The sequence below is a fragment of the Kitasatospora phosalacinea genome, assembly GCF_000716545.1.
In the GTDB taxonomy this organism is placed as follows: Bacteria; Actinomycetota; Actinomycetes; order Streptomycetales; family Streptomycetaceae; genus Kitasatospora; species Kitasatospora phosalacinea.
In genome coordinates this window covers 1-114,358 of sequence record NZ_JNWZ01000003.1, presented here as the reverse complement: position 1 = coordinate 114,358, position 114,358 = coordinate 1, and the positions used below count along the sequence as shown (strand labels likewise).

The window sequence follows — 114,358 nt, the reverse complement described above, 5'->3', positions numbered from 1 at the left end:
TACAGCCTGGACACCGTCGCCGAGGAACTCCTCTACGTCACCGGCCCGCTGCTGGCCGGCCTGCTCGCCACCGTCGCCCGCCCCGCCACCGGAGTGCTGCTCAGCGCGGCCCTCGCCCTCGGTGGAACGCTCGCCCTGGCGGCCGTCGCCGTGCCCGTACCGGCCTCCGAGGCGGCCCCGTCGCCCCGCTCCGGCACCCGCCACCTGCTCGGCCGGGCCCGCCAACCCCTCGCCGCCGCGGCCGGCGCCGGCGCGGGCCTCGCCGCGTTCTCCCTGCTCGCGGTGGTCTTCGCCGGCCGCCACGGCCGCCCCGCGGACGTCGCCTGGGTCGAAGCCGCGCTGGCCGCCGGCAGCGCGACGGGCGGGCTCGCCCTCGGCGCGGTCGACTGGCGCGCCCCCGTCACCACCCGGCTCACCGCCTTGACCGCCGCCCTCGCCACCGCGCTCGCCCTCGCCGCGTTCGCCCCCACCCTCCCGGCCCTCACCGCCGTCGCCGCCCTGGCCGGCCTCGCCGTGGCCCCCACCCTCACCACCGCCTACCTCCTCACCGACGAACTCGCCGCCCCCGCCGAACGCACCCGCGCCGGAGCCTGGGTCAACACCTCCTTCAACGCCGGCAGTTCCACCGCCACCGCCCTCACCGGCACCCTCCTCACCCACCTCCCCCTCTCCACCTGCCTCCTGCTCGCCGCGACCCCGCCCCTCGCCGCACTCGCCCTCCGGCGGAGGAAGCCGTAGCGGGGTGCGCACCCGGGAGCCCGGGCCCCGCCGCTCCCCGGGCCCCTGATGTCGCGCCCTCCCGACACCCGCCCGCCCGCCGATGAGTTCCGGCACCGGACCCCGTCCAACCCGACATGACACGAATCCACGTCAACGGCACCACCCTGGGAACGGAGTCGTTCGGCGACGAGGACGCCCCGCTCGTCCTGCTCGCGGGCGGGCCGACGATGCTCTCCTGGCCGGACGCCCTGTGCGAACGCCTCGCCGCCGGCGGCCGCCGCGCGGTGCGCTACGACCTGCGCGACAGCGGGGAGTCGGCGACCGGTGATCCGGAGGCGCCCGGCTACACGCTGCGCACCCTCGCCGCCGACGCGGCGGCCCTCGCCGGGGCGCTCGGCGGGGGCCCCGCGCACCTCGCCGGGATCGGCGTCGGCGGGATGGTCGCGCAGGTGGCCGCGCTCGACCACCCGGACGCGTTCTCGGCGCTCACCCTGGTCGGCACCCGCCCGGTCGCCCCCGGCCCGGTCGACGCGGACCTGCCCGACCACGACCGGGCGGTGACGGGACGGCTGTTCTCCCGTCCGCTGCCCGACTGGTCCGACCGCGAGGCGGTCGCCGGGTTCGCCGCGGCCGGCGCGGAGGTCCTCGGCGACGACCCGGCCGCCGCCCGGGCCACCGCCGCCCGGATCTGGGACCGCACGCCCGGCACCGCGCCCCCGGTGCAGGCGGCCAACCAGCTCGGCCTGGTGTTCTCCCGGCTCGACTGCGGCCCCCGCTGGCGCGAACGCCTGCCCGGCATCGGCCTCCCCGCCCTGGTCGTCCACGGCCGCCGCGACGGCTTCTTCCCCGTCGGCAACGGCGAGGCGCTCGCCCGCGCGATCCCGGGGGCCCGGCTGCTGGTCCTGGACGCCGCGACGGCGCTGCCCGCGGCGGCGGAGGAGGAGGTCGCGGAGGCGATGCTGAGCCTGCGCCGAGAGCGGCGGGAGCGCTCCGCGACGGCCAGGCCGACGATCCGGGCGGCCCAGGCGCCGGAGGGGTAGACCGCGGGGAGGCCGGTCGGGGTGAGGAGGAGCCGGAGGCGGAAGGTGACGGCGGTGAACAACAGGGCGTAGGAGCGGAGCGGCGGTGGGCGGGGACGCGGCCGTGCCGGGCGTGGTGGAGGCCGAGGGCGGTGGTGGCGAGGGTGGGGACGGCGAGGGGACCGCCGCGCCGCTGCACCTCGCCGAGTCCACCGTGAAGACGCACGTCAAGCGGATCCCCGGCAGGCTCGGCGCGCGACCGCTCGCAGGCGGTGGCCGCCGCGTACCGGCACGGGCTGATGGCGCCGCAGCCCCACCGGCCGACCCGGCCGGGCGCACCGTGACACTCCGCCACTGACGGGGTGTCAGCTCCGCGCGCCGACCCGGTCGTACATTGAGCGGATGATCGTGGAGAACGGGCCGGGGCCCGCGCGGCAGGTGCGCTACGGGCAGGGCCCGTCCGGGCGGCGGCTCGCCGAGCAGGGCCGGTGGGAGGAGCTGCTGGAGCGCTTCCGGCTGGCCAGGGCGCTGGGCGACTCGCTGTCCGGGCCGCTCGGCCACCTGGTCGCGTACGGCGCGCCCGCCGCCCTCGCCGCCCGGCTGTTCGACCCCGGCGGCCCCGGCGGCCCCGGCGCCCCCGCGACCGCCGCCGACCACGACGCCGGGCCGCTGTGGGAGGTCCTGGCCACCCGCCACCCCCGGCCGGTCCTGGACGCCCTGCCGCTGCCGTCCGGGATCCGCCGCCTCGCCGCCCACACCCGCGCCCTGCTCGGCGAGGACCCCGGCGACGACGCCCCCGACGAGGACGGGGTGCCCTACCGGCTGCTGCCCTGGGAGGACGGCGGCTGGGAGCGCGACACCCGGGTCCGCGAGTACCTGCCCTTCGGCGGCGCCCGCCGCGCCCTGCACCTCGCCCCGCCCACCCGCGAGGGCCTCGCCGTCATCGAACTCCCCAACCCGGGAAGCCGGTTGACCGGGCTCCCGGCCACCCGGGCACTCGCCGCGCTCTCCGACTGGACCACCGCCGTGTGCGTCCGCGGCCGCGCCGCCGACGCCGCCGCCCAGCTCGCCGGCGGCCCCGAAGTCACCGGCGGCCACTTGCCGTTCGCCGCCCTCTACCCCGCCCTGGTCCACCTCGCCTCGGCCCGCCCCGACCGCGGCGCGGCCCAGGGACGGCTCGCCGTCTGGCAGTTGCTCGCCGCGATGGACGGCACCCCCGGCCCCCTCCGGACCGTCGCCGAATCCCTGGTCGCCCGCCTGCGCTGCCTCGCCTGGACCGAACCCGCCGACGACCTCCGCCACCTCCACCTCGCCCTGGAGGACCCCGCCACCGGCCTGGCCTGGGCCCTCTCCGGCACCACCCCGGAACCCGCCTGAGAGCCCCCGACGCCTCCCTCCCCGTCTGCCGGAGGCCCCCGTGGAACCGCCGGACCCCCGCCCGCGTGGAGGTGGTTGACCACACGGGCGGAGGCCGGATGGGAACGAAGGCGCTGGACTGGAAGGGCTGGCGGGTGCCGGCGAACGGATGCGCCTGGGTGCCGCTGGCGGTGGCGTTCGGGGTGTGGGCGGCGCTGCGCGGGAGCGGCCTCGCCGACGGGGCCTGGCACTGGTGCCTGACGCAGGACGCCGAGGGGCTGCCCGGCCGGTTCTGGCCGAAGGCGGCGGTGATGGGCGTCTGCGTGGTGACGATGCTGCTGCTCGCCGCCCCGCTGTCCCGGCTGAAGGGCAGCGCCTGGTGGCTGTGGCCGGTGCTGCTGCTGGCCGGGTACGCCCTCGCCGCGCTGTACGCGCACGGCATGGGCGCCCCGGCGGACGTCCCGGCGGGGGTGGAGCCGGACTGCGGCCCGATGCCGCGCTGGCCGTTCGGCCCGTCGTACTTCGAGTGGCTCAGGAACCGGTGACGGGCTGCTCCGCGGCCGGTGCGCCGGCCTGCGCGGGCAGTTCGGCGGTCGCGGCGGTCGCGCTCTCGTCGTAGGGGAGCGCGCCGGACAGGACGGACGCCATCCGGGTGCGGTCGAGTTCGCCGGTCCAGTGCCCGATCAGGACGGTGGCGGCCGCGTTGCCCGCGAAGTTGGTGAGCGCCCGGGCCTCCGACATGAAGCGGTCGATGCCGACGATCAGGCCGACGCCGTCGACGAGGGCGGGCTTGTGCGACTGGAGGCCGCCGGCCAGGGTGGCCAGGCCCGCGCCGGTCACGCCTGCCGCGCCCTTGGAGGCCAGCACCATGAACAGCAGCAGGGAGAGCTGCTCGCCCAGTGACATCGGCTTGTCCATCGCCTCCGAGACGAAGATCGACGCCATGGTGAGGTAGATCGCGGTGCCGTCCAGGTTGAAGCTGTAGCCGGTCGGCACGGTGATGCCGACCACCGGGCGGCTCACCCCGAGGTGCTCCATCTTGGCGATCAGCCGGGGCAGGGCGCTCTCCGAGGAGGAGGTGGAGAGGATCAGCAGGAACTCCCGTCCGAGGTAGCGCAGCAGCGCGAACACGTTCACCCCGGCGGCCAGCCGCAGCAGCAGGCCCAGCACCACGACCACGAACAGCACGCAGGTGGCGTAGAAACCGACCATGATCACGGCGAGGCTCTTCAGCGCCGCCGTGCCGGTCGCCCCGACCACCGCCGCCATCGCGCCGAACGCGCCGACCGGCGCCACCCACATGATCATCGACATCACCTTGAACACCAGCTTCTGCAGGTGCTCCACCCCGCGCAGCACCGGCGCCCCGGCCGGGCCCATCGCCTGCAGGGCGAACCCGACCAGCAGCGCCACCAGCAGGGTCTGCAGCACCTGGCCGGCGGTCAGCGCCGACACCAGGGTGGTCGGGACGACGCCGAGCAGGAACTCGGTGGTCGACTCCGCGCCCGCCGCGGCCTGCGCGTGGCCGGACTTGGCGAGCGCCGCGGTCAGGTGCAGCCCGCTGCCGGGCTCCAGCAGGTTGCCGACCAGCAGGCCGATGCCGAGCGCCACCGTCGAGGTCAGCAGGAAGTAGCCCAGCGCCAGGCCGCCGACCCGGCCGACCTTCGCGGCCCTGGTGACCGAGCCGACGCCCAGCACGATCGTGCAGAAGATCACCGGGGAGATCATCATCTTGATCAGGTTGACGAACCCGGTGCCCACCGGCTTCAGCTCCACCGCGAACCCCGGCGCGGCCAGCCCCACCACCACGCCCGCGACGACCGCGGCGACCACCGCCAGGTACAGGTAGTGGGTGCGGTCGGACCTCCCGGTCCCGGGCTTCCTCGCGCCGGGCGGCGTTCCGTGCTGGGTCGGCTCCATGCTCGCGGCTCCTTCGCCGTAGGCTCGGTGGGGGCTCGGGCCCGAGGGGTGGCGGGCCGCGGCCCGACTATCCGGCCCGGACGCGGCCGGGGCACGCTTGCGTTCATAGCGTTCACGCCGCCGTCCCGGCCCTTCGGCGCACCGGCCCGGGCGTGCACACTGGTCGGCATGCACCCGACCGGCACGCCGCCCCCGCACCGCCGTCGGCGCAGCCTGGCCGGGCGGCTGTTCGCCGTCCAGGTGGTGATCGTCGCCGCCGTGGTCGCGGGCGGCGCCGTCCTGGCCTACCTGTTCACCGCGCACCGCGCCGAGGACGCCGCCCTGCGGCAGGCCACCGCCGTCGCCCTCGCCGTCGCCGACACCCCCACCGTCCGGGAGGCCGCCGTCCGGCCCGACCCCAGCGCCGTCCTGCAGCCGTACGCGGAACGGGTCCGCGCCGACACCGGCGTCGACTTCGTCACCGTGATGGACCCCGACGGCATCCGCTGGACCCACCCCGATCCGGCCCGGATCGGCCTCCCCTTCCTCGGCCACACCGACCGGGCCCGGGCCGGGCAGACCCAGCACGAGACGTACACCGGCACCCTCGGCCCGTCCGTCCGGGTCGTCACCCCCGTCCTCGACGGCGAGCACCGCGTGGTCGCCCTGGTCAGCGCGGGCATCACCGTCGACAACATCACCGCCCGGCTGCGCACCCCGCTGCTCGCCCTCACCGGCGTCGCCGCCGCCGCGCTCGCCCTCGGCGCCGCCGCCAGCTACCTGCTCGCCGCCCGGCTGCGCCGGTACACCCACGGCCTGGACGCCGAACAGCTCGCCCACCTGTACGACTACCACCAGGCGACGCTGCACTCCGTCCGGGAGGGGCTGGTGCTGCTCGACCGCGAGCACCGCGTCCTGCTGTGCAACGACGCCGCCCGCGACCTGCTCCAACTGGCCGAGAACGCCGACGGGTTGACGGTCCGTCAGCTCGACCTGCCGGGATCGCTCACCCGGGCGCTGGAGAGCGAGGAGCCCGTCCGGGACGAGGTGCACCTGACCGCCGAACGCGTGGTGCTGCTCAACACCTCCCCGGTCGGGCCCGGCCTCGGTACCGTGGTCACCCTCCGCGACCACACCGAACTCCAGGGGCTGACGGGCGAGTTGGACAACATCCGCGGCATCGCCGCGGCCCTCGACGCGCAGGCCCACGAAGCCGCCAACCGGCTGCACGCCGTGGTCTCGCTGATCGAACTCGGCCGCCACCGCGAGGCCGTGGAGTTCGCCACCGCCGAACTCGCCCTGGCCCAGCGGCTCACCGACCAGGTCGTCGGCGCCGTCGCCGAACCCGTGCTCGCCGCCCTGCTGCTGGGCAAGGCCGCCCAGGCCGCCGAACGCGGCGTCGACCTCGCCCTCACCGAGGACAGCCGGATCGACGACGGCGTGCTGCCCGACCGCCTCACCCCGCGCGACCTGGTCACCCTGCTCGGCAACCTGCTCGACAACGCCATGGACGCCGCCATCGAGAACGCCGCCCGCGCCGCCCCCGCGGTCGCCGTCACCGCCCGCACCGAGGACGGCCACCTGCTGCTGCGGGTCGCCGACACCGGCCCGGGCGTCGACCCCGCCGCCGCCGGGGACGTCTTCCGGCGCGGCTGGACCACCAAGCAGCACGGCCGCGGCCTCGGCCTCGCCCTGGTCGCCCAGACCGCCCGCCGCAACGGCGGCGACGTCCGGATCGACCGGCAGGACGGCCCCGGCGCCGTGCTCACCGTCCGGCTCCCGCTCCAGCGCACCGAAACGGACACCGCCCCGTGACCGACCGGCCCATCCGCGTCCTGGTCGTCGAGGACGACCCCGTCGCCGCCGACGCCCACGCCCGCTACGTCGCCCGCACCCCCGGCTTCGCCGTCGCCGCCGTCGCGCACTCCCGCGCCGCCGGGCTCCGCGCGCTGGACGCCCACGCCCCGGTCGACCTGATCCTGCTCGACCTGTACCTCCCCGACGGCCACGGCCTGCAACTGTGCGCCGCGCTGCGCGCCGCCGGGCACGGCGCCGACGTCATCGCCGTCACCTCCGCCCGCGACCTCGCCGTGGTCCGGCAGGCGGTCAGCGCGGGCGTCGTCCAGTACCTGCTGAAACCCTTCGGCGCCGCCGCCCTCGGCGACCGCCTGCGTCAGTACGCCCGCTACCGGGCCAACCTCGAGCGCCCCGGCCAGGCGCTCGGCCAGGACGAGGTCGACCGGGCGCTCGCCCTGCTGCGCGGCACCGACCGCAGCAGCCTCCCCAAGGGCCTGGCCGCCGACACCCTCGACACCCTCGCCGCCGCCCTGCGCACCGCCCCCGACGGCCTCTCCGCCGCAGCCGCCGCCGAGGCCACCGGCGTCTCCCGGATCACCGCCCGCCGCTACCTGGAGCACCTGGTCACCACCGGTCGCGCCACCCGCGAACCCCGCTACGGCCAGGTCGGCCGCCCCGAACTGGGCTACCGCTGGCAGGAGGGCTGAGGCCGGTCAGCTCCGCGCGGCCAGGACCAGGTAGCGGGCCGGTTCGTCGGTGTAGGACAGCGGGGTCCAGCCGTTGGCGGCGAGCAGCGGGAAGAGGTGCTCGCGGGCGCGCAGGTCGTCGGGGGTGAGCGGGCGGCCCTTGCGGGCGGCGAGGGCGGCGCGGCCGAGCGGGTGGAAGAGGGCGAGGCGGCCGCCGGGGCGGGTGACCCGGGCGAGTTCGCGCAGGCCCTCGGCCGGGCCGGGCAGGTGGGAGATCAGGCCCGCGCCGAACACCAGGTCGGCGACGGCCTCGGGCAGCGGCAGCCGGGTGCAGTCGGCCTGCACCAGGGCGGCGTCGGCGCGGTGGACGGCGGCCTGCTCCAGCATCTCGGGCGTCAGGTCGACGCCGAGGACGGTGCCGGCCGGGCCGACGGCGGCGCGCAGCAGGGGCAGGGCGCGGCCGGTGCCGCAGCCCGCGTCGATGACGAACTCTCCGGCGGCCAGGCCGGTGTCGGCGATCGCGGCGGCGTAGCGCGGGCTGTCGTCCGGGTACTTGCCGTCCCAGCGGGCGGCGCGTTCGGCGAAGAAGGCGCGGGTCTCGGCCAGTTCGCGGGAGTGGGCTTCGCGGGCGGCGGTGCTGTCCATGGACGGGAGGCTACCCGGGGCGGGCCGTGACCCGTCACGGTTCGGCTCGTTGGAGGGGCGGGGGCGCCCGGCGGGCGCCCGGCGGGCGCCCGGCGGGGGCCGGGCGGGGGAGCGGGCAGGGGAACCGCTCACCCGGACGGGTGATCCGGAGGGCCTGGTGACGGCATTCGCCGGACCTCCGGAGATAAAGTTAGGCTTACCTAACTTCCCAAGGGAGCTCCTGCTGTGACCCTCACCGTCGGCACCTCCGCCGCACCGGCGGGCGACGCGATCCTGCGCCGCCAGCGCATCCGCGAATCGGCCGCCCGCACCTACGCCCGGTCCTTCCCGATCGTCCCGGTGCGCGCGAACGGCATGACCGTGGAGGGCGCCGACGGCCGCCGCTACCTCGACTGCCTCTCCGGCGCCGGCACCCTCGCGCTCGGCCACAACCACCCCGTGGTGCTCGGCGCGATCCGCCGCACCCTGGACAGCGGGGCGCCGCTGCACCTGCTCGACCTCGCCACCGCCGAGAAGGACGACTTCACCACCGCGCTGCTGGAGAGCCTCCCGGAGAAGTTCGCCGCCAGGTCCCGGATCCACTTCTGCGGCCCGGCCGGCACCGACGCCGTCGAAGCCGCCCTCAAGCTGATGCAGACCGCCACCGGCCGGCGCGGCGCCCTCGCCTTCACCGGCGCCTACCACGGCATGACCGCCGGGGCCCTCGCCGTCACCGGCAGCACCGCCGTCAAGGCCCCGCTGCCCAGCGGCGGCGAAGTCACCCGGCTGCCCTACCCGTACGCCTACCGCTGCCCGTTCGGCGTCGGCGGCGAGCGCGGCGCCGAACTCGCCGCCGCCTACACCGAACGCCTCCTCGACGACCCGTCCGGGGGCGTGCTGCCGCCCGCCGCGATGATCCTGGAGGCCGTGCAGGGCGAGGGCGGCGTCGTCCCCGCCCCCGACACCTGGCTGCGCGAGATGCGCCGGATCACCGCCGAACGCGGCGTCCCGCTGATCCTCGACGAGGTGCAGACCGGCGTCGGCCGCACCGGACGGATGTGGGCCGTCGAGCACAGCGGCATCGAACCCGACGCGATGGTGCTCTCCAAGGCCATCGGCGGCAGCCTCCCGCTCGCCGTCGTGGTCTACCGCGACGAGTACGACGGCTGGCAGCCCGGCGCCCACACCGGCACCTTCCGCGGCAACACCCTGGCCATGGCCGCCGGCGCCGCCACCCTCCGGTACGTCGCCGCCAACGGCCTGGTCGCCCGCGCCGAGGTGGTCGGCGCCCGGATCGCGGCCCGCCTCGACGGCGCCCGCGACCGCCTCCCGGTGATCGGCGACGTCCGCGGCCGCGGCCTGATGCTCGGCGTCGAACTCGTCGACCCCGCCGGTGAACCCGACAGCTGCGGCGCCCGCCCGGCCGACCCCCGCCTCGCCGTCCGGGTCCGCGAAGCCTGCCTGGCCCGCGGCCTGATCGTCGAGCTCGGCGGCCGCCACGACGCCGTCCTGCGCCTGCTGCCGCCGCTCACCATCACCGACGAGCAGGCCGAAGCCGTCCTCGAACGGCTCTGCGACGCCATCGAGTCCGCGATGCGGCAGCCGGGCGCCGGCGGGTGACGGCCGCCCGCGCGGCAACGGGAACAGCGACAAGTCGACAACGGGCGAGGGCGGGACGATGGACGGGCGGGGCATGAACGGGACGGGCGGGCTCTCCGGCGGGGTCGCCGGGCCGGAGGCCCTGCGGCCGCTGGTCGCCGAGGTGCTGGCCGGGCTCGCCGCCGGGGCGCGGCGGCGCGGCGGGCCGATCGTCCCCGGCGAGCCGGAAGAGATCGCGGCGGCCGTCCGGGAGGCGCTGGCCGAAGCCCGGGGCCCTTCCGCGCTGGGGCGGTTGGTGGAACTGCTGGCGTACGGCGCGGCCGACCCGGCCGACCCGCGGTGCGCCGCGCACCTGCACTGCCCGCCGCTGGCCGTCGCGGTCGCCGCCGACCTCGCCGTCAGCGCGCTCAACCCCTCCCAGGACTCCTGGGACCAGGCCCCCGCCGCGACCGCCCTGGAGAGCGAACTGCTCGCCGAACTCGCCGGGTCGGTGGGCTTCCGGCCCGACCGGGCGGCCGGCGTGCTGACCACCGGCGGCACCGAGTCCAACCTGATGGGCCTGATGCTGGCCCGCGACCAACGCCTCGGCCCGGACGTCGCGTCGAACGGCGTACCGGCCGGCGCCCGCCCCCGCGTCCTGGCCTCCGAGGCCGCGCACTTCTCCGTCCAGCGCGCTGCCGCCCTGCTCGGCCTCGGCGAACGCGCCGTCCGCACCGTCCCCGTCGACCGCCGACTGCGGATGGACGCGGGCGCGCTGGCCGACGCCTTCGCCGAAGCCGAGCGGGAGGGCGCCACCCCCGTCGCGGTCGTCGCCACCGCCGGCACCACCGACACCGGCGCGATCGACCCGCTGCACGCCGCCGCCGACCTCGCCGCCCGCCACGGCGCCTGGCTGCACGTCGACGCGGCCTACGGCGGCGGCGCCCTGTTCTCGGAACGGCTCGCCCCGCTCCTCGACGGCCTCGACCGCGCCGACTCCGTCTCCCTCGACTGGCACAAGCTCGGCTGGCAGCCCGCCGCCGCCGGCGTCTTCCTGGTCCGCGAAGCCCGCACCTACGCCTCGCTCGCCCGCCGCGCGGCCTACCTCAACCCCGCCGACGACGAAGCGGCCGGCTACCCCAGCCTGCTCGGCCAGTCCCTGCGCACCACCCGCCGCCCCGACGCCTTCAAACTCGCCGTGACCCTGCGGGTGCTGGGCCGCGACGGCCTCGGCGCGCTGGTCGACCGCTGCCACGACAGCGCCCTACGGGCGGCCGAACTCATCCGCGCCACACCCGAGTTGGAGCTCCACTGCGACCCGGTCCTGACCACCGTGGTCTTCCGCTACGCCGTCGCCGACCCGGTCGGCAGCGACCGCGTCAACGCCGGGCTGCGCCGCGAACTGCTGCGCACCGGCCGGGCGGTGGTCGGCCGCACCGAACTCCCCGGCCCCGGCCCGGGCCGGGTCCGCCTCAAGCTCACGCTGCTCAACCCGCACACCACGGAGGCCGAACTGGCGTCCCTGCTGGACGCCGTGGTCGAAGCGGGCCGGCGCGGCTGAACCCGGTCCGGCCGGCTACACGCCTTCGAGCAGGATGTCCCGGAGGGTGTCCCACTGCTCCGGGTCGGCGGCGACCAGCAGGCCGTCGGTGCCGCCCGGCGCCTCGGGGCGGTAGGGGGTGCCGTCGAAGCGGGCGCTGCGGCCGCCGGCCTCGGTGACCAGCAGGGATCCGGGGGCGTGGTCCCAGGGGAGGGTGCGCCAGTAGAGGGCGAAGTCGCGGACGCCGGTGACGACCAGCGGGTACTCGATGCCGGCGGAGCCGCGCCCGGGGTCGAGGGGGCCGAGGGCGAGCGTGTTGGCGAGCAGCCGGTGGCCGACGGGCGGGGCGAAGTAGCGGGTCTTGAGGATGCCGGTCCACTTCTCGGGGGCGGTGGTGACCTTCGGCAGGGTGAGCCGTTCGCCGTCCCGCCAGGCCCCGGCGCCGAGCTCGGCGGTGTACGCGGTGCGGTCGCAGGGCTGCCAGATCCAGGAGGCGACCGTCTCGCCGCGGCGGACCAGGGAGGCCATCACCGCGTACGAGGGCTGTCCGGCGACGAAGTTGCGGGTGCCGTCCACCGGGTCGACCAGCCAGGCGGCGGGCTCCTCGTGCAGGGCGCGGGCGAGCGCGGGGTCGGCGGAGACGGCCTCCTCGCCGACGACGGGGACGGGGAGCAGCTCGCGCAGGCGCCGGGAGATGATCCGCTCGGCCTCCCGGTCGGCGACGGTGACGATCTCGCCGGGGGCCTTCTCCATCACCTCGCCCTCGGCCAACGCCCGGAACCGCGGCTCCACCGCCTCGGCCGAGGCCTCGACCAGGATCTCGGTGACCTTCTCCATCAACACGCCCGTGCTCCCTTCACCGCCTCCCACTCTCCCACGCCGGGACGGTACGGACGGTGCGCAGGTGACGGGTGGGACGACCGCCGGGGCGGCGCGCGGGTCACTCCGCGGTGAGGCCCCCGTACTCGGCGCGCACCCGGCGGTCCATCGCCAGCGCGAACTGGGCGTCGTTGACGGCCCGGGCGAGCGGGCGCACGCGCTGGATCTGCTCGGTGAGCCGGGCCGCCTCGGCGGGCGTGAGGTCCTGGACGCGGGTGAGCGCGCCGAGCAGCCGGTCGCGGATCAGGGCGACGAACAGGTCGGCCATCGCGTCCGCGTGCTCGGCGGCCCGGCGGCTGACGTCCAGCACGGCGGCCAGCGGCACGCCCTCGTCCACCAGGGCGACGGTGGCGTCCATCAGGCGCCGGCTGACGTGGGTGACGCCGTCGGGGCCGACGGTGACGTAGCCCTGGGCGACCGACTCGGCGGTGTTGGCCTCGGTGAGCTGGTCGCCGAACGCGGCGCGCAGCTCGTCCCAGCCGAGGTGGACGGGCGTCTCGTCGGACCAGGGGGCGACCAGCGCGGCCTGCAGCCCGATCAGCTCGGCGACGTCCCGGCCGTCCTCGCCGGCGCCGATCAGTTCGGCGATGCCGCCCAACGCGTGGCCGCGCTCCAGGAGTTCGGCGATCAGGCGCAGCCGGGCCAGGTGCTCCTCTCCGTACCAGGCGATCCGGCCCTCCTTCCGGGGCGGCGGCAGCAGGCGGCGTTCGCGGTAGAAGCGGACGGTGCGCACGCTGACCCCGGCCGCCTCGGCGAGCTCGGCGACCCGGTAGGCGCGGGGGTGCTCGTCTTCCTGCTCGGTCTCCGCCACGTCGGTCAGCATAGGGCTGCGGGGCGGCGCGGAAACAGCCGCGTCCCGCGCTATTCCACTGAGTGTCAACAAGGGCTACTCTGCCAAACGCGCCAGTGATTACTGGCAACGTCCGGCGCCGCTCCCGAGGCGCCGCAGCACCGCCGGCCACCCGCACCCCACCCTCGCCAGGAGGCCCGCCCATGGCACCCCGCACCAAGAAGCCCCCCGCGCCCGGCGCCGACCCCGGAGCCGCCGACCCGCAGCAGGCCGAGGCCGTCCCGCACGTGCGGGTCGCCGTCGTCGGCTCCGGCTTCGGCGGCCTCGGCGCCGGCGTCCGGCTGCGCCGGGCCGGCATCACCGACTTCGTGATCCTGGAGCGCGCGGACTCCGTCGGCGGCACCTGGCGCGACAACTCCTACCCGGGCTGCGCCTGCGACGTGCCCTCGCACCTGTACTCGTTCTCGTTCGCGCCCAACCCCGAGTGGCCCCGGGTGTTCTCCGGCCAGCCCGACATCCGGGCCTACCTGGAGCGCGTCGCCGACACCTTCGGGCTCCGCCCGCACCTGCGCTTCGGCGCCGAGGTCACCGAACTGCGCTGGGAGGAGGAGCACACCCGCTGGCGGGTCTCCTCCAGGGCCGGTACCTGGACCGCCGACGCCGTGGTCTCCGCCGCCGGGCCGCTCGCCGACCCGCAGATCCCCGACCTGCCCGGCCTGGACGCCTTCCCCGGCAAGGTCTTCCACTCCTCCCGCTGGGACCACGACTACGACCTCGCGGGCAAGCGCGTCGCCGTGGTCGGCACCGGCGCCTCCGCCGCCCAGATCATCCCGGCGATCCAACCCGCCGTCGGCGCCCTGACCGTTTTCCAGCGCACCCCCGCCTGGGTCCTGCCGCGCGCCGACCGCGAGGTCAGCGGCGTGGAGAAGTGGCTGCACGCCAAGCTCCCGCCGACCGGGCTGCTGCGCCGCGCCGGGCTGTTCGTGATGCGCGAGCTCCAGGTCGACGCGTTCGTCCGCCGCCCGCAGCTGCTCAAGCTCGTCCAGCAGGTCGCCCTGCGGCACATGCACAGGGCCGTCGCCGACCCGGCGCTGCGCGCCAAGCTCACCCCCGACTACCGGATCGGCTGCAAGCGCATCCTGCTCAGCAACACCTACTACCCGGCGCTGGCCGCGCCCAACACCGAGGTGGTCGCCGGCGGCCTGCGCGAGCTGCGCGGCTCCACCCTGGTCGGCGCGGACGGCAGCGAGCACGAGGTCGACGCGATCGTCTTCGGCACCGGCTTCCACGTCACCGACCTGCCGATCGCCGAACGGGTCTTCGGCATCGGCGGCACCGCGCTCGCCGAGAGCTGGAAGGACGGCATGGAGGCGCTGCGCGGCTCCACCGTGCGCGGCTTCCCCAACCTGTTCTTCCTGATCGGCCCGAACACCGGCCTCGGCAACAACTCGATGATCCTGATGATCGAGTCCCAGCTGAACTACCTGATCGACGCGCTCACCACCCTCGACGCGGTCGGCGCCACCGCCATGCAGCCCACCGAGCGCGCCCAGCGGCGGTGGAACCTGGAACTCCAGCACCGGATGGGCCGCACCGTGTGGACCACCGGCGGCTGCCGCAGCTGGTACCTCGACCAGGACGGCAAGAACACCGTGCTGTGGCCCGCCTCCACCAGCGCCTTCCGCCGCGCCACCCGGCACGTCGACCTCGCCGAGTACGAGCTGGTCAAGCGCACCGCGCCCGAGCAGGCCGCGCCGGTCGACGTGCGGGCGGTGACCGCATGAGCCGCCGCATCCCCGCCGACTGCGTGCTGCCCGACCCGGCCGCCGTGCGCACCGTCCGCTCCGCCGACGGCGCCGAGCTGAACGTCGAGGAGTACGGGCCCGAGGGCGCGCCGCTGGTCGTGCTCGCCCACGGGTGGACGTGCTCCACCGCGTTCTGGGCGCCGGTGATCAACCGGCTGGCCGCCGACTTCCGCGTCGTCGCCTACGACCAGCGCGGCCACGGCCGCAGCCCCGCCCCGGCGGGCCCCGACGGGTACTCCACCGCCAAGCTCGCCGACGACCTCGAAGCGGTGCTCGCCGCCACCGTCCCCGACGGGCGGCGCGCCGTGGTCGCCGGGCACAGCATGGGGGGCATGACCGTCATGGCGGCCGGCGACCGGCCCGGCGTCGCCGCCCGCACCGCCGCCAACCTGCTGGTCAACACCGGCCCCGGCGAGCTGATCGCCGAACTGGCCGTGCTGCCGGCCGCCGTCCGCGCCAAGGGGCTGCGCCGCTTCCTGCACCGGCAGATCCTGCGCTCCCGGCTCCCGCTCGGCCCCGTCACGGCCGTCACCAGGGCCGCCCTCAAGTACGCCACCATGGGCCCCGCCACCCCCGCCGACCGGGTCGAGGCCTGCGCGCAGGTGGTGCACGCCTGCCCGGCGAAGGTCCGCTTCCACTGGGCGACCGTGCTCGACACCCTCGACGTGCACGACGCCCTGGCCAGGGTCGCCGCCCCCACCGCCGTCGTCGCCGGCAGCCACGACCGGCTCACCCCGCCCGTCCACGCCCGCCGGATCGCCGCCGCCCTGGCCGACCCGCGCGGCCTGCTCGAACTGCCCGGCACCGGCCACATGAGCCCGGTCGAGCGCCCCGCCGAGGTCGCCGCCGAGATCCGCCGCCTCGCCGCCCTGGCCACCGCCTCGCCGTCCCTTGAGGAGACCGCATGACACCGCCGCTGTCCTCGCAGGTCGTCGTCGTCACCGGAGCCGCCCGCGGCCTCGGCGCGCTGATGGCCCGCAAGCTCTCCGAACGCGGCGCCAAGGTCGCGCTGGTCGGCCTGGAGCCCGCCGAGCTCAAGGCGGTGGCCGCCCAGTGCGGCGAGCACGCCTCCGCCTGGGAGGCCGACGTCACCGACCTGGACGCGCTCGTCGAGACCGCGAACCGGATCAAGGACCGCTACGGGCGGATCGACGCCGTGGTGGCCAACGCCGGCATCGCGCTCGGCGGGCCGCTCCAGGACAGCGACCACCGGGCCTGGACCCGCGTCATCGAGGTCAACCTGCTCGGCTCCGTCGCCACCGCCCGGGCCTTCCTGCCCGCGCTCGCCGAGAGCCGCGGCTACCTGCTGCAGATCGCCTCGCTCGCCGCGCTCACCCCGGCCCCGCTGATGTCCGCGTACTGCGCCTCCAAGTCGGGCGTCGAGTCCTTCGCCCACGCGCTGCGCGCCGAGGTCGCCCACCAGGGCGTCAAGGTCGGCGTCGGGTACCTGAGCTGGACCGACACCGACATGGTGCGCGGGGCCGACCAGGACGCCGTGCTGCGGCAGATGCGGGCCAAACTGCCCTGGCCGGCCAACAAGACCTATCCGATCGGCCCGGCCGTCGACCGCCTGGTGGCCGGCCTGGCCCGCCGCTCCGCGCACGTCTACGCCCAGGCGTGGCTGCGCGGCATGCAGCCGCTGCGGGGCTTCCTGCCCGGCCTGATCGCCGCCGTCGGCTCCCGCGACGTCGCCCGCCTCGCCCCCGAGCTGAAGGCCACCGCCGCCACCCGCCTCGGCCCGGTCGGCGCGGGCGGGTTGGCCGACCAGCGGGCCAGGGCGGACCGGACGGAGTGACCCGGCGGCCGGACCGGTGGTCCGTCGACGGGTCGGCGGAGCACCGGGCCCCGGCCCGGCCCCGGACGCGCGTCGGGCCCGGCCCCGTGGAGAGGGGCGGGCCCGGGCGTGCGGAGCCGGTGCCGGACCGTCAGTGCCGCGAGGGGCGGCGGGAGCGGGCCGGCGGTGCGACTTCTATGGAGCGGGCGTGGAGCCGAACGGACATCAGTTCTCCTGAAGGGGATGGGCGCCGCGTGGGACGGCGGCGCTGCCCGAAACCGTAGGGTGATCGGACCAACGCCGGTGCGGGGCGCGCCGCCGAGCGGGCCCGCGTCGCCCGAAGGGCCGAGGCGCCCGTGGTCCGGTCGGTCGATGCGCCGCCGCGGTACCGCCCGGTACGGTCGGGCCATGACCACCGCTCTCATCACCGGCGCCACCGCCGGCATCGGCGCCGCCTACGCGAACCGCCTGGCCCGCGACGGCCGCGACCTGGTGCTGGTCGCCCGCGACACCGAACGCCTGGCCGCCGCCGCGGCCGACCTCTCCGCCCGCTACGGCGTCCAGGTCGAGACCCTGGGCGCCGACCTCGCCACCGAGGCCGGCATCGAGGCCGTCGAAGGCCGGCTGCGCGACGGCTCCCGGCCCGTCGACCTGCTGATCAACAACGCCGGCTTCGGCCACCGCGGCACCTACCTGGACGTCCCCGTGCAGGACGAGCTGGACATGCTCAAGGTCCACGTCGAGGCCGTGCTGCGGCTCACCACCGCCGCCGTCCCCGGCATGCGCGACCGCGGCTTCGGCGCGGTCGTCAACGTCGCCTCGGTCGCCGCCTTCCTGCCGCGCGGCACCTACGGCGCGACCAAGTCCTGGGTGGTCAACTTCACCCTCGGCATCGCCCGCGACCTGGCCGGCAGCGGCGTCCGCCTCCAGGCCCTGTGCCCCGGCTTCACCCGCACCGAGTTCCACCAGCGGGCCGGCATGGGCACCTCCTCCATCCCCGCCTGGGGCTGGCTCACCGCCGACCGCGTCGTCGACGACTCCCTGCGCGACCTGGCCCGCAACCGCCCGCTCTGCGTCCCCAGCAAGCGCTACCGGGCCGCCGTCGCCGCCGCGCGGCTCCTGCCGCCGGGCGGTCTCGGCAAGCTCTCCAACACGGCGGGCCGCGACTACCGCAAGCCCTAGGAGGGCGGCGGGGCGGGGCGGAACCGGCCGCGCGGCTCCGCCGCGCCCCGGTTCCGCGCCCGCCGCCGTCTCCGCCCTCCTCGCGCGCACCGGCGGGAATGCCCAGAAGCTTAGGTTTGCTAATGGTGAGCAAGGCTCGTTAAACTCGGGTCCGTCCTCGTGCCCACCGACCCCCGGGAGGTCCCCGTGCAGTTGAACCGGATCGACTGGACCCCGCCCGAGGGCCGCTCCGAGCAGCCCGCCCAGGTGCGGCGGATCCTGCGGCTGTTCCGGCCCTACGCCGGGCGGCTGGGCGTGGTGGGGCTGCTGGTCGCGGCGTCCGCCGTGGTCTCGGTGGTGACGCCGTTCCTGCTGCGCGCGGTGCTGGACACCGCGATACCGCAGGGGCGGACGGGGCTGCTGAGCCTGCTCGCGCTCGGCATGATCGCCGCCGCCGTGGTCACCAGCGTGCTGAACGTCCTGCAGACGCTGATCTCCACCACCGTCGGCCAGCGCGTCATGCACGACCTGCGCACCTCCGTCTACCGGCACCTGCAACGGATGTCGCTGGCGTTCTTCACCCGCACCCGCACCGGCGAGGTGCAGTCCAGGATCGCCAACGACATCGGCGGCATGCAGGCCACCGTCACCGGCACCGCCACCTCCCTGGTGTCCAACCTGACGGCGGTGGTGGCCAGCGTGGTCGCGATGGTCGCGCTCGACTGGCGGCTGACGATCGTCTCGCTGCTGCTGCTCCCGGTGTTCGTCTGGATCAGCCGCCGGGTCGGCCGCGAGCGCAAGAAGATCACCGGCGAGCGGCAGCGCCGGCTCGCCGAACTCTCCTCCGCCGTCCAGGAGTCGCTGTCGGTCAGCGGCATCCTGCTCGGCCGCACCATGGGCCGCTCCGACTCGCTGACCCGCGAGTTCGCCGAGCGCTCCGACGACCTGGCCGCCCTGGAGGTGCGCTCCAGCATGGCCGGGCGGTGGCGGATGTCCACCATCGGGATCGTGATGGCCGCCATGCCCGCGCTGATCTACTGGGCGGCCGGCCTGGCCTCCGCCGCCGGGGCGCCGATCGTCTCGCTGGGCACCCTGGTCGCGTTCGTCTCGCTCCAGCAGGGCCTGTTCCGCCCCACCGTCAGCCTGCTGTCCACCGGCGTGGAGGTGCAGACCTCGCTCGCCCTGTTCCAGCGCATCTTCGAGTACCTCGACCTGCCGGTGGAGATCGACGAACCCGAGCACCCCGTCCACCTGGAGGAGATCCGCGGCGACGTCCGCTTCGAGGGCGTCGAGTTCCACTACCGCCCCGACCAGGACCGCCCCACGCTCTCCGGCATCGACCTGGCCGTCCCGGCCGGCGGCTCGCTCGCCGTGGTCGGCGAGACCGGCTCCGGCAAGTCCACCCTCTCCTACCTGGTGCCGCGCCTGTACGACGCCACCGGCGGCCGGGTCCTGATCGACGGGGTGGACGTGCGCGAACTGTCCTTCGGGACGCTGGCCCGCGCCGTCGGCGTGGTCTCCCAGGAGACCTACCTGTTCCACGCCTCGGTCGCCGACAACCTGCGCTTCGCCAAGCCCGACGCCACCGGCGCCGAACTCGTCGAAGCCGCGAGGGCCGCCCGGATCCACGACATGATCGCGGCCCTCCCCGACGGCTACGACACCATGGTCGGCGAGCGCGGCTACCGCTTCTCCGGCGGCGAGAAGCAGCGCCTGGCCATCGCCCGCACCGTGCTGCGCAACCCGCCGGTCCTGATCCTGGACGAGGCCACCAGCGCGCTCGACAACCGCACCGAGCACGCCGTCCAGCAGGCCCTGGACACCCTCGCCGCCGGCCGCACCACCATCACCATCGCGCACCGGCTCTCCACCGTCCGCGACGCCGACCAGATCGCCGTCCTCGACCGCGGCGAGATCGCCGAACTCGGCACCCACGACGAACTGCTCGCCCGCGGCGGCCGCTACGCCGCGCTGCTGGGCCGCGAGGCGCTCCCGGTGCCGGCCGCCTGACCGGGGCGGGCTCACCCCCACGGCCGGAGCTTCTCCGGGTTGCGCACCGCCCAGACGTGGGTGATCCGGCCCCCGGCGGTGCGGAACGCGAGCACCCCGGCCACCGCCCCGTCCACCAGCGCCACCAGCCCGTCCTGCCCGTTGACCGGGCACTCCAGCAGCTCGACCCCGGGCTGCGCGTCCGCGAACGCGGCCACCGCCAGCGCGATCCGCTCACCGCCCGACAGCGGCTCCAGCACGGCCGGAGCCAGCCCGCCGCCGTCGGCCACCACCGTCGCGTCCGGATCCAGCAGCCCCACCAGCGACCTGACGTCCTTCGCCTCCCACGCCCGCTTGAACTCCCGCACCAGCGCGGCCCGCTCACCCGCCGGCGCGGCCGGCGGCCGGGCGTCGCGCACCCGGCGGCGCCCCGAGGCCGCCAACTGGCGGCAGGCCGCCGCCGAACGGCCCACCACCGCCGCCACCTCGGGGAACGGGTACCGGAACACGTCGTGCAGCACGAAGGCGACCCGCTCCGCCGGGGTCATCGACTCCAGCACCACCAGGAACGCCATGTGCACCGACTCGTCCAGGGTGATCCGGTCCGCCGGGTCCCCGGCCGGGTCCGACCCGTACGGCCCGCCCGGCACCGGCTCCGGCAGCCACGCCCCCACGTACCGCTCCCGCCGCACCCGGGCCGAACCCAGCAGGTCCAGGCAGATCCGCCCGGCGACCGTGGTCAGCCACCCGCCCGGCGCGGCCACCTCCGCCCGCCGCCGCTCCGGCAGCGCGTACCAGCGGGCGTACGTCTCCTGCACCACGTCCTCGGCGTCGGCCAGCGAGCCGAGCAGCCGGTACGCCAGGTTGGTCAACCGCCGCCGCTCGGCCGCCACCACGCGCAGCGCCTCGTCCCGCCGCCGTTCCACGGTCTCTCCCACGTGCCCTCCTCCGTCGCTCCCGTCCCCCCTATGACCGGACAGCGCCCCGGAACGTGACATCCGGCCCCCGCCTCACACTCCGCGCGGCCGTTTCGTCGTACCGGGAGAAGGACACCGACGGACGGAGAGAGAGCGATGAACGACTTCCGAGCGGTCGCGGACCGGGTGGAGATCCAGGCCCTGCAGGCCGAGTTCACCGACGCGGCGATGATGCGCGACCGCGCGCGGCTCGCCGCGCTGTTCACCCCCGACGGGGTGCTGCGGATGCCCGACGTCCCGGTCGAGCTGACCGGCCCCGAGCAGATCCGGGTAGGCGGCGAGAAGCTCCAGGAGCAGTGGGAGTTCTTCGTGCAGAACACCCACCCCGGCACCGTCCGGATCGACGGCGACACCGCCACCGGCCGGGCCCACGTGCACGAGGTGGTCCGGCTGCGCGACGACCGCCAGGGCATCAACTACGCCATCTACCACGACCGCTACCGGCGTACCCCGGACGGCTGGCGGTTCACCGAACGGGTCTACGAGATCCGCTACCTGGACACCAGCCCGCTCGCCGGCTCCGCCCCCGGCACCACCCGCCCCTCCCACACCGCCCCCGCCACCGAGGACCGGCTCCAGCGGGCCGCCGCCGCCCTGGCCGGGCACGGCTTCGGCGTCGAGATCCTGGACGACGCGAAGGCCGCCCGGGCCCGGGTCGGGGAGCTCCTCCCGCCCGGCGCGAGCGTGCTCACCACCGCCAGCGAGACGCTCCGGCTCTCCGGCATCGAGGAGGACGTCAACGGCCGCCCGGGCGCGGTGAAACCCCGGCTGCTCGCCCTGGACCGGGAGCGCGAGGCCGGCGAACTGCGCCGCCTGCTCGCCACCCCCGACACCGTCCTGGGCAGCGTCACCGCCCTGGTGGAGACCGGCACCCTGGTGATCGCCTCCGGCACCGGCAGCCAACTGCCCGCCCACGGCGGCGGCGCGGGCCACGCGATCTGGGTGGTCGGCGCGCAGAAGCTCGTCCCCGACCTGCCCGCCGCCCTGCGCCGCGTCCACGAGCACGCCCTCCCCCTGGAGAGCGCCCGCACCGAGGCCGCCTACGGCCAGCCCAGCGCCGTCAACCAACTCCTGGTGCTGCACGCCCCGCCCCGCTTCACCCGCGGCACCGTCCTGCTGCTGCGCGAGGCCGTCGGCTACTGAGGACGGCACCGGCCCCGGGCGCGCGCCGTGCGCCCGGGGCCGGGAGTGGGGACGGCGTCAGCCGCGGAAGCCGGCCGAGCGCTCCGGGGAGGCCTCGGCCAGGGCCTTGGTGACGGCCTCGACGCCGGCGCGCAGGCCGTAGACGGGGGTGTCGGGCTGCTGGCGCCAGGAGTCGTCGATGCCGCCCGCGTCGACCGTGTCGAAGCCGAGGGCGTCGATCAGCTCGCGCACCACCTGCTTGGCGGCCGGGTCGTCGCCCGCCACCGGGAGGGCGATCCGCTCCGGGTCGCCGGCCGGGCGCGGGGCGTCCAGGATGTCCTGGGCGTAGGTGCCGTTGAACGCCTTGACCACGGGGTGGCCGAGCTGCCGCTCGACCCAGCGGCTCTCGGTCAGCCCCTCGTCCTCGATGGCGGCGATCCGGCCGTCCCGCTGCTGCGGGTAGTAGTTGTTGGTGTCGAGCAGGACGAAGCCCTCGGCGGCGCCCTCCAGCAGGTCCTTCGGGAGGTCGGGCAGGTTCTTCAGCGGGATGGTCACCACGACCAGCTCCGCGCCGTTCGCCGCCTCGGAGGCCGCCACGGGTGTCGCGCCGGTCTCGGCGGCCAGCTCGGCCAGCGTCTCGGGGCCGCGCGAGTTGGCCACCGAGACCTGGTGGCCGAGCGCGGTGAGGCGGCGGGTCAGGTTGCCGCCGATGTTGCCCGCGCCGATGATGCCGATCTTCATGGAACGCACTCCGTTCGGTCCGTTTCGCGGGCGCCGGGAGGACGCGCCCACGAGGATGCCGAACAGGCGGGGCCGCGCGGTTGTTCCCGCGCGGCCCGGACGGGTGACGGACCGGCTGACGCGGCGTCAGGCGGGCGTCGGACGGGCGTCAGGCGGCCTTGGGGGACTCGTTGTACTGCTCGGCGAGCTCCTGGCCGGAGAGCGCCTGGATGGCGGCCATCACCTCGTCGGTGACCTGGCGGCGGGCCTTGGCCGAGCGGGCCTGCCCGTGCAGGTCGTCGAAGCGCAGCGGCTCGCCGAACTTCACGCTGATCTTCCGCAGCCGGGGGATCCGCTTGCCGACCGGCAGGATGTGCTGCGGCCCCTCCAGGGCGACCGGCACCACCGGGACGCCGGCGGTCAGCGCCAGCCAGGCCACGCCGGTCTTGCCGCGGTACAGGCGGCCGTCCAGCGAGCGGGTGCCCTCGGGGTAGATGCCGAACGCCCGGCCGGAGTTCAGGATCTCCAGGCCCTCGTCCAGCGAGGCGGTGGCGGCCCGGACGCTGCCGCGCTCCACCGGGACGGCGTTGATCACGTGGGTGAAGAAGAACCGGGAGACCGCGCCCTTGAAGCCGGTGCCGGTGAAGTACTCGGCCTTGGCCAGGAAGAACACCTGGCGCGGTGCCGCCAGCGGGATCACCACGCTGTCGACGAACGACAGGTGGTTGCTCGCCAGGATCACCCCGCCCTTGCGCGGCACGTTCTCCAGGCCCTCGATCGTCGGCCGGTACAGGGCCTTCGCGAGCGGCTTGAGCACGAGCTTGGTGACGAGGTCGATCACGGTGTGGCCCTCCCTGGCCGAAAAACGGTTCCGACCGGGGGACGTCCCCGGCCGGGGTCTCGCCGCGGGGGCGAGGCGCGCGGCTCGGACTGGGCCGGACCACTGGGCAACGGACCGCAGACTACGACATGCACCCCGCCGTGCGCCCGCACCCGCCGCCATCGCGCGCTGCGATCCTGGTCACGCCCGGATGCCGGACGGACCGGCGTTCGAAGGGTGAGACGGCAGGTCAGGCGCGGACCGGGAAGATCCGGCTGACCACCCGTTCGGCGGCCCGGCCGTCGTCCCACGGGCAGAACCGCTCCCGGAAGCGCCGTCTGGCCTCCGGCTCCGGGTCGCCCGCGAGCAGCGCCCCGGCGAGCGCCTCCTGGTCGGTGGTGACCGCGCCGGGCGGTTCCTCCATCAGGTCGAAGTAGACGCCGCGGACCTCCTGGTACTCCTCCCAGTCGGGGGCGTACACGGCGATCGGGCGGTCCAGCACCGCGTAGTCGAACATCATCGACGAGTAGTCGGTGACCAGGGTGTCCGCGGCCAGGTAGAGGTCCTCGACCGAGGGGTGGTCGGAGACGTCCAGCAGGGTCGCCGAGCCCGGGGCGGCGGTCAGGTCGCCCGCGCCGCCGTCGTGGAAGTAGTGGGTGCGCACCAGCACCGTCCAGCCGGGGCCCAGCCGCTCGGCCAGCGCGGGCAGGTCCAGCAGCGGCAGGTAGCCGCCGCGCGACTCGCGGTGGGTCGGCGCGTACAGCACGGTGCGCTGCCCGTCGGCGATGCCCAGCGCCCGGCGGGCGTCCACGCACTGCTCGGGGGTGGCCAGCACCAGGCGGTCGTTGCGCGGGTAGCCGGTGTCCAGGATCTGGTAGGTGCCGGGGAAGGCCCGGGCGAAGTGCTTGCTGGTGTGCGGGTTGGGCGAGACCAGGTAGTCCCAGCGCCCGACCACCTCGCGCAGCCGCTCGAAGTCCATCCCGTCCGCGGCCAGCGGCCGGTCCACCAGGTCCATGCCCATCGCCTTCAGCGGCGTGCCGTGCTGGGTCTGCACGTGCACGGTGCCGGTGCGCTTGGTCATGGTGTGCGGGAAGTTGACGTTGTTGACGAAGTACTTGGCGGTGGCCATCACCTTCAGGTACGCGGGCGTGTTGACGATCACGTACGGCACCCCGGCGGGCAGCGTGGCGGCCCGTTCGGCGTTCTCCACCACCCACACCCCGCGCACCTGCGGGGCCAGCTCCCTGGCCTTGGCGTAGATCGCCGCCGGGTTGCAGGCGTACCCGCGGTGCCAGTACGCCGCGTACACCGCCAGGTTCTGGTCGATCGGCAGCCGCTTGAAGGCGTTGTACGCGGTGAACCTGGCCCCGCTGCGGACGACCTTCTTCACGCCGGGCGCCACCGCCCTGGTGCCGCGCTTCACCGCGCCGGGCAGCCGGCCGCCGCGGCGCAGCTCGGCGTAGGCGCGCCGGGAGCCGCGGGCGGCCAGCCGGTACTGGACGCCGCGCACGCCGGCGGGGTACTGGTAGCCGGCCGGGCGGTGCTTGGCGAAGTGGCCGGTGATCCGGGCGAAGAACTCGGGGCGCAGCTCGACCGGGACCAGCCCGGGGGTGTCGTAGACGGTGAGCGCCTGCTTGACGGTGCGGTCGAAGACCAGGGTGCGCAGGGCGTCCGCGCGCTCGTTCCGGTCCAGGAAGGCGAAGATCGCGTCGTACTGGGCGAAGGCGTCGGCGTGCTTGGCGGAGGCGGTGGCGGTGATCGCGCCGGGGCGGCCGCGCCGGTAGTTGTAGCAGGGCCGGTCGAGGTAGAGCAGCCGGTCGGCGGCCAGCAGCAGCGGGTAGGTGACCGAGATGTCCTCGTAGTGGCCGCGGCCGAAGTGGACGTCCAGGCCGAGCAGGTACGCGCGGCGCATCACCTTGTTCCACACCGCGAGCACCGCGTTGAACAGCGCCGGGTGCTCGGCGGCGGTGCAGCCGGAGACCAGCGGCGAGCCGGCCAGCACCTTGCGCCACGGGTTCGGCTCCCGGCCGCCGTCGGGGTAGACGTGGGTGAAGTCGGTGAGCAGCACGTCGGCCGGCACCTCGCGGGCGGTCTCGGCGCGCAGCTCGGCCAGGACGGCGTCGATGCTGCCCTCGGGCAGCCAGTCGTCGCTGTCGACGAACCAGACGTAGGTGCCGGTGGCCTCCGCCAGGCCGGCCGTGCGGGCGCCGCCCAGCCCTTGGTTCTCGGCCAGGTGCAGCACCCGCATCCGGGGGTCGCCGGCGGCGTGCGCGTCGAGCAGGGCGCCGCAGTTGTCGGGGGAGCGGTCATCCACCGCGATCAGCTCGACCTCGCCGGGGGCCGCGCCCTCCGCCCGGAGCGAGTCCAGGCACTGCGGCAGGAAGCGCTCCACGCCGTGAACGGGCAGGACGATGCTGAGCAGGGGTGGCACGTGCGTTCACTCCGCGAAGGGATGGAGGTGGCTGCCGGCGGTCGCCCGGTACGCACACTCTACCGAGCGGGCCTGGACGGTCCCTGGGAGCGGGCCGGAGGAAGGCCGGAGGAAGGGCCGGGGGAGGCCGGAGGGAGGGGACCGCCGGGCCGCGGCACCCCGGGCGCAGGTGGTCGGGGTGACCGGGGTGTCGCGGACGGCGGAAACGCGACCGCCGGTGCCGCGCCGTACCAGCGGCGGCACCGGCAGCCCGGTTGGCGGTCCGACCGACCCTCAACGATCGACCGCCGGTCCGTCCACCACGTCGGAGTCTGGCCGCCGCAGCGTCGAGACGGCCGGACAGTGACTCACTGTGGTGTCGGAAGCATAACGGGATGGTCGGACGATCCGTTCATACTCGAAATCATCCGACCGGGGAGGGGTGGGTCTTCCCCGGCCATCCCGTGTCGATACAGATATTGCTTGGAGGTTTCGGCCGCGTCAATCCCTCGTATGTGTTCAATTTCTGAACTCAAGGTGTCATCTCCGCGCGGGCGGGCGTCCGTGCGCCCGGCGCACCCGCCGTCGGCGGCGCGCTCCGGCAACGCCCCGGACCGCCGCAGAGCCCAACACCCGGGTCGTGCTTGGATGGTGCACCACCAACCGATGCGCAGTCGTGACCGAGACCACCGAGTCCTGGTGCGGCGTCAGTTCCGTTCGCGCGATACGGTGGCAGAACACCAGGACGGTTGCGTGAAGGCCGTCATAGCCGGATAGTCTTCGCCTCACGGCCCTGGCGCCTCGTAGGGGTGGGAAACAAGATGGAACAGATGCAAGTGCGACCGCGGCCCCGGGTGCCCGCGATCCAGTGCGGTGTCGGCACGACCGGCCGCCGGATCGACCGACACCTGGCCGTCCTCGGCGCGCCGGCGCTGCCGGTGGTGGACACGGCGGAGGCCCTCGGCCTGATAAGGGAGCTGACCCCGCGCGGGCCCGGCGCCCCCGCACCGGCCGCCTCCCCGCGCCGCAGCGCCCGGGTCTCCCTGATGGCGCCGTTGCGCCGCCTGAAGCGGAGCCTGTTCGGCAGCCGGGGCTGACCCGGGGCGGGTGATCCCGCCCGGGCGGTCCGCCGCCCGCTGCCGTGACCCGACGGACGGGGAGTCCGTCGGGCTTTCGGCGTCTCCGCGTGCACCCCCCGGGGGAGGGCCGCGCACCGCCCCGCCGGTCCCGGCACGGGGTGGCGGCCCGCTGGCGCGCCCTGGCGGTCGGGTGGCGTTCGGCCGCCGCCCCTACGAGGCGCGCCGCAAGATCGGCCAGGATGGCTCCATGTCCGACACCTTCCACACCCAGACGATCGACATCGCCACCGGCCGCGACGAGGTCGCCCTCGACGTCACCGACCGCTGCCACGCCTTCCTGAGGGAAGTCGCCGGCGGCCGTGACGGACTGCTCAACGTCTTCGTCCCGCACGCCACCGCGGGCATCGCCGTGATCGAGACCGGCGCCGGCAGTGACGACGACCTGCTCGCCACCCTGCGCGAGCTGCTGCCCGCCGACGACCGCTGGCACCACCGCCACGGCAGCCCCGGCCACGGCCGCGACCACGTCCTGCCCGGCCTGGTCGCCCCGCACGCCACCCTGCCGGTGATCGGCGGCCGGCTCGCCCTGGGCACCTGGCAGTCCGTCGTCCTGATCGACACCAACGGCGACAACCCGCAGCGCAAGCTCCGCCTCTCCTTCCTCGGCTGACGGCCCGTCCGCAGGTCACGGCGGTGCGGTGGGCGCCGCTGGGCCGGGCGGACGCGGCCCGTGCCGTGCCGGCGCGCGCCCCCGACGGGCCCCTGGCCCGCCGCCCCGCAACCCGGAGGCCACCCCCGTCCGGTACTTCCCCTCGACTTCGCGCCGCTGGTCACCGCCGCGCCGAACTCCCGGGACGCCCGCCCCGGGCCCCGATCGGCGTCTTCGCCCCGCTGGTCGGCCGGACCGGCAGCCGGGGCGCCCCGCTCTCCGGCCGGGCCCGCCTGCCGTCGGCAGGCCGGCCGCGTCGAACGCGGCCGAGCCTGGACGAGCCCCGGGGCGAAGACGCCGATCGTGGTGGACGCCGAACGGACCGTCCACGCCGAGCACTTGCTGCGCCGGTGCCGGTGCCGGTGCCGCCCGTCGGATAGCCGCCGTCCGGCCCGGCGTACCCTGTCCGGTATGGGAGAGCAGCAGCCGTCCGAGACCGAGAACCGGACCTGGCCCGTCACCGACCAGGTCTGCGAGGTGTCCGCCGACCCCGAGCAGTCGCTGCGCGGGCTGCGGCCCGGCGGGACGGGGGAGCGGGCCGCGTGCGTGCTGTGCGGCGAGGAGACCGAGTACCCGGCGGACGCGCCCGGCAGCCCGCTGTGCCCCGTCTGCACCTGGCAGCAGGCCCAGCGGGCCGCCTGCTCCGGCTGACCGGGGTGCCCGCCCCCGCCGCGCCGCCCGGTCCGGCCGTCCACGGGCGCCTGGAGCGGCCGCACGCCACCCTCGCCTACAGCACCGCCGGCGGCTCCGGCCCGCTCGCCGTGCACGCCCACGGGGCGCTCTCCAGCCGGGCGCACGAACGGCGGGCCGGGCTGTTCGACTGGGCGGCCCTCACCGCGACGCACCGGCTGGCCCGGTACGACGCGCGCGGGCACGGTGAGTCGACCGGCCGGCCCGACCCCGCCGACTACCGCTACCCCGCCCTCGCCGCCGACCTGCTCGCGCTCTGCGACCACCTCTCGCCCGACGCGCCCGTCACCGCGCTCGGCGCGTCCATGGGCGCCGCCACCGTGCTGTGGGCCGCGCTGGAGCGCCCCGAACGCTTCGACCGCCTGGTGCTGGCCGTGCCCGCCGTCGCCTGGGCGGCCCGGGAGCCCCGCCGCAGCGGGCTGCGGGCCGCCGCGACGCTGGTCGAACGGCGCGGCCGGGCCGCGCTGGACGCCGCCGCCCGGCTGTCCGGGCCGCCCGCCGTCCTCGCCGAAGTCCCGCAGTACACCACCGAGTTCGACCTCCCCGAAGCGCTCCTCCCGGCCGCACTGCGGGCCGCCGCCGACTCCGACCTGCCCGCCCCCGGGACGCTGCGCGACCTCCCGCACCCCGTCCTCCTGCTCGCCTGGGACACCGACCCCCTGCACCCCCTCGCCACCTCCCGCACCCTGGCCGCCCACCTCCCGAACGCCCGCCTGCACGTCTCGCACACCCTCGCCGAGGTGCGGAACTGGGACGGCCTGGCGGCGGCCTTCCTGGCCGGATGAACACGGCCCGGCGGCCCGGCCGGGAGGGCGGAGCAGATCGTTCGGGCGGGCTACTGGATGCGCAGGTGCCGGTCGCCGAAATCCGCGACCAAGTGGAGTCGGCCGCCGAGTGCTTCGACGTACTCGCGGAGCGTGCCGAGGGAGGTGCCCTCCAGGTCGCCGCGCTCCAGCCGGGACACGTTGGGCTGGGTGATACCGATCAGCTCCGCCACCTCGGTCTGGGTCAGGTCCTGCTCCCGGCGGATCTCGGCCAGGCGGTAGGCGCGCACTTCGGCGTCCAGCCTGGCGCGGTGCGCCGTCACCCGGTCCTCGTCGGTGACGACCTCGGCCCGGACTTCCTTCCAGGATCTGGCCATGGCTACTCGCCCTCCTTGAGCGCGTCGAGATGCCGGTCGAACCGGGCATCCGCGATCGGGATGTTCACGTCGTCCACCGGTTCCACTGCCCGGACTCGTCGCCTGCCACCAGCAGGACGGCGAGCTTGTCGATGGCGGCGGCGGCCTGGTCCGCGACCTCTGGTTCGTCCGCACTCGGCCTGACGAACCAGGCATCTACCGCTTCGTGCAGTGGTACTTCCCATGTCACGGCAGGATTATGCGTGGCAAGTTATATGCGCTGCAAGTTATTCCCGCAGGTAGGGGTGGGTGTGTCGGTCAGGCGTCCTCGCGGGTGGTGTGGTGGACGGTGGAGCCGGTGCGGTGCTTGCGGACCAGGAGTTGGGCGGGGATGCGGGTGCGCAGGTCGGGGACGTGGCTGACGATGCCGACGGCGCGGTCGCGTTCGCGGAGGGAGTCGAGGACGTCCATGACCTCTTCGAGGGCGTTCTCGTCGAGGGTCCCGAAGCCCTCGTCGATGAAGAGGGTGTCCAGGGGCATGCCGCCGGCCTCGTCGGTGACCACGTCGGCGAGGCCGAGGGCGAGGGCGAGGGAGGCGAAGAAGGACTCGCCGCCGGAGAGGGTGGCGGTGTCGCGTTCGCGGCCGGTCCAGGCGTCGACGACGTGCAGGGACAGGCCGGAGCGCTTGGTGCCGGAGACCAGGCCGTCGCTGTGGACCAGGGTGTAGCGGCCGCCGGACATCTTCAGCAGGCGGCGGGTGGCGGCGGCGGCGACCTGCTCCAGGCGGGCGGCCAGCACGTAGGACTCCAGGCGCATCCGCAGCGCGTTCTCGGCGGGGGCCCCGGCCAGCAGGGCGGCCAGCCGGCTGATCCGGGCGTGGGCGTCCAGGACGGGGGCGAGCTCGGCGGCCAGCGCGGCCAGGTCGCGGCCGATCCGGGACAGGTCGGCGACCCGGCGGCGGGCGGTGTGGTCGGCGGTGTGCGCCGCGGCGAGGAGCTCGTCGGCCCGGGCCGCCTCGGCCCGGGCGGATTCGGCCTCGGCGGGCGGGAGTTCGGCGGCGGCCCGCAGCGCGGGGTCGGCGAGCTGGGCGGCGGCCAGGTCGAGGTCGGCGTCGAGCTGTTTGAACTTCCGCCGCAGCGCGTCCAGTTCGTACGGGGGCAGGGCGGCCGCGTCGAGTGCCGCCAGGTCGGCGAAGCCCGCGTCGCGGGCGGCGCGGCGCAGTGCCTCGGCGCTCTCGTCGCGGTGGGCGCGGGCGGCGGCGGTGGCCCGGGTGGCGTCCAGGACGGCGGTGGTGGCGGCGGCCAGCGCGGTGACGGCGGCGGTGCGGGCGGCGACGGACGGGGCGTCGCCCCGGGCGGCGTCGATCCGCTGCTTCAGGTCGGTGAGTTCGGCGTCCAGGGCGGCCAGTTGGCCGGTGGTCAGGGAGATCTGGTGGTTGGCCTGGTGGAGCTGCTCGCGCTGGTCGGCGCCGTCGCGCTCCAGCTGTTCGAGCTGCTGGCCGAGCGGCAGCCAGCGTTCCGCCGCGCGCAGGGTCTCCTTCTGCCTGAGCGCCGACTCGCGGATCGCGGCGTCGAGTTCGCCGAGCGTGCGGCCGCCGGCGGCGGCCTCGGCCGCGGCGGCCGATGCCGTGACGGTGCTCAAGTGGTCCGTGGCGGTGGCGAGTTCGGCCTCGGCGGCGTGCTGGGCGGCGCGGGCGCGGCGCTCGTCCTCGGCGGTGACCTGGTCGGCGGAGGGTTCGGCGGGGGCCGGGTGCTCGGGCGAGCCGCAGACCCGGCAGGGGGTGCCGGGGGTCAGGGCGGCGGCCAACTCGGCTGCCATGCCGGCGAGTCGGCGCTCCTGGAGGTCCAGGGTGCGCTGCCGGGCGTCCTGCGCGGCGTCGGTGCGCGAGCGGACGGCGTCCCGGGCGGCGGCGAGGTCGTCCAGCAGCCGCAGGTGCCGGTCGGCGGACTGCCGCTGCTCCAGCAACTCCTGGTGCTTTGCGGCCAGTTGCTCCAGTTCGGTGCGGGCCTCGCGGGCCGCCTCGCGTTCCTGCCGGAGGCGTTCGCGGCGGTCCTCGAAGTCCTCCAGCCAGCTGCGGGAGTCGGCCGCGAGGTCGTCCGCGCCGTCCCGTCTGCGGGCCAGTTCGGCGCGGTCGGCGAGCAGCGCGCGGTAGCGGGCCTCGTCCGCTCCGGCGGCCTCCAGCCGGCCCGTCTCGGCGCGCAGCACCCCTTCGGCGGACCGCAGTTCGTCGATGCCGTCGAGCGGCCCGGCCCAGCCGGCGGCGGCCGCCCGGGCGGCCAGCTCGGCGCGGCGGGCGCCCTCCTCGGCGGTGGCGGCGGCCAGCGCGGCCAGTGCGGCGCGGTGCGGGGCGCGCAGCGGGGCCGGGCCCTCGGCGGCCAGCGCGGCGTCCAGCCGGGCCCGTTCCGGGGCCGAGCGGGCGGCCTGGTCGGTGAGCCGCAGCCGCTCCTGCTGGGCCAGCCGGTGGCGCGACTGCCGCTCGGCCAGGGCGCGGTGCCGCTCCAGGCGCTCGCGGGCGGCGGCCCGGCCGGCCTCGGCGGCGGCCAGCCGCAGCGCGGCGGCGTCGGCCCGCTCGGCGGCTTCGGCGCGCAGCAGCGCCGCCCAGCCCAGCACCTCGGCGATCGGGGCGTCCTCGCCGGGGCGGTGGGCGGCGGCGCCCGCCGCGAGCGGCCCGGCGGCCTCCTCGGCGCGGGCGGTCAGGGCGTGCACCCGCTGCCGGCCGCCCTGCACCTCGCGCTCGTGGCGCAGCCGCAACTCGGCCGTCCAGCGTTCCAGTTGCTCGAAGCGGCCGGTGTCGAAGAGCCGGCCGAGCAGTTCGGCGCGCTGCTTGGAGTCGGCCCGCAGGAAGCGCGCGAAGTCGCCCTGCGGGAGCAGTACCACCTGGCAGAACTGGTCGCGGCTCATGCCCAGCAGCCGGGTCAGCTCCTCGCCGGCCTCCTGGTGCGAGCGGCTGACCGCCACCCAGCCGGGCTCGCCCTCCCCGGCGTCGGCGGCCCACTCGCGCAGCAGGGTCTGCGCCTTCTCCGGGGTCAGGCCGGTGCCGCGCTTCTTCGGCCGCCACTGCTCGGGGCTGCGGGTGATCTCCAGGCGCCGCCCGCCGAGGGTGACCTCCAGCACCACCTCGGTGCGCACGCCCGGTTCGGCGTGGTCGCTGCGCACCCCGTTGCTCTTGCGGGTGCCCGGCAGTTCGCCGTACAGCGCGTAGCAGACCGCGTCCAGCACGCTGCTCTTGCCCGCGCCGGTCGCCCCGCGCAGCAGGAACAGGCCGGCGGCGGAGAGCCGGTCGAAGTCGATCCGCTCGGTGCCCGCGAACGGCCCGAAGGCGGTGAGGGCGAGCCGGTGCAGCCTCATCGGACGTGCTCCAGGAGGAAGTCGGGCTCCGGGGCGGAGCGGGGGAGGCGGCGGGGCGTCACCGGGCGTTCTCCTCGGCCCGGCCGGCCGCCGTGCGGCGCACCGACTCCAGGCCCTCCAGCAGCCAGGCCTGCTCGGCCCCGTCCAGTTCGCGGCCGGGGCGGACGTGGGCGACGAAGCCCTCCACCACCTCCCGGTCGGTGCGCCCGCGCACCCGCTGGGCGTAGGAGGCGCCGTCGGCCCGCTCGCCGCCCTCCGGTTCGAACAGCAGTTGCAGGGTGTGCGGGAAGCGCTCCCGCAGCCGCTCCATCGCGTCGGCCGGGCGGACCGGGTCGGTCAGCGTGGCCTGCACCCAGCGGTCGACGGCGTACTCGTGCTCCGCGGCGGCCAGCAGGTCGTCCAGCCGGCCCCTGAGCCGCGCCAGCCGGCGCGGCACCGGGCAGTGCACCCGGCGCGCCTCGACGGCGCCCGCCGCGTCCAGGTCGACCAGCCACATCGACTTCTCGTGCTTCGCCTCGGAGAAGGAGTACGCCAGCGGGGAGCCGGAGTAGCGCAGGTGCGGGGCGAGCGTCTGGCAGCCGTGCAGGTGGCCGAGCGCCGCGTAGTGCACGCCGTCGAACACCGAGGCGGGCACCGACTGCACGCCGCCGACCGCGATGTCCCGCTCGCTGTCGCTGGCCGTGCCGCCGGTGACGAAGGCGTGCGCCAGCACCACCGCTCGGGTGCCCGCGGGGCGGGTGGCCAGGTCGGCGCGGACGCCGTCCATCGCCGCGGCCAGCACCTGCTCGTGGCCGCCCTTCTCCAGGCCGAGCCGCTCGCGGACCAGGGCCGGCTCCAGGTAGGGCAGCCCGTACACGGCGACCGGGCCGTGCGCGTCGGACAGCAGCACGGGCTCGGCCAGCGCGCCGGGGTCGGTGCGCAGGTGGATGCCGGCCCGGTCGATCAGCCGGGCGGCGGTGCCCAGGCGGCGGGCCGAGTCGTGGTTGCCGGAGATGAACACGGCGGGCACGCCCAGTTCGGCCAGCCGCCACAGCGCCTCGTCGAACAGCGCCACCGCCTCCAGACCGGGCAGCGCCCGGTCGTAGACGTCCCCCGCGACCAGCACCGCGTCGACCCGCTCGGCGGTGACCGTCTCCACCAGGTGGTCGAGGAAGGCCCGCTGGGCGCCGTGCAGGTTCTCCCGGTGGAAGGACCGGCCCAGGTGCCAGTCCGAGGTGTGCAGCAGCCTCACTCCGCCACTCCCCGCCGCATCCCGCGCCGCCCCTCGTCGATCCGGTGTTCCGGTACGAGTATCACAGGTGCCGGACACCGCTCCGGGCCGGTCCCTTAGCAGACCCGGTGACCCGGGTGGCGGTCGGGGCTGTTCATCGGTCGGGTGTTCGGGGAAGATCATCAGATGGTGCGGCGGCGACCGGGAGAGCGGAGGGAGCGGGATGGGCATCGAGTACAGCCCGGAGATCTCCGAACTGCTCGGACGGGTGCGCCGCCGCCCCAACGCGGGCTGGCCGTGGCGGCCGGGGGAGCAGGTGCCGGCCGGGCTGACGGTCAAGCAGTCCTGGGGGTGGCTGTTCGCACCGGACGGGCGGGTGCTGACGCTGGTGAACCCGCGTGACGGCGTGGTCAGCCTGCCGGGCGGCTCGCTGGAGCCGGAGGACGCGGGCGACCCGGGGCGGGCGCTGGCCCGGGAGGCCGCCGAGGAGGCGCAGGCGCTGATCGAGGGCCCGGTCTACCTCGGGTACCTGTACGACCGGGTCGGCTCGGCCAACGGCGGGCACGAGTGCGCCCGGGTGCGGATGGCCGCGGCGCTGCGCGGGGTGGGCCCGTCGGTGCCGGACCCGGCCTCGGGGCGGCACTACCGGCGGCTGCTGCTGGCGCCCGGCCTGGCGGTCGAACTGCTCGGCTGGGGGGCGCCGGGGCTGCGGCAGGCCCGGGCGGCGGTGGCGGCGGCCGCGCGGTGGGGCGTGCCGCCGCGCGCGGACGAGACGATCGAGGAACTGCCGCCCGCGGGCTGCCGGTTCCGCTGAGCCGGGCGGAACGGACCCGCCGGGCGGAACGGACCCGCCGGACGCCGCCCGAGGCCCGGGCCGGTCACCCGCCGTCATTCCCGCAGCCCAGGTCAGGCGTACGTCTGCGCGCGTAGCGGGGATTGGGGCCCCGTTCGCTGAGTGTTCGTCAACTTCTTTGGCATGACCGCTTCCCCGCGGGGCTACCGACTGGTATCCAATGTGTGGCCTGCGTCACTCTTGGAGGATCCAGATGTCCCGCTTCCGTGCCGTACCCGTCGCGCTCATCGCGGCGGCCCTGTCCCTGACCACCGTCGCCGCCGCCACCCAGGCGAGCGCCGCCGGCGTCAACTACGCCGCGCTCGGCGACTCCTACTCGGCCGGCGTCGGCTCCGGCAGCTACACCAGCGAGAGCGGCAGTTGCAGCCGCAGCACCAAGGCGTACCCGTACCTGTGGAAGACCGCGCACGCGCCCACCTCGTTCTCCTTCGCGGCCTGTTCGGGCGCGAAGACCGACGACGTGATCGCCAACCAGCTGGGCGTGCTGAACAGCTCGACCACGCTGGTGTCCCTCACCATCGGCGGCAACGACGCGGGCTTCGCCTCGACCATGCAGACCTGCGTGCTCGACAGCGAGAGCGCCTGCCTGAGCGCGGTGAGCGCGGCCAAGAGCTACGCCACCAACACCCTGCCGGGCAAGCTCGCCAACCTGTACGGGCAGATCAAGGCGAAGGCGCCCAACGCGAACGTGGTGGTGCTGGGCTACCCGCACCTCTACCAGGTGCCCGGCTCCTGCATCTTCGGCATCTCCGACACCAAGCGGACCGCGATCAACGGCGCGGCGGACACCCTGGACACGGTGATCGCCAAGCAGGTGGCCGCCGCCGGGTTCACCTTCAAGGACGTCCGGTCGGCCTTCGCCGGGCACGAGATCTGCGGCTCCTCCACCCAGTGGCTGAACAGCACCACGCTGCCGATCAGCGACAGCTACCACCCCAACGCCAACGGCCAGTCCGGCGGCTACCTGCCGCTGTTCAGCGCGGCCGCCTGAGGCACCGCGGACAGTGGCGTGACGTCCCCGGGGGACGGATGACCGGTGGCCGGGCTCCTCGCGGGAGCCCGGCCACCGGCGTTCCCCCGCCCGGGGGTCAGCGCAGGTGGTCGCCGAGCGCCGCGGGCTTCAGACCGGCCTGCGCGGCCGCGTCCAGGGCGCGCTGCAGGTCGCTCACCAGGGTGTCGGTGAAGTGCAGGATGATGACGTCGCCGGAGCGCAGCGGGCCGGGGTGGGAGATGTCCGAGGCGCCCCAGCCGAAGTCGGCGGAGGCGGTGACCAGGTACTTCATGCCGCAGTTCGCGGCGGCCTGCCGGAGGTCGGCGTTCACCGCGAAGTACGGGGGCCGCAGCAGCGTCGGGACGGTGCCGTAGCGGGCGGTGACGGCGTCCCGGGCGTCGCAGACCTCGGCCTGCTGCTCGGCGGGCGACAGCGTGGTCAGGTCCCGGTGCGAGACGCCGTGGTCCTCGATCGTCGAACCGGGCACGGCGGTGGCCCGGGCGAAGTAGTCGGGTTCGAAGCCCTCCGGCATCGGCAGCGGGAACGCGGTGACCGGGACCTTCCGGTCGGCGATCAGCCGCACGGCCGCCGGGTCGCGGGTCCAGCCGTCGTCGATGGTGACGAAGACGACCCCGTCCTCGGTCGGCGCGCTCTGGACCAGCGGCGCGGGCGCCGGGCTGTCGCCGGTGACCGACACGTCGTCCACCGAGACCGGGCCCTGCCCGTACCAGCCGTGCGCGTACAGCCGCACCGAGGCGGTGGCCGCGCCGGTGGTGAAGGTGGTGCTCAGCCGCTGCCAGCCGTCGCCGGTGGACGCCGTCCAGGCCGGGGGGACGTCGTGGCCGGTGCCGCTCGCGCCCAGGAAGGCGTACGAGCCGTGCACCCAGGCGCTGTAGGTGTAGGTGGTGTTCGGGCGCACCGCGAGGGTCTGCTCGCACCGGCCGGTGGAGTCGTCCGAGGCGGGGGTGATCGCCAGGGCCGATCCGCCGGTGCGGGCGGCGGCGGTGACCGCGCCCTCGCCGGCTGCGCAGTGCCAGCCGGGGATCGAACCCCAGTCGGCCAGCGGCAGGGTGGGGATCTCGAAGCCCGGGTTGGTGGCCAGGTTCGGGGCGGGGGCCGGTGCGTCCGCGCGTGCGGTCGGCGCGGTGGCGAGGGAGGCCAGCGCGGCGGTGGCGGCGAGGGCCGCGAGACGGCGGCGGGCGGAACCGATCACGGGTCAACTCCATGGTGGGGGACGGGCGGAGGAGTGACTCCCGGAGGGGCGGGGGTCGGGTGGGGGCCCTGCCGCACCAGGCCGGTGCACACAATGGACTGGACCAATCACGGTGGTCAAGCGGAATCGCCCGACCGGCGGCCGAGATCGGTCAACCGGCGTAGAGCTCCTCGATGTCCTCCGCGTAGCGCTCCGCCACCGCCGCCCGCCGGATCTTCAGCGAGGGCGTCAGCAGCCCGTCCTCCAGCGAGAACTCGCGCGGCAGCAGCCGGAACGCCCGGATCGACTCCGCCCGCGACACCGAGGTGTTCGCCGCCCCCACCGCCCGCTGCACCTCCCGGTGCAGCTCCGGATCGGTCAGCGCCTCCCACACGTCCAGCCGCTCCCGCCCGCGGGCCCGCAGCCAGTGCGCCAGCGCCGCCCGGTCCAGCGTGATCAGCGCCGCCAGGTAAGGCCGGTTGTCGCCCACCACCAGGCACTGGGCGACCAGCGGGTGCGCCCGCACCCGCTCCTCCAGCACCGCGGGTGCCAGGTTCTTGCCGCTGGAGGTCACGATCACCTCCTTCTTGCGGCCGGTCAGCGTCAGGTAGCCGTCCGCGTCCAGCTCGCCCAGGTCCCCGGTGGCCAGCCAGCCCCGGCACAGCGCCTCGTCCGAGCAGCGCGGGTGGTTCAGGTAGCCGGAGAACACCCCGGGCCCCTTCACCCACACCTCGCCGTCCTCCGCGATCGCCACCGTCGACCCCGGCACCGGACGGCCCACCGTGCCGAACTTCGGCCGCCGCGGCGGGTTCGCGGTCACCGCCGCCGCCGACTCGGTCAGCCCGTAGCCCTCGTACACCGGCAGGCCCGCGCCGGCGAAGAACAGCCCGAGCTCCCGCCCCAGCATCGAGCCGCCCGACACCACCGCCCGCACCCGGCCGCCCAGCACCGCCCGCACCCGCTGGTACACCATCCGCTCGTACGCGGCGTGCCGCAGCCGCAGCGCCGGCGACGGGCCGGGGCCCTTGCGGTGCGCCCGGCGCTCCCACGCCGCCGCCCACTCCACCGCCACCCGCTCCGCCTGCACGAACAGCTCCAGCCGTCCCGCCGCCTCCGCCGCCTCCCGGGCCCGGCGGTGGATCCGCTCGAAGACGTACGGCACCGCGTGCAGGAAGGTCGGTTCGAACGCGGCCAGGGCCGGCAGCAGGCTGTCCGGCGACACCTTCGGGTGGTGGCCGATCCGGATCCCGCCGCGCACCGCCGCGACCTGGGTGACCCGCCCGTACACGTGCGCCAGCGGCAGGAACAGCAGCGTCGCCGGCTGCCCGCCGCCGGTGTCGGCGAACACCTCCGCCCAGCCCGCCAGCATCGCGTCCGCCACCGAGGCGAAGTTGCCGTGCGTCAGCAGGCAGCCCTTCGGCCGGCCCGTGGTGCCCGAGGTGTAGATGACGCTCGCCAGCGAGTCCGGCGTCACCCCCAGCCGCTGCCGGTGCACCAGCGCGTCCGGCACGCCCGCGCCGTCCGCCGCCAACTGCGCCACGCAGCCCCGGTCCAGCTGCCAGATGCCGGTCAGCTTCGGCAGCGCGTCGCACACCGCGCCCACCGTCATCGCCTGGTCCTCGTCCTCCACCACGCAGGCCACCGCCGAGGTCTCCGCCAGGATCCAGCGCACCTGGTCCTGCGAGGCCGTCGGGTAGACCGGCACCGGGATCGCGCCGATCGACCAGAGCGCGTAGTCGAACAGCGTCCACTCCCAGCGGGTCGTCGACATCACCCCGACCCGGTCGCCGTAGCGCACCCCCCGGGTCAGCAGGCCCTTGGCCAGGGCCAGCACCTCGTCGCGGAACTGAACCGCCGTCACCGGCACCCAGTCGCCGTCCACCGCCCGGGACAGCTGCACCAGCCGCGGCTCCCGCTCCGCCCGGTCGAACACCGAGTCGGCCAGCCCGCCGGCCGGCGCGCCACCCAGCGCGGGGCTGCTGAACTCTCGCACGGTACCCCCGATCCCGCCGCCCCCGTCCCCGGCACGCGCGTTCCGGGCGGCACCGGCGAAGCTACCCGATCGGCGCGGCGCTGCCCAGAGTCACCGGCCGACGACGCCCCGCACCGGAGGCGGGTCCGCAGGTCGGGGCCATGACACGACCCGGCCGGGAAATTAAAGGACGATCCGGACAACAGCCGATCACGATGCACTTTCACCCTACGAACGGGTGGTCAGGAAGTAGTAGGCTCGCGGCTCTCGCATCCCACCCGTACCCACCCCTGCCCACGCGCACCCACCCGCGCCCGCCCACCCGCGTCCCGGGCCCCCTCAGCCCGAGGACCACTAAGGACCCGTATGCGCCTGCGCCGCAGCTCGATCCGCGCGAGGATCGTCGCACTGCTCCTGGTGCCCATCGCGGCGCTCAGCGGCCTGTGGGTGTACGCCACGCTCGTCACCACCGGCGACGTGTGGGAGCAGCTCGACCTCGGCTCCACCTACGCCGCCTTCGGCGACCCCGCCGACCAGTACGCCTACGACCTCCAGCAGGAACGCACCGCCGCCGTCCTGCGGCTGGCCGACCCGACCGACGCCGACTACGCCGCCGCCTACGCCAAGGCCCGCACCACCACCGACCGCGACCTGGAGCTGCTGCGCTACCAGGGCGGCAGCCACGACGCCGGCAAGCTCGACGCCGACCAGCGCGCCCGCTACCAGGACCTGCTGTCCGTCGCCGACCAACTCGGCGCCATCCGCAGCCAGATCGCCCAGCAGCGGCAGAGCTGGGACGGCGCCCTCAAGGACTACAGCGACCTGATCACCCCGGTGTTCGCGTTCCGCTCCTCCTTCATCGCCGAGCAGTCCGGCTCGCTGCCCCGGCAGGGCACCATCCTGGTCGAGCTCTCCCGGGCCGGCGAGTACCTCTCCCAGGAGACCGCCGCGATGCGCGCCCTGCGCGCCGGCAGCGAGGCCGGCGCCAAGGACCCCCGCAAGCAGCAGGTCGCGCTGGACGCCATGAACGCGCAGCAGGCCCTGTTCCGGATCTACATCGCCGAACTCGGCAACGAGGACCGCCAGGCCTACAACGCGCTGCGCATGGGCCAGGAGTGGAGCTGGCTCACCGCCGCCGAGAACGGCTTCGACAAGGCCGCCGACCGGGCCCTGGAAGTGCGCGGCGGCCCCGTCGACTCCTGGGGCGAGACCGCCGACAAGGTCCTCGCCGACATCGACACCCTCAACTCCCGACTGGCCGACGACCTCGGCGAGCAGGCCCGCGACAACGCGATCAGCGCGCTGGTCCGCGGCGGCGTGGCCGGCCTGATCGGCCTCGCCGCGGTCGTCCTGTCCATCGTCATCTCCTACCGCACCGGCCGCCGCCTGGTGCGCGAACTCGTCGGCCTGCGCAACGCCGCCGCCGACCTGTCCGCCACCCGGCTGCCCTCGGTGATGCTCCGGCTGCGCCGCGGCGACGCCGTCGACGTGGTCGCCGAAGTGCCCCAACTCGAGTTCGGCGCGGGCGAGATCGGCCAGGTCGGCCGGGCCTTCAACGAAGTCCAGCGGGTCGCCGTCGAAGCCGCCGTCGAACAGGCCGAACTGCGCCGCGGCGTCTCCGCCGTCTTCGTCAACCTGGCCCGCCGCTCCCAGGTGCTGCTGCACCGCCAGCTCACCCTGCTCGACACCATGGAGCGCCGCACCGAGGATCCGCGCGAGCTGGAGGACCTGTTCCGGCTCGACCACCTCACCACCCGCATGCGCCGCCACGCCGAGGGCCTGATCATCCTCTCCGGCGGCTCGCCCGGCCGCGCCTGGCGCAAGCCGGTCCGGATGGTCGACGTGGTGCGCGCCGCCGTCGGCGAGGTCGAGGACTACGCCAGGGTGCAGGTCCGCCCCTTCCCCGGCACCGGCCTGCTCGGCTCCGCCGTCGCCGACGTCACCCACCTGATCGCCGAACTCGTCGAGAACGCCACCGTGTTCTCCCCGCCGCAGACCCAGGTCACCGTCCAGGGCGAGGTGGTCGCGCACGGCTTCTGCCTGGAGATCGACGACCGCGGCCTCGGCCTGAGCGAGCACCACCTGGAGGAGATCAACCAACGCCTCGCCGTGGAGCAGGAGTTCGACCTCGCCGACACCGACCGGCTCGGCCTGTTCGTGGTCTCCCGGCTCGCCCGCCGGCACGGCATCCGGGTGCACCTGCGGCCCAGCCCGTACGGCGGCACCACCGCGGTCGTGCTGGTCCCGCGGGAACTGCTCGCCGAGACGGTCGAGACCGCGCCTGACGGGCCCCGCCAGGGCGGCGAGGACACCGGCAGCCACCGCCGCCCGCCCGCGCCCGCCGGGACGGCCGCCGGGACGGCCGCCGGGCAGGCTACGGCCGCCGTCCAGGCCCTGCCGATCCGCGGCCAGGGCGGCCCGGGCGGCCGGGGCGTCCAGAGCCTCCCGGCCGGGCAGGGCAAGGGCGCCCACGCCGCGCCGGCCGCGCTCGGCGGGCCCCGCCCGTCCGCGGCCGACCCGTCCGTGACGCCCGGCGGGCTGCCGCGCCGTCGCCCCACCGTCCAGCAGGCCGCCGAGGCCGGGGGCACCGGACGCCACCGCCGCCCCGAGGACGCTCCTCCGGCCGTGCCCGTGCCGGCCGCCGGGTCCTCCGCCGGTGCCGGTGCCGGTGCCGGTGCCGCCGAGGGCGCCGCCGGGCCCGCGCTCACCCCGGTGGCCGGCGGGCTGCTGCCCAAGCGGGTCCGGCAGGCCAGCCTGGCGCCCCAACTGCGGCCCGGCGCCGAGCCCGAGCCGGTCGAGCCGGCCCGCGAGCGCGACCCCGAGGAGGCCCGCTCCGCGTTCGCCTCCTTCCAGCGCGGCTTCGCCCGCGGCCGCGGCGACCGGCTGCAGCCCGCCTCGCTCACCGTGGTGCGCTCCGAACCGGAGCCGCCCGGTGCCGGAGGGGCCCCCGAACGGCCCGCGCCCGGGCGCGCGTCCGCGCCCGGGCAGCCGCCCAGACTGCGGGTCGCGCTGCCCTCCGCGCCGGTGCCGCACGCGCTGCCCCCCGCCCGTTCCGTCCCGTCGGCGCACCAGCCGCCGACCGCACCGCCCGCACCAGCAGAAGGAACCGAATCATGACCGCAACAACACCGCCGTCCGGGGACCTCGACTGGCTCCTCAACGACCTGGTCGGCCGGGTGGCGACCCTTCGGCATGCGGTGATCCTGTCCAGCGACGGCCTGGCCACCGGCGTCTCCAGCGGCCTCGGCCGCGAGGACGCCGAGCACCTCGCCGCGGTCGCCGCGGGCTTCCACAGCCTCGCCAAGGGCGCCGGACGGCACTTCCAGGTCGGTGGCGTCCGCCAGACCATGGTCGAACTGGACGAGGCGTTCCTGTTCATCACCGCGGCCGGCGACGGCAGCTGCCTGGCCGTGCTCAGCGACGCCGAGTCCGACGTGGGCCAAATAGCCTACGAGATGGCACTGTTGGTCAAGCGCGTCGGCGAGCACCTGGCCGCCGAACCGAGGACCGATACCACCCTGCCCGGGAGATGACCGATTCGATGAGCGAGCCCGATCCGACCGAGCCGACCGAGGCCCACGCCCCGGCCGACCTCAGCGGCGCGACCGCGGACGAGGGGTCGGCCGGCGAGGCGCCGGTCGACCTGTTCGCGCCCCGCACCCCGGTGGACGACCGCTGGTTCGACGACGAGGCCGGACCGGTGGTCCGGCTGTTCTCGATGACCAGAGGACGCGCCCGCCCGGTCGACGACGGCCTGTTCGACCTGATCTCCCTGGTCACCGCCGCGGGGCCGGCGTTCGCCGGCCCCGGCGGAGCCCGCCCCGACCTCGCGCTCGACCCGGAGCACCACGCCATCCTCGAACTCTGCCGCGACGAGCCGCTCAGCGTCGCCGAGTTGGGGTCCTACACCGACCTGCCGGTGAGCGTGGTCCGGGTCCTGCTCGGCGACCTCCACGACGCCGAGCTGATCAGCGTCACCCGACCCGTCCAGCTCGCCCACCAACCGGACGAGCGCCTGCTGCGAGACGTGATCAATGGCCTCCGTGCACTCTGACCCTCCGTCAACCACCGCCGCCCGCAAGGCCCCCTGGGGAGCCAGCGCGGTCAAGATCCTGATCGCCGGCGGCTTCGGCGCCGGCAAGACCACCCTGGTCGGCGCGGTCAGCGAGATCCGCCCGCTGCGCACCGAGGAGTCGCTCAGCGAGATCGGCCGCCCGGTCGACGACACCGCCGGGGTGGAGGCCAAGCGCACCACCACCGTCGCCATGGACTTCGGCCGGATCGACCTCAAACCCGGCCTCGCGCTGTACCTGTTCGGCACCCCCGGGCAGGACAGGTTCTGGTTCGTCTGGGACGAGCTCGCCCGCGGTACCCTCGGCGCGGTCGTCCTGGCCGACACCCGGCGCCTCGCCGACTCCTTCCCCTCGGTCGACTACTTCGAGCAGCGCGGCATCCCGTTCGTCGTCGCGGTCAACTGCTTCGAGGGCACCGAGGTGTACGCCCCCGACGACGTGCGCGCCGCGCTCGACCTGCCGGAGGGGGTGCCGGTGCTGCTGTGCGACGCCCGGCGGCGCGAGGACGGCAAGGAGCTGCTCATCCGGCTGGTCGAGCACGCGGCGGTCCGGGCCGGCATCCGGCTCTGACTCCGGCGCGGTTCCGGCGTGCGGTTCCGGCGTGCGGCGTCGGCGCCGGTGCGGACCCATGTAGTTCTGCCACCGACACTTCTGACGTTCATGCAGGTCGGGGCGGTGGCGTCCGGATGGTGGACGTTTTCCGTCTCGCCCTGCGGATGTGACCCTCCGGTGGGTTGCCTTCCGGGCACCGGGCGTGGAAGTCTCGTAGTCGTGCCCGCCGCCGACCGGCCGCAGGGCCCGACACACTCCGGGGGAGGAGCCGCGCCATGACCGCATCGGTCCGCATCGCCGCCCTTCCCCTCCTCACCGTCCGTCGGTACATCGACCACGGCCGGATCTACAGCGCCTGCTGTCGCTGACGCACCGCCACCTCACCCCCTTCTGCCGGGGGGTGGCGGTTCCGCGCGTCCCCGTCGACCCTCGCCGCGCTCCGGAGAGCAGCCGTGCACACCCGCACCCTCCTCGAACCCTTCTGGCCCTCGCGCCGGAACCACCACTTCGACCAGACCTGTCGGCGCGCGACCAGCGCCTCCCGGCCCGCGAACTGACCACCAGTCAACTCCCGTGCGCCGGAAGCGCAGACGACGACCACCCACCGACCGTCACGCGCGAAAGAGCCCTCACATGTCGTACGCCGCCACCGCCACCGCGACCCCGCACCTGCGCGCGGTCCGCTCCCTCCCCGGCCTCGCCCCCGCCCCCGCGGCCCCCGCCGAGCACCGGCGGATCGCCGCCCAGCCCCGGCCGATCGCCGCGACCGTCGCCCCCGCGCCCGCCCCCGAGAGCCTGCTGGCCGGCCTCCAGGACGGCGCGGCCGTGGTCGCCGCCCTCCCGCAGTCCGTCCTCCCGCAGGGGCTGCTGGCGCAGCTCGGCGCGACCAACTCCCCGCTGGTGGGATACCTGGTCCTGGTGCCCGCGGAGACGACGACCACCCCCGCCGCCGTCGAGGCCCCGGCCACCGTCCGGCCGTTCACCCGACCCGCCGACAGCGGCATCTCCGTCGACCTCGACCGCCGCAACGCCTACGTCGACGGCTCGCTGCTCGACCTCACCTACCTCGAGTTCGAACTCCTCGCCCACCTCACCGAGCACCCGCACCGCGTCCACACCCGCGACCAGCTGGTCCACACCGTCTGGGGCTACGGCCACGTCGGCGACGGCCGCACCGTGGACGTCCACGTCGCCCGCCTGCGCCGCAAGCTCGGCGCGGCCTACCGCGACACCATCGTCACCGTCCGCCGGGTCGGCTACAAGTACGCGCCGGTGGCGTGACGCCACGGGCGCGGGGAACCGCGCGCAGCGGCGGATGAACACCGGCGAGGTCGCGGCGAGGGCAGTGGGTCGAAGCCCCGTCGCGACCTCGCCGTGCGCGCGCGGCCGTTCGCGCGGTTCCCCGCGCCCCGGCCGGTGCGCCGCGCTGCTCGCTGGTGCTCTGACCGCGCGCGTTCGCCGGGCTGCTCGATTGCGCGGCGAGGACGGACCTGCCGCCCGGTCGAGTTCGGCGTCCCGTTCCGGATCGGTGGGCCCCTTCCAGCGCACCAAGACCCGGCCGGGCAGCCCAGAACGGGGGCCGGTCCAGGAGGAGGGCTCAGGGGGCGGACGGCTCGATCTGCCCCGCGAAGACGATGACCTGGTCGATGAGGTTCCGCCGCAGATGGACGACGTCCGTTCCCGACAGGCGGGGGCCTCCATCCGGCGTCGTGAAGTTCCACTGGTACCGGGCCCACTCGTCCGGCATGTCCACCGCCGAACAGCGCACCATCGTGCCGTTCCCCGCGGGGTGGCGCCGGATGTCCAGCACGAACCGCTCGACCGCGTCGATCCCCTCGGTGCGGCCCAACGGTCCCCAGAGGACCACGTCCGAGGTCAGGGCCTGGGAGAGCAGCGCAGTCACATCGCTGTCGTCCGAGGCGTTGAACGCCGAGATGAACGTGTCGATCGCGGACTGCGCGGTCTCTTCCTGCATGCACCATTCATACCAGTTGCCTCGCGAACCGCGCTCGTCCCGTGAAGCCGCCTCCCGACCGTGGTGAACCATCCCGGTCACGGCACTAGCGCTGGTCCGGGGGCAGCAGCAGGACGGTGAGGGCCGCCGCGCAGGCGCGGGCGTGGGCGAGGGCGCGCGGCAGCGTCTCGTCGGTGAGGCGGGCGGGGGTGGAGCGGACGGCGAGGGCGAAGCGGGCGGTGGGGGTGCGGTCGAGGACGGGGACGGCGAGGGTGCGGATGCCGGGGGTGGACTCGCCGTCGTTGAGGGCGTAGCCCCGGTCCCGGGTGAGGGCGAGTTCGGCGTCCAGGGCGGCGGGGTCGGTGAGGGTGCGCGGGGTGTAGGCGGCCAGGGGCCCGTCCAGTGGCGGGTCGGTGGGGGAGGGCCAGGCCAGCAGCACCTTGCCGAGGGCGGTGGAGTGCAGCGGGCGGCGCAGGCCCAGGCCGGTGGAGGGCAGGACGGAGCCGCCGACCAGGATGACGGCGTGCGGGCCGGAGCGGATGGCCAGGTCGGCGGTGGCGCCGGTGCGCCCGGCGAGCCGGTCGAGTTCGGGGCCGGCCAGGTGCAGTCCGCGCTGGTGGAAGGTGAGTTGGCCGAGTTCGGCGACGGCCGGTCCGAGTCGGTAGCGGGCGGTGCGCTCGTCCTGGTCGAGGAAGCCGGTGGCGACCAGGGTGCGGGCCAGGCGGTGCGCGGTGGAGACGGACAGGCCCATCCGGCGGGCGAGCTCGGAGGCGCTGAGGTCGGGCCCGTTGTCGTGGAAGCAGTTCAGCAGGCCGAGCGCCCGGTGGACCGCCTGGGCGCCGCTCGGCGGGGCGGGGAGGGTTCCGGGGCCGGGCATCGCACTTCTCCGGTTCGGCTCGTCGGTGGTCGACTCATGGGTGGCCAACTTCCTTGCTGTTTCCAGGATATGGGAGTGATCGCTGCGGCAGTGTGTCGGCAGTGTTGCGGCTGTCCGACCTGCCGTGAACAGGTGATCCCATCATCTGGCAAGGCTTGATTCCGTCCCCGGTCAGATGGAACGCTCAGCTCATCAGCCGGTTCGAGCAGGAGGGAGTCCACCGTGAAGACGCACCGGTGCCACTCCTCCTGTTGTCGCTGACCGCCACGCGAACCCCCTTTCCCCGCGCTGCCCTTGCCACCATGTGGCACGACGCCCGCGCGCCTCCTGCCGATCACCGGAGCCCCGCCATGAGCACGTCCCCCGTCGCGCCCCCGTACCCCGACGCCCTGTGGTTCACCCGCTGCCCCGTGCCGACCGCGACCGGAATCGCCGCCGACCAGGGCTGGCTGGCCGGGGAGTTCGCCGCCGAGGGCATCGCGGTGCGCTCGCTCCAGGACGTCCCGCCGGAGGTCGCCGCCGACCACCACTACACGCACGCGCTGACCGGCCTGTTCCGGGAGGGCGGCAACGTCCCCGCGCTGTGGGCGCGTTCGCGCGGCGAGCGGACCAGGCTGATCGGGCTGACCTGGATCGAGGAGCGCCAGGCGGTGCTCGTCCGGGAGGGCAGCGGCATCGACTCCGCCGAGCAGCTGCGCGGGCTGCGGCTCGCGGTGCCCCGGCATCCGATCGCGATCGACTTCTGGCGGGCGATGGCGCTGGCCGGCCACCACGGCGCCCTGGCCTCCGCCGGACTCGCCCTGGCGGACGTCGAGTTGGTCGACGTCGAGGCCGCGCCCGGCGGCGGCCAGTGGAAGGCCGAGCTGACCGCGCTGGCCGACGGCCGGGTGGACGCCGTGTACGTGAAGGGCGCGCTCGCCGTGGAGGCCGCCCGGCGCCACGGGGCCGTTCCCGCCGTCGAGCTGGACGCACTGCCCGACCGCCGGCACCGGGTCAACAACGGCACCCCGCGCCCGATCACCGTCCACCAGCAACTGCTGGACGAACACCCCGAGTTGGTCGCCCGCTTCCTGGCGGTGCTGCTGCGCGCCGCCGACTGGGCGGCCGAACGGCCCGCGGACGTCGCCCGGATCCTCGGCGCCGAGACCGGCGCCGGACCGGAGGGCGTCGCGGGCGCCTACGCGGCGGGCAGCCACCGCACCCTGCACCCGGACCTGTCCGCCGACCGCCTCGAACTCCTCGCCCGGCAGGAGGAGTTCCTGCACGCCCACGGCTTCCTCGCCGACCGGGTCGACGTCCACGCCTGGGCCGACCCCGCCCCGCTGGCCGCCGCCCGCGCCCTGCTCGCCGCCCGTTCCTGACCCCGCCCGCCCCGTTGGAGAACCGCATGCGCACCCCCGCCCGCCGCCGCACCCTGCTCGCCGCCACCGCCCTGACCGCCGTCGCCGCGCTCGCCCTGACCGCCTGCGGCTCGTCCGCGAAGGACGCCTCGGCCTCCGCCGACGGCAAGGGCGGCGCCGAGGTGGTGCTGAGAGTGCCCGACCCCGGAAACTCCGGCTTCCTCGCCAAGGGCAAGAAGGACGGCTCGCTGGACAAGGCGCTGGCCGCCGTGCACGCCAAGGTGGTGTGGACGGGCAGCGCCGGCCCGTTCGCCCCCGCCGCGCAGGCCCTCAACGCCGACCAGCTGGACGTCGCCCAGGGCTCGATCACCTCGGCCGTCGCCGCGCTCGCCCAGAAGCCCGGCTTCAAACTGTTCGCGCAGACCGAACCGGACGAGGCCGGCGAGGGCATCCTGGTGAAGAACGGCTCCCCGATCAAGGAGATCAAGGACCTGGTCGGCAAGAAGGTCGCCGTCTCGCAGGGCGGCACCTCCGAGTACCTGCTGCTCAAGGCGCTGGAGAAGAACGGCATCCCGGTCGGCCAGGTCGAACGGGTCTACCTGCGGGCCGACCAGACCTCCGGCGTCTTCAACTCCGGCCAGGTCGACGCCTGGGCGACCTGGGGCACCTTCTCGATCCCCGCGATCGCCAACTCGAACGCGCACTTCCTGGCCAACGGCAAGGCCGTAGGCAGCGACAACTACGCGGTGTGGGCGGTGCGTTCGACCTTCGCCGAGAAGCACCCCGAGGTGGTCAAGGCGTTCTACGCCTACCTGCACGAGAACGGCGCCAAGGAGAAGGCCGACCCGGCCGCCTACCTCAACGTGTTCACCGACGCCGGCCCGACCGCCGTCACCCCCGCCGAGAAGGAGATCGCCGTGGACTTCGGCAAGCAGCGCGCCGTCGACTCGCCGATCACCGACGCCGACACCGCCCGGTTCGCCGTGGTCGCCAAGTTCTACGCCGACCAGGGCGTCACCAAGACCCTGGTCGACGTCAAGCCCTACCTGATCGACGTCAACTCCCTTCCCGGGGGCACCCAGTGACCACCGCCACCGAGGCGGCCCGGGCCGCCGGGCTGGTCGCCCCCCGGGCCCGCAGCACCGCCACCCGGCCGCGCGGCCTCTCGCTCGCCCTGCGCACCCTGGGCCCGATCGCCCTGATCGCCGCCTGGCAGATCTCCTCCGCCACCGGCGCACTCACCCCCGACGTGCTCGCCTCGCCCGGTCAAGTCCTGCAAGCCGTCAAGGAGTTGTGGGGCAACGGACAGCTCGCCGACGCGCTGTCCACCTCGCTGACCCGGGCCGGCCTCGGCCTGCTGTTCGGCGCCGGCACCGGGCTGGTGCTCGGCGTGGTCACCGGCTTCTTCCGGCTCGGCGAGGAACTGCTCGACTCCGCGATCCAAGTCCTGCGCACCGTACCGTTCCTGGCGCTGGTGCCGCTGTTCATGGTCTGGTTCGGCATCACCGAGACGGCGAAGATCGCGCTGATCGGCGTCGCCACCTCCTTCCCGATGTACGTGTCCGCCTCCGGCGGCGTCCGCAACACCGACCGCAAGCTCGTCGAGGCGATGCGCAGCTTCGGCCTCTCCCGCTGGGCCGTCGTCCGCGAGGTCGTGCTGCCCGGCGCGCTGCCCGCCCTGCTGTCCGGGCTGCGGCTGTCGATGACGCTCAGCGTGATCGCGCTGATCGCCGCCGAGGAGATCAACTCCACCGAGGGGATCGGCTACCTGATGGCCCAGGCGCAGAACTTCTCCCGCACCGACGTGCTCGCCGTCTGCATCCTGATCTACGGCCTGCTCGGCCTGGCCGCCGACGGCGCGGTGCGCGTCCTGGAGCGCGTCCTGATGCCCTGGCGGCCCGCCGGCGGCAGGGCGGGGGCCGGACGATGAGCAGCACGCCCACGACGAGCACGCCCACGACGAGCACGCCCACGGCGAGCACGCCCACGACGAGCGCCCCCACGACGAGCGCGCCCACGGCGAGCGCCCCCGCCGTCCATCTCCGGGGCCTGCGCCGGGTGTTCGGCACCCGGGCCGTCCTGGACGGCATCGACCTGGACATCGCCCGCGGCGAGTTCCTCGCCCTGCTCGGCGCCTCCGGCACCGGCAAGACCACCCTGCTGCGGATCCTCGGCGCGCTCGACCGCGCCGACCAGGGCACCGTGCTCGTCCCGCCCTCGCGCACCGTGGTCTTCCAGGAGCCCCGGCTGATCCCGTCCAAGCGCGTCCTCGGCAACGTCACCGTCGGCCTGCCGCGCGGCGCGGCCACCCGGGAGACCGGCCGCCGGGCGCTGGCCGAAGTCGGCCTCGCCGACCACGCCGACGCATGGCCCGGCACCCTCTCCGGCGGCGAGGCCCAGCGCGCCGCCCTCGCCCGGGCCCTCGTCCGCGAGCCCGAACTCCTGCTGCTGGACGAGCCGTTCGCCGCCCTGGACGCCCTCACCCGGCTGCGCATGCAGGACCTGGTCGGCGAACTGTGCCGCAAGCACCGGCCCGCCGTCCTGCTGGTCACCCACGACGTGGACGAGGCGATCCGGCTCGCCGACCGGGTGGCCGTGCTGCGCGACGGCGTCCTCGTCCGTGACGAGACCGTCACCGTCGAACGCCCCCGGGAGGCGGCCGACCCGGACTTCGCGGCACTGCGCCGCCGCCTGCTCGCCGACCTCGGCGTGCACCAGGACTCCGCACCACGGCACTCCGCAGCACGGCACTCCGCGCCGCAGCACGCTGCGTCACAGCACGCCAACTGACCGCCCGACCAAGGAAAGAGACCGCCATGACCATCACCGTCGGTGTGCACCGCTCCAACCCGTCCCTCTACCACCTGGCCCGACTCGACTACCTCCAGCAGGAGTTGGCCCCGCTCGGCGAGAGCGCCGAGTTCCACCACTACACCGACGGCACCAAGACCGGCCCCTACCTGGCCGACGGCACCATCGACTTCGGCGGCACCGGATCCACCCCGCCGATCACCGCCCAGGCCGCCGGACACGACATCGTCTACACCGCCGTCTCCGCGCCCCGCCCCGACCACGGCGCGCTGCTGGTCGCCGCCGACGGGCCGGTGCACTCGATCGCCGACCTCAAGGGCGCCACCGTGGTGCTCGGCATCGGCTCCTGGCAGACCCACCTGCTCGCCAAGGCCCTGCACCAGCACGGGCTCTCCTACCGCGACGACATCACCGCCGAGCGCCCGGCCGGCGACGAGGCCGAGCGGCTGCGCGAGGGCCGGATCGCCGGCTGGATCGCCCAGGGCGCCGAGCTCGCCGCCGCCCGCCGCACCGGCCACTTCCGCGAACTGGTCCGCACCGGCGACGTCATCACCGACCGCTCGGTGTTCTTCACCCGCCGCGAACTCGCCGTCCAGCGGCCCGAGGTGGTCGCCGCCATCGTCACCGCCCTGCAGCGCGCCGACCACTGGGCCGCCGCCAACCCCGCCGAGGCCGCCGCCATCGCCGCCGAGGACCAGGGCGGCGAGGCCGCCGACTGGCACACCGCGCTCGCCGCCCTGCCCTGGCGACTGGAGCCCGCCACCGCCGAGTTCGTCGCCGAGCAGCAGGAAGCCGCCGACATCTTCCACCAGGTCGGTTTCATCGACCGCGCCGTCACCGTCGCCGACATCCACCTGCCCGAGCTGGAACGGCCCGTCGCCGACGCCGTCGCCCGCGCCGCGCGGCCCGCCGCCACCCAGAAGGTCTGAGCACCATGGCCACCGAAGTCCTCTGGTACCTGATCCCCCGCGAGGGCCACTACCCGTGGGAGCCCGAAGGCCGCCGCCCGGTCGACCTCGGCTACCTCCAGCACCTCGCCGCCACCGTCGAACGGCTCGGCTACACCGGCGCGCTGCTCGCCACCGACCAGTACGACGTGTGGACGCTCGGCTCCGCCCTGGCCGCCGCCACCGGCCCCGGCTTCCAGCCCCTGCTGGCCGTCCACCCCGGCCTGGTCTCGCCCACCCTGCTGGCCAAGATGGCGCTCTCCTTCGAGCACCTGCACGGCCCCGGCCGGCTCCGCTTCAACGTGGTCAACGGCTCCACCAACCAGCTGCGCGAGTACGGCCTGCACGTCGAGCACGACGACCGCTACCGGCTGTCCGCCGAGTACTGGAGCCTGGTCAAGCGCCTCACCAGCGGCGAAGTCTTCGACCACGAGGGCGAGTTCTACCAGCTGAAGAACGCCGGTGCCTCGCTGCGCGACCTGCCGCCGCTGCGCGAAGGACACATCCCGCTCTGGTTCGGCGGCTCCTCCCCGGCCGGGATCGAGGTCGCCGCCGAACACGTCGACGTCTACCTCACCTGGGGCGAACCCCCGCACCTGCTCAAGGAGAAGCTGGAGCGCGTCCGCGAACGCGCCGCCGCCCACGGCCGCACCCTGCGGCTCGGCCTGCGCCTGCACCTGATCGTCCGCGACACCGAGGAACAGGCCTGGGCCGCCGCCGACCGCCTGCTCGACGTCACCAGCGAGGCCACCTACGCCCGCCAGCTCGGCGGCCGGACCGGCGAGGACGGCATCGGCTGGCAGCGCCAGTTCCGCCAGCACGGCGGCCGCGTCCCGGCCCGGGCCCGCGAGCTGGAGGCCCACCCCAACCTGTGGCCCGGGATGAGCCTGTTCCGCCCCGGCCCCGGCACCGCCGTGGTCGGCTCCACCGAGCAGGTCGTCGAACGGCTGAGGGAATTCCAGGAGTTGGGCGTGGACACCTTCATCCTCTCCGGCAACCCGCTGCTGGAGGAGGCCTACCGGGTCGCCGAGACCGTCCTGCCGAAGCTGCACCCCTGAGCCCGCACGCCCCCCGGACCGGACGGGCGGGTGGCCGGACTCTCCCCGGCCACCCGCCCGTTCACCGCGTCGAACGCTTCCTACCTGCTGATCCGGTCGATCTCCGCCAGCTCCTCGGCGGACAGCGGACCGGCCGCCAGCGCGTCCAGGTTCTGGTCCAGCTGCTTCACGCTCGACGCGCCGATGATCACCGACACCACCCGCTCGTCCCGCAGCACCCAGGACAGCGCCAGCTGCGCCAGGCTCTGCCCGCGACCCTCCGCGACCTTCGCCAGCGCCCGCAGCCGCTCCAGCTTCGCGTCCGTCAGCGCCTCCTCCTTCAGGAAGTGGCCCACCGACATCCGCGAACCCGCCGGCACGTCACCCGACAGGTAGCGGTCGGTCAACAGGCCCTGCGCCAGCGGGGAGTAGGCGATCAGCGCGGTCTGCGTCTCGCCCACCGCGTCCAGCAGCCCCTGCTCCGGCTCCCGGTTCAGGATCGAGTAGCTCGCCTGGTTCAGCAGGCACGGCGTGCCCAGCTCGCGCAGGATCGCCACCGCCTCCCGGTGCTGCTCCGCCGGGTAGTTGGAGATCGCCGCGTACAGCGCACGGCCCGAGCGCACCGCCGTGTCCAGCGCGCCCATGGTCTCCTCCAGCGGGGTGGAAGGATCCCACCGGTGCGAGTAGAAGACGTCGACGTAGTCCAGGCCCATCCGCTCCAGCGACTGGTCCAGGCTGGCCAGCAGGTACTTGCGGCTGCCGCCGTCCCCGTACGGGCCCGGCCACATGTCCCAGCCCGCCTTCGAGGCGATGAACAGCTCGTCCCGGAACGGGCGGAAGTCCTGCGCGAACAGGTAGCCGAAGTTGCGCTCCGCGCTGCCGTACGGCGGGCCGTAGTTGTTCGCCAGGTCGAAGTGCGTCACCCCCCGGTCGAAGGCCCGGCGCAGCACCGCGCGCTGCACCTCCAGCGGCTGGGTGTCACCGAAGTTGTGCCACAGGCCGAGCGAGACGGCGGGCAGCTGCACACCGCTGCGCCCGGCGCGGCGGAAGGTCATCGAGGCGTAGCGGTCGTCCGCGGGGAGGAAGCTCATGACCAGCATCCTGCCAGGTGAGGCCCACGGGCGGGACCAATGGCCCCGCCCGCGGACGCCCGGTCCGGCGTAGCCTGGCGGGGGAGGGGCAGCGTGCGACCGCACGTGACAGCGCGTGACAGCACGAGGAGGACACCGCCGTGGCACTGCCGGACATCACCAGCCGGACGGACCTGGAACAGGCCCTGCGGCTCTTCTACCGCGCCGCCTTCGCCGACCCGCTGATCGGCCCGTACTTCACCGAGATCGCCCGTCTCGACCTGGAGGCCCACCTCCTCAGGATCACCGACTTCTGGGAGAGCGCCCTGCTGCGCACCGCCTCCTACCGGGGCAACGCGCTCGCCCCGCACGCCGCCCTGCACGCCGCCGCCCCGCTCACCGCCGCCCACTTCGGCCGCTGGGTCCAGCTCTGGCGCGCCACCCTCGACGGCCGCCACGCCGGCCCCGTCACCGAACGCGCCAAGGCCCAGTCGCAGCGGATCGCCGTCGCCATGCTGCGCCGCCTCGGCGAGGACGACACCGGCGGCGGCACCGGCGGCTTCGTCCCGCTCAGCGCCGTCCGCCTGGCCTCCGGCAGCGCCACCGTCTGACCACCGGCACGGGAACCGCGCCGGGGCCGGGGGGGGGCAGGCGGGCGAGCCGGACGGGCGCCGCCCGGCAGCAGGCACGGCGGGGGACCGGCCGCGTCGACACGTCGATCGTGCGGACGGCCCGAACGGCGGCGCGCTACGCGTCCAGGTAGTCGTGCCCCGGCGGTGCCGGTACGCACCGCAGCCCGCCGTCGCGCAGCTGCCGCTCCGTCGCGCCGTCCACCTCGTGGCTCACCCGGAACAGGCCGCACACCCGCTCGTCCTCGGCGATCTCCCGCACCAGCGGCGACGGCCGGTCGTCGCCGCACTCCACCCGATCGCGGACCGTCCGACCCGCGCCCGCTTGGAGCCCGCTTGGAACGCAGGTGGGCGGTGGTTGCGCGCGGGCATCGCATAGGCTCGACCCCACGATGGTGCGGATCACTGTGCTCGGGACACTGACGGCGCAAGTGGCGGGGGCCGCCACCCGGTTGGGGGGCCCGCGCCAGCGCGGCGTGCTCGCCCGGCTCCTGGTCGCGCGCGGGGCGGTCGTCCCCGCCGACCGGCTCATCGACGGCCTGTGGGACGGCAGCCCGCCCGCCAAGGCCGCGACCTCCCTCCAGGCGTACGTCTCCAACCTGCGCCGTCTGCTCGAACCCGAACGCGGCCCCCGGCAGGAAGCCCGCCTGCTGGTCAGCGAAGCGGGCGGGTACGCGCTGCGCGGCGTCCGCACCGACGCCCAGGAGTTCGAGGACCTGCTCGGCGGCCCGCACCCGGAGGGCCCGGAGCGGCTGCGGCAGGCGCTCCGGCTGTGGCGGGGACCGGCGTACGGGGAGTTCGCCGACCGGGCCTGGGCCGCCCCCGAGATCGCCCGCCTGGAGGAACTGCGCACCACCGCACGGGAATCCGCCGTCGAAGCCGACCTCGTCGCCGGGCGGGCCCGCGCCGCCGCGCAGGACGCCGCCGGCCTGGTCGAGGACCACCCGCTGCGCGAGGAGGCCTGGCGGCTGCTCGCGCTCGCCCTGTGGCACAGCGGCCGCCAGGCCGACGCGCTCGCCGCCGTCCGCCGCGCCCGGGCCTACTTCGCCACCGAACTCGGGCTCGACCCGGGCCCGCTGCTCACCGCCGTCGAATCCGCGATCCTCCACCAGCGCGCCGAAGTCCTGACCCCCGGCGCCGGGACGGCCGGGCCCGCGTCCCCGGGCCCGGCCCCCGCCCTCGTCCCCGCCCCTGCCCCTGCCCCTTCCCTCACCCCTTCCCCCGTCGCCGCCCCCGCCGTTCGTTCGGGCGCCGGGCGCTCGCCGGTGTTCGTGGGGCGGCAGGGGGAGTTGGCGGCGCTGTCGGGGGCGGCCGAACAGGCGCGGGGCGGGGTCGGGTTCGCGCTGGTGAGCGGGGAGGCGGGTGCCGGGAAGTCGACCCTGTTGGGGCGGCTGCGGGAGCAACTGGCCGGTGCGGGATGGCGGGTGGTGACCGGCCGGTGCCCGGAGAGCGAGGGCGCCCCCGCCGCGTGGGCGTGGACCGAGGTGCTGCGCGACCTCGCCGGGTACGAGCCGTCCACCGCCTCCGACCCGCTGCTCGCCCCGCTGCTCGCCGACCCGGACCCGACGGGCCGCCAGGACGCCCGGTCGGGGCGGTTCCGGCTGCACCGCGCGGTCGTCGCCCACCTGCACGCCGCCGCGCAGGCCCCGCCGCTCGCCGTGCTGCTGGACGACCTGCACGCCGCCGACCAGGAAACCCGGGAGGTGCTGGGCGAGTTGGCCGCCGACCAGGGCGCGCCCGGCACCGGCGGCGGCCTGCTGGTGGTGGCCGCGCTGCGCCCCGGCGAGGGTGAACTCGCCGACGTGCTGGCGAAGTTGGCCCGCCGCTCGCCGGCACGGGTGCCGCTCGGCGGCCTCGCCGAGCCCGACGCCGGACGGCTGATCGAGGCGGTGTGCGCCGCCCCCGTCCGCCCGGAGACCGTCCGGGCGCTGGCCGAACGCACCGGCGGCAACCCGTTCTACCTCGCCGAGAGCGCCCAACTCCTTTCGCTGGGGGACGAGTCCACCGCGCTGCGGCAGGTCCCGCAGGGCGTCCGGGACGTGCTGCGCCGCCGCTTCGAGCGGCTGCCCGCCCCCGCCGTGGACCTGCTGCGGCTGGCCGCCGTCGCGGGCCGGGAGAGCGACGTGGACCTGCTGCTGCGGGCCGGCGAGCAGGACGAGGACACCGCCACCGAGGCCGTCGAGGCGGCCGTCGCGGGCGGCCTGCTGCTCGAACCCCGGCCCGGCACCGTCCGGTTCGCCCACGTGCTGGTCCGCGACACCCTGTACGCCGACCTCGGCGGCCTGCGTCGGGCCCGCCTGCACGGCCGGATCGGACACGCCCTGCGCGACCTGCGCCCCGGTGAACTCACCGCGCTGGCCCACCACTTCACCCAGGCCGCGACCGCCGGCACGGCCGCCCTCGCGGTCGACCACTGCGTGCGCGCCGCCGAGGCCGCCGAACGCCGCTACGCCCACACCAGCGCCGTCAACCTGCTCCGGCAGGCCGTCGACAACCTGGAACGTGCCGCCGAACAGCCCGGCGAGGACCGGCCCGCCCGCCGGATCGACCTGCTCGGCGCCCTGCTACGCGCCCAGGTCCGGGCCGGGCAGGTCACCGCCGCCACCGGGACCAAGGCCCGCGCGCTGCGACTCGCCCGGGAGAGCGGCCGGGAGGAACTCCTGATCGCCGCCTGGACGGCCTGGACCGAACCCACCCCGTGGGTCACCCACCCGTACGGCGCGCTCGACCAGGAGGCCGTCGACGAGCTCACCCGGCTGCTGCGCCGCACCGGCCTGCCGCCCGCCACCCGCTGCCGGCTGCTCGACGCGCTCACCCAGGAACTCGACTGCGCGGGCTCGCCCGAGGGGATCGACGCCGGGCGCGAAGCGGTCGCGATAGCCCGAGCCGAGGGCGACCCGCGGCTGCTCTGCCTCGCGCTCGCCGCCCAGGCCCGGTCCTGCGACCACGAGTTGGCGTCCGACGACCGGGCCGAGCTGGCCGCCGAACTCGCCGTCCTCGCCGCCGAGCACGACCTGCCCGCCTACCGCTGGCACGCCGAGCACCTGGCCGCCACCGCCGCCGCCGCGCGCGCCGACCTGCCCGCGCTGCGCCGCCACATGGCGGCCGGCGAGGAGATCGCCCGCCGCTACGGGCTGGCCGAGTTCGCCGACGTGGTGCTGTTCCAGCGCGGCATGCTGGAGTTCGCCGCCGACCGGGTGGACGAGGCGGTCGCCCTGTACGAGCGGGCCCTGACCGGCCTGCACGAGCGGGGCTCGCTGCACGCGGACGGCCTGGGCGCGCTGATCCGGATCGTGATCGCCCACCGGCAGGGCCGCCTCGCCGAGCTGCTGCCGCTGATCCAGGAGCACCGCGCCCAGTACGGCCCGCTGATCGCCGACGTCACCGCGCTCGCCATGCACGCCGCCGGGCACGACCCGGCGGAGGTCCGGCGGGTCCGCGGCGAGTACCAGGGCGTCCAGGCCGACTACTTCCGCTCGCTGTTCCTGCAACTGCGCGCCGACCTGGTGATCGCCCTGGACGAGCGCGAGGAGGCCGCCCGGCTCCTGGACGAGCTGCGCCCGTTGGCCCACCTGGTGGCCGGTGCGGCGTCCACCTCGATCGCGATCCGCCCGATCGCCCTCACGCTCGGTGAACTCGCCCGCCACCTCGGCCGCACCGCCGAGGCCGCCGCGCACTTCCGGCAGGCCGCCGAGGTCGCCCGCCGCTGGGAGGCCCCCGGCTGGGAGGCCGAGGCCCGCGCCGCGCTGGCCGGCCTCGGCACCGGCCCCGTCGGCGGCCCCGGACCCGGCCCCGGCAGGTGACCACCCGCCGGGGCCGGGGCCGCTACCGTCGGCCCGCGGCCAGGTACGCGGTGTAGGAGATCACCGACGGCACCGGCACGTCGAGCGCACCCGCCCCGCTGGTGAGCTTCGCCTCGTCGCCGTGGATCCGCCCGCCGCCCGGATCCACGACGAAGGCGCACCGGGCGGGCAGCCCGCTGCCGTCCGACTCGGCGGAGAACGCCTCGCCTCCCGTCGTTCCCACCCCGCACCTGTCCGGCACCCCGCGATCCTCGCGGCCCGTCCGGGCGGAGTCCCCCGGCGCGTTCGGCCCGGGGCTTGGAACGGGCCGCCAAGTGGGCTCCAAGAGCCGCCTCCCACACTGGGGTTCGACACCGCATCGACCGCTGTACGGAAGGTTTCTCCCATGTCCACACTCCTCGGCCGACTCGGCGGGGCCGCAGCGGCCCGGCCCTGGCGCACCGTCGCGGCCTGGGTGCTGCTGATCGGCGCCGTCCTCGGCCTGGCGCAGGCGTTCGGCGGCGAGCCGCGCGACAACTACCGGATCCCCGGCACCCCCTCCACCGCGGGCATGGACCTGCTCAACGAGCGCTTCCCCGAGACCTCCGGCACCAGCGCCCGGGTGGTCGTCCACGACCGCGGCGGCGAGGCGCTGCCCGCCGACGCGCTGACCGCGCTGCGCGGGAGCCTGGCACGGGTGCCGCACGCGCTGTCGGTGAGCGAGCCGATACCGTCCCGGGCCGGCGACACCGCGCTGCTGACGGTCGGTTACGACGTCAAGGTCACCGCGTTCAAGGACGCCGAGGGCCTGGACGCGCTGCGCGCCGCCGCCCGGGCCACCACCGACGCCGGGTACCAGGTCGAGTTCGGCGGCGAGCTGCCGGAGCACTTCAGCGCCCCGAGCGGGACGGCCGAGGCGATCGGGATGGGCGCCGCGCTGGTGATCCTGGTGGTCGCGCTCGGCTCGGTCATCGCCGCCGGCCTGCCGCTGCTGGTCGCGCTGGCCGGGCTCGGCGCCGGGACGGGGCTGATCACCCTGCTGTCGGCCGTCACCGACATCAGCGGCATCGCGCCCACCGTGGCGTCCATGGTCGGCCTGGGCGTCGGCATCGACTACGCGCTGCTACTGGTCTCCCGGCACGTGGAGGGGCTGCGCCGGGGCCTGGACCCCCGCTCCGCCGCCGCCGAGGCGAACGCCACCGCCGGCTCCTCGGTGGTGGTCGCCGGTGCGACGGTGCTGGTCTCGCTGCTCGGCCTCAAGCTGGCGGGCCTGTCCACCTACGCCTCGTTCGGCTACGCGACCTTCGCCACCGTCGGCGCCGTGATGCTGGCCGCGCTGACGCTGGTGCCCGCCCTGGCCGCGCTCTCCGGCCCGCGCCTGCTGCGCCGCGCCGAACGCCGGGCCGCCGCCGCCCCCGTCCCGGCGGCCCCCGCCGCCCCGACCCGCACCGAGCGCTGGGCCCGGCTGGTCGGTCGCCGCCCGGTCGCCGCCGCCGTCCTCTCGCTGGCCGTGCTGCTCGCCCTGGCCGCCCCGATGCTCGGCATGCGGACCTGGCCGCAGGACGCCGGCAGCCAGGCGTCCGGCAACACCACCCGCAAGGCGTACGACCTGGTCGCCGAGGCGTACGGCCCCGGTGCGAACGGGCCGCTGCTGCTGGCGGTCGACCTGGAGCAGCTGTCGAAGTCCGAACTGCCGTCTCTGGAGCAGAAGTTGGCGGTCGATCCGGCGGTCGCCGCGGTCCAGCCGGCCCGGGTCAACGCGGCGGGCGACACCGCCGTGATCAGCGTCCAGCCCCGCACCGGCCCGCAGGACGCGGCCACCGTGAAGCTGCTGAAGCGGCTGCGCGCCTCCGAACTCCCGGCCGGGGTGCGGGTCACCGGCGTGGTTGCGGCCTTCTCCGACATCTCCGACCGGCTCTCGCAACGGCTGTGGGTGGTCGTCCCGTTCGTGGTGGTGCTCTCGCTGATCCTGCTGACCGTGCTGTTCCGGGCGCCGGTGATCGCGGTCAAGGCCGCCGCGATGAACCTGCTGTCGGTGGCGGCCGCGTACGGGGTGATGACGGCGGTCTTCCAGCACGACGCGGGCGCGAAGCTGCTCGGCCTGCCGCACGCGGTGCCGGTCTCCAGCTGGGTGCCGATCCTGATGTTCACCGTCCTGTTCGGCCTGTCGATGGACTACGAGGTGTTCCTGCTCTCCCGGGTCCGCGAGGACTGGCTGGCCACCGGCGACGCGCGCGGCAGCGTGGTGCGCGGGCTGTCCTCCACAGGCCGGGTGATCAGCAGCGCCGCGGCGATCATGGTGGCGGTGTTCACCGGCTTCGCGATCGACCCCGACATCACGGTCAAGATGATCGGCGTGGGCATGGCGGTGGCCGTCCTGGTCGACGCCACCGTGGTCCGGATGGTCCTGGTGCCCGCCACCATGACCCTGCTCGGCCGCCACAACTGGTGGCTGCCCGGCTGGCTGGACCGCCTCCTGCCGCGCCTGCGGGTCGAGCACGGCGCCGCCCCCGCCGCCCCCGCCGAGCAGCCGGTCACCGTCTGACCCGCCCGCGCCGCTCCCGCCCCCCGGGCCCCGCCGTGCTTACGGTGGGGCCCATGGGCGTACGGGTGGAGCGGGTGTACGAGGCGCCGGACGGCGGCGTGCGGGTGCTGGTGGACCGGCTGTGGCCGCGCGGGCTGCGCAAGGAGGACGCGCACCTGGACCGCTGGGCCAAGGAGGTGGCGCCGTCCACCGAGCTGCGCCGCTGGTTCCACGGCCCGGAGGGGGAGTACCGGGAGTTCGCCCGGCGCTACCGCGCGGAGCTGGAAGGGCCGGACGCGCGGCGGGAGTTGGACGAGTTGTGCGAGTCGGCCGGAGGCGGGGAGCTGGTGCTGCTGACGGCGGTGCGGGAGCCGGAGCGCAGCCACGCGGAGGTGCTGCTGGAGGTGGTGCGGGAGCGCCTCGGGCAGAGATGATGATCATGGCGGCGTGTTAAATCGGGACATAGAGCGGCAATTCGGATCTAATACGCTCATGAGCCTCCTGCGTGAGAACGCCGTTCTCGCCCTCTTCTTCTGTCTGGGCCTGGGCTACCTGGTCGGAAAACTCCGCGTCGGACCGATCCAACTGGGCGGCATCTGCGGCGTCCTGATCGTGTCGATGCTGGTCGGCGCCCAGAACGTCTCGGTGAACGCCGACGTCAAGAACGTGGCGTTCGCCCTGTTCATCTTCTCGCTCGGCTACATCGCCGGCCCGCAGTTCTTCGCCAACATGAACGCCAAGGGCCTGCGCTTCGGCGTGCTCTCCGTCATGGAGGCGGTCGTCGTCGTCCTGATGGCGCTCGGCATCGCCAAGGCCTTCGACCTGGACGTCGGCACCGCCGCGGGCATCCTGGCCGGCGCCGCCACCGAGTCCGCCGCCGTCGGCACCGCGCAGGACGCGATCGCCAAACTCCCCGGCATCACCGCCGACCAGACCACCCAGCTGCAGGCGCACGTCGCCACCGCCTACTCGGTCTGCTACCTGTTCGGCCTGATCAGCATCGTCCTGCTGACCAGCCAGCTGTTCCCGCTGCTGATGCGGATCAAGCTGCCCGAAGCCTCCCGCCAGGTCTGGGAGAAGATGCGCGGCGGCGCCGGCGAACTGGAGCCCGGCGAAGCCCCCGCGCTGCCCGCCCTGGTCGGCCGCACCTACCTGGTCTCACAGGGCGAGGGCACCAGGATCAGCCGGATCCAGGAGCGCTCCGGCCAACTGGTCACCGTCGAGGCGGTCAGCCGCAGCGGCAAGAAGCTCGGCGTCGACGACGACCCGGTGCTGCGCCGCGGCGACCAGGTGCTGGTGGTCGGCCGGCGCGCCGCCGTGATCGACGCCGGACACGAACTCGGCCCCGAGACCAGCGGCGTCCCCGGCCTGGACAGTCCGCTGGCCGTCCGCCAGGTCGTGGTCACCAACAAGGAGGTCGCCGGACACACCCTCGACTCCGTCCGCGACCGGGACCGCGACGCCACCGGCGGCGTCTTCCTCACCGACATCCAGCGCGTCGACCACCACCTGCCCGCCGTCGGCGAGACCGAGGTGCACCGCGGCGACACCCTCACCGTGGTCGGCGCCCGCTCCCGGGTCGAGCGGTTCGCGAGCAAGGTCGGCGCCACCGTCCGCTCCGACACCGCCGACTACATCTACATCTCGCTCGGCATCTGCCTCGGCGTCCTGCTCGGCAAGGTCAACGTCCACCTCGGCGAGGTCAACCTCACCCTCGGCACCGGCGGCGGCTGCCTGATCTCCGGCCTGGTCTTCGGCTGGGTCCGCTCGCTGCGCCCCACCTTCGGCGCCTACCCGCCGGCCGCCGCGCAGACCACGAAGGACCTCGGCCTGGCCATGTTCATCGCCGTCACCGGCATGGCCGCCGGCCCCGACGCCGGACCGCTGCTCAAGCAGTACCCCGTGCTGCTCCCGGTCTCCGGCATCCTCATGGTCGTCATCCCCGCCTTCCTCGGCCTGTTCATCGGACGCCGCTTCCTCAAGATCGAACCACCGATCCTGGTCGGCGCGATCGCCGGCCAGCAGTGCTCCACCCCCGCGATCACCGCCGTCGGCAACGTCGCCCAGAGCAGCGTCCCGATGCTCGGCTACACCATCACCTACACCATCTCCAACTTCCTGCTCCCGCTCACCGGACCACTGCTGGTCGGCCTGGTCGGACTGGGCGGAGGCTGACCGTCGATGGACTGGATCACCGACCACGTCTTCAAGCCCTACCCCGAACTGCTGATCTTCCTGACCATCGCGATCGGCTTCCTGATCGGCCGGCTGCACTGGAAGGCGATCGGCCTGGGCGCCGTCACCGGCTGCCTGGTCGCCGGGCTGTTCACCGGCTGGCTCACCGACGTCGAGGTCAACGGCACCGTCAAGTCGGTGTTCTTCATCATGTTCCTGTTCGCCCTCGGCTACAAGGTCGGCCCGCAGTTCTTCCGCGGCCTCAAGAGGGACGGCCTGCCGCAGGTCGCGGTCACCCTCGCGGTCTGCCTCAGCGGCCTGGCGATCTGCTGGGGCTTCGCCGAGATGCTCGGCTACGGGCCCGGGCTCGGCGCCGGACTGCTCGGCGGCGCGCTCACCCAGTCCGCCGTCATCGGCGTCGCCCAGGACGCCATCGCCGGACTGCCCGGCCTCAGCCAGGACCAGGTCACCGCCCAGCAGAACCTCGTCCCGATCGGGTACGCCGTCACCTACCCGCTCGGCACCGTCCTGTGCGCGATCCTGCTGGCCAACATCGCCCCCCGCTTCCTGCGCAGCGACCTCGCCGCCGACTCCCGCGAACTCGCCGCCGAACTCGACGCCCCCGCCGACGACCCCGACCTCGCCGAGGGCTACTACGAGGTCGTGCTGCGCGCCTACACCGCCGTCAACGGCCTGGCCGGCTCCACCATCGAGCAGATCGAACAGCGCGAACGGGCCGCCGGGCGCCGGATCTACCTCACCCGCGTCCGCCGCGACGGCAAGATCCTCGACCACGACCAGCAGACCGTCATCGAGCGCGGCGACGTGGTCGCCGTCAGCGCGCTCCGCCACGACCTGGTCGAGTTCGACCCGGTCGCCGCCGTCGGCCCCGAGAGCGACGACGTCGAACTGCTCGGCTACCAGACCGAGCACCTGCACGTCGTCGCCTCCGAGAAGGCCCAGCTCGGCAGGACCATCGCGGAGCTCCGCCGGGAGCCGTTCATGGTCGGGGTGTTCGTCGACGAGGTGTACCGCTCCGGCGCCGAGTTCCCGTACCGGCTCACCACCCGGGTCGAACGCGGCGACACCCTGCTGCTGTCCGGCCCCGAGCGGCTGGTCGGGCCGGCCGCGCGGGCGATCGGCAAACCCGTGCCGACCAGCTTCGCCACCGACATGACCTGGGTGGGCCTCGGCATCTTCCTCGGCGGCTGCATCGGCATCCCCGCGCTCACCCTCGGCGGCGTGCCGATCAGCCTGTCCACCTCCGGCGGCGCGCTGATCATGGGCCTGGTGTTCGGCTGGATCCGCGGCAAGTACCCGACCTTCGGCAACGTGCCGCCCGGCGCCCAGTGGTTCATGGACACCCTCGGCCTGTGCGCGTTCGTCGCCATCGTCGGCATCAACGCCGGACCGAGCTTCACCAGCGGCCTCTCCCAGGCCGGTTGGGGCCTGCTGGTGTGGGGCGCCGTCGCCACCGTCGCCCCGCTGGTCGTCGGCCTGCTGATCGGCCACTTCGTGTTCAGGATGCGCCCGCCGATCCTGATGGGCGTGGTCGCCGGCGCGCAGACCACCACCGCCGCGATCGGGGCCGTCAACGAGGCCTCCCGCAGCCAGATCCCCACCCTCGGCTACACCATCCCGTACGCCGCCGGGAACGTCCTGCTGACCATCTGGGGCGCCGTCATCGTCGCCCTGCTCGGTTGAACCGTCCGCCGTCCCCCGAGGGCCGTCCCTTCCGAAAGAAGCGCACCATGAGCAAGCCGTCGATCAGCCGCGAGGAGATCCAGCGACTCTCCCGGCTCAGCCCGTTCGAGCTCAAGGGCGAGTTCATCAGGCTCGCCGAGGTCTACCAGGCCGACCAGCCCGGGCAGAAGGACAAGACCACCGTCCACATGCTCAACGCCGGCCGCGGCAACCCCAACTGGGTCTGCACCGGCCCCCGCGAAGCCATGCTCGCCCTCGGCCACTTCGCGCTCAGCGAGTCCCGCCGGGTCTGGACCGCCGACAACCTCGGCGGCATGCCCGAGCAGACCGGCATCGCCGCCCGCTACGACCACTTCGCCCGCTCCCACCCCGAACTGCCCGGCATCGAACTGCTCACCGCCTGCACCGGCCTCGCCGTCGACCGCTTCGACCTCGACCGCGACGCCTTCCTGCACGAGCTCGCCGACGCCGCCATCGGCGACAACTACCCCGTCCCCGACCGGATGCTGACCTGCGCCGAACAGATCGTCACCGGCTACCTGCACGACGAACTGATGGACCGCCGGCCGCCCGAGGGCGACCTCGACCTGTTCGCCACCGAAGGCGGCACCGCCGCCATGTGCTACATCTTCGACTCCCTGATGAAGAACGGCATCCTGCACAAGGGCGACAAGATCGCCCTGATGGTGCCGGTCTTCACCCCCTACATCGAGATCCCCGAACTCGACACCTACGAGTTCGACGTCGTCCGGATCCAGGCCTCCTCCTTCGCCGAGGCCGGCGTGCGCGAATGGCGCTACCCCACCGAGGAGGTCGCCAAGCTCGCCGACCCCGCCGTCAAGCTCGTCTGCCTGGTCAACCCCAGCAACCCGCCCTCCCTCGCGCTCTCCCAGCGGGTCACCGACCAGATCAAGTCCATCGTCGCCACCGACAACCCGAACCTGGTCATCGTCACCGACGACGTCTACGGCACCTTCGTCGACCACTTCCGCAGCATCGCCGCCGACCTGCCCCGCAACACCCTGCTCGTCTACTCCTACTCCAAGCACTACGGCTGCACCGGCCACCGCCTCGGCGTCATCGGCCTCCAGCGCGACAACGTCATCGACGACGCCATCGCCGCCCTCCCGCAGGCCGAGCAGGACCGCCTCGCCAAGCGCTACGGCAGCCTCAGCCTCGACCCCGGCAGCATCCGCTTCATCGACCGCCTGGTCGCCGACTCCCGGCAGGTCGCCCTCAACCACACCGCCGGACTCTCCCTCCCGCAGCAGGCCCAGCTCACCCTGTTCTCGCTCTTCGCGCTGCTCCCCGAGGGCAAGGCGTACAAGGCCAAGGTGCAGGCCGTCGTCAAGCAGCGCCTCGACCTGCTGCTCGAAGGCTCCGGGATGAAGATCTCCGAGGACCCGCAGCGGGCCGGCTACTACGTCGAACTCGACCTGCTCGCCGAAGCCGAACGCACCTCGGGGCCCGGCTTCGCCGCCTTCCTGAAGGAGAACTACGAACCCACCGAACCGCTCTTCCGCCTCGCCGAGCAGACCGGCGTCGTCCTCCTCAACGGCGGCGGCTTCGACGGCCCCGAATGGTCGGTCCGGGTCTCCCTCGCCAACCTCGACGACCTCGACTACCTCAAGATCGGCCACCACCTGAAGGCCATCTTCGACGACTACCGCGCCGAGTGGCGGGCCGCCGGGGGCGAGTGACGCCCCGCAGGCCCGGGGCCCCGCCCCCGCCCCGGGGCGCGGCCCCGCTCGGCGCACGCGGAAGACCGGGCGGGGCCGGTCCGGTCTGGCCGGGCGGGGGCGGGCGGCGCATGCTGGAAGGGAGGGGCCGGGGTGAGCCCGATCCGAGGAGTGCACCATGGAGATCAGGGCAGCGAACGGGGTGGTGGCGGGGATCGACGGGTCGGTGCCCGCGGCGGAGGCCGCCGAGTGGGCCGCCCGGGAGGCCGAGTGGCGGGGGACGGGGCTGCACCTGGTGCACGCCGTCAACACCGGCACGGTGACGCTCTCGCCGCGCGCCGGCGCCACCGTCACCGACCTGATCCTGCGCGAGGCCGCCGAACTGCTGGAGGCGGTGCAGGCCACGCTGGAGGCCGCCCACCCGGGGTTGCGGATCACCGGGGACGTGGTGCCGCGCGACGCCGGGGAGGCGGTGCTGACGGCGGCCGAGCACGCCTCGCTCGCCGTGCTCGGGACGCGCGGCCACGGCGGGTTCGCCTCGCTGCTGCTCGGCTCGGTCAGCCTGCGGGTCGCCGCGCACGCCGCCTGCCCGGTGGCGGTGGTCCGCGGCACCGAGCACCCGGACGGGCCGGTGCTGGTCGCCGTCCACGACGAACGCGACGCCGCCGCGCTCCGGTTCGGCTGCGAGACCGCCGCCCGCCGGGGCCTGCCGGTGCGGGCCGTGCACACCTGGTCGCCGGTGGTCGCCGACGTGGGGCGGATGGCGCCGATGGTCGACGAACTGGGCGAGGAGGCCCAGTTGCACGAGCAGCTGCTGCGCCGCACCTGCGACCCGGTGCGCGAGGAGTACCCCGGCGTCGAGGTGGAGAGCCACCAGTCGTCCGGCAGCGCCGCCGCGGCCCTGGTCGAGTCCTCGCGCGAAGCCGCCCTGGTGGTGGTCTCCCGGCACGAGCCGGCGCCGCGCTTCGGCCTGCGGCTGGCGACGCCCGTGCACGCCGTCCTGCACCACGCGCACTGCCCGGTGGCCGTCGTCCCGGTGTGACCGCCGCGGGGTGACCGTCCCGGGGTGACCGCCGCGGGGCCGTCGGCTGCCGGGCGGGCGGGAGCCGGGCGGGGGCGGCCGTCAGGCGGGCGGCCGTCAGGCGGGTGGGAGGAGCGGCCCGGCGAGGCGGCGGAACGCGGCGCCGGCCAGGTCGGCGGCGTCGGCGGGCGGCGCGTCGCCGGCGGCCCAGGTCTCCACGGCCACCCGCATCGCGGTGTTCGCGGCGGCGGTCAGCAGCCGGGCGTCCAGACCCTCGGCGTCCAGCCCGGCGAGCCGGGCCAGGACGGGGTGCAGCGCGGTCTCGGCGTCGTGGTGGACGCGGTGCCAGACGTCGCGCAGCGCCGGGTCGTCCGGCATGGCGCGCAGCAGGCCGCGCGTCCAGGCCAGGGACTCGGCCGGGTGGCCGGGGGCGGGGGCGAGTGCGGCGCGGGCGGAGTCCAGCAGGGCGGTGAGCGGCGGGGTGCCGGGGGAGGTGGCGGCGAGCAGGGCCACCCACCGGCGGGAGCCCTCGGCGAGCAGCGGGGCCACCGCGTCCTCCTTGGTGCGGAAGTAGCGGTAGAAGGTGCGCAGCGAGACGCCGGAGGTGCGGGCGATGTCCTCGGCGGTGGTGGCCTCGGCGCCGTGCTCGGCGAACAGGCGGGCGGCGGCGAGCGCGATCTCCTGCTGGGTGGCGGCCTTGCGGCGCTCGGTGAGGGAGAGCGGCGGGCGGTCGGGCGCGGGCATCTGCGGTTCCCCCGGTGCGTGCGGTCGGTCGGCGGCTCCAGCCTAGCGGGGCGGACGTCACAGGATGCGGATATGGCACAACGTGCCATCCAGGCGTACCGTGCATACATCGGATCGATCCGCCGATCCGCCGCACCACAGGGAGACCCCGCCATGAAGCGTTTCGAAGGCCGCCGCGCCCTGGTCACCGGCGCCGGCTCCGGCATCGGCCGGGCCGCCGTCCACCGGATCCTGGCCGAGGGCGGCACCGTGGTCGCCGCCGACGTCGCCGAGGACGGGCTCGCCGCCACCCACCGGCAGGCCGAGGCCGACGGCACCGCCGACCGGCTGACCACCGTGGTCGTCGACATCTCCGACGAGACGTCCGTCCGGGACGGCGTCGGCGGCGCGATCGCCGGGCTCGGCGGCCTGGACGTGCTGGTCAACGCGGCCGGCATCCTGCGCTCCGCGCACACCGAGCGGACCACCCTGGAGTTCTGGAACCGGATGCTCGCGGTCAACCTGACCGGCACCTTCCTGGTCACCCGCGAGGCGCTGCCCGCGCTGCTCGCCACCGGCCGCGGCGTGGTGGTCAACTTCTCCTCCACCTCCGCCTCCTTCGCCCACCCCTACATGGCCGCGTACGCCGCGACCAAGGGCGGCATCCAGTCCTTCACCCACGCGATCGCCGCCGAGTACGCCAAGCAGGGCCTGCGCGCCGTCAGCGTCGCGCCCGGCTCGATCGCCTCCGGCATGACCGCCGACCCCGGCCTGCCCGAGGACGCCGACACGTCGTGGTTCGTCAAGCTGCGGCCCGCGCTCGGCCAGGGCTTCGCGGGCCCCGAGACGGTGGCCGGCGTGATCGCCATGCTGGCCTCCGACGACGGCGCGTTCGTCACCGGCACCGAGATCCGGATCGACGGCGGCACCCACGCCTGACCCGTGCCCGACGCCCGCCCGGCCCGGACGCAACCACGGGGCCGGGCCCGGGCGTCCCCCCGGCGGCGGGCATACTGCTCGCGGTGCGTCGTGGGCCGTGTGCCCCGCGCCGCACGTTCAGACGTCGGACGTTTCGTCGCGGCCGCCCCGAGCCCGCCTCTCCGGCTCGCGGGCGCGCCGCGCGCCGGAGAGTACGGGGACCACGGGGCATGGGGCTGACCAGCACGACGCTGCTGCTGTTCACGATCGCGGTCGCGGTGGCGGCGCTGGGGGCCACCGTCTGGTGGTGGCCCGCCCTCGCCCGGCGGCACTGGCGGGCGGTGCTGGGACGGATCGGCGCGCTGCTCGGCAGCCAGTTCGCGCTGCTCGCCGTGGTCGCCCTGGTGGCGAACGACTACTTCTCGTTCTACAGCAGTTGGAACGACCTGCTGGGCACCGGACCGGACGCCCCGGTCTCCGTCCGAGCCGCCGCCGCGCCCGTCCCCGGGGCCACCCCGTCCGCGGCCACGTCCGCCGCCCCGAGCAGCGAGCCCGACCCGCCGGACCTCCCCCTGCTGCCCGCCCAGGAGACCGGCGGCGAACCGGTCAACACCGCCGGGCCGCGCGACCCCGGCCGGGTCGGCGAGATCCGCGCCGTGCGGATCCCCGGCGCCCGCACCGGCCTGAGCACCGACGGGTACGTCTACCTGCCGCCGCAGTACTTCCAGCCCGGCAACGAGCAGCGCAGGTTCCCCGCGATCATCGCGATGACCGGCTTCCCCGGCGACGCCAAGGCGCTGATCACCCGCTTCAACTACCCGGGCGTCGCGCTCGACGAGATCCGGGCCGGACGGATGCAGCCCACCGTCCTCGTGCTGATGCGCCCCTCGCCGGCGATGCCCGCCGACCCCGAGTGCGAGGACGTCCCCGACGGCGCGCAGGCCGATACGTACTTCGCCAAGGACGTTCCGCGCGCGATCGGCGCCGCCTACCGGATCGCCACCGGCCCCGGCGCCTGGGGGGTCATGGGCAATTCCACCGGCGGGTACTGCGCCGCGAAGCTCGCCATGCGGCACCCGGAGGTGTTCGCGGGCGGCGTCTCCATCTCCGGCTACCTGAAGGCCGCCGAGGACGTCACCACCGGCGACCTGTTCAAGGGCAGCCGGCAACGCCGCGACCAGGCCGACCTGCTGTGGCGGCTGCGCAACCTGCCGGTGCCCGCCACCGGGGTCATGCTCAGCGGCGCGGAGAAGGGCGACGGCGACTTCCGGGCCGAGGCCGACGCGTTCACCGCTGCCGCGAAGCCGCCGATGGCCGTCGCGGTGGCGTCCGTCCCCGAGGGCGGCCACAACTACACGACCTGGATCAAGCTGCTGCCGGCCGGGTTCCAGTTCCTGTCGCAGCGCCTGAAGGTCTGAGCGGCGGCGGTCGGTGGCGGCGGTCGGCGGCCGGTCCCCGTGCTCCGGTTACCGGGCCGGGGTGAGGGTGCCGGTGTGCAGCTCGCCGACCCGGCCGGTCTCGCCCTCCCACGTCCAGAACACCTTCACCGTCAGGGCGTTGAGGTCCATTACGTGGCTGACGGTGATGCCGCTGCGCTCCGTCCAGGACACGAACCAGACGCCCGGACCGACGGCCGCGACGTGCAGCGGAACGTCCTCGTACTGGCCGGCCGACTCGCCGAGGCCCTCCCAGCGCAGCCGGGTGCCGTCCGCGGAGTAGGAGTTGCGGAAGGAAGCGCCGTTGTCGACCTCGAAGAGGTAGGTTCGGCCGGCGAAGCCCGGCAGGGGGGCGTTCATGGGAGGTCCTCGGTCCTTCGGGCGGTCGGTCCGGCGATCGGCAGCGGCGATCGGGACGGCGGTCGGGCGGACGCGGCCGGGGTGGCCGCACCCGCCCAACCTATCGGACCGGCGCCCGGGCCGGGGCCCGGACCGGGGCGGTCAGCAGCCGAAGTTCACGCGGTAGAACGTGGCGTAGTGATCGGCCGTGTAGTAGTCCTCGTGGTAGACCTTCCCGGTGACGATCCGCCGGGCGCCGCGGGTCGAACTGCCCGGGGTGATCACGGTGTACTCGTGGTAGTAGCCGGACGTCTGCGCGGGCAGGACGCCCTCCCGGTTCTGGAACACCACCCCGTCCTGCGAGTACGGGAACGGCCCGCCCGCGTCGATCAGGCGGATGGTGTCGCGCCCCTGGCTGGGCAGTGCCGAGTAGCAGATGTTCCCGCTGACGGCGGCCTGCGCCCGGCCGGTGGCCGCGACGGTGGGGACGAGGGTCAGCAGGCCGAGGGCGGCGACCGAGACGGCACGGATCTTCAACGCGCGTAGAGTCATTCGCATGGCAGCAGTCTGGCGCCTCGGCGTCCCCGGCGGAACCCATGACGCGAACACTTCACGAATGGGTAACTGCCGGACCACTCCCGGGACTTGTCCCGTACCACCGCCGACGCGGGCGGCCCGGCGCTCCCCGGTGTGACGGAGCGTGGTGTGAGAGTCCTCTCAGCCGGGCCGGGAGCCTTGGAGACAAAGCGACAATCCGCCTAGCCTGCGAGGGCGCCCCGGACCGGGCGCACCCGCCGTCGGAACGCCGAATCCTGCCCGGCCGACGGCGTTCCCACAGCACACCACGGGCGGGAGCGGGGGACCCACGGCAGTGCGCCGTGCCAGGTCACCGCCCCTGCCCGGCGGCGGGGACCCGGGCACGGCTCGGGGTGAAGCCGCGCGCACGCGCGGCCGGGCGTCCGCGGTGACTGCGCGGCGGCCCGAACCCGACAGCTCACCTCGCAGGCGTCGCGGAGGACCCCACCCCATGCGACCCACGCCCCTTGCCCTCGCCACCCCCGCCCGGCTCGGCGTCCTGGCCGGCGCCGCCGCCCTGGTCGGCGTACCGCTCGCCGCCGCACCGGCCGGCGCCGCCGTCCTCACCACCACCGGCACCAGCGTCGTCCAGGACCGGCTCGCCCCGGCCGGGATGACCGCCGGTACCGCGAGCACCGCCTCGCTCACCCTGCACGCCGACCGCTGCTTCACGGCGAAGACCGTCGGCGTCGGCGTCCGCGGCGCGGCCGGGGCGAACCTGGACTTCCCCGGCAGCGCGAGCAACGTCCGGATCTGCCCGGGCGGGACCACCGTCACCACCGGCGCCCGCACGCTCCCCACCGGTAGCTACACCCAGTTCGGGTTCTGGCAGGACACCGCGGGCGGCTGGCACAACCTGCCCTCGCGGACCCTGACCGTCGCACCCGCCGCCACCGCGCCGGCCCCGGCGCCCGCCCCCGCGCCGGTGCCCGTCACCGGCAAGGCGCTGACCTGGTCGGAGGAGTTCTCCGGGCCGATCGCCTGGGGCAGCAAGTGGACCGGTGACCGCAGCAGCGCCTACCGCTACGGCAGCCACAACCCCGACGACAACAAGCTCGACTGGCTGGCCCCGTCCGCCGTCACCGTCTCCGGCGGCGTCGCCACCTTCACCGCCACCCCGTCCGCGCACACCCTGGAGAACGGCAAGCGGGCCTGGGACACCGGGCTGCTCACCACCGAGTACAGCAAGGACGCCTTCCAGGTCCGTACCGGCGACTACATCGAGGCCCGGGTCAAGCTGCCCGCCGGCACCGGGGCCTGGCCCGCGCTGTGGACCTGGAAGGACGGCAACAACGAGATCGACAGCTTCGAGTACCACCCCGACAACCCGAACCTGCTGGAACTCTCCAACCGGATCCGCTCCGGCCTGAAGTACCACACCGACGCCAACGCGATCGCCCCCGACCGCTGGGTCACCATCGGCACGTACTACGGCGCCGACTCGGTCGACTGGTACGTCAACGGCACGAAGGTGTTCTCCGACGGCACGGGCGTCGGCGCCGGCTGGTCGGCCTACCCCATCCTCAACCTGTCGCTCAGCGCCGGGCAGTACCACCCGGCGGCGAGCGGCAGCGCGCCGATCGCGTTCAGCGCCGACTACCTGCGGGTCTACCGGTGACGCGGCGTTGACGTCGCGTCACGCGTGACGGCGCACGTCAGGAGACGGTGAGCGTGAACGGCGTCCGGTCGCTCGCCGGGTCGCGGTCGTCCGCGCTCACCACCCGCACCTGCCCCACGGTCTTCAGGCCGTGGGGCAGGTGCGCGCCCGCCCGCACCGGAACCAGCGCGGTCGCGGAGCGCAGCGGTGGCAGACCGGCGGGGAAGGCGCAGCTGACGGTCCGCCCGGTCGCCGTGCACGAGGACGGGAAGTACGGGCCGGCCGGGGTGAAGCCGGGCGGCAGGTCGACCAGCACCGTGAACGGCGAACCGGCCGTCTCGGGGCCGCCGTTGGCGACGAAGGCGTGCACCGTGGTGGTCCCGCCGGGGGGCGCCGGGTCCGGGTCCAGGCGCACCGCCCGGAGGTCCGAGTCCGACGGCGCCGCGGTCGCGCCCACGGCGCCCAGGGCCAGGGCGGGCACGGCGAGCAGGGAGAAGAGGCGGTGCACGGGACCCTCCTGCGGAGTGTCGACGGGGGTGCGGCCAGCGTAGTGGCGGATGCTTCCGGCCGTGTCGGACCACGCCGTTACAGTGCGCCGCACGGCCCCTCCGCTCCCGCACCCGCCCGCGTCGCCCGCCTCCCCGCCCCCGCTGGTCGACGCCGTCCGCGCGCACCGGGACGCGGCCGACTTCCTGTCCTGGCCCGGCGAACTCGTCCTCGACCACTACGAGCACGGCGAACCCGTCCACCTCGCCTCCGGGGCCCGGCTGGAGGTCTTCGCCGAGGACGGCGCGGGCGGGACGTACTTCTTCATCCCCGAGGGCGGCGAGGAGCGCCCCGTCCTACCTGGAGGAGCACCTGCTGCGGTACGTGGTCGACCAGGTCGACGAGGTTGCGGTGGACCTGCCGCGCCGCGCCGACCCCGACCTGCCGCCGGCCCCGGGGGCGTACTGGACCCGCGTCCTGGAAGGCGTGCACGAGGGGCTGAACGGCTGCTGACCTGCGCGCGGGGGAGGCCGACGGCCCGTCAGAGGACTTCGCCGAGGCGGGCGGCGATGCCCTGCATGAGGGGGACCAGGCCGGCCGCGCCGGACTGGGCTTCGAGGGCCTGGATGCGGGCCTCGGGGCCGGAGACGGAGAGCGCGGTGGGGGTGGGGGCGCCGGGGACGGCGACGGCGATGCAGCGGACGCCGATCTCCTGTTCCTGGTCGTCGACCACGTAGCCCAGGTCGCGGGCGGTGGCGAGCTGGGTGAGCAGCGCGGCGGGCTCGGTGACGGTGTGCGGGGTGTGGGCCTGGAGCGGGCCGGGGCCGAGCAGGGCGCGGGCCTCGTCCTCGGGGAGCTGGGCGAGCAGGGCCTTGCCGACGCCGGTGCAGTGCGGCTGGACGCGGCGGCCGACCTCGGTGAACATCCGCATCGAGCGGCGGGACTGGACCTGCCCGACGTACACCACCTCGCCGCCCTCCAGGACGGCCAGGTTGGCGGTCTCGCCGGTGGCCTCCATCAGTTCGGCGAGGTAGGGGCGGGCCCAGGAGCCGAGCAGGCGGCCGGCGGTCTCGCCGAGGCGGATCAGGCGCGGGCCGAGGGTGTAGCGGCGGGCGGTGTCCTGCCGGACGTAGCCCTGGGGCACCAGGGTGCGCACCAGGCGGTGGATGGTGGGCATCGGCAGGCCGGAGCTGGCGGACAGCTCGCTGAGGGTGGCGATGCCGCCGGAGTCGGCGAGCGCCTCGAGGAGCTGGAAGGCGCGCTCGACGGACTGCACCGAGCCGGTGGTGCGTTCGGTGGAGGTGCTGGCCACGAGCGTTCCCTTCGAGGTCCGGGGAGGAGTAGAGTCCACGCGATCATCAACAAACCGTTGAAATTCTGTATCGCGGAAACTAGTCTCCACTGTACAGAACGGAACAGCCCGAGGAGAGTCCTGCCCATGGCCGCCGCAGATCAGGGTCCGTCCCCCGCCGTCCCCGGTGTCACGGTCGCCGGTCCGCCCGTGCCGCGCTCCGAGGAGGTGCTGACCCCCGGGGCGCTGGAGTTCGTCGCGGGCCTGCACCGCGCCTTCGAGGGCCGCCGCCGCGAACTGCTGGCCGCCCGCCGCGAGCGCCGCGCCGAGATCGCCCGCACCGGGACGCTGGACTTCCTGCCGCACACCGCCGACGTCCGCGCCGGCGACTGGAAGGTCGCCCCCGCGCCGCGCGCCCTCACCGACCGCCGGGTGGAGATCACCGGCCCCACCGACCGCAAGATGGTCATCAACGCGCTCAACTCCGGCGCGAAGGTCTGGCTGGCCGACTTCGAGGACGCCACCGCCCCCACCTGGGAGAACGTCGTCTCCGGGCAGGTCAACCTGATCGACGCCTTCGAGGGCCGGATCGACTTCACCAGCGAGCAGGGCAAGGCGTACGCCCTCAAGCCCGCCGCCGAACTCGCCACCGTCGTGGTCCGCCCGCGCGGCTGGCACCTGGACGAGCGGCACCTCACCGTCGACGGCGCCCCGGTGGCCGGCGCGTTCGTCGACTTCGGCCTGTACTTCTTCCACAACGCCGCCCGGCTGCTCGCCAAGGGCGAGCAGGACCCGAACTCCGGCCCGTACTTCTACCTCCCCAAGACCGAGAGCCACCTGGAGGCCCGGCTCTGGAACGAGGTCTTCACCCACGCCCAGGCCGCCCTCGGCATCCCGCACGGCACCGTCCGGGCCACCGTGCTGATCGAGACCATCACCGCCGCCTTCGAGATGGACGAGATCCTCTACGAACTGCGCGACCACGCCGCCGGGTTGAACGCCGGCCGGTGGGACTACCTGTTCTCGATCGTGAAGAACTTCCGGGACGGCGGCGAGCGCTACGTCCTGCCCGACCGCAACACCGTCACCATGGCCTCCCCGTTCATGGCCGCCTACACCCGCCTGCTCGTGCAGACCTGCCACCGGCGCGGCGCCCACGCCATCGGCGGCATGGCCGCGTTCATCCCCTCCCGCAAGGACCCGGAGGTCAACGCCGCCGCCCTGGTCAAGGTCCGGGCCGACAAGGAGCGGGAGGCCGGCGGCGGCTTCGACGGCTCCTGGGTCGCCCACCCGGACCTGGTGCCCGTCGCCCGCGAGTGCTTCGACGCGGTGCTCGGCGAGCGCCCGCACCAGAAGGACGACCCCGGCTCGCCCGAACAGGTCACCCCCGCCCAGCTCCTCGACGTCGCCGGGGCCGGCGGCAGCTGCACGCGCACCGGGCTGCACAACGCCGTCCAGGTCGGCGTCCGCTACATCGAGGCGTGGCTGCGCGGGCTCGGCGCCGTCGGCATCTTCCACATGATGGAGGACGCCGCCACCGCCGAGATCTCCCGCTCGCAGATCTGGCAGTGGATCCACAACGGCGTGGTGCTCGCCGACACCGGCGAGAAGACCACCGCCGAACTCGTCCGCCGCCTGGTCGCCGAGGAACTCGCCGCGCTGCGAGCGGAGTCGGGCGAGCAGGCGTACGCCGCCGGGCGCTGGACGGAGGCCGCCGCACTGTTCGAGCAGGTCGCCCTCGCCGAGGACTTCCCGGACTTCCTCACCCTCCCGGCGCTCGCCCTGATCGACTGAGCGCCCGCCGCACCGCCCCCGCGTACCCCGCCCCGTACCGCCGGCACCCTCACACCGGTCGCGGTACGGGGCGGCCCGACGAAAGGAGCACCATGGCACGCGTCTTCTTCAACGGCCAGGCGATGACCGGCGGCCCGTTCCACGCCAAGGTCCACGGCCACCTGGTCGGCCCGGCCCGCACCGCCCCCGGCTACCGCTTCTTCTCCATCCGCGACGAGTGCCCCGCCCTGCTCGCCGACCCGAGCGTCGACACCGCCGTCGAGGGCGAACTGTACGACCTCCCGCTGGAACACCTCCGGGACGCCGTCCTGCCCGGCGAACCGCTCGAACTGGAGCTGGGCGTCATCGAGTTGGCCGACGGCGCCCCCTCGCTGTCGATGGTGCTGGCCCGTGGCCAGCTGGAACGCGGCGTCCACCGCGAGATCACCGAACACGGCGGCTGGCGGGCCTACCTGGCGACCCTCGGCCGCGGGGCCTGAACGCCCCGCCGGGGCGGGGGAGTGGTCACGGGGCGCCTCCGGGCGGGAGGAAAAGCAGGTGTGGGGCGGGGTGCGCGCTGGCTAGAGTGATCCTCGTCCAGGTGCGCAGGCAGGGGTTACTTCCTCTGTGAGTGTGTCGCGGGTTCGATCCCCGCCGCCGGCCCCGGCCGGCGTAGCTCAGTCGGTAGAGCAACTTCGTCACCCCCGCCGATCCTCGATCTCCGGACACCCAACTTCACAGACTGCCACCTCCCGGTGCGCAGGCGCCGGTTACTTCCTCCAAAGAAACCACCGGCACCGCTTCAGATCTCGGGAGGCCACCGTGCCGGGGCGTCCGGTGCGCAGGCGGGGGTTACTTCTTGGTGCGGGCATTACCGGGTTCGAGTCCCGGACGGCCGCGCGCGTGCGCGCGGCCGGTGGCCCGGTTCCCTCCGCCGAGATGCGGGCCGCACCGGCCCGCGATCTCGGACGCCCCGGTCCGGCACGCCTCCCCGCAGGACGCAGGAGGACTTTCCGATGGCCCGCTTCAACATCCGCCGCACCGCCGCCCAAGCCGCCACCGGCCCGACCTCGCCCGTGGCCACCACCGGGCGGACCGTCCGCAACCACAACGGCGGAACGGGCCACCTGCGCGACGAGAAGTCCGAACTCTTCCTGCTCGCCGTCGCCAACCTGGTCGGCCAGGACACCTTCTACGAACGCGGCGGCGACCGCGACGACCGCTACACCGCGCTCGTCCGCCACCTCGCCGTCAGCGCCCCCGAGTGGACCCTCGACCTGCTGCGCTGGCTGCGCTACGGCGCCGCGATGCGCACCGCCTCGCTGGTCGGCGCCGCCGAGTTCACCCGCGCCCGGCTCGACGCCGGCCTGCCCGGCCACTCCCGCCAGGTCGTCGACGCGGTGCTGCAGCGCCCCGACGAGCCCGGCGAACTGCTCGCCTACTGGACGTCCCGCTACGGCCGTAACCTGCCCAAGCCGCTCAAGCGCGGCGTCGCCGACGCCGTCGCCCGGCTGTACGACGCGCGCGCCCTGCTCAAGTACGACACCGCGAGCAAGGGCTACCGCTTCGGTGACGTCCTGGAGCTGACCCACCCGGCCCCGCACCGCGACAAGCCCTGGCAGGGCGAGCTGTTCCGCCACGCGCTCGACCGGCGCCACCGCCCGGACGAGGCGCTCCCGCCCGCCGGGAACGCCGTGCTGACCGCGCACCACGAGCTGATGGCGGTGCCCGTCGCCGAGCGCCGCGCCCTGGTCACCGGCCCCGGCGGGGCCGAGCGCCTGGCCGCCGCCGGGATGACCTGGGAGGCGCTGGCCGGCTGGCTCCAGGGGCCGCTGGACGCCGCCGTCTGGGAGGCCGTCATCCCGTCCATGGGCCCGATGGCGCTGGTGCGCAACCTGCGCAACTTCGACCGGGCCGAGGTCCCGGACGAGGTGGCCGCGGCCGTCGCCCGCCGGATCGCCGACCGGGGCGAGGTCAAGCGCTCGCGCCAGTTCCCGTTCCGGTACCTCGCCGCGCACCGCAACGTGCCCTCGCTGCGCTGGGGCCACGCCCTGGAGCAGGCGCTGCGGCACTCGCTGGAGAACGTGCCGGAACTGCCCGGGCGCACCCTCGTCCTGGTCGACCGCTCCGGCTCGATGTTCGACGCGCCGAGCGCGCAGACCCAGCTCAACCGGGCCGACGCCGCGGCCGTCTTCGGCACCGCGCTCGCCCTGCGGTCCGCCGACGCCGACCTGGTCGAATTCGGCACCGGCAGCCGGCCGATCGCCCTCCGGCCCGGCGACTCCCTGCTCAAGGCGGTCGAACGCTTCGGCAACCTCGGCGGCACCGACACCGCCGAGGCCGTCCGAGCCCACTACCGGGGCCACGACCGGGTGGTGGTCGTCACCGACGAGCAGGCGTACGGCGCCTTCGTCCGCGACCCGCTGGAGTCCGTCCCGGCCCACGTCCCCTGCTACACCTGGAACCTGGCCGGCTACCGCCTCGGCCACGCCCCCTCCGGCACCGGCAACCGCCACACCTTCGGCGGCCTGACCGACGCCGCGTTCCGCCTGATCCCCCTGCTGGAGGCCGGGCAGGACGCCACCTGGCCGTGGGAGCGGGACCGGCAGAGCCCGAAGAAGCCCTCCGAGACCCGCCGGCCGTAGCCGACGGGGGTCCGGTGGGGGCCGGGGCGGCAGAGAGGGGTCGGCCCCGGACCCTTCGCCGTGGGTCCGGGGCCGTTGGTCCGGGAGCCCGCCGTCGTCCCTGGCGGCGGGCTCCCGGGGTTCGGGGGGCGGGGTCAGCCGCGGGAGGCGAGGTCGCGGGCGGCGCGGGCGGCGGCGAGGGCGATGCGGTCCTCGTCGGCGGTGGTGAGGCGGCCGTTCTCGACCACCGCGTTGCCGTTGACGAAGAGGGCGGCCAGCGGCGGGAGCGCGCCGAGGACGAGGGCGGCGACCGGGTCGGCGATCGAGGAGTGCAGGACGCCGTCGACCTTCCACAGCGCGAGGTCGGCGAGCTTGCCGGCCTCGATCGAGCCGATCTCGTCCTGGCGGCCGAGGACGCGGGCGCCGCCCATGGTGCCCAGCCGCAGCGCCTGGCGCACCGTCAGGGCGTCGGGGCGGCCGCGCAGGCGGTTGATCAGCAGGGCGTTGCGCAGTTCGGTGCCCAGTTCGCCGGACTCGTTGGAGGCGGTGCCGTCCACGCCGAGGCCGACCGGGACGCCGGCCTTCAGCATCTCGGGGACGCGGGCGATCCCGGCCGCCAGGCGGGCGTTGGAGGACGGGCAGTGCGCGACGCCGGTGCCGGTCTCGGCGAACTTGGCGATGTCGGAGTCGTTCATGTGGACGCAGTGCGCCATCCAGACGTCCTCGCCGAGCCAGCCCGTCGACTCGAAGTAGTCGGTCGGGCCCATCCCGAACAACTGCTTGCAGAACTCCTCCTCCTCGGCGGTCTCCGAACCGTGGGTGTGCAGCCGCACGCCCTTGCGCCGGGCCAACTCGGCCGACTGGCGCATCAGTTCGGTGGAGACCGAGAACGGGGAGCAGGGTGCGATCGCGACGTGCAGCATCGAACCGAACGAGGCGTCGTGCCACTTGTCGACGGCGCTCTCGGACGCGGCGAGGATCTCGTCGGTGTCCTCCACCGCGTGGTCCGGCGGCAGGCCGCCGTCCTTCTTGCCGCGGTCCATCGAGCCGCGCAGCGCGGTGAACCGCATCCCCAGCTCCTGCACGCCGGCCACCGAGGCGCCGAGCACGTCGCCGCCGCCGCGCGGGAAGACGTAGTGGTGGTCGGAGGCGGTGGTGCAGCCCGACTTGAGCAGCGCCGCGGCGGAGCCCTGGGTGGCGGCGTGCGCGAGGTCCTCGTCGATGCGGGCCCAGGTCGGGTAGAGCGCCACCAGCCAGTCGAACAGGATGCTGTCCTGGGCCAGTCCGCGGGTGATCCACTGGTAGAAGTGGTGGTGGGTGTTGACCAGCCCGGGGGTGAGCAGGTGCCCCTCGCCGTTGATCCGTCGCGCCACGCCGTCCAGCCAGGCGGGCGCGGGCCCGTCGCCGACCGACTCGATGGTGTTGCCGAGCAGGACCACGTGGCCGCGGGCGTGCTCGGTGTCGTTGGCGTCGACGGTGGCGATCGCGACGTTCTCGATCACGATCCGCCGGTCGGCGGCTGGGGGCTGGACTGCCATGGGGGTACTCCTTGGAGGGAACGGCCGGCGGAGCCGACGTGGTGGAACAGCAGGTTGAGCAGCACCGCGGCCAGGCAGCCGGCCGAGATGCCGGAGTGCATCAGGGTGCGGACGGCCTCCGGGAACCCGTCGTAGAAGGTCGGTACGGCGATCGGAACGATCCCTACCCCGAGCGAGACCGATACCAGGATGGTGTGCGAGGTGGACTCCATCCCGGCCTCCGCGAGGGTGCGGATGCCGGACGCCGCGACCGTGCCGAACAGCACGATCCCCGCGCCGCCCAGCACCGGCTGCGGCACCAGCGACACCAGCGAGCCGAGCACCGGGAACAGCCCCAGCAGCACCAGGATGCCGCCGCCGGCCGCGACCACGAAGCGGCTGCGCACCTTGGTGAGCGCCACCAGTCCGATGTTCTGGGCGAACGCGCTGCACGCGAAGCCGTTGAACACCGGGCTGACCGCGGTGGCCAGGCCGTCGGCGCGCAGCCCCGCCGCCAGGGTCGGCTCGTCCGCCTCGCGGTCGACGATCCGTCCCAGCGCCAGCATGTCGGCGGTGGACTCGGTCATCGAGACCACCATGACGATGCACATCGACGCGATGGCCGCGGCGTCGAACTGCGGCCCGCCGAAGTGGAACGGCGAGGGCAGGGCGAACACCTTCGCGTCGCCGATGGCCGAGAAGTCGGCCAGTCCGAGCGGGAAGGCCGCCGCGGTGCCGACCGCCAGGCCGATCAGCAGGGACATCTGCTGCCAGAAGCCCCGCAGCAGCCGGTTGCCCAGCACCACCGCGACCAGGGTGAGCGCGGCCAGGCCGACCGCCTTGGTGGAGCCGTACCCGGGTGCGCCCGGCGAGCCGCCGCGCGCCCAGTTGACCGCCACCGGCAGCAGCGACACCCCGATGAGGGTGATCACGGTGCCCTGCACGACCGGCGGGAAGAACCTGACCAGCCGGCAGAAGTACGGTGCCGCGAGGAAGCACAGGACCCCCGCGACGATCACCGCCCCGAAGATCACCGGGAGGGCGTCCTGCGGGCCGTGCTCCTTGGCGATCGCCAGCATCGGGGCGACGCCGGCGAACGAGACGCCGTTGACGAACGGGAGCCTGGCCCCGATCCGCCAGACGCCGAGGGTCTGCAGGAGGGTGGCCAGCCCGGCGGTGAACAGGCTGGCCGATATCAGCAGGGCGAGTTCGCCGGGGGTCAGCCCGACGCCCGCGCCCACGATCAGCGGTGGAGCGACCACGCCGGCGTACATCGCGGCGACGTGCTGGAGCCCGGTGCCGAACAGCTTCGGCGGGGAGAGCACCTCGTCGACCGGGTGGGTGGGGGTGGAACCGTCGTCAGTGCGGGGGGTGGTGCGGAGTGCCATGGAAGAGCCCCTTTGCTGCCCCTGGCTCTCGGCGCGACCCGGGCGCTGGAGAGGGTGTGGATCGACGGAGGGCGGGACGACGGTGCAGGGTCCCTCCGGTCTGCTCTCCAGCTCCCGGGACCGCCGCCGTGAGGGCGGGCGCGGTCTCCGGACGGTGTGGGGGAGTGGAGAACTGCGGTACTGCCAGAGCCGGCCGGCCGGGCGTCAGGAGACCGGGATGACCGGGATGACGCCCTCGCGGTGCACGGTGCCCTCGATCAGGCCGTACATCCGGTCGGCGGCGAAGTAGACCTCGTTGTCGTTCTTCAGTCCGAACGGCTCCAGGTCGACCAGGAAGTGGTGCTTGTTCGGCAGTTCCAGGCGGACCTCGTCCACCTCGGCGCGGTTGTTCAGCACCCGGGTGCCCATCGCGTGCAGGGTCTGCTGCAGCGAGTAGGAGTAGGTCTCGGCGAACGCCTCCAGCAGGTGGCGGCGCACCTGCTGGTACGAGCGGTTCCAGTTCGGCTCCGGCTCGCCGTCGCGGCCGTGGAAGCCGAACGCCCAGCGGGCCGTCACCTGGGTGGCCAGGATGCGGTCGTACGCCTCCTGGAGGGTGGTGTACCTGTCCTTGATGTAGCCCCAGAACTCGGAGTTGGTGGTGTTCATCACCACCAGGTCCTTGAGCCCGGAGACCACCCGGAACCGGTCGCCGTCGTACACCACCTCGGTGGTGCGCACCTCCTGGCCCTTGCGGACGAAGGAGTGGCCGACCTCCTCCGAGCCGATGAACCGGGAGGACGAGTCGGGGGTCCTGATCCGCTCCCAGCCGTACTCCTCGATCCGGATCCGGGCGCTGTGCACCACGCCGCGCTCGGTGTTCTCGACGAAGTGCCGGGCCAGCAGGACTCCGAAGCCCTCGGCGGACTCGATGCCGTGTTCCTTGGCGAAGGCGTACACGGTGTTCTTGGTGGTGTCGGTGGGCAGGCAGTTGGCGTTCGAGCCGGTGAGGTGCACGTCCTCGAACTCGCCGCGCAGCGAGACCGAGACGTTCAGGTCCTTGATCTCGTGGCGGGTGGAATCGCGGTGGACCCGGACGATGCGGTTCTCCGCCTTGCCGTACTGGTTCTGACCGAGCACGTGGGCCATGAGGTGGCTCCTAGGGTTCCTGGCGGCCTACCTAGCTTCCGCGGTAGACCGAGTAGCCGAACGGGTTGAGCAGCAACGGCACGTGGTAGTGGTGCTGCGCGGGCGCGACCGTGAAGACGATCGAGACCTCGGGGAAGAACGGCCGCCCGGCCGACCCCGCGTAGTACGCCGCGGTGTCGAAGAGCAGCCGGACGACCGAGCCCGCCTCCGCGGCCGGCAGGTCCTTGACCCGGCCGTCGGAGTCCGTGGCGGAGGTGCCGAGCACCTTCCAGCCACCCTCGGTGTGCAGTGCCAGCTCGACCGGGACGCCCACGGCCGGGCGGCCGAGGCTGGTGTCGAGCACATGCGTGGAGATGCCGGTCATGGGTGGGGGTACCTCACTGATGGCGGTAAGCGACGGTCCGTCAATTCACTGACGGGCGCCGAGCAGTCGATCGATGCGGATGTCGTTGATCTTCCGCAGCTCGCCCCGGACGACCTCCGCCTCGGCGGCGGCGTCGTTCGGGTACCGCTCGCGCAGCGCGGCGAGCATGCCGGCCGCGGTGCGGCCGGTCGCGCAGATCAGGAACACGTGGCCGAACTTCGCCTCGTAGGCGGCGTTGGCCGCGCGCAACTCGTCCAGCACGGACGGGTCGACGCCCCGGATGCCGGCCTGTTCGCGCTCGGAGACGGCGTCCCCGGGCTTCGGGGTGCCGATCCGGGCGTGACCGGCCATCGCGTCGCGCAGGTCGGCCGCGGAGAGCTCCGCCATCGCCTTCGCGTTGGCGGCGTGCAGCTCCTCGGGCTCGTGCCAGGGGCGGGACGCCGCCACGGCGGCGGCCCAGGCGGGGCTGGAGCAGACCTCCAGCAGGAGTTCCCTCAGCTCGGCCGCGTCAGCGGCGGCCAGGGCGGAGAGGACAGGGGGTGGCTGGGTCACGGGCGGACCTCCTGAGGGTTGGTGCCACCCGCACAAGCTAGATCGGCCGCAACAGGTCGTCAACACTTTGTTGAACTGTTTGTGGTGACAGCACGCGGCGCCGGGTCCGCGACCCGGCGCCGTGTGCGATCCGCCAAGGACGCGACCGGCGGGTCAGGTCTTCTCCTGCCGGTTCAGGTAGTTGTACACCGTGAACCGGCTGACCCCCAGCGCCGACGCGACCGTCTCCACCCCGTGGCGGACGGTGAACGCGCCGCGCTCCTCCAGCAGGGCGACCACCCGCTGCTTCTCCGCGCGGTCCAGCTCGGCCAGCGGCCGGCCGTCGAACTGCCGGACCATCTCGGCCAGCAGCCGGTCCAGCGCGCTGCTCAGGTGCGGCAGGCGCACCGCGACGGCCGGCGCGCCGTCCCACTCCAGCACGACGTCCTCCGCGCGGGCCTCGGTCGGCGCGACCGCGGTCGCGCCGACGGCGGCCAGCAGCGGCTCCAGGGCGGCGGCGAGCGGGTGGTCCAGGGCGTCGCTCACGGCTCATCCCCTCCTTCGGATCCTTCCGGCGCGGTTGCCCGCGGGGCGCCGGGCTCCTCGTCCAGCACGCTGACCTGGACCGAGATCCGGCTCGCCCCCGCCGCCAGGGTCTCCCGCAGCAGGCGGGTGACGGCGGCCAGGGCCGGTTCGGCGTCGCCCTCGGCGCTGGTGCCGAACGGCCCCACCGAGACGGTCAGCCCCGCCTCGTCCACCACGCGGCGCGCGGCCTTGGCGTGCTCGGGGAACCCGTCCAGTTCGAACGGCTCTGTCGTGAACTCCACCATCAATCGCACCCGCTCACCTTATCGACCCGGTCGGCCTGGGGGATCGGACAGTGGGGCCCCGGCGGGCGGCCGGGCGTTCGGCTGCTTCAACAAAATGTTGCGGCGTCCTTGACAGTCCGCGCGGCGGCGGAGAAGCTTCCATCAAGCAGAATCCATCTTCCGTATCGTGGAAGTTGCCCGGCGGAAGCCGCCCGTGAGAGAGCGATCGAGGTGAACGACGTGACCGCTGCCGCCCAGCACCGCTTCACGGTCAACCTGTCCATCCTGTTCGGTGAACTGCCCCTGCTGGAGCGGCCCGCCGCGGCCGCCGCGGCCGGCTTCACCGCCGCCGAACTCTGGTGGCCCTTCGGCGAGGAGCACGCACCCGGGACGGACGGGGTCGAGGCGCTGGCGGGCGCGTTCGAGGCGGCCGGAGTCCGGCTGACCGGTCTCAACTTCCTCGACGACCTGGCCCGCGGCGCCCGCGGCACGCTCTCCGTACCCGCCGAGAGCGAGCGCTTCCGGGAGAACGTCCCGGTCGCCGTCGCCCTCGCCGAACGCCTCGGCACCGGCGCGCTGAACGCCCTCTACGGCAACCGCGTACCCGGGGCGGACCCCGCCGAGCAGGACGCCCTCGCCCTGGAGAACCTCGCCCTGGCCGCCCGCGCCGCGCACTCGATCGGCGCCGTCCTGCTGGTCGAGACCCTCAACTCGGCCGAGTCCCCCGACTACCCGCTGGTCACCGCCGCCGCCGCGGTCGACGTCGTCGACAAGGTCAACGCCGCCACCGGCCTCGGCAACGCCAAGTTCCTCTGCGACCTCTACCACCTCGCCCGCAACGGCGAGGACCCGGCCGCCGTCATCGACGCGTACGCCGACCGGATCGGCCACGTCCAGATCGCCGACACCCCCGGCCGCAACGAGCCCGGCACCGGCGTCCTCGACTTCGAGGCCCTGTTCGCCCGCCTCACCGCCGCCGGCTACCGGGGGCTCGTCGGCCTCGAGTACCGCCCGGCCGGCGGCGTCAGCGCCGAGAGCTTCGACTGGCTGCCGCGCGAGCTGCGCGCCGCGCGCTGAGCCCCCCACCCACCGAGACCCTCACCCCTAAGGACCCGCACGCGATGAGCCGCAAGATCGCCTTCATCGGCCTCGGCATCATGGGCAAGCCCATGGCCGTCAACCTGGTCAAGGCCGGCCACCACGTCACCGGCTACAACCTCACCCGGGAGCCCATCGACGCCCTGGTCGCGGCCGGCGGCCACGGCGCCGGCTCGATCGCCGAGGCCGTCGCCGACGCCGAGGTCGTCATCACCATGGTCCCCGCCGACCCGCAGGTCGAGCAGGTCATTCTCGGCGAGGACGGCGTCCTGGCGCACGCCAAGGCCGGCGCCCTGGTCATCGACATGTCCAGCATCACCCCGCAGACCTCCGTCAAGGTCGATGCCGCCGCGCGGGCCGCCGGCCTCCGCGCCCTGGACGCCCCCGTCTCCGGCGGCGAGGCCGGCGCGGTCGAGGCCGTGCTCTCCATCATGGTCGGCGGCGCCGAGGCCGACTTCGCCGAGGCCGAGCCGCTGTTCGACGCGCTCGGCACCACCGTCGTGCACGTCGGCCCGGCCGGCGCCGGCCAGACCGTCAAGGCCGCCAACCAGCTGATCGTCGCCGTCAACATCCAGGTGCTCGCCGAGGCCGTGGTCTTCCTGGAGAACGCCGGCGTCGACCTCGCCGCCGCCCTCGACGTCCTCGGCGGAGGGCTGGCCGGCTCCACCGTGCTGAACCGCAAGAAGGGCAACATGCTGGCCCGCGAGTTCGCCCCCGGCTTCCGGATCGACCTCCACCACAAGGACATGGGCATCGTCACCGACGCCGCCCGCGCCGTCGGCGCCGCGCTCCCGCTCGGCGCGGTCGCCGCCCAACTGGTCGCCTCCGCCCGCGCCAACGGCGACGGCGCGCTCGACCACTCGGCCCTGCTGCGCGGCGTCGAACGGCTCTCCGGCCGCGAGGTCGAGTAAGGGCCGTGCGTGCGGGGGCCCGGGGAGCGGCGGGCCCGTGGCCGCTGACGGTTCACTACCGTTGCGCGCATCTGCTGCTGGTCCCGTTCGCTCCACGCGGCAGCCCGGACCCGCCGTACCCCGGGCCCCCGAATGCACAAGCTCGTCCCAGGAGAAAGGCCGGTCCCCGTGCGAGGACATGTGGTTGTCGCCCCCGACAAGTTCAAGGGGTCGCTGGAGGGCGCCGAGGTCGCCGCGCGACTCGCGGCCGGGATCCGGCGGGCGGCGCCCGGGGTGGAGGTGCGCGAGCTGCCGGTGGCCGACGGCGGGGAGGGGACGCTGGCGGCGGCGCTCGCGGCGGGCTTCTCCCGGGTGGAGGTGAAGGTCGCGGGGCCGACCGGGCTGCCGGTGGTCGCGGGGCTGGCGGTGAAGGGGGAGACCGCCGTGGTCGAGCTGGCGCAGGCGTCCGGCCTGGCCCGGCTCCCCGGGGGCCGCGCGGCGCCGCTGGCGGCGGGCTCGTACGGGGTGGGCCAGCTGGTCGCGAAGGCGGTCTCGCTGGGGGCGTCCCGGGTGGTGCTGGGCCTGGGGGGCAGTGCCGGCACCGACGGCGGTGCGGGCATGGCGCAGGCGCTGGGCGTCGAGCTGTACGACGCGGACGGCGCGCCGCTGCCGCCCGGCGGGGCCGCGCTGCGCCGGCTGGCCCGGGCCGAGCCGGGGCCGCTCGCGGAGCGGTTGCGCGGGGTGGAGGTGGTCGTGGCGTGCGACGTGGACAACCCGCTGCTGGGCCCGCGCGGCGCGGCCGCCGTGTACGGCCCGCAGAAGGGCGCGGACGCCGCGGACCTGCTGGTGCTGGAGCAGGGCCTGACCCGCTGGGCGGACGTGGTCGCGGAGCTGACGGGCCGTGAGGTCCGGGACGCGGCGGGCGCGGGCGCGGCCGGCGGGGTGGGTTTCGCGGCGCTGGCGCTGCTGGGCGCGACCATGCGGCCGGGCATCGAGCTGCTGCTGGAGCTGCTGGGCTTCGACCGGGCGGTGCGCGGCGCGCGCCTGGTGGTGACCGGAGAGGGCTGCCTGGACGCGCAGACCCTGCACGGCAAGGCCCCGGCGGGGGTGGCCGCGGCGGCGGCCCGGGCCGGGGTGCCGGTGGCGGCGGTGGCCGGGCGGCTGGAGCTGTCCGAGCGGGAGTGGCGGGCGGCGGGCTTCGTCGAGGCGCTGGCGCTGGCCGACCTGGCGGGCGATCCGGCGGAGTCGATGGCCCGGGCGGGCGAGCTGGCCGAGCTGGCGGGGGAGCGGCTGGCGGCCGGACTGCTGCGCTGACGGCCCGTCGCACTCTCGTACGTTCACACATTGACGTTTTGTTGAAGGCGAGCCTAGGCTCCCAGCACTCCTTCGACCCACCCTCGCTCTTCCACGACGCTCGGAGGTTCCCTCATGCCCATCGACGCCGCGGTGATCCGCTCCCGGCGGGTGGTCCTGCCGGACGGCGAACGCCCCGCCGACGTGCTGGTCCGGGCCGGAAAGATCGAGCGGGTCGCCCCGCACGGCACCCTGACCGCCGACGGCCGGCAGCTCACCGACCTCGGCGCCACCGCCCTGCTGCCCGGCCTGGTCGACACCCACGTGCACGTCAACGAGCCCGGCCGCACCGACTGGGAGGGCTTCGCCTCCGCGACGAAGGCCGCCGCGGCCGGCGGCGTCACCACGGTCATCGACATGCCGCTCAACTCGATCCCGCCGACCACCACGGTCGAAGGGCTCGACGCCAAGCGGAAGACCGCCGACGGCCAGGCCTGGGTCGACCTGGGCTTCTGGGGCGGCGCCGTCCCCGGCAACACCGACCAGCTCGAACTCCTGCACCAGGAAGGCGTGTTCGGCTTCAAGTCGTTCCTCGCCCCGTCCGGGGTGGACGAGTTCCCGCACCTGGCCACCCCCACCGACCTGGAGGCCGCGCTCGCCGAACAGGCCCGGATCGGCGCCCTGGCGATCATCCACGCCGAGGACCCGGCCGTGCTCGACGCCGCCCCGCACGTCCCCGGCGCCCGCTACCGCGACTTCCTGGCCTCCCGCCCGGACGGCGCCGAGGCCGCCGCCGTCGCCGCCCTGCTGGCCGCCGCCCGCCGCACCGGCGCCCGGGTGCACGTCCTGCACGTCTCCTCCGCCGCCGTGCTGCCGCTGCTGCGGCAGGCCCGGGCGGACGGCGTCCGGGTCACCGCCGAGACCTGCCCGCACTACCTGACCCTGGCCGCCGAGGACGTCCCCGACGGGGACACCGCCTTCAAGTGCTGCCCGCCGATCCGCGACGAGTCCAACCGCGACCTGCTCTGGCAGGCCCTCGCGGACGGCGAGTTCGCGGCCGTGGTCTCCGACCACTCGCCCTCCACCCCCGACCTCAAACTGCTGCGCCGGCACGGCGGCAGCGGCGACTTCGCCGCCGCCTGGGGCGGCATCGCCTCCCTCCAGCTGGGCCTGCCCGCCGTCTGGACCGAGGCCCGCCGCCGCGGCCACACCCTGGCCGACGTGGTCCGCTGGATGTCCGCCGGACCCGCCGCCCTGGTCGGCCTGACCGGCACCAAGGGCGCCATCGCGCCCGGGTGCGACGCCGACCTGGTGGCCTTCGACCCGGACGGCGAGCTGACCGTCCGCGCCGAACGCCTCCACCACAAGAACCCGGTCACCCCGTACGCGGGCCGCACCCTCACCGGGCTGGTCCACCGCACCTGGCTGCGCGGGCGGCCCGTCGACCCCGACGGCGCCCCGCACGGCCGCCGGCTCGTCCGAGGCTGAACCCCGAAGCCGACACAACGCTGAAAGAAGGAGCACCAGTTGAGTACTGACCTGACCTCGAACGCGCCGTTCACCGAGCTGGTCGACCTGGCCTCCCGGCTGCTGGGCGCGGGCGTGGTCGCCACCAACGAGGACACCTTCGCGGACGCCGAGAACCTGCTGGTCGCCAAGCCCGCCGAGTTCCGCCCGCACACCTTCGGCCACAAGGGCCAGATCATGGACGGCTGGGAGTCCCGGCGCCGCCGCGGCGCCAGCGCCGAGCAGCCGCACCCCGCCGACGACGACCACGACTGGGCGGTCGTCCGGCTCGGCGTCGCGGGCCGCGTCCGCGGCGTGATCGTCGACACCGCGCACTTCACCGGCAACTACCCCGAGACCGCCTCCGTGCAGGCCGCGTCCGTCCCCGGCCACCCCTCGCCCGAGGAACTGGCCGCCGCCGAGTGGACCGACCTCGTGCCGCGCACCGCCCTCAAGGGCGACACCGCGCACCGGTTCCCGGTCGACGACCCCACCCGCTACACCCACGTCCGCCTCAACATCTGGCCGGACGGCGGCGTCGCCCGGCTGCGGGTGCACGGCGAGGTGCTGCCCGACCCGCGCGACCTGGCCGGCCTCACCTTCGACCTGGCCGCCCAGGAGCACGGCGGCGTCGCCGAGGCCGCGTCCGACCGCTACTTCTCCTCCCCGCACAACCTGAACGCTCCCGGCCGCGCCTCCGTCATGGGCGACGGCTGGGAGACCCGGCGTCGGCGCGACAAGGCCAACGACTGGGTGCGAGTGGCCCTGGCCGGGGGCGGCGAGGTGCTGGCGGCGGAGGTGGACACCTCCTGCTTCGTCGCCAACGCCCCCGGCTGGGCCGAACTCGTCGGCACCGACGGCGAGAGCGGGACCGAGACCGTGCTGCTGCCGCGCACCCGCCTGCAGCCCGACACCCGCCACCGCTACCGCCTCCCGGCGGGCACCCCCGTCACCCATGTCCGGATCAACGTCTACCCCGACGGCGGCCTCGCCCGCCTGCGCCTCACCGGCCGCCTCACCCCCGCCGGCCAGGACGCGCTGGCACTGCGCTGGTTCAACGCGATCCCCCTGCCGGAGGCCCGCGAGGCCCTCGCGGCCGCCGGCCTGCCGACCGACCTCGCCGAGGCCCGCCCGCTCACCGACGCGACGGCCATCCGGCCGCTGTACGAAGGCATTTAGGGGCCCGGGGAACGGCGAGGCCCGGGCTGCTGGCGGTGCGCTGCCGTCGCGCGTGTCTGCTTCCGGTTCCGTCACGGACCCGCAGCAGCATGAACCCTCGACGGGCTCCGGCCGTCAGCAGTACGGACTCGCCGTTCCCCGAGCCCCTGGTTTGTTCCCCCTCGATCGCCGAACTAAGGACCACCCATGCCCAGAACCCTCACCACCGAGTCCGGCGCGCCCGTCGCCGACAACCAGAACAGCGCCTCGGCCGGCGAGTACGGCCCGCTGCTGCTCCAGGACCAGCACCTGCTGGAGAAGCTGGCCAGGTTCAACCGGGAGCGGATCCCGGAGCGGGTGGTGCACGCCCGCGGGTCGGGCGCGTACGGGTACTTCGAGGTGACCGACGAGGTCTCGCGGTACACCCGGGCCGCGTTCCTCTCCGAGGTCGGCAAGCGCACCGAGGTGTTCCTGCGCTTCTCCACCGTCGCGGGCGCGCTGGGCTCCACCGACGCGGTGCGCGACCCGCGCGGCTTCGCCGTCAAGTTCTACACCGAGCAGGGCAACTACGACCTGGTCGGCAACAACACCCCGGTGTTCTTCATCAAGGACCCGCTGAAGTTCCCGGACTTCATCCACTCGCAGAAGCGCGACCCGTACACCGGTGTCCAGGAGGCCGACAACGTCTGGGACTTCTGGGCGCACTCGCCGGCCTCCACGCACCAGATCACCTGGCTGTTCGGCGACCGCGGCATCCCCGCCTCGTACCGGCACATGAACGGCTACGGTTCGCACACCTACCAGTGGGTCAACGCCGAGGGCCGGGCGCACTGGGTGAAGTACCACTTCAAGACCAACCAGGGCATCCGCTCGCTGGACGCCGAGCAGGCCGGGCAGACCGCCGGCGGCGACGCCGACAGCCACCAGCGGGACCTGCACCAGGCGATCGAGCGCGGGGTGTTCCCCTCCTGGACGCTGTACGTGCAGCTGATGCCGGTCGAGGACGCCGCGGACTACCGGTTCAACCCGTTCGACGTCACCAAGGTGTGGCCGCACGCCGACCACCCGCTGGTCAAGGTCGGCCGGCTGGTGCTCAACCGCAACCCGGAGAACGTGTTCGCCGAGGTCGAGCAGGCCGCGTTCTCGCCGAACAACTTCGTGCCCGGCATCGGCCCCTCGCCGGACAAGATGCTCCAGGGCCGCCTGTTCGCGTACGCCGACGCCCAGCGCTACCGGCTCGGCGTCAACCACACCCAGTTGCCGGTCAACGCCCCCCGGGCGACCGAGGCCGCCAACCACGGGCAGGACGGCTACGCGGCACTGAACCGGAACGGCCGCGACAAGAACTACGAGCCCAACTCGTACGGCGGCCCGGTCCAGAGCGACGACCCGCTGCACGCCCCGCAGCCGGTCTCCGGCCACACCGGCACCTACGCCTCGCCGGCGCACAGCAAGGACGACGACTTCTTCCAGGCCGGCGAGCTCTACCGGCTGATGACGGACGCCGAGAAGTCCCGCCTGATCGCCAACCTGGCCGGCTCGCTGGCCCAGGTCGGCCGGGACGACGTGGTGGAGAAGAACCTCGCCCACTTCCGCGCCGCCGACCCCGAGTACGGCGCCCGCCTGGCCGCCGAGGTCGCCCGCCGGCGCGAGGCGGCCGAGGACTGACGGGCCGCCGGCCCCCGGTGTCCGGCGGGCGGGGGCGGTGAGCGGCAGGCGCTCGCCGTCCGCCGCCCGGGCGGTCCGTCCGGGCCCCGGGCACCGCCCGGCGGAGGCATATGCGTGTCAAGGGGGCAGTGGTCCGGCGGGACGAATATCCGGTGAGGGGACGGTGCGGAGTCGGTGGCCCGTCTACGCTGGAGGGAAGGCGGGACCGGCGGGAGGGGCCAGGCCATGTCGACGGTGCGCGGGGGACGACAGGACGGTCTGCCGGGGGCGGGCACGGGCGGGCCGTTCGGGGTGCTGCGGCGGGCACTGCGGCTGCTGGAGGCGGTGGACCGCCGGCCGACCGGGGCGACGACGGCCGAACTGGCCCGGCAGCTGACCCTGCCGCAGACCCAGGTGCAGCTGCTCGCCGAGGAGTTGGAGACCGAGGGGTACCTGGTCCGGCTGGACGGCGGCTGGGCCCTCGGCGGCGCCTTCACCCTGCTGGGGACGCAGCACCGGGAACCGATGGTGCGCGCCCGGCTGCACCACCGGCTGGAGGAACTCCGCGACGAGCTGGGCGCGGCCGTGTACTTCAGCCGCTACCACGACGGGGAGCTCTCGGTGGAAGCGGTCTGCGCGGACGAGCACGCCCCGGCCGTGCACGAGTGGGCGGACTTCCGGGCCACCGCGCACGCCTCCGCGATCGGCAAGTGCCTGCTCGCGCAACTCGACCACGACGCCAGGCTCGACCACCTCTCCCGCCACCCGGCCGCCCGGCTGACCGCCCGCACCATCACCGAGACCGACCGGCTGCTGCACCGGCTCGACCGGCAGCCCGCCACCGTCCCCGTGCTCGACCTCCAGGAGTACTCGATGGACACGGTGTGCGCGGCCGTCCCGGTCGTCGCCGGGAGCACCGTCGGCTGCCTGGCCACCTCGCTGCCCGTCGACCAGGCCCACCGGCTGCGCGAGGCCGCCGAACTGCTGGCCGTCCGGGCGGCGCCGCTGATGCTGGCGATGGCGGTCTGAGGAAGGGCCGACCCCCTTGTCGAACGGGCGTTTCGACAGCAGGATGCGCGGAATGAGCCAGCTCCCGAACCGCCCCGTCATCCGCCCCTACCGGCCCGCCGACCGGGCCGCCCTGTTCGACGTCTGCGTGCGCACCGCCGAGAACGGCGGCGACTCCCGGCAGACGTACCCGGACCACGAACTGCTGCCGAACATCTTCGCCGCCCCGTACGCCGAACTGGAGCCCGACCTGGCGTTCGTGCTGGACGACGGCGGGCGCGCGGTCGGCTACGTGCTGGCGACCGCCGACACCCCGGCGTTCGTGCGGCGCTTCCGGGACGAGTGGCTGCCCACCCTCGCCGACCGCTACCCGCCGCTCACCGGCGAACCGGCCACCCCCAGCGAGGTGATGATCCACCTGCTGCACACCCCCGAGCGGATGGTGCTGCCCGAACTCGCCGACTACCCCGCCCACCTGCACATCGACCTGCTGCCCAGCCACCAGCGGGCCGGGTACGGCCGGGAGCTGATGCGCACGCTGCTGGCCGCGCTCGCGGCCAAGGGCGTCCCGCGCGTCCACCTCGGCATGGTCACCGCCAACGCCCCCGCCCGGGCCTTCTACGACCGCCTCGGCTTCCACGTCATCCCCGTCCCCGACCCGGGCCCGCTCACCTACCTGGGCCGCCGCACCACCGACTAGCCCCGGGCGGGGCGGTGGCGGGCCGGGGCGGCGGAGACGTGAAGAGGCCCGCCGCCGGATCGGGGGCGATCCGGCGGCGGGGCCGTCCTGTTCGACGTGTCCCCTCTACCGCCGTGGGTTCCCCCGTGGATTCCCCCCAGGGCGGCTTTGCACGTCGACCGCGAGGAGCCCCGAGCGGCCAGGGCCTCCTGCGCGGTGACCACGTTAGCGAGCGGCCGCCCCCCGGGATTGGCGGTGCGTGCACAGCGGGTTGGCGCTGCGTCTACCCGGCCCCGTGCAGCGCCTGGTGGCGGTGGTCGCGCGGGGAGAGGCCGTAGGCGGCGCGGAAGGCGCGGCTGAAGTCGTCGGGGCGCGGGATGCCGCAGCGGACGGCCACCACGTGGATGGGGGTGCCGCGCAGCGCGGGATCGGCGAGGTCGCGGTGGGCCCGCTCCAGGCGCCGGCGGCGGATCCAGGCGGCGAGCGTCTCGCCGCCGTTCTCCTCGGTGAAGACCCGGTGCAGGTAGCTGAGCGAGAGGTGGTGCGCCTCGGCGATCACCGAGGGCGTCAGCGCGGGGTCGTGCAGGTGGTTCCGGACGAAGGCCCGGACGTTCTCGACCAGGACCCGCCGCCGGGTCTCCGGGGTCAGGGCGTCGGTGGCCTCCACCTCCTCGGCCAGCCAGGTGGACACCAGGTCGACCATGATCGGGCCGAGCCGCTCCGCGGTGGCCCGGTTGAGGGTGCCGGCCTGCCGGTCCAGGTTGTGCAGGAAGTCGGCTATCAGCAGGGAGGTGCCGGACCCGCCCGGGTAGCGGCCGAGGAGCCGGCGCAGCCGGTCCGGCGGCACCGGCAGCAGCGCGGACGGGAAGTCGATGCCGAGCGCGTTGACCCGGGGCCGGCCGGGCCCGTTCTGCCCGGCCCCGAGCGCCCGCAGGTCGTACGGGCGGGAGCTGTCGAGCAGGCTGAACTCCCCGGCCCGGGCGGCGAAGCCGGTCCCGTCGGGCATCTCCAGGCAGAACCCGCCGTCGAGGACCAGGGTGACGTGGAAGACGCCGGGGTCGGAGTCCCGGACGCGGGCGGCGCTGCGCCGGAAGCGGGCGGACGGGAAGGACGAGCCGAGGAAGGTCACCGGGCCGAGCTCCAGCCGGCGCAGGTCGGCCGTGAAGTCGTCGACGTGCGGGGTGCTGGCATCGCAATCCCTGGTCAGCGACAGGAGGTCCCGCCAGGCTTCGAAACGCTGCTCCGAGTCGTTCCGCCGGGTCCGGTCGTCGTGTTCCGTCGTCGCGGTCATGCTCCGTCCACCTTCTCCTTCGCGCCGTACGGCCCCCCGACGGCGCGCCAAGCATTACAGGTGGTCCGGCCGTTCGGCGTGCCGGATCCCGCAGCGTTCCCGGCGTCCTTCCGCCGTCCGGAAAGGGAAAAATGACCCCGCGTCAAAGCCGGTGCGCGCCACGCGGATTGACGGGGCGTCGGCACTCCGCGACCGGACCACCGTTTTACGCATATTGTCGCTTTCGCACCCCGTCGGGGTGCGCGGCCGGTCCCGGGAACGGGCCGGGCCGCGGAACGCGAGTGCGTGGAGCGCCATGGCGAGCACCGGGACACCCCCCGACACCCCCGACCGCCCCGACGGCCCCGACGACCCCGGCGGCGAACGGCCCCGGCCCTCCGACGCGGGCCGGGTCCTGGGCCGCTGGAAGAACTGGCTCACCCCGGTGGTGCTCAGCGCCCTGGTCGCACTGGGCCTGTCCCTGCTCTACATGGGCAACATCCTGACGCCGCAGAAGCACCTCCACCACATGCCGATCGCGCTGGTCGACTCCGACGCCGGACCGCCGCTGCCCGGCCAGTCCCGCCCGCTCGGCGCCGAGGTCGCCGACCGGGTGGTGGCCGGCAGCCCGCCGGGGGAGGTCGACTGGCGGCGGGTCAGCCGCGAGGAGGCCCAGCGCCAGCTGTCCTCCGGCAAGGTCTACGGCGCCCTGGTGGTGCCGGAGGACTTCTCCCGCGCGGTGGCCGCACTGACCACCGCGGAGGCGCCCGCCCGACCGAGGATCCAGGTGCTCACCAACCCCGGCACGGGCAGCCTCGGCTCCGGCATCGCCAGTCAGATCAACCAGACCGCCGCGCACCGGGCCTCCCGGGAGATCGGCCAGCAGTTGTCCGCCGCTGCCACCACGAAGACCGCCGAGGTGTTCCTCGCCGACCCGGTCGAGGTGGCCGTCGAGGTGGGCCACCCGATCGGCGAGCGCACCGGTGCCGGGCTCGGCGCGTTCTACTTCACCCTGCTGCTGCTCCTGGCGGGGTTCATGACCGCGAACATCGTGCACGCCGGACTCGACGTCTCGATGGGCTTCGCGGACGCCGAGATCGGCCCGTTCCACCTGCGCGAACCCACCCTGCGGATCAGCCGCACCCAGGTCCTGCTGGCCAAGATGGGCATGACGGCGGGCGTCTCGCTGGTCTCCGCCAGCCTGGTGATGCTCGCCGCGACCGTGATCCTCGACATGGACGCCCCGCACGCCGGCCAGCTGTGGCTGTACTCCTACTGCGCCGTCACCACCGTCGGCCTCGGCGTGCTGGCGATCATCGCCGCGTTCGGCAACGTCGGGCAACTGGTCGCGATGTTCGTGTTCATCGCCTTCGACCTGCCCGCCTCCGGCGCGACCGTCCCGCTGAGCGCCTCGCCGGGCTTCTACCGCTTCCTCGGCGTGTTCGAGCCGATGCGGCAGATGGTCGACGCCGTCCGGTCGATCCTGTACTTCGACGCCCGGGCCGGCGCCGGACTGGTCCGCGGCTGGCTGATGCTGCCGCTGGGCATCGTGGTGGCGCTGCTCTTCGGCTTCGGCATGACCCGCTACTACGACCGCCGGGGCATGCGCTTCGAGCCCGGCCACCGCTCCTGACCCGCCGTCGGGGCGCCCGGCCGGCACCGGTCGCCCCGCCGGGCCGTCGCCACCGGAGTACCTGCCCGACCCGCTGATCCCGTTCCGCGGCTCCCGCTTCCACCAGCGCACCACCGTCACCGCCGCGCCCGGCGCCACCGTCGTGCTCGGCGAGACCATCACCGCCGGACGGCTCGCCCGCGGCGAACGGCACGACTACCGGGTGCTCGCCACCGACCTGGAGATCGCCCGCCCCGACGGCACCCTGCTCGCCGTCGACACCCTGCGGCTCACCCCCGGCGGCGGTCGCGGCGCCGTCACCGGGCCCGCCGTGTTCGCCGGGCACGACCACCTCGCCACCCTGTTCGCGGTCAGCGGCCTGCGCCCCGCCGCCGAGATCGCCGACACCCTGCACCGCGCCCTCGACGGCAGCGGCCTGCGCTACGGCGTCTCCACCCTGCCCGAGGACAGCGGCGCCTGGCTGCGCCTGCTGGAGGACAGCCCCGTGCGCACCGCCGCCGCCCTGGACGCCGCCTGGCGGGCCGTCCGGCTGCTGCTCACCGGCGAGCCCGCACCCGCCCTGCGCAAGACCTGACCGCCCGCCCGTCCGCCCGCCCGTTTCGGGAGGTACCCCCCGTGCTCTCCGCGCCCCGCCGATGCCCCCGGCCTGCAACGCCGGTGACACGGCCTGGCCGCCGGCCGCCACCGCCGTGGTCCTGCCCGACGTGGTCGGCGTGCACGGCGTCGGCGGACTCCCGGGCTGCTCATGGTCGGCCTGCTCGCCACCGCTCGGATCAGCGGCGCCGAGGGCCTGTTCTACGGCGCCGTCCGCGGCGACGGCGAACTCGTCCGGAAGATCACCGAGTCGATCAGAGCCGGGCGCGAGGGGGGCAGCCGACCGGCCGCGCCCGGTACGGTGCGGGGGACGCGCCCGGGACGCCCCGCGAAGCACCCGGGGGGAGCCCGGGGGGGAACCCGGCCCCGGAAACGCGAAAGGCAGGGAGCTCGCACTCTCCTGCCGTTATCAAACTTATACCGTAAGGGGGGCCTTGCCGCAAGGCCCCCTCGATGCCGCACAATCGCTGATCTGAACCGGGGACCCGCGCGAACAGCACAGACGGGGCAGACCGCGAACAGCACGCGGACGGAGCGCGGCCCACCCGGCAGCGGATCGGAGTCACCACCCATGAACCAGCCGACGACCAGCGCCTTCGACCTCCCCGAGCGGCTCGCCGCCAAGGCGGACCCGGCCCTGATCGCCGCCGACGACCGGCACTTCGCCGAGGTCGCCGACACCCTGCGCCGGGACACCGCGGAGCTGACCGCGCGCCTGGAGCAGGTGCGCCGCAGCCCTGGCGGGGCCGGGCAGGCGGCGATGGACCGCGACAACGAGGTGCACCAGCTCTCCGCCCGGCTGCGCACCCTCAGCCGGTTCGGCCACGACCTGTGCCTGGGCCGGATCGTCCGCGCCGACGACCCCGAGCCCGTCTACATCGGCCGCCTCGGCCTCGCCGACGCCGACGGGCGCCGCCTGCTGGTCGACTGGCGCTCGCCCGCCGCCGAACCCTTCTTCGCCGCCACCCACGCCAACCCGATGGGCCTGGTCAGCCGCCGCCGCTACCGCTGGCAGCGCGGCCGGGTCGGCGACTACTGGGACGAGGTGTTCACCGCCGACGGCCTCGAGGGCCACGCCGCGCTGGACGACCAGTCCGCGTTCATCGCCAGCCTGGGCAGCTCCCGCTCCGAGCGGATGCGCGACGTGCTGGCCACCATCCAGGCCGACCAGGACGCCATCATCCGGGCCGGCTCGCGCGGCGCCCTGGTCGTCGACGGCGGCCCCGGCACCGGCAAGACCGTCGTCGCCCTGCACCGCACCGCCCACCTGCTGTACTCCGACCCGCGGCTGGGCCACCGCAAGGGCCGCGTCCTGTTCGTCGGCCCGCACCAGCCGTACCTGGCGTACGTCTCCGACGTGCTGCCCAGCCTCGGCGAGGAGGGCGTGCAGACCTGCACCCTGCGCGACCTGCTGCCCGAGGGCGCCGCCGTCGAGCCCGAGCCCGACCCCGAGGTGGCCCGGCTCAAGGCCGCCGCCGGCATGGTGCGCGCCATCGAGAAGGCCGTCGCCGTGTACGAGGAGCCGCCCGCCGAGGGCCGCAAGCTCTCCACCGAGTGGTACGAGCTGTGGATCGACCCGGAGGACTGGTCCGAGGCGTTCGCCGCCCCCGGCCCCGGCACCCCGCACAACGAGGCCCGCCAGCAGATCCTCGACGAACTGATCACCATCCTGCTCGACAAGAACGCCGACTCCTTCGACGACGAGGACGGCATCTCGCCCGAGGTGCTCCGCCGCGAACTGCGCCGCGACCCCGAACTGCTCGGCGCGCTGCGCCGCGCCTGGCCGATCCTGGAGCCCACCGACCTGGTCGGCGACCTGTGGACCGTCCCCGCCTACCTGCGGCTGTGCGCGCCCTGGCTCGGCCGCGAGGAGATCCGCGCCCTGCAGCGCACCGACCCCGCCGCCTGGACGCTCTCCGACCTGCCGCTGCTGGACGCCGCCCGCCGCCGCCTCGGCGACACCGACGCCGACCGCCGCGAGCGCGCCCACCGGGCCCGGCTGGCCGCCGAACGCGAGATGATGGACGGCGTCGTCGACCACCTGCTGAACGCCGACTACGACAGCGAGGGCGCGGTCGCCATGCTGCGCGGCGCCGACCTGCGCGACGCGCTGATCGACCACACCGAGACCGAGCCCGTCGACCCCGACCTGCTGGCCGGGCCGTTCGCCCACATCGTGGTCGACGAGGCGCAGGAACTCACCGACGCCGAGTGGCAGATGCTGATCGCCCGCTGCCCCTCCCGCTCCTTCACCATCGTCGGCGACCGCGCCCAGGCCAGGCACGGCTTCACCGAGTCCTGGACGGAACGCCTGGAGCGGGCCGGCCTGGACCGGGTCACCCTCACCTCGCTGACCGTCAACTACCGCACCCCCGAAGAGGTGATGGCCGAGGCCGAGCCGGTCATCCGGGCCGCGCTGCCCGACGCCAACGTCCCCACCTCGATCCGGCGCAGCGGAGTGCCCGTCCACCACGGCGCCCGCGCCGAACGCGACGCGCTGCTGGAGACCTGGCTGGCCGAGCACCCCGAGGGCACCGCCTGCGTGATCGGCGACCCGCTCTTCCCCGGCCTGCCCCGGGTCCGCTCGCTCAGCCCCGAACTGGTCAAGGGGCTGGAGTTCGACCTGGTGGTGATCATCGACCCGGAGGCGTTCGGCGACGGCATCGAGGGCGCCGTGGACCGCTACGTCGCGATGACCCGCGCCACCGGGCAGCTGGCGATCCTGCGCTGACCGTTCCCCGCCCGGCCGCTCCCCGCCCGGCCGCCACCCGCAACCCCCTGCGGGCGGCGGCCGGTTCGCGCATACTCGACCCCGTGCCCGAAGACCCGCCGCCCCCGTGCGCGCCGCCCCACCCCGACCTGCGGGCGCCCTACCTGGACCGCGAGTCGGCGGCCGCGCTGGCCGCCCGCGGCGGGGTGCCCGCCCCGCTGACCCCCGACGGGCTGGCGCGGTGGCAGCGGCGGGACGCCGCCCGGCGGCCGAGACCGACGCTGCGCCAACTCGCCGACGGCGGAAGGTTCGAGGCGGCCGAGCACGACGCGGACGGGGTCACCGTGGTCTCCGGCCGCCCGGCCGGAGCGGACGGCGCGCTGCCCGCCCTGCTGTACCTGCACGGCGGCGGCCTGATCGGCGGCAACGCGTACGCCGTACTGCCGCGCGTGCTGCGGGAGTTGGCACGGCCGCTCGGGCTGACCGTGCTCTCCGTCGAGTACCCGCTCGCCCCCGCCGCCCGCTACCCGGCCCCGCTGCACGCCTGCCGCACCGCCCTGCGCTGGGCCGCCGCGCACGCCGGGCGGCTGCGGATCGACCCCGGGCGGATCGTGCTCGCCGGCAAGAGCGCCGGCGGCGGGCTGGCCGCCGCGCTCGCCCTGCTGCTGCGCGACGGGGGCGACCCGGCGCCGCTCGGCCAACTCCTGCTCAGCCCGATGCTGGACGACCGCGGCGCCACCGCCTCCGCCCGGCAGGCCGCCGGCCACGACACCTGGGACGCCGTCTCCAACACCACCGCCTGGCGGGCCGCCCTCGGCCCGCTGCACGGCACCCCCGACCTCCCGCCCTACGCCGCCCCCGCCCGCTCCCGCGACCTCTCCGGCCTCCCACCCGCCTACCTGGAGGTCGGCTCCGCCGAGACCTTCCGCGACGAGGTCACCGCCTACGCCGACGCCCTGTGGCGCGCCGGCGGCCACGCCGAACTCCACGTCTGGCCCGGCGCCTGCCACGGCTTCGACACCCTCGCCCCGCGGTCCGCCCTCAGCCGCACGGCGACCGCGGCCCGGACGGACTGGCTGCGCCGGCTGCTCGGCTGCGCCGCCTGAGACGGATCAGCCGGGCAGGCGGGTGTCGGTCCAGCCGGTGTCCGTCCAGCCGCCGGCGGTGCGGGTGTGGCGGCGGCGCAGGTGGTGGCGGTCGGGGGAGGCCTGCCAGAACTCGGCCTGGGCGGCGTGCAGGGCGTAGCAGTGCAGGGCGGGGGAGGGGGTGGTGCAGCCGGGGGAGGGGCGGACCGGGCCGCGCAGGCGGACTTGGCGGCCCTGGGCGGGCCAGTAGGCGGTGAGGGCGGCGTCGGGGCGGGCGGCGAGCTGGCGGGCCTTGGGGGAGTCGGGTTCGGTCCAGAAGTGCCAAGCGGCGGCGGGGAGTTCGACGTCCCGCAGGACGAGCACCCGGGCGTCCGGGCGGCCCTCGGCGTCGACGGTGGAGAGCGTCAGCACCTGGGCGTCCGGGGCGCCGGCGGCCAGGGCGTCCAGCAGCCAGGCGGTGAACAGCTCGGCGGGGTCGGTGGGCCCGTGGTCCGGCGGCGGGTAGGCGGGGGCGGCCAGCACCGGGTGGGCGAGCAGGGCGCGGACGAGGGGGGAGGGGGTGTCGGTCATCGGGATTCCAGGGGGTCGTCGTCGGGCGGCGCCGGCCGGCCGGCCCGGTGGTTCGCGGGGCGGACGTGGCGGCGGCGCCCCTCGTCCTGCCCGCGCCCGCGCTTCGGTCTCCCCGGCACGGGACCCACACTGACGGTTCGCGGCCGTGGGGACAAGCGGATTCGCGGGGCGGGGTCACCCGATCGGGCGGCTTATTAGACTCGATGTCGATAAGAGTGGTCGAACCCCTTGTCGGGCCCGCTACCCGCGAGTAGTTTGCCGGTGTGCCCACCGGGTCCGCCCCGGCCCGCCCCACCCGTCCGCCGCGCGTCAGGAGGCACCCCCATGCCCCGCCCCACCCCGCCCGTCACCGTGCACGACAGCCTGGTGCTCGAACCGCGCGACGTGCACTTCGACTGGTCCGAGCTGCCCCTGCACTGGATCCCCGACGAGCCGATGGCCACCCACACCATCAACGTCCTGCACCTGCTGCTGCCCGAGGGCGAGCGGTGGTTCGTCAAGGTGTTCAAGGACGCGCTGCCGCTGATCCGGGACGAGCAGCTGCGCGAGGAGGTGCTCGGCTTCATCGGGCAGGAGGCGATCCACGCCGAGGCCCACCAGGAGGTGCTCGACCACCTGCTCGGCCAGGGCCTCGACCCCCGCCCCTACGTCCGGCAGATCAGCTGGCTGTTCCGCCGCGTCCTCGGCGACAAGCCCGGACTGACCGCCCGCCAGCGCCGCGAGAACACCATCGAACGGGTCGCCTTCGTCGCCGCGATCGAGCACTTCACCGCCTTCCTCGGCGACTGGGCCCTCAACTCGCCCGGCCTCGACCGCGCCGAGGCCGACCCCACCATGCTCGACCTGCTGCGCTGGCACGGCGCCGAGGAGGTCGAGCACCGCAGCGTCGCCTTCGACCTGATGCGCCACCTCGACCCCGGCTACCTGCGCCGCGTCCGGGGCATGTTCGTCTCCGGCCCGCTCCTGGTCCACCTGTGGGTCCGCGGCGCCCGCTTCATGCTCGCCGCCGACCCCACCCTGGAGGGCCGCCTCGTCCCCACCTGGCGCGAGGCCCGGCGTGCCGCGCGGCGCGGCCTGCTCCCCGAGCCGGGGCGCTTCCTGCGCTCCGCCGCCCGCTATCTCGGCCCCGGCTACCACCCCACCCGCGAGGGCAGCTCCTCGCAGGCCCTCGCCTACCTCGCGAAGTCGCCCGCCGCCCGGGCCGCCGCGACGCACTGAGCCGGGCGGGACGCGAAACCGGGGGGCGGGGAGCTGCGCGAGGGGGAACGGGACCTCGGAAAGATCCGGCCTGCCCGGAACCCGCATCCCGTCCGTGGCCCGCGCGGAGCGTCCCACCCCCCAGGGGCCCCGCCCACCTGCAACCGCCCCTCCGTGCAAGGACCCTGCCCGCGTCCCGTTCCCCTCGCGCGGTTCCCCGCCCTCCCGACCGGCGCGAACGCCACTTGGAGCCGACCCCATGGATCTCGAAACGCCGCCCCCCGACCTCTACGGACGCCCGCGCGCAGACCGGTTCTTCGCCCGGCTGACCGCCTTCGGCGACTGGTACGGCCCCGCGCTGGGCCGACCCGGGCTGCGGCGCAGCCCGCGTCGGGGCGAGGCGCGGGGGGTGCCGCCGCTGTACCTGGTGGTGGTCTCGCACCGGGTGGTCGCCGAGGACGTGGTGGAGCTGCGGCTGGGCGACCCCTCCGGCGGGGCGCTGCCGCCCTGGCAGCCCGGGGCGCGGATCGTGCTGACCCTGCCGTCCGGGCGGGAGCGCCACTACTCGCTGTGCGGGGACCCGGCCGACCGGCACGTCTACCGGATCGCGGTGCGCCGGATCGCCGACGGCGGCGGCGGCTCCGTCGAGGTGCACGACGCGCTGCACGTGGGCGTGCGCCTGCGGGTGCGCCGCCCGCGCAACGGCTTCGCCTTCTGCGGGGAGGAGAGGGTGCTGTTCCTGGCCGGCGGCATCGGCGTCACGCCGCTGCTCCCGATGGCCCGGGCCGCCCAACGGGCAGGGCTCGACTGGCGGTTGGTGCACACCGGCCGCACCGCCGCCGCGCTCCCGTTCACCGCCGAGCTGACCGCGCTCGACCCGGCCCGGGTGCACGTGCGCACCGACGACGAGCACGGCGTCCCCGACGCGGCCGAACTGCTCGCGCACGCCCCCCGGGGCGCCGCCGTCTACGTGTGCGGGCCCGCGCCGATGCTGCTCGCCGTCCAGCGCGCGCTGCCCGCCTCGCCCGCCGCCGCACTGCACTTCGAGCGCTTCGGGGCCGCGCCGGTCCGGGACGGCCGACCGTTCGGCCTCCGGATCGGTGACACGACGCTGACCGTCCCGGCGGACCGCTCCGCGCTGGACGTCGCCCGCGAACTGCGGCCCGACCTGCCCTACTCGTGCAAGCAGGGCTTCTGCGGGACGTGCGTGCTCAAGGTCTCCGCCGGGACGCCCGAGCACCGCGACCGCCGACTGACCGAGGAGCAGCGGGCCGCCGGCCTGGTGCTGCCGTGCGTGTCCCGGGCCGCCGAGGGCGAGACCCTCGTCCTGGAGGTGTGAGATGCCGGACCAGCCGCGATTCCCCTACGGCGAGAAGGACCTGGCGAAGTTCCGGGAGGCCCAGCAGCTGGCCTACCACTGCGCCGAGCAGGTCGCCGCCTGGATCGAGCCCGGCGTCACCGAGCGACAGGCCACCGCCGAACTGCGCCGCTGCCTGGTGCGGGCCGGGGTGCGGGACTTCTTCCACGTGCCGTTCGCCTGGTTCGGCGACCGCACCGCGTTCCGGCACTTCCACACCCCGCTGCAGTTCTTCGCCGGCTCCCGCGTCCTGGCCGAGGGCATGCCGTACGTGCTGGACTGCGCGCCCGTGGTGGACGGCTACACCGCCGACATCGGCTACGGCGGCAAGGTCGGCGAGAACCCCGTCTGGGACCTGCTCGCCAAGGACCTGCGGACCTACCGCGAGCTGATCCTGCGCGAGGTCAGGGCCCGCCGCACCCTCGCCGAGGTGTACGCCGCCGTCGACGCCCAACTCGCCGCGCACGGCTACGACAACCGCCACCAGGTCTACCCGGGCCGGGTGATCGGCCACCAGGTGACCAGGAGCACCGCCCGCGGCCCGGCCGGCGTCAGCCTGTTCGGCTTCGGGGTGCGTACGCTGCAGACCCTCGGACGCGAACTGGTGAAGGAGCGGCTGGAGGGCCGCTCCCCGCTGTGGGCGGGCGGCCGGGCCTCCCGGCACGCCCCGACGCCCGGCCTGTGGGCGGTCGAGCCGCACATCGGCTTCCGCGACGTGGGCATCAAGTTCGAGGAACTCCTCGTGGTCACCGACGAGGACGCGTACTGGCTCGACGACGACCTGCCGCACGTGCGGCGCTGGGCACTCCAGGAGGACGCAGCATGACCGGCCGCAGCAACGGGACCCGCCGACGCACCGTCGACTCCGGGGGCCTCGCCCTCGCCGTGTACGAGCAGGGCGACCCGGCCGACCCGACGGTGATCCTGGTGCACGGCTACCCCGACGACCACTCGGTCTGGGACGACGTCGCCGCCGACCTGGCCGCCGACCACCACGTGGTGCGCTACGACACCCGCGGCTCCGGCGCCTCCGGGGTGCCCGCCGCCCGCGAGGACTACCGGCTCGAACTGCTCGGACAGGACCTGTACGCCGTCGCCGACGCCGTCAGCCCCGACCGCCCGGTGCACGTGGTAGCCCACGACTGGGGCAGCGTCCAGTCCTGGGAGGCCGTCACCACGCCCGGCGCGTACCGGCGGATCGCCTCCTACACCACGATGTCCGGCCCGTGCCTGGACCACATGGGGTACTGGATCAGGCACCGGCTGCGCCGCCCCACCCCCCGGCACCTGGCCCAGCTGCTGCGCCAGGGCGCCCACTCCTGGTACATCGCGCTGTTCCAACTGCCCGTCCTCGCCCCCGCCGCCTGGCGGCTCGGCCTGGCCCGGCTGTGGCCCCGCGTGCTGCGCGACCTGGAGGCCGTCCGCACCCGCCCCGGCCACCCGCAGGCCACCCTCGCCCAGGACGCCGTGCACGGCATCGAGCTGTACCGGGCCAACATGAGCCCCCGGGTCCGGGCCCCGCGCGAGCGGTACACCGAGGTGCCGGTGCAGCTGGTCACCCTGCAACGCGACCGCTACGTCTGCGACTTCCTCTCCGAGGGCCTGGAGCGCTGGGTGCCCCGGCTCACCCGGCGCACCCTGAACGCCACCCACTGGTCCGCGCTGCTGGAGCAGGGCCCCACGGTGGCCGCGATGGTGCGCGAGTTCACCGCCCGCGACCACGGCGCCCTCCGCCAGGAGCCCTCCGCCACGGGCGAGCTGGTCGTGGTCACCGGTGGCGGCAGCGGCATCGGCCGGGCCACCGCGCTCGCCTTCGCCGACCGGGGCGCCCGGGTCGTGGTCTGCGACCGCGACCTGCCCGCCGCGCAGCGCACCGCCGAACTGTGCGAGCTCTCCGGCGCCAAGGCCGCCGCCTACCTGGTCGACGTCGGCGACGGCGCGGCCGTCGACGCCTTCGCCGAGCGGGTCGCCGCCGAGCACGGCGTCCCCGACGTGGTCGTCAACAACGCCGGCATCGGCCACTCCGGCACCTTCCTGGAGACCACCGAGGAGGAGTGGCGGCGCGTCCTGGACGTCAACCTGTGGGGCGTCATCCACGGCTGCCGCGCCTTCGGGCGGCTCATGGTCGAGCGCGGCACCGGCGGCCACCTCGTCAACCTCGCCTCCGCCGCCGCGTACCTACCCGCCAAGCGACTCGCCGCGTACGCCACCTCCAAGTCCGCGGTCTTCATGCTCTCCGACTGCCTGCGCGCCGAACTCGCCCCGCACCGCATCGGCGTCTCCACCATCTGCCCCGGCATCGTCAACACCAACATCACCCGCACCTCCACCTTCTCCGGCCTCGACGACGAGGCCCTCGCCGCCAAGCAGGCCAAGGTCTCCAAGCTGTACGCCCGCCGCGGCTTCCCCCCGGAGAAGGTCGCGGCCGAGATCGTCCGCGCCGTCCGCACCCGCAAGCCCGTCGTCCCGGTCACCGTCGAGGCGAAGGCCGCCCGGCTGCTCGGCCGGCTCAGCCCGGCGCTGCTGCGCAGGGCGGCCCGGATCGACGCGGGCTGAGCCCCGGACCGGCCGCCCCGGTAGGCCGGCCGTCCGTGGACCTGACGACGATGGCCGGACCGCTCGCCTCCTTCGCCCTGGTGGTGGGCCTGCTCACGCTCACCCCGGGGCTCGACACCGCGCTGATCCTGCGCACCGCCGTCCTGGGGCGGCGGCGCCAGGCGTGGGGCGTGGTGCTCGGCATCCAGACCGGCACGCTGATCCGGGGCACCGCCTCCGCGGCCGGGATCAGCGTGCTGCTCACCGCCTCCCGCCTCGGGTACGAGGCGCTGCGCTGGGCGGGCGTCTGCTACCTGCTGTGGACGGGCGCGCGGATGCTGCGCGACCGGCACGCGGCACCCGAGGAGGACGTCGCCGACCCGGGCGCCGGCGGCGGCTGGTGGGCCGGCTGGCGGCGCGGGGCGCTCACCAACCTGCTCAACCCCGAGGTCGGCGTCTTCTACGCGGCCGTCCTGCCGCCGTTCATCCCGGCGGGCGCCCCGCACCTCGCCGCCGGCGTGCTGCTGACCTCCGTCCACGTGGTCGAGGGCCTGCTCTGGTCCGCCGCCCTGATCGGTTTCGCCCGCACCCTGCGGGCCTGCCTGCGCCGCCCCGCCGTCCGCCGCCTGCTCGACCGCGCCACGGGCGTGGCGGTGCTCGGCTTCGGCGCGAAGCTCGCCCTCGGCGACTGATCGGTGCGGCGGTGCGCCTGTTGCCTCAGCCCCTCAGCTTGTCGATCCCGGCCCGCAGTTCGTCCGCCGACATGCACGGCGTCAGCGTGACCTTGGCGCCCAGCTGCACCCACAGCGGCTCCATCGTGGTGACCAGCGAGGACTCCTGGTCCACGTCCACGACCAGGGTGAACCCGCGGTGGCCGTTCAGCGGGTAGAAGTACGCGGCCTCGGGCCGCAACTGCTCCATCAGCCGGCCCATCGTCTCGGGCATCTTCCCGCTGGTGATCAGCTCGTTGGACTTGTCGGTGTCGATCTCCGCGACGATCAGGGTTCGCATCGCACGCCTCCTGGGCCTGTTCGGGCTTCCGCGAGCCGTTCCATTCTCCTGCGCCCACCCACCCCGGTCACGCCGGAACGTCCGCTGCGAGAAGCGGCCGGTGCCCGACACCGTCGTGTTCTTCCTCGCCCCCGACGACGCCGCGGCCGCACCCCACCGGGCAGGGGGCGCCGGGCAGGCAGGTCGGCAGGTCGACAAGTCGGTAGGGCGAGAGGTCGACGGAGCGATCTCCCGTGCGCCCTCCGCGTGCCCGCCGTGCGCCCGGCGGGGCCCCGGTCCGGCCTGGTCGGCCGGGTGCGTCCCGTGCCGGGGGCGAGCAGGGGCCCCGGCGACAATCTGATGCTCCGTCAGGAGGGGGCGCACGGGGCGCACGCGGATCCGACCGGCGTGCTTCGTGACGGGCCGTCAATTTCCTTGTATCGCAACCCGGATGCTCGCATTCCACTTAACATTCGGCCAAAAGAGGTGCGCTCCGGGCCGTTCGGACGGTCTTCCGGCGGCGGTCCGGCGAGCCTCCCCCCGCCGACGACGAGAGCAGGGCATGACCCAGACGGAACAACAGACCAGGGCGCCCGTACCGGGCGCGGGCCGGCGGCGGGCCGAACGGGCCGCCGCCGTGGTGGCGGCCTTCGCGGCGGCCACCGCCGTCGCCGCCCCGACCGCCTCCCCGGCCACCGCGGACGGCGCGGTGACGGTGCGGGTGGTCCGGGCGGTGGACGAGAGCGGAACGTGGAGCCCGGCGCTGGAGCCGGGCATGGGCGGGGTGACCGTCACCCTGACCGGCGAGGACGGCGCGGTGCGCACCGGCGTCACGGCCGCCGACGGCACCGTGACGCTCACCCCGGCCAAGGCCACCCCCAGCGGCAGGTACCGGGTGGAGGTGGTCAACCCGAAACCCGGCGTGCTCCACCCGGCGTTCGCCGCCCGCGAGGGCCTCACCGGGGCGCCGAACAAGCTGAGCAGCAACGAGGAGTTCGTCGACCTCTCGGCCGGCAAGCAGGCCGCCCTCACCACCGGCCTGTGGAACCCCGCCGACTACTGCCAGCGCAACGCCCCGCTGGCCACCGCCTGCCAGCCGCCGACCGACGCCCCGGCGGGCCGGCGCACCCTGCTGACCTTCCCCTACCGGTCGCGCGGCGTGAACAAGGACGTCACCGACGTCGCCACCAGCGGCGACACCGGCAACGTCTTCGGCATCGCCTGGAACCGGGACGACCAGCGGCTGTTCAGCTCCGCCCAGGCCAAGCGCGCCACCGCGTACGGCCCCGGCGGGCCGGGGGCGATCTACGTCACCGACCCGGCGAAGAAGACCACTTCGCTGTTCGCGACCGTCCCGAACGCCGGAACGACCGCGCACACCGGTGGCGACGACGCGGCGTTCCTGCCCGCCGTCGGCAAGGAGAGCCTCGGCGGGCTCAAGCTCACCGAGGACGGCCGCGACCTGTACGTGGTCAACCTGCACGACCGCCGGCTGTACCGGTACGACGCCACCGCCCCGACCGCGTCCGCGCCCAAGGCCGTCTACACCGTCCCGTCCGGCGGCTGCCCGTCGCCCGACGACTGGCGCCCGTACGGCCTCGGCATGCAGGACGGGGTCGGCTACGTCGGCGGCGTCTGCTCCGGCCAGTCGACCGGGAGGATCACCGACCTGCGGGCCGTCGTGCTGCCCTTCGACCCGGCCACCGGCGCCTTCGGGCCGGCCGTGCTCGACCAGCCGCTCGACCACCGCGGCACCCCGGCGGCCGGCTGCGCGGGCTACTACTGGTACCCGTGGCAGGACGACCAGCCGACGCAGAACGGCCAGGTCTGCGGCCTCAACCCGGAGCCCGAACTCGGCGAGGTCGGCTTCGAGACCGACGGCTCGATGCTGCTGGCCTTCCGCGACCGGTACGCCGACCAGGCCGCCGCCGCCCCGCCCGAGGGGCAGCCGCTGCCCAACGGCTTCGTCTACGTGCTCGCCTCGGCCGACCTCAACAAGGCCTGCGAGTCCGGCGGCGCGTACGTGCTGGACGTCAACCTCGGCTGCGGGCAGACCACCCGGGGCAAGGGCTTCTTCGACCTGAGCCGGCCCTACCCCGGCGGCCACCCGTACCCGGCGTTCGCCGGCCTGGCGCTGTCCAGGGTCGAGGACTCCATCGCCGCCTCCGGCTACGACGTCTCCAACAACATCGTCACCGCCGGCACCATGTTCACCCTGCGCACCGGCGCACCCGACCCGGGCTTCGGCAACGAACTGTCCGACGGCCGCTCGCGCTTCGGCAAGGGCGCCGCGATGGCCGACCTCGAAGTGCTCTGCGACCGCGCCCCGCTGCAGATCGGCAACCGGGTCTGGTACGACCCCGAGCGCTCCGGCCTGCAACTGCCGCAGCAGCGGCCCGTCCCCGGTGTCACCGTCCACCTGTACGACGCGGACGGCAAACTGGTCGGCACCACGAAGACCACCGCCCGGGGCGAGTACTACTTCGACGACGGCAACGTCACCGGCGGGCTGAAGCCGAGGACCGCCTACACCATCCGGCTCGACGACCCCGCCGACTACGCCGAGGGCGGCCCGCTGCACCACTGGGTCCCGACCGGGGACAACGTCGGCGACAACCGCCTGACCGACTCCGACGGCACCGTCCCGAAGGGCGGCACCTACGTCGAACGGGCGCTCACCACCGGCGGCCCCGGCCAGGACGACCACAGCTTCGACTTCGGCTTCCAGCGGCAGCGCGGCGCGCTGCGCCTGGTCAAGCACGACCAGGACGGCAAGCCGCTGCCCGGTGCGGTCTTCCAGCTGTGGCGCGAGACCAACGGCACCCCGGGCCTGCAACCCGAGGACGGCAAGGTCGGCGACCCGTGCACCACCGGCGAGGACGGCACCTGCGCCGAGCAGGCCGACCTCGGCACCTACTACTGGCAGGAGGTCAGCCCGCCCAAGGGCTACCAGGCCCCCGAGCGGCCGGTCCTCGGGCCGGTCGTGCTGGACGACGCGCACCTCGACGCGGGCATCACCACCACCGCCGTCAACACCGCCGTCCCGCCGGCTCCCAGCCCGAGCCCGACGCCCACCCCGACACCCACCCCGGCGCCCACCACCCCGGCCCCGCCCGCGCCGCCGCAGGCCCGCCCGGCGCCGTCCGGCAGCCTCGCCAGCACCGGCACGGACGGGACCGTCCCGTTCGCGCTGGCCGGCGGCGCCCTGCTGCTGGCCCTCGGCACCGGCCTGGTGGTCGTGGCGAGGAGGCGCCGCGGCGACTGACGCACCGTCGAGAACGGGGCCCCGGGCACGGACCCGGGGCCCCGCCCGCCGAACCCCAGCCCCCCGCGGAGGAACCCGTGGCAACGCAGAAGAAGAACCGCCGGCGGTACGCGGTGGCCGCCGCGCTGACCGCCGTCCTGGCCGCCGCCGGCGGCGTGACGGCCTGGCAGGTCGCCGCCCGCGAGGACGGCGGCCGCCCGCTCACCACCGAGGAGGCGTCCCGGCTGGCGCTGTCCCGGTTCACCCTCCACGGGACGAGCCCCGCCGCCGTCGACCTGACCGTCCAGGAGGGCGGCGGGACGACCGTCGAGGTGCACGGCGTGATCGACTACCGCACCCGGCACGCCGCCGGCAGCTACCGGGTCACCGGCGGCCGGGGCGTCCTGGACGAAGGACTGGTCGTCTGGGACGCCGGCGGCCTCGGCCTCGCCAAGGCCCCCGCCGGGGCCGCCGGCCAGCCCTGGGAACAGGCCGAACACGTCCCGCGCACCGGCTGGACCTCCCGCCCCTACGGCACCGACCCGCTCGACGCCGGACTCGACCTCGCCGTCCAACTCGGCGCCGACCGCCCCGACAACCCGCTGCTGCTCGCCCAGGCCGGGCCCCGCCGGCTCGGCCGGGACCGGATCGACGGCCGCGACCACGACCGGATCTCCGGCCCCCGCCCGCGCGAGGCCGCCACCGACGGCGACACCTCGCCGCTCACCTACTGGATCGACGCCGACGGCGGCCTGCGCCGCGTCAGCATGCGGATGCCCGGGATCGGCACCCCCACCACCCTCGACTTCCACGGGCAGCGGGCCGGGGCGAAGCTCCCCGAGGCCCCCTGGGCGACAGCGGGCTGAGGTGGCCTCAGGAGCCCGACGGCAGCGGGTAGGAACCCGGGTCGACCGCCCCCGGCAGGCCGACGGCGGGCACCGCGGGGGCGTGCGGATCGGGCAGCGAGGGCTGCCCGGGCGGCACCGGCACCGCGTTGAACGCCGTCCCCGGCGGGGCCTGCACCCCCGCCGCCCGCCCGGCCGGGACGGGGCCCGCGCCCGCCGCGTCGCAGGCCGCCAGCCGCTCCAGCTCCGGCGGGCTCTGGGTGGACGGCCCGTTGCCGGTGAAGCAGTTGCCCGGATCGGCCGCCGAACTCACCAGGTCCACCCCGTTGCCGGTGACGCTGTTGCCGGTCACCCGGTTGCCCGACGCCGGGTGCCCCGGCGGATCGGTCACCACCACGCCCGCCGCCCGGTTGCCGCGCACCAGGTTCCGCTCCACCCGGTTGCCCGTGCCGCCGCCGATCCCGATCCCGATCCCGAACCCGCCGTCCGCCTGCTCGGGCGAGTCCGCCGCGTTGTTGTCCGCCACCACGTTGCCCGCGATCACCGCCGCGTGCTGCGGCGCCAGCGACTCCAGGTCGTTGGAGTTGACCGTCACCCCGACCCGGTTGCCCACCACCCGGTTGCCCACCACCGTCAGGTTCTCCGACGCGTTGGTGATCTCGATCCCCACCGCGTTGCGCTCCACCGTGTTGCCCCGCACCAGGGTGTCGCACGGCCTGCACTGCCCCACGTAGATCCCCGAATCGGCCTGCCCCGACGCGTACGACTCCTCGATCACCCCGCCGCGCGCGTCGAACGCGTAGATCCCGTACAGCGCGTTCCCGTACGCCGTCACCCGCGTCGCCCGGAAGCCCTCCACCGCCGGGAACCGGGTGGTGTCCAGCGGGTCGTACGCCGAACCGCCCGCACCGTGCCGCTGCAGCTTCTCGTCGGTGACGCCGGTGAACAGCACGCCGTTGGCCAGGTAGCCGCGCACGGTCAGGTTCTCCACCACGCCGCCCGCACCGGTCACCGTGACGCCGTTGACCAGCTTCAGCCCGCCGTCGAACACCACCGCGTTCCGGTCCGTCCCGCGCAGCACCACCCGCGGCCTGGTCACCCGCACGCTCTCCCGGTACGTCCCCGGCCCGACCAGCACCAGGTCGCCCGGGTCCGCGACGTCCACCGCCCGCTGCACGGTCGGGAAGTCCTCCGGCACCCGGAGCACCGTCCCCGGCGGGTGCCGGTCGGCCGACGCGCCGCCGCCGCCCGGGGAACAGGCCGCCGCCGCCGGGAACAGCAGCAGCGCGGCGCCGAGCAGTGACCGGCCCGTCCTGAACTGACGGGACATCAAACGCGAGGAAGAGAGGCGAAGTTGCATGAAACGTGTTCTATCGTCTGCAATGGCGGCCATGCACACCGAACCGGGGAACCCGCAGGACCGCAGCACGCCGGACCGGCCCCGGATCGACCGCCGCACCCTGTTCACCGCCGGAGCCGCCCTCGTCGCGGGAGCGGCCGGAGCAGCCGGGGCCGCCACCCTCGCCCACGAGGACCGGCCCGCCACCGCCGCCCCGCCACCCCCCGCGGCCGTCCCGTTCCACGGCGCCCGGCAGAGCGGCGTCGTCCACCGCCAGCTCCCCGCCACCCGGCTGCTCGCCCTCGACCTGCCCGCCGACGCCGACCGCACCGCCCTGCGCACCCTGCTCGCGGCCACCGGGGACGTCCTCGCCCGGGCCGCCGACGGCACCCTCGCCGACCCCCGGCTGACCGGCACCCCGCCGCTCACCTCGCTCGCCGCGATCGGACCCGCCCTCGCCACCCGCCTCCACCTCCCCGCCCCCGACGGCTTCGCCGAACTCCCCGCCCTCCCCGGCGACCGCCTCGACCCGGCCCGCGGCGGCGGCGACCTGCTGCTCCAGGTCGCCGCCGAACAGCCCTGGACCACCGGCATCCTGACCGAACACCTGCTCACCGCCGCCACCGCCGCCGGCGCCAACCTCCGCTGGCACCAGGGCGGCTTCCTGCCCCCCGCCCCCGACGGCCAGACCCCCCGCAACCTGTTCGGCTTCAAGGACGGCACCGCCAACCCCGACCCCGCCGACCCCGCCCTCTGGCACCAGGACGGCACCGTCCTGGTCTACCGCCGGATCCGGATGGACACCGCCGCCTTCGCCGCCCTCCCCGCCGACGCCCGCGAACTCGCGATGGGCCGCCGCGCCGACACCGGCGCCCCGCTCACCGGCAGCGCCGAACGCGACGACCCCGACATCTACGCCAAGCACCCCGACGGCTCCTACGTCATCCCCGCCACCGCCCACGTCCGCCTCAGCAGCCCCCGCCTCGACGGCGGCGCCCGGATGCTCCGCCGCGGCTGGTCCTACGACGACGCCCCCACCGACCGGGGCCTGCTCTTCTGCGCCTTCATGCGCGACCCCGCCCTCTTCACCCGCGTCCAGACCCGCCTCGCCGAACGCGACGCGCTCACGCCGTTCCTGACGCACACGGCCTCGGCGGTGGCGTGGGTGCTGCCGGGGGCGCGGGAGGGGGAGCGGCTGGGGGCGGGGG

General features: G+C 74.9%; 100 protein-coding genes and 1 pseudogene (1 of these 101 cut by a window edge). 66 read left to right on the top strand and 35 right to left on the bottom strand.

The window, feature by feature from the left end:
* From OO48_RS02480 to OO48_RS02460, 4 genes are all read left to right on the top strand, one after another.
* Positions 1–738, top strand: partial view of an MFS transporter gene (locus tag OO48_RS02480; protein ID WP_033212310.1) — the 3' portion only. The gene continues 429 nt to the left of window position 1, outside the view; the window shows 738 of its 1,167 coding nt (coding positions 430–1,167); its start codon lies off the left edge, out of view; its stop codon occupies positions 736–738.
* A 116-nt stretch (positions 739–854) separates the two neighbouring features.
* Positions 855–1,760 (top strand): alpha/beta fold hydrolase, encoded by a 906-nt coding sequence (locus OO48_RS02475; RefSeq protein WP_081951860.1) that lies wholly within the window; start codon positions 855–857, stop codon positions 1,758–1,760.
* A gap of 381 nt (positions 1,761–2,141) precedes the next feature.
* The gene (locus OO48_RS02465) at positions 2,142–3,116 is read left to right on the top strand and encodes a hypothetical protein (protein ID WP_033212307.1); all 975 of its coding nucleotides are present in this window, start codon (positions 2,142–2,144) and stop codon (positions 3,114–3,116) included.
* 98 nt (positions 3,117–3,214) lie between these two features.
* On the top strand, positions 3,215–3,640 hold the full coding sequence (locus OO48_RS02460; protein WP_033212305.1) for a hypothetical protein: 426 nt from the start codon (positions 3,215–3,217) through the stop codon (positions 3,638–3,640).
* Here OO48_RS02460 and OO48_RS02455 read toward each other — a convergent pair.
* Complete coding sequence (locus OO48_RS02455; RefSeq protein ID WP_033212303.1) at positions 3,627–5,015, bottom strand: cation:dicarboxylate symporter family transporter; 1,389 nt, start codon at positions 5,013–5,015, stop codon at positions 3,627–3,629. The two genes, OO48_RS02460 and OO48_RS02455, sit on opposite strands and share 14 nt — an antisense overlap.
* A 168-nt stretch (positions 5,016–5,183) precedes the next feature.
* Here OO48_RS02455 and OO48_RS02450 point away from each other — a divergent pair, with 168 nt between their 5' ends.
* Positions 5,184–6,809, top strand: a complete 1,626-nt coding sequence (locus tag OO48_RS02450; protein ID WP_051731645.1) for a sensor histidine kinase — start codon at positions 5,184–5,186, stop codon at positions 6,807–6,809.
* Positions 6,806–7,498, top strand: coding sequence for a response regulator (locus tag OO48_RS02445; protein ID WP_033212302.1), 693 nt, complete (start codon positions 6,806–6,808; stop codon positions 7,496–7,498). Before OO48_RS02450 ends, OO48_RS02445 begins: the two co-directional genes overlap by 4 nt.
* 6 nt (positions 7,499–7,504) lie before the next feature.
* On the opposite strand, the gene OO48_RS02440 is transcribed toward OO48_RS02445, so the two are convergent.
* A complete protein-coding gene (locus tag OO48_RS02440; protein ID WP_051731644.1) occupies positions 7,505–8,122 on the bottom strand; it encodes a class I SAM-dependent methyltransferase in 618 nt (205 codons plus the stop codon).
* 225 nt (positions 8,123–8,347) lie between these two features.
* Between OO48_RS02440 and OO48_RS02435 the strand changes: the two genes are divergently transcribed.
* Complete coding sequence (locus OO48_RS02435) at positions 8,348–9,721, top strand: diaminobutyrate--2-oxoglutarate transaminase family protein (protein ID WP_033212300.1); 1,374 nt, start codon at positions 8,348–8,350, stop codon at positions 9,719–9,721.
* Positions 9,722–9,794: 73 nt separating this feature from the next.
* Complete coding sequence (locus tag OO48_RS02430) at positions 9,795–11,240, top strand: pyridoxal phosphate-dependent decarboxylase family protein (RefSeq protein WP_033212298.1); 1,446 nt, start codon at positions 9,795–9,797, stop codon at positions 11,238–11,240.
* 15 nt (positions 11,241–11,255) lie between these two features.
* Here the strand turns inward: OO48_RS02430 and OO48_RS02425 are convergent, their stop codons facing one another.
* Both OO48_RS02425 and OO48_RS02420 read right to left on the bottom strand, forming a co-directional pair.
* Positions 11,256–12,056, bottom strand: coding sequence for an inositol monophosphatase family protein (locus OO48_RS02425; protein ID WP_033212296.1), 801 nt, complete (start codon positions 12,054–12,056; stop codon positions 11,256–11,258).
* A 103-nt stretch (positions 12,057–12,159) separates the two neighbouring features.
* A complete protein-coding gene (locus OO48_RS02420; protein ID WP_033212487.1) occupies positions 12,160–12,909 on the bottom strand; it encodes a MerR family transcriptional regulator in 750 nt (249 codons plus the stop codon).
* 182 nt (positions 12,910–13,091) lie between these two features.
* Here OO48_RS02420 and OO48_RS02415 point away from each other — a divergent pair, with 182 nt between their 5' ends.
* The 5 genes from OO48_RS02415 (at position 13,092) to OO48_RS02395 (ending at position 19,638) form a co-directional block, all read left to right on the top strand.
* A complete protein-coding gene (locus OO48_RS02415) occupies positions 13,092–14,672 on the top strand; it encodes a flavin-containing monooxygenase (RefSeq protein ID WP_245194501.1) in 1,581 nt (526 codons plus the stop codon).
* Entirely contained in the window at positions 14,669–15,601 is a 933-nt protein-coding gene (locus OO48_RS02410) for an alpha/beta fold hydrolase (protein WP_033212294.1), read from the top strand. Before OO48_RS02415 ends, OO48_RS02410 begins: the two co-directional genes overlap by 4 nt.
* The gene (locus tag OO48_RS02405) at positions 15,598–16,488 is read left to right on the top strand and encodes an SDR family oxidoreductase (RefSeq protein ID WP_033212292.1); all 891 of its coding nucleotides are present in this window, start codon (positions 15,598–15,600) and stop codon (positions 16,486–16,488) included. The genes OO48_RS02410 and OO48_RS02405 overlap by 4 nt, the downstream gene beginning before the upstream one ends.
* A 387-nt stretch (positions 16,489–16,875) precedes the next feature.
* A complete protein-coding gene (locus tag OO48_RS02400) occupies positions 16,876–17,649 on the top strand; it encodes an SDR family NAD(P)-dependent oxidoreductase (RefSeq protein WP_033212290.1) in 774 nt (257 codons plus the stop codon).
* A 186-nt stretch (positions 17,650–17,835) separates the two neighbouring features.
* Entirely contained in the window at positions 17,836–19,638 is a 1,803-nt protein-coding gene (locus tag OO48_RS02395; RefSeq protein WP_033212485.1) for an ABC transporter ATP-binding protein, read from the top strand.
* A gap of 11 nt (positions 19,639–19,649) precedes the next feature.
* Here the strand turns inward: OO48_RS02395 and sigJ are convergent, their stop codons facing one another.
* On the bottom strand, positions 19,650–20,555 hold the full coding sequence (gene sigJ, locus OO48_RS02390; RefSeq protein WP_245194500.1) for an RNA polymerase sigma factor SigJ: 906 nt from the start codon (positions 20,553–20,555) through the stop codon (positions 19,650–19,652).
* 135 nt (positions 20,556–20,690) lie between these two features.
* On the opposite strand from sigJ, the gene OO48_RS35895 reads away from it, so the two are divergent.
* Positions 20,691–21,737: a nuclear transport factor 2 family protein gene (locus OO48_RS35895; RefSeq protein WP_033212288.1), complete on the top strand. Its 1,047-nt coding sequence runs from the start codon at positions 20,691–20,693 to the stop codon at positions 21,735–21,737.
* A 57-nt stretch (positions 21,738–21,794) separates the two neighbouring features.
* Here the strand turns inward: OO48_RS35895 and OO48_RS02380 are convergent, their stop codons facing one another.
* The 3 genes from OO48_RS02380 to OO48_RS02370 all read right to left on the bottom strand — a co-directional run bounded on the left by OO48_RS02380 (position 21,795) and on the right by OO48_RS02370 (position 25,687).
* Complete coding sequence (locus OO48_RS02380) at positions 21,795–22,466, bottom strand: NADPH-dependent F420 reductase (RefSeq protein WP_280842386.1); 672 nt, start codon at positions 22,464–22,466, stop codon at positions 21,795–21,797.
* Positions 22,467–22,605: 139 nt separating this feature from the next.
* Positions 22,606–23,277, bottom strand: coding sequence for a lysophospholipid acyltransferase family protein (locus OO48_RS02375; RefSeq protein ID WP_033212285.1), 672 nt, complete (start codon positions 23,275–23,277; stop codon positions 22,606–22,608).
* 229 nt (positions 23,278–23,506) lie between these two features.
* Complete coding sequence (locus OO48_RS02370; protein WP_209439416.1) at positions 23,507–25,687, bottom strand: bifunctional glycosyltransferase/CDP-glycerol:glycerophosphate glycerophosphotransferase; 2,181 nt, start codon at positions 25,685–25,687, stop codon at positions 23,507–23,509.
* Positions 25,688–26,487: 800 nt separating this feature from the next.
* Between OO48_RS02370 and OO48_RS02365 the strand changes: the two genes are divergently transcribed.
* The 4 genes from OO48_RS02365 (at position 26,488) to OO48_RS02350 (ending at position 28,929) form a co-directional block, all read left to right on the top strand.
* A complete protein-coding gene (locus OO48_RS02365) occupies positions 26,488–26,763 on the top strand; it encodes a hypothetical protein (RefSeq protein WP_033212284.1) in 276 nt (91 codons plus the stop codon).
* Positions 26,764–26,992: 229 nt separating this feature from the next.
* On the top strand, positions 26,993–27,415 hold the full coding sequence (locus tag OO48_RS02360) for a secondary thiamine-phosphate synthase enzyme YjbQ (RefSeq protein ID WP_033212481.1): 423 nt from the start codon (positions 26,993–26,995) through the stop codon (positions 27,413–27,415).
* 450 nt (positions 27,416–27,865) lie between these two features.
* A complete protein-coding gene (locus OO48_RS02355) occupies positions 27,866–28,105 on the top strand; it encodes a hypothetical protein (RefSeq protein ID WP_033212283.1) in 240 nt (79 codons plus the stop codon).
* A gap of 5 nt (positions 28,106–28,110) precedes the next feature.
* Positions 28,111–28,929, top strand: coding sequence for an alpha/beta fold hydrolase (locus OO48_RS02350; protein ID WP_157845363.1), 819 nt, complete (start codon positions 28,111–28,113; stop codon positions 28,927–28,929).
* Between the two features lie 50 nt (positions 28,930–28,979).
* Here the strand turns inward: OO48_RS02350 and OO48_RS02345 are convergent, their stop codons facing one another.
* From OO48_RS02345 to OO48_RS02335, 4 genes are all read right to left on the bottom strand, one after another.
* Positions 28,980–29,285 (bottom strand): XRE family transcriptional regulator, encoded by a 306-nt coding sequence (locus OO48_RS02345; protein WP_033212281.1) that lies wholly within the window; start codon positions 29,283–29,285, stop codon positions 28,980–28,982.
* 64 nt (positions 29,286–29,349) lie between these two features.
* Positions 29,350–29,514, bottom strand: coding sequence for a hypothetical protein (locus OO48_RS37160; RefSeq protein ID WP_209439415.1), 165 nt, complete (start codon positions 29,512–29,514; stop codon positions 29,350–29,352).
* A 68-nt stretch (positions 29,515–29,582) separates the two neighbouring features.
* Positions 29,583–32,612: an AAA family ATPase gene (locus OO48_RS02340; protein ID WP_033212280.1), complete on the bottom strand. Its 3,030-nt coding sequence runs from the start codon at positions 32,610–32,612 to the stop codon at positions 29,583–29,585.
* Between the two features lie 58 nt (positions 32,613–32,670).
* Positions 32,671–33,843: an exonuclease SbcCD subunit D gene (locus OO48_RS02335; protein WP_033212278.1), complete on the bottom strand. Its 1,173-nt coding sequence runs from the start codon at positions 33,841–33,843 to the stop codon at positions 32,671–32,673.
* Positions 33,844–34,045: 202 nt separating this feature from the next.
* Here OO48_RS02335 and OO48_RS02330 point away from each other — a divergent pair, with 202 nt between their 5' ends.
* On the top strand, positions 34,046–34,636 hold the full coding sequence (locus OO48_RS02330) for a hypothetical protein (protein ID WP_209439414.1): 591 nt from the start codon (positions 34,046–34,048) through the stop codon (positions 34,634–34,636).
* Positions 34,637–34,868: 232 nt separating this feature from the next.
* Complete coding sequence (locus OO48_RS02325) at positions 34,869–35,666, top strand: SGNH/GDSL hydrolase family protein (RefSeq protein WP_106970228.1); 798 nt, start codon at positions 34,869–34,871, stop codon at positions 35,664–35,666.
* Between the two features lie 97 nt (positions 35,667–35,763).
* Here OO48_RS02325 and OO48_RS34820 read toward each other — a convergent pair whose 3' ends face one another.
* Together OO48_RS34820 and OO48_RS02310 are read right to left on the bottom strand one after the other, a co-directional pair.
* Complete coding sequence (locus tag OO48_RS34820; protein WP_051731642.1) at positions 35,764–36,879, bottom strand: polysaccharide deacetylase family protein; 1,116 nt, start codon at positions 36,877–36,879, stop codon at positions 35,764–35,766.
* A 151-nt stretch (positions 36,880–37,030) separates the two neighbouring features.
* Complete coding sequence (locus OO48_RS02310; RefSeq protein ID WP_033212276.1) at positions 37,031–38,851, bottom strand: AMP-dependent synthetase/ligase; 1,821 nt, start codon at positions 38,849–38,851, stop codon at positions 37,031–37,033.
* 345 nt (positions 38,852–39,196) lie between these two features.
* Between OO48_RS02310 and OO48_RS02305 the strand changes: the two genes are divergently transcribed.
* From OO48_RS02305 to OO48_RS02285, 5 genes are all read left to right on the top strand, one after another.
* Complete coding sequence (locus OO48_RS02305; RefSeq protein WP_051731641.1) at positions 39,197–41,947, top strand: sensor histidine kinase; 2,751 nt, start codon at positions 39,197–39,199, stop codon at positions 41,945–41,947.
* The gene (locus OO48_RS02300; RefSeq protein ID WP_033212275.1) at positions 41,944–42,363 is read left to right on the top strand and encodes a roadblock/LC7 domain-containing protein; all 420 of its coding nucleotides are present in this window, start codon (positions 41,944–41,946) and stop codon (positions 42,361–42,363) included. Before OO48_RS02305 ends, OO48_RS02300 begins: the two co-directional genes overlap by 4 nt.
* On the top strand, positions 42,360–42,884 hold the full coding sequence (locus OO48_RS40930; RefSeq protein ID WP_342449625.1) for a DUF742 domain-containing protein: 525 nt from the start codon (positions 42,360–42,362) through the stop codon (positions 42,882–42,884). Before OO48_RS02300 ends, OO48_RS40930 begins: the two co-directional genes overlap by 4 nt.
* Complete coding sequence (locus OO48_RS02290) at positions 42,865–43,473, top strand: GTP-binding protein (protein WP_033212274.1); 609 nt, start codon at positions 42,865–42,867, stop codon at positions 43,471–43,473. The genes OO48_RS40930 and OO48_RS02290 overlap by 20 nt, the downstream gene beginning before the upstream one ends.
* 615 nt (positions 43,474–44,088) lie before the next feature.
* Positions 44,089–44,736 carry a winged helix-turn-helix domain-containing protein gene (locus tag OO48_RS02285; protein WP_033212273.1) on the top strand — a complete coding sequence of 216 codons (648 nt, stop codon included), beginning with the start codon at positions 44,089–44,091 and terminating at the stop codon, positions 44,734–44,736.
* A 316-nt stretch (positions 44,737–45,052) separates the two neighbouring features.
* Here the strand turns inward: OO48_RS02285 and OO48_RS02280 are convergent, their stop codons facing one another.
* The gene (locus tag OO48_RS02280) at positions 45,053–45,430 is read right to left on the bottom strand and encodes a nuclear transport factor 2 family protein (protein WP_033212271.1); all 378 of its coding nucleotides are present in this window, start codon (positions 45,428–45,430) and stop codon (positions 45,053–45,055) included.
* A gap of 85 nt (positions 45,431–45,515) precedes the next feature.
* A complete protein-coding gene (locus OO48_RS02275; RefSeq protein ID WP_033212269.1) occupies positions 45,516–46,286 on the bottom strand; it encodes an IclR family transcriptional regulator in 771 nt (256 codons plus the stop codon).
* Positions 46,287–46,636: 350 nt separating this feature from the next.
* On the opposite strand from OO48_RS02275, the gene OO48_RS02270 reads away from it, so the two are divergent.
* Genes OO48_RS02270 through OO48_RS02245 form a run of 6 tightly spaced genes read left to right on the top strand, consistent with a single transcriptional unit; the run spans position 46,637 to position 52,442 of the window.
* Positions 46,637–47,647: an ABC transporter substrate-binding protein gene (locus OO48_RS02270; RefSeq protein ID WP_033212268.1), complete on the top strand. Its 1,011-nt coding sequence runs from the start codon at positions 46,637–46,639 to the stop codon at positions 47,645–47,647.
* A gap of 26 nt (positions 47,648–47,673) precedes the next feature.
* The gene (locus OO48_RS02265) at positions 47,674–48,711 is read left to right on the top strand and encodes an NrtA/SsuA/CpmA family ABC transporter substrate-binding protein (RefSeq protein WP_051731640.1); all 1,038 of its coding nucleotides are present in this window, start codon (positions 47,674–47,676) and stop codon (positions 48,709–48,711) included.
* Complete coding sequence (locus OO48_RS02260) at positions 48,708–49,556, top strand: ABC transporter permease (RefSeq protein WP_033212267.1); 849 nt, start codon at positions 48,708–48,710, stop codon at positions 49,554–49,556. The genes OO48_RS02265 and OO48_RS02260 overlap by 4 nt, the downstream gene beginning before the upstream one ends.
* Positions 49,553–50,416, top strand: coding sequence for an ABC transporter ATP-binding protein (locus OO48_RS02255; RefSeq protein WP_245194499.1), 864 nt, complete (start codon positions 49,553–49,555; stop codon positions 50,414–50,416). The genes OO48_RS02260 and OO48_RS02255 overlap by 4 nt, the downstream gene beginning before the upstream one ends.
* A 26-nt stretch (positions 50,417–50,442) precedes the next feature.
* Positions 50,443–51,366 carry an ABC transporter substrate-binding protein gene (locus OO48_RS02250; RefSeq protein WP_033212266.1) on the top strand — a complete coding sequence of 308 codons (924 nt, stop codon included), beginning with the start codon at positions 50,443–50,445 and terminating at the stop codon, positions 51,364–51,366.
* A gap of 5 nt (positions 51,367–51,371) precedes the next feature.
* Entirely contained in the window at positions 51,372–52,442 is a 1,071-nt protein-coding gene (locus OO48_RS02245; protein ID WP_033212265.1) for an LLM class flavin-dependent oxidoreductase, read from the top strand.
* A gap of 80 nt (positions 52,443–52,522) precedes the next feature.
* On the opposite strand, the gene OO48_RS02240 is transcribed toward OO48_RS02245, so the two are convergent.
* Positions 52,523–53,512, bottom strand: coding sequence for an aldo/keto reductase (locus OO48_RS02240; RefSeq protein WP_033212263.1), 990 nt, complete (start codon positions 53,510–53,512; stop codon positions 52,523–52,525).
* 140 nt (positions 53,513–53,652) lie between these two features.
* Between OO48_RS02240 and OO48_RS02235 the strand changes: the two genes are divergently transcribed.
* Positions 53,653–54,102, top strand: a complete 450-nt coding sequence (locus tag OO48_RS02235; RefSeq protein ID WP_033212261.1) for a group III truncated hemoglobin — start codon at positions 53,653–53,655, stop codon at positions 54,100–54,102.
* 136 nt (positions 54,103–54,238) lie between these two features.
* On the opposite strand, the gene OO48_RS38020 is transcribed toward OO48_RS02235, so the two are convergent.
* Positions 54,239–54,415 carry a hypothetical protein gene (locus OO48_RS38020; RefSeq protein WP_157845362.1) on the bottom strand — a complete coding sequence of 59 codons (177 nt, stop codon included), beginning with the start codon at positions 54,413–54,415 and terminating at the stop codon, positions 54,239–54,241.
* A 97-nt stretch (positions 54,416–54,512) separates the two neighbouring features.
* On the opposite strand from OO48_RS38020, the gene OO48_RS02230 reads away from it, so the two are divergent.
* Positions 54,513–57,923, top strand: coding sequence for an ATP-binding protein (locus OO48_RS02230; protein ID WP_280842385.1), 3,411 nt, complete (start codon positions 54,513–54,515; stop codon positions 57,921–57,923).
* Positions 57,924–57,945: 22 nt separating this feature from the next.
* Here OO48_RS02230 and OO48_RS02225 read toward each other — a convergent pair whose 3' ends face one another.
* On the bottom strand, positions 57,946–58,146 hold the full coding sequence (locus tag OO48_RS02225) for a hypothetical protein (protein WP_033212259.1): 201 nt from the start codon (positions 58,144–58,146) through the stop codon (positions 57,946–57,948).
* A 162-nt stretch (positions 58,147–58,308) separates the two neighbouring features.
* Between OO48_RS02225 and OO48_RS02220 the strand changes: the two genes are divergently transcribed.
* The 6 genes from OO48_RS02220 to OO48_RS02195 all read left to right on the top strand — a co-directional run bounded on the left by OO48_RS02220 (position 58,309) and on the right by OO48_RS02195 (position 67,026).
* Positions 58,309–60,447, top strand: coding sequence for an MMPL family transporter (locus tag OO48_RS02220; protein ID WP_051731638.1), 2,139 nt, complete (start codon positions 58,309–58,311; stop codon positions 60,445–60,447).
* A 53-nt stretch (positions 60,448–60,500) separates the two neighbouring features.
* Positions 60,501–60,860 (top strand): DUF488 domain-containing protein, encoded by a 360-nt coding sequence (locus tag OO48_RS02215; protein ID WP_033212257.1) that lies wholly within the window; start codon positions 60,501–60,503, stop codon positions 60,858–60,860.
* A 58-nt stretch (positions 60,861–60,918) separates the two neighbouring features.
* The gene (gene aspT / locus OO48_RS02210) at positions 60,919–62,601 is read left to right on the top strand and encodes an aspartate-alanine antiporter (RefSeq protein WP_033212256.1); all 1,683 of its coding nucleotides are present in this window, start codon (positions 60,919–60,921) and stop codon (positions 62,599–62,601) included.
* A 6-nt stretch (positions 62,602–62,607) separates the two neighbouring features.
* A complete protein-coding gene (gene aspT / locus OO48_RS02205) occupies positions 62,608–64,305 on the top strand; it encodes an aspartate-alanine antiporter (protein WP_033212255.1) in 1,698 nt (565 codons plus the stop codon).
* A gap of 47 nt (positions 64,306–64,352) precedes the next feature.
* Positions 64,353–66,005, top strand: a complete 1,653-nt coding sequence (locus OO48_RS02200; protein WP_033212253.1) for a bifunctional aspartate transaminase/aspartate 4-decarboxylase — start codon at positions 64,353–64,355, stop codon at positions 66,003–66,005.
* Between the two features lie 157 nt (positions 66,006–66,162).
* Positions 66,163–67,026, top strand: a complete 864-nt coding sequence (locus OO48_RS02195) for a universal stress protein (protein ID WP_033212251.1) — start codon at positions 66,163–66,165, stop codon at positions 67,024–67,026.
* A gap of 96 nt (positions 67,027–67,122) precedes the next feature.
* Here OO48_RS02195 and OO48_RS02190 read toward each other — a convergent pair whose 3' ends face one another.
* Positions 67,123–67,749: a TetR/AcrR family transcriptional regulator gene (locus tag OO48_RS02190; protein WP_033212249.1), complete on the bottom strand. Its 627-nt coding sequence runs from the start codon at positions 67,747–67,749 to the stop codon at positions 67,123–67,125.
* 153 nt (positions 67,750–67,902) lie between these two features.
* On the opposite strand from OO48_RS02190, the gene OO48_RS02185 reads away from it, so the two are divergent.
* Positions 67,903–68,667 carry an SDR family NAD(P)-dependent oxidoreductase gene (locus OO48_RS02185; RefSeq protein WP_033212248.1) on the top strand — a complete coding sequence of 255 codons (765 nt, stop codon included), beginning with the start codon at positions 67,903–67,905 and terminating at the stop codon, positions 68,665–68,667.
* 209 nt (positions 68,668–68,876) lie between these two features.
* Positions 68,877–70,064: an alpha/beta hydrolase gene (locus OO48_RS02180; RefSeq protein ID WP_033212246.1), complete on the top strand. Its 1,188-nt coding sequence runs from the start codon at positions 68,877–68,879 to the stop codon at positions 70,062–70,064.
* Positions 70,065–70,112: 48 nt separating this feature from the next.
* On the opposite strand, the gene OO48_RS02175 is transcribed toward OO48_RS02180, so the two are convergent.
* Both OO48_RS02175 and OO48_RS02170 read right to left on the bottom strand, forming a co-directional pair.
* Positions 70,113–70,442, bottom strand: a complete 330-nt coding sequence (locus OO48_RS02175) for a MoaF-related domain-containing protein (protein WP_033212244.1) — start codon at positions 70,440–70,442, stop codon at positions 70,113–70,115.
* 141 nt (positions 70,443–70,583) lie between these two features.
* Positions 70,584–70,979, bottom strand: a complete 396-nt coding sequence (locus tag OO48_RS02170; RefSeq protein ID WP_033212242.1) for a guanyl-specific ribonuclease — start codon at positions 70,977–70,979, stop codon at positions 70,584–70,586.
* A 469-nt stretch (positions 70,980–71,448) separates the two neighbouring features.
* Between OO48_RS02170 and OO48_RS35890 the strand changes: the two genes are divergently transcribed.
* Complete coding sequence (locus OO48_RS35890; protein ID WP_081951857.1) at positions 71,449–72,615, top strand: glycoside hydrolase family 16 protein; 1,167 nt, start codon at positions 71,449–71,451, stop codon at positions 72,613–72,615.
* A gap of 37 nt (positions 72,616–72,652) precedes the next feature.
* Here OO48_RS35890 and OO48_RS02160 read toward each other — a convergent pair whose 3' ends face one another.
* A complete protein-coding gene (locus OO48_RS02160) occupies positions 72,653–73,102 on the bottom strand; it encodes a hypothetical protein (protein ID WP_033212240.1) in 450 nt (149 codons plus the stop codon).
* Between the two features lie 362 nt (positions 73,103–73,464).
* Here OO48_RS02160 and OO48_RS40555 point away from each other — a divergent pair, with 362 nt between their 5' ends.
* Positions 73,465–73,593 (top strand): hypothetical protein, encoded by a 129-nt coding sequence (locus OO48_RS40555; RefSeq protein ID WP_280842384.1) that lies wholly within the window; start codon positions 73,465–73,467, stop codon positions 73,591–73,593.
* A 28-nt stretch (positions 73,594–73,621) separates the two neighbouring features.
* Here the strand turns inward: OO48_RS40555 and OO48_RS02155 are convergent, their stop codons facing one another.
* Positions 73,622–74,392, bottom strand: coding sequence for an IclR family transcriptional regulator (locus OO48_RS02155; protein ID WP_033212239.1), 771 nt, complete (start codon positions 74,390–74,392; stop codon positions 73,622–73,624).
* 126 nt (positions 74,393–74,518) lie between these two features.
* Between OO48_RS02155 and aceB the strand changes: the two genes are divergently transcribed.
* The 3 genes from aceB (at position 74,519) to OO48_RS02140 (ending at position 78,789) form a co-directional block, all read left to right on the top strand.
* Complete coding sequence (gene aceB / locus OO48_RS02150; protein ID WP_033212237.1) at positions 74,519–76,165, top strand: malate synthase A; 1,647 nt, start codon at positions 74,519–74,521, stop codon at positions 76,163–76,165.
* A 92-nt stretch (positions 76,166–76,257) separates the two neighbouring features.
* Positions 76,258–76,644, top strand: a complete 387-nt coding sequence (locus tag OO48_RS02145) for an allophanate hydrolase-related protein (RefSeq protein ID WP_033212235.1) — start codon at positions 76,258–76,260, stop codon at positions 76,642–76,644.
* Between the two features lie 516 nt (positions 76,645–77,160).
* A complete protein-coding gene (locus OO48_RS02140) occupies positions 77,161–78,789 on the top strand; it encodes a TROVE domain-containing protein (protein WP_051731637.1) in 1,629 nt (542 codons plus the stop codon).
* 134 nt (positions 78,790–78,923) lie between these two features.
* Here the strand turns inward: OO48_RS02140 and OO48_RS02135 are convergent, their stop codons facing one another.
* From OO48_RS02135 to OO48_RS02105, 7 genes are all read right to left on the bottom strand, one after another.
* On the bottom strand, positions 78,924–80,306 hold the full coding sequence (locus tag OO48_RS02135; RefSeq protein ID WP_033212233.1) for an 8-oxoguanine deaminase: 1,383 nt from the start codon (positions 80,304–80,306) through the stop codon (positions 78,924–78,926).
* Entirely contained in the window at positions 80,267–81,673 is a 1,407-nt protein-coding gene (locus tag OO48_RS02130) for a nucleobase:cation symporter-2 family protein (protein WP_033212231.1), read from the bottom strand. Before OO48_RS02130 ends, OO48_RS02135 begins: the two co-directional genes overlap by 40 nt.
* A 204-nt stretch (positions 81,674–81,877) precedes the next feature.
* A complete protein-coding gene (gene pucL, locus OO48_RS02125) occupies positions 81,878–82,798 on the bottom strand; it encodes a factor-independent urate hydroxylase (protein WP_033212230.1) in 921 nt (306 codons plus the stop codon).
* Between the two features lie 31 nt (positions 82,799–82,829).
* Complete coding sequence (uraH, locus tag OO48_RS02120; protein WP_033212229.1) at positions 82,830–83,162, bottom strand: hydroxyisourate hydrolase; 333 nt, start codon at positions 83,160–83,162, stop codon at positions 82,830–82,832.
* A 45-nt stretch (positions 83,163–83,207) separates the two neighbouring features.
* Positions 83,208–83,714 (bottom strand): 2-oxo-4-hydroxy-4-carboxy-5-ureidoimidazoline decarboxylase, encoded by a 507-nt coding sequence (gene uraD / locus OO48_RS02115; protein ID WP_033212228.1) that lies wholly within the window; start codon positions 83,712–83,714, stop codon positions 83,208–83,210.
* Between the two features lie 153 nt (positions 83,715–83,867).
* Positions 83,868–84,239, bottom strand: coding sequence for a helix-turn-helix domain-containing protein (locus OO48_RS02110; protein ID WP_033212227.1), 372 nt, complete (start codon positions 84,237–84,239; stop codon positions 83,868–83,870).
* Positions 84,236–84,523, bottom strand: coding sequence for a thiamine-binding protein (locus OO48_RS02105; RefSeq protein ID WP_033212226.1), 288 nt, complete (start codon positions 84,521–84,523; stop codon positions 84,236–84,238). Before OO48_RS02105 ends, OO48_RS02110 begins: the two co-directional genes overlap by 4 nt.
* Positions 84,524–84,733: 210 nt before the next feature.
* Between OO48_RS02105 and OO48_RS02100 the strand changes: the two genes are divergently transcribed.
* The 8 genes from OO48_RS02100 to OO48_RS02065 all read left to right on the top strand — a co-directional run bounded on the left by OO48_RS02100 (position 84,734) and on the right by OO48_RS02065 (position 93,802).
* The gene (locus tag OO48_RS02100; protein ID WP_051731636.1) at positions 84,734–85,579 is read left to right on the top strand and encodes a TIM barrel protein; all 846 of its coding nucleotides are present in this window, start codon (positions 84,734–84,736) and stop codon (positions 85,577–85,579) included.
* Positions 85,580–85,623: 44 nt separating this feature from the next.
* Positions 85,624–86,511, top strand: coding sequence for a 2-hydroxy-3-oxopropionate reductase (locus OO48_RS02095; protein WP_033212224.1), 888 nt, complete (start codon positions 85,624–85,626; stop codon positions 86,509–86,511).
* A gap of 132 nt (positions 86,512–86,643) precedes the next feature.
* Positions 86,644–87,804 (top strand): glycerate kinase, encoded by a 1,161-nt coding sequence (locus OO48_RS02090; RefSeq protein WP_051731635.1) that lies wholly within the window; start codon positions 86,644–86,646, stop codon positions 87,802–87,804.
* A 114-nt stretch (positions 87,805–87,918) separates the two neighbouring features.
* A complete protein-coding gene (allB, locus tag OO48_RS02085) occupies positions 87,919–89,271 on the top strand; it encodes an allantoinase AllB (protein WP_033212222.1) in 1,353 nt (450 codons plus the stop codon).
* Between the two features lie 39 nt (positions 89,272–89,310).
* Complete coding sequence (gene alc, locus OO48_RS02080; protein WP_033212217.1) at positions 89,311–90,468, top strand: allantoicase; 1,158 nt, start codon at positions 89,311–89,313, stop codon at positions 90,466–90,468.
* Positions 90,469–90,654: 186 nt separating this feature from the next.
* On the top strand, positions 90,655–92,115 hold the full coding sequence (locus OO48_RS02075) for a catalase (RefSeq protein ID WP_033212215.1): 1,461 nt from the start codon (positions 90,655–90,657) through the stop codon (positions 92,113–92,115).
* 225 nt (positions 92,116–92,340) lie between these two features.
* Positions 92,341–93,123, top strand: a complete 783-nt coding sequence (locus OO48_RS02070) for an IclR family transcriptional regulator (RefSeq protein ID WP_051731634.1) — start codon at positions 92,341–92,343, stop codon at positions 93,121–93,123.
* 52 nt (positions 93,124–93,175) lie between these two features.
* A complete protein-coding gene (locus tag OO48_RS02065; RefSeq protein ID WP_033212213.1) occupies positions 93,176–93,802 on the top strand; it encodes a GNAT family N-acetyltransferase in 627 nt (208 codons plus the stop codon).
* 262 nt (positions 93,803–94,064) lie between these two features.
* Here OO48_RS02065 and OO48_RS02060 read toward each other — a convergent pair whose 3' ends face one another.
* Positions 94,065–95,072, bottom strand: a complete 1,008-nt coding sequence (locus tag OO48_RS02060; protein ID WP_051731632.1) for a helix-turn-helix transcriptional regulator — start codon at positions 95,070–95,072, stop codon at positions 94,065–94,067.
* A 295-nt stretch (positions 95,073–95,367) separates the two neighbouring features.
* On the opposite strand from OO48_RS02060, the gene OO48_RS02055 reads away from it, so the two are divergent.
* The 4 genes and pseudogenes from OO48_RS02055 to OO48_RS02040 all read left to right on the top strand — a co-directional run bounded on the left by OO48_RS02055 (position 95,368) and on the right by OO48_RS02040 (position 101,094).
* Complete coding sequence (locus OO48_RS02055; protein ID WP_033212212.1) at positions 95,368–96,684, top strand: DUF3533 domain-containing protein; 1,317 nt, start codon at positions 95,368–95,370, stop codon at positions 96,682–96,684.
* A 55-nt stretch (positions 96,685–96,739) separates the two neighbouring features.
* A pseudogene (locus OO48_RS02050) lies at positions 96,740–97,258 on the top strand (urease accessory protein UreD); the annotation flags it as partial.
* Positions 97,259–97,849: 591 nt separating this feature from the next.
* Positions 97,850–100,009 carry an RNA polymerase recycling motor ATPase HelR gene (helR, locus tag OO48_RS02045; RefSeq protein WP_033212210.1) on the top strand — a complete coding sequence of 720 codons (2,160 nt, stop codon included), beginning with the start codon at positions 97,850–97,852 and terminating at the stop codon, positions 100,007–100,009.
* An 83-nt stretch (positions 100,010–100,092) separates the two neighbouring features.
* The gene (locus OO48_RS02040; RefSeq protein ID WP_245194497.1) at positions 100,093–101,094 is read left to right on the top strand and encodes an alpha/beta hydrolase; all 1,002 of its coding nucleotides are present in this window, start codon (positions 100,093–100,095) and stop codon (positions 101,092–101,094) included.
* Between the two features lie 6 nt (positions 101,095–101,100).
* On the opposite strand, the gene OO48_RS40550 is transcribed toward OO48_RS02040, so the two are convergent.
* Positions 101,101–101,643: a pyridoxamine 5'-phosphate oxidase family protein gene (locus OO48_RS40550; protein ID WP_051731631.1), complete on the bottom strand. Its 543-nt coding sequence runs from the start codon at positions 101,641–101,643 to the stop codon at positions 101,101–101,103.
* A gap of 324 nt (positions 101,644–101,967) precedes the next feature.
* Between OO48_RS40550 and OO48_RS02030 the strand changes: the two genes are divergently transcribed.
* The 5 genes from OO48_RS02030 (at position 101,968) to OO48_RS02010 (ending at position 107,424) form a co-directional block, all read left to right on the top strand.
* Positions 101,968–102,861 (top strand): metal-dependent hydrolase, encoded by an 894-nt coding sequence (locus OO48_RS02030; protein ID WP_033212209.1) that lies wholly within the window; start codon positions 101,968–101,970, stop codon positions 102,859–102,861.
* 238 nt (positions 102,862–103,099) lie between these two features.
* Positions 103,100–104,179, top strand: coding sequence for a PDR/VanB family oxidoreductase (locus OO48_RS02025; RefSeq protein ID WP_033212207.1), 1,080 nt, complete (start codon positions 103,100–103,102; stop codon positions 104,177–104,179).
* Position 104,180: 1 nt separating this feature from the next.
* Positions 104,181–105,023, top strand: coding sequence for a M24 family metallopeptidase (locus OO48_RS02020; protein ID WP_051731630.1), 843 nt, complete (start codon positions 104,181–104,183; stop codon positions 105,021–105,023).
* The gene (locus OO48_RS02015; RefSeq protein WP_033212205.1) at positions 105,020–106,753 is read left to right on the top strand and encodes an SDR family oxidoreductase; all 1,734 of its coding nucleotides are present in this window, start codon (positions 105,020–105,022) and stop codon (positions 106,751–106,753) included. The genes OO48_RS02020 and OO48_RS02015 overlap by 4 nt, the downstream gene beginning before the upstream one ends.
* 50 nt (positions 106,754–106,803) lie before the next feature.
* A complete protein-coding gene (locus OO48_RS02010; protein ID WP_033212203.1) occupies positions 106,804–107,424 on the top strand; it encodes a LysE family translocator in 621 nt (206 codons plus the stop codon).
* 25 nt (positions 107,425–107,449) lie between these two features.
* Here the strand turns inward: OO48_RS02010 and OO48_RS02005 are convergent, their stop codons facing one another.
* Positions 107,450–107,743, bottom strand: a complete 294-nt coding sequence (locus tag OO48_RS02005) for a hypothetical protein (RefSeq protein WP_033212201.1) — start codon at positions 107,741–107,743, stop codon at positions 107,450–107,452.
* Between the two features lie 541 nt (positions 107,744–108,284).
* On the opposite strand from OO48_RS02005, the gene OO48_RS02000 reads away from it, so the two are divergent.
* Positions 108,285–110,987, top strand: a complete 2,703-nt coding sequence (locus tag OO48_RS02000; RefSeq protein ID WP_033212200.1) for an SdrD B-like domain-containing protein — start codon at positions 108,285–108,287, stop codon at positions 110,985–110,987.
* Between the two features lie 77 nt (positions 110,988–111,064).
* Entirely contained in the window at positions 111,065–111,832 is a 768-nt protein-coding gene (locus OO48_RS01995) for a hypothetical protein (RefSeq protein ID WP_051731629.1), read from the top strand.
* 7 nt (positions 111,833–111,839) lie between these two features.
* Here the strand turns inward: OO48_RS01995 and OO48_RS01990 are convergent, their stop codons facing one another.
* Positions 111,840–113,141, bottom strand: a complete 1,302-nt coding sequence (locus tag OO48_RS01990) for a right-handed parallel beta-helix repeat-containing protein (protein ID WP_051731628.1) — start codon at positions 113,139–113,141, stop codon at positions 111,840–111,842.
* Positions 113,142–113,202: 61 nt separating this feature from the next.
* Between OO48_RS01990 and OO48_RS01985 the strand changes: the two genes are divergently transcribed.
* Positions 113,203–114,358 (top strand): Dyp-type peroxidase (locus tag OO48_RS01985; protein ID WP_245194496.1); only part of this gene is annotated, 1,156 nt, incomplete at its 3' end.

Coding starts and splice junctions, on each gene's coding strand:
- OO48_RS02415 (WP_245194501.1), top strand. CDS start 13,092: ATGGCACCCCGCACCAAGAAGCCCCCCGCGCCCGGCGCCGACCCCGGA.
- aspT (WP_033212256.1), top strand. CDS start 60,919: ATGAGCCTCCTGCGTGAGAACGCCGTTCTCGCCCTCTTCTTCTGTCTG.
- OO48_RS02355 (WP_033212283.1), top strand. CDS start 27,866: ATGGGAGAGCAGCAGCCGTCCGAGACCGAGAACCGGACCTGGCCCGTC.
- OO48_RS02285 (WP_033212273.1), top strand. CDS start 44,089: ATGTCGTACGCCGCCACCGCCACCGCGACCCCGCACCTGCGCGCGGTC.
- OO48_RS02365 (WP_033212284.1), top strand. CDS start 26,488: ATGGAACAGATGCAAGTGCGACCGCGGCCCCGGGTGCCCGCGATCCAG.
- uraH (WP_033212229.1), bottom strand. CDS start 83,162: ATGACCGGCATCTCCACGCATGTGCTCGACACCAGCCTCGGCCGCCCG.
- OO48_RS35890 (WP_081951857.1), top strand. CDS start 71,449: ATGCGACCCACGCCCCTTGCCCTCGCCACCCCCGCCCGGCTCGGCGTC.
- OO48_RS02325 (WP_106970228.1), top strand. CDS start 34,869: ATGTCCCGCTTCCGTGCCGTACCCGTCGCGCTCATCGCGGCGGCCCTG.
- OO48_RS02290 (WP_033212274.1), top strand. CDS start 42,865: ATGGCCTCCGTGCACTCTGACCCTCCGTCAACCACCGCCGCCCGCAAG.
- OO48_RS02410 (WP_033212294.1), top strand. CDS start 14,669: ATGAGCCGCCGCATCCCCGCCGACTGCGTGCTGCCCGACCCGGCCGCC.
- OO48_RS40550 (WP_051731631.1), bottom strand. CDS start 101,643: ATGACCGACACCCCCTCCCCCCTCGTCCGCGCCCTGCTCGCCCACCCG.
- pucL (WP_033212230.1), bottom strand. CDS start 82,798: ATGGCCCACGTGCTCGGTCAGAACCAGTACGGCAAGGCGGAGAACCGC.
- OO48_RS02010 (WP_033212203.1), top strand. CDS start 106,804: ATGGCCGGACCGCTCGCCTCCTTCGCCCTGGTGGTGGGCCTGCTCACG.
- OO48_RS02005 (WP_033212201.1), bottom strand. CDS start 107,743: ATGCGAACCCTGATCGTCGCGGAGATCGACACCGACAAGTCCAACGAG.
- OO48_RS02280 (WP_033212271.1), bottom strand. CDS start 45,430: ATGCAGGAAGAGACCGCGCAGTCCGCGATCGACACGTTCATCTCGGCG.
- OO48_RS02070 (WP_051731634.1), top strand. CDS start 92,341: ATGTCGACGGTGCGCGGGGGACGACAGGACGGTCTGCCGGGGGCGGGC.
- OO48_RS02255 (WP_245194499.1), top strand. CDS start 49,553: ATGAGCAGCACGCCCACGACGAGCACGCCCACGACGAGCACGCCCACG.
- OO48_RS02090 (WP_051731635.1), top strand. CDS start 86,644: ATGCACAAGCTCGTCCCAGGAGAAAGGCCGGTCCCCGTGCGAGGACAT.
- allB (WP_033212222.1), top strand. CDS start 87,919: ATGCCCATCGACGCCGCGGTGATCCGCTCCCGGCGGGTGGTCCTGCCG.
- OO48_RS02245 (WP_033212265.1), top strand. CDS start 51,372: ATGGCCACCGAAGTCCTCTGGTACCTGATCCCCCGCGAGGGCCACTAC.
- OO48_RS02425 (WP_033212296.1), bottom strand. CDS start 12,056: ATGGAGAAGGTCACCGAGATCCTGGTCGAGGCCTCGGCCGAGGCGGTG.
- OO48_RS02220 (WP_051731638.1), top strand. CDS start 58,309: ATGTCCACACTCCTCGGCCGACTCGGCGGGGCCGCAGCGGCCCGGCCC.
- OO48_RS02250 (WP_033212266.1), top strand. CDS start 50,443: ATGACCATCACCGTCGGTGTGCACCGCTCCAACCCGTCCCTCTACCAC.
- OO48_RS02055 (WP_033212212.1), top strand. CDS start 95,368: ATGGCGAGCACCGGGACACCCCCCGACACCCCCGACCGCCCCGACGGC.
- OO48_RS02185 (WP_033212248.1), top strand. CDS start 67,903: ATGAAGCGTTTCGAAGGCCGCCGCGCCCTGGTCACCGGCGCCGGCTCC.
- aceB (WP_033212237.1), top strand. CDS start 74,519: ATGGCCGCCGCAGATCAGGGTCCGTCCCCCGCCGTCCCCGGTGTCACG.
- OO48_RS02430 (WP_033212298.1), top strand. CDS start 9,795: ATGAACGGGACGGGCGGGCTCTCCGGCGGGGTCGCCGGGCCGGAGGCC.
- OO48_RS02340 (WP_033212280.1), bottom strand. CDS start 32,612: ATGAGGCTGCACCGGCTCGCCCTCACCGCCTTCGGGCCGTTCGCGGGC.
- OO48_RS02215 (WP_033212257.1), top strand. CDS start 60,501: ATGGGCGTACGGGTGGAGCGGGTGTACGAGGCGCCGGACGGCGGCGTG.
- OO48_RS35895 (WP_033212288.1), top strand. CDS start 20,691: ATGAACGACTTCCGAGCGGTCGCGGACCGGGTGGAGATCCAGGCCCTG.
- OO48_RS02020 (WP_051731630.1), top strand. CDS start 104,181: ATGCCGGACCAGCCGCGATTCCCCTACGGCGAGAAGGACCTGGCGAAG.
- OO48_RS02465 (WP_033212307.1), top strand. CDS start 2,142: ATGATCGTGGAGAACGGGCCGGGGCCCGCGCGGCAGGTGCGCTACGGG.
- OO48_RS02180 (WP_033212246.1), top strand. CDS start 68,877: ATGGGGCTGACCAGCACGACGCTGCTGCTGTTCACGATCGCGGTCGCG.
- OO48_RS02190 (WP_033212249.1), bottom strand. CDS start 67,749: ATGCCCGCGCCCGACCGCCCGCCGCTCTCCCTCACCGAGCGCCGCAAG.
- OO48_RS01990 (WP_051731628.1), bottom strand. CDS start 113,141: ATGTCCCGTCAGTTCAGGACGGGCCGGTCACTGCTCGGCGCCGCGCTG.
- OO48_RS02000 (WP_033212200.1), top strand. CDS start 108,285: ATGACCCAGACGGAACAACAGACCAGGGCGCCCGTACCGGGCGCGGGC.
- OO48_RS02075 (WP_033212215.1), top strand. CDS start 90,655: ATGCCCAGAACCCTCACCACCGAGTCCGGCGCGCCCGTCGCCGACAAC.
- OO48_RS02135 (WP_033212233.1), bottom strand. CDS start 80,306: ATGGCAGTCCAGCCCCCAGCCGCCGACCGGCGGATCGTGATCGAGAAC.
- OO48_RS02105 (WP_033212226.1), bottom strand. CDS start 84,523: ATGGTGGAGTTCACGACAGAGCCGTTCGAACTGGACGGGTTCCCCGAG.
- OO48_RS02305 (WP_051731641.1), top strand. CDS start 39,197: ATGCGCCTGCGCCGCAGCTCGATCCGCGCGAGGATCGTCGCACTGCTC.
- OO48_RS02025 (WP_033212207.1), top strand. CDS start 103,100: ATGGATCTCGAAACGCCGCCCCCCGACCTCTACGGACGCCCGCGCGCA.
- OO48_RS02265 (WP_051731640.1), top strand. CDS start 47,674: ATGCGCACCCCCGCCCGCCGCCGCACCCTGCTCGCCGCCACCGCCCTG.
- OO48_RS02300 (WP_033212275.1), top strand. CDS start 41,944: ATGACCGCAACAACACCGCCGTCCGGGGACCTCGACTGGCTCCTCAAC.
- OO48_RS02405 (WP_033212292.1), top strand. CDS start 15,598: ATGACACCGCCGCTGTCCTCGCAGGTCGTCGTCGTCACCGGAGCCGCC.
- OO48_RS02030 (WP_033212209.1), top strand. CDS start 101,968: ATGCCCCGCCCCACCCCGCCCGTCACCGTGCACGACAGCCTGGTGCTC.
- OO48_RS02140 (WP_051731637.1), top strand. CDS start 77,161: ATGGCCCGCTTCAACATCCGCCGCACCGCCGCCCAAGCCGCCACCGGC.
- OO48_RS02450 (WP_051731645.1), top strand. CDS start 5,184: ATGCACCCGACCGGCACGCCGCCCCCGCACCGCCGTCGGCGCAGCCTG.
- OO48_RS02015 (WP_033212205.1), top strand. CDS start 105,020: ATGACCGGCCGCAGCAACGGGACCCGCCGACGCACCGTCGACTCCGGG.
- OO48_RS02455 (WP_033212303.1), bottom strand. CDS start 5,015: ATGGAGCCGACCCAGCACGGAACGCCGCCCGGCGCGAGGAAGCCCGGG.
- OO48_RS40930 (WP_342449625.1), top strand. CDS start 42,360: ATGACCGATTCGATGAGCGAGCCCGATCCGACCGAGCCGACCGAGGCC.
- OO48_RS02360 (WP_033212481.1), top strand. CDS start 26,993: ATGTCCGACACCTTCCACACCCAGACGATCGACATCGCCACCGGCCGC.
- OO48_RS02475 (WP_081951860.1), top strand. CDS start 855: ATGACACGAATCCACGTCAACGGCACCACCCTGGGAACGGAGTCGTTC.
- OO48_RS02195 (WP_033212251.1), top strand. CDS start 66,163: ATGGAGATCAGGGCAGCGAACGGGGTGGTGGCGGGGATCGACGGGTCG.
- aspT (WP_033212255.1), top strand. CDS start 62,608: ATGGACTGGATCACCGACCACGTCTTCAAGCCCTACCCCGAACTGCTG.
- OO48_RS02130 (WP_033212231.1), bottom strand. CDS start 81,673: ATGGCACTCCGCACCACCCCCCGCACTGACGACGGTTCCACCCCCACC.
- OO48_RS02145 (WP_033212235.1), top strand. CDS start 76,258: ATGGCACGCGTCTTCTTCAACGGCCAGGCGATGACCGGCGGCCCGTTC.
- OO48_RS02330 (WP_209439414.1), top strand. CDS start 34,046: ATGGGCATCGAGTACAGCCCGGAGATCTCCGAACTGCTCGGACGGGTG.
- OO48_RS02400 (WP_033212290.1), top strand. CDS start 16,876: ATGACCACCGCTCTCATCACCGGCGCCACCGCCGGCATCGGCGCCGCC.
- OO48_RS02095 (WP_033212224.1), top strand. CDS start 85,624: ATGAGCCGCAAGATCGCCTTCATCGGCCTCGGCATCATGGGCAAGCCC.
- OO48_RS02240 (WP_033212263.1), bottom strand. CDS start 53,512: ATGAGCTTCCTCCCCGCGGACGACCGCTACGCCTCGATGACCTTCCGC.
- OO48_RS02170 (WP_033212242.1), bottom strand. CDS start 70,979: ATGCGAATGACTCTACGCGCGTTGAAGATCCGTGCCGTCTCGGTCGCC.
- helR (WP_033212210.1), top strand. CDS start 97,850: ATGAACCAGCCGACGACCAGCGCCTTCGACCTCCCCGAGCGGCTCGCC.
- OO48_RS02060 (WP_051731632.1), bottom strand. CDS start 95,072: ATGACCGCGACGACGGAACACGACGACCGGACCCGGCGGAACGACTCG.
- OO48_RS02270 (WP_033212268.1), top strand. CDS start 46,637: ATGAGCACGTCCCCCGTCGCGCCCCCGTACCCCGACGCCCTGTGGTTC.
- OO48_RS02175 (WP_033212244.1), bottom strand. CDS start 70,442: ATGAACGCCCCCCTGCCGGGCTTCGCCGGCCGAACCTACCTCTTCGAG.
- OO48_RS02200 (WP_033212253.1), top strand. CDS start 64,353: ATGAGCAAGCCGTCGATCAGCCGCGAGGAGATCCAGCGACTCTCCCGG.
- OO48_RS02230 (WP_280842385.1), top strand. CDS start 54,513: ATGGTGCGGATCACTGTGCTCGGGACACTGACGGCGCAAGTGGCGGGG.
- OO48_RS02065 (WP_033212213.1), top strand. CDS start 93,176: ATGAGCCAGCTCCCGAACCGCCCCGTCATCCGCCCCTACCGGCCCGCC.
- OO48_RS02440 (WP_051731644.1), bottom strand. CDS start 8,122: ATGGACAGCACCGCCGCCCGCGAAGCCCACTCCCGCGAACTGGCCGAG.
- OO48_RS02345 (WP_033212281.1), bottom strand. CDS start 29,285: ATGGCCAGATCCTGGAAGGAAGTCCGGGCCGAGGTCGTCACCGACGAG.
- OO48_RS02460 (WP_033212305.1), top strand. CDS start 3,215: ATGGGAACGAAGGCGCTGGACTGGAAGGGCTGGCGGGTGCCGGCGAAC.
- OO48_RS02275 (WP_033212269.1), bottom strand. CDS start 46,286: ATGCCCGGCCCCGGAACCCTCCCCGCCCCGCCGAGCGGCGCCCAGGCG.